This window comes from Streptococcus cristatus, from assembly GCF_008369405.1.
GTDB classification, from domain to species: domain Bacteria; phylum Bacillota; class Bacilli; order Lactobacillales; family Streptococcaceae; genus Streptococcus; species Streptococcus cristatus_G.
In genome coordinates, this window is sequence record NZ_VSJJ01000009.1 from 1 (window position 1) to 99840 (window position 99840).

Sequence of the window (99840 nt, forward strand, 5' to 3'; positions counted from 1 at the left end):
TAGTAAAGCTTAACAAATGGATTGCTTCAAAATAACATTTTAGGTCTCACATCATTGACAAAGGTACAATTTATTGGAAAGCGTTTTGCATCTTAATTCTCCAAATCCTGCAAGACTTTTTCTAGCCGAGAAATAGCTCCGACAGGCAGGGCTGTCTTGGGATATTTCTGATTGAAGGCCAGCAGGAAGTTTAAGCGAACCTGCATTCTTTCACGAATGAGCTGTCTGTACTTGTCGTCAAAGCTTGGAACAGCATAACCCTTATAATCCAAGTATTCAAAACCTTCCAAAGGACCAAAAGGCTTAAATTTAGCCTTACCGTCTACAATCTGCTCGATAATATCTAAAGACACTTCCTTTGAGATGCCTTTACCCATATAAAAACTAGTATTGATAATATAGCAAGCGACCCCTGACTCAAATAAATGACGGAATTTCCGATAATCTTCCACCAATGGATAGACTCGGAAAGGATTGGCATAAGGCTCAATAACCAAGTCTTCGTTCAAGCCAGTGACATTCTCAGCATTGGAGCGCTTGGTCATCAGTGTGCAGCCCATTGTGGAGGCCATCAGCGGATCATTGATCTTAACCAGAGGTGGGAGAGAATCATCCTTCATAATCCAGAAGATAGCGTTGATGGGCTCATCAATCCGGTCTACGCGATTTGGAGTCGCAAAACGCGATTTGACAGTCCGTCCATTCCCGTTACGGATGTCCTCTGTTACTAGCTTTTTCCGCCCATTTTCATCCAGCGTCACTCCACAATTCTGCACGGTGACAAAGAAATCCTGCTCACTATGGCCTGTAGGATAATCATTGGTCTTGTCAAAATAAGACGGTTCGAGGGCAATAGAGGAGCCATCCTTGACCGAGATGATAAAGGCATCATCATGGAGAACCTTGATATCATATTTATGGTCATGTTTTGCATGCGTCAATGTGGATTTTCCTGAACCCGACAGTCCAAAGAAAGATGCAACATAGTCCTCTTTGTCCGTATTTTGCTTGAAAATTTTCAGACCTCCGTGGCAGGCAACATAGCCATTTCTGGCAGCTGTTCCCCACGCCAAAGTCAAGGTTGCCTTTTTCAGCTCCCCGAAATAGTTCAAGCCCAGAATAACGGCGCAATTATGATTGGTATCAAAATAAACCAAACCTTCTGGATAGTCTGGATGCTTCCACTTGGGATCAAAAAAGACAAAGATATCATTCTCTTCGTACTTTTTAGAAGCTCGTAGGCGGTTCTTAAATTCCTCATCCAAAATCTGGAAATTCAAGAGCCAAGAATAAAGATTATTGATTTCTTCCTGAGGCACCATCAGGTGGGCGCAAACCATGAAGTCCTCATCCAGCCCTACAACTGCATCTGCCTTATAAAAGGTCCTCTGATGTGCTTGGTAAACAGCACTACGAACTAGAAACAGCAAGTGCTCGTCTTCCTGACGATTTCTTCCATAAATCCGTCTAGCCTTGGCAGTTCGGCCGACAACCGCCCCCGAATTAGTCAATAAAACGCGGGCATAGGAAGGAAGCCCCAGCTCCTTAGTATGAATCACCGGCATGTCCAGCACAACCGTTCCAGCAGCTACAGAAGCCAGTTGATAGGCTTCTTCTACTGTCTTGATTGCCTGCACCTGATTCTCATAAAAGGCTGTCTCTACAATGGTCTTCAAGGGCGAAAAATAAGAAGAATCTTTTCTTATTTCTTGCGGAGAAAATTTACGACGTGTTACCATAACGATACCTCCTTTATGCTATTACTATTATTTTAGCATAAATATTCAATTATGCACGCTAAAAAATGCAGTAAAAAAGAGTCTGGGACAAAAGTCCTAGCCTCTCAATTGTCTTTGGATTGTCGAGTAAGACGCAGTGGCTGAGTGGACTCTACTACGCTGATTTTATCAGCTTTTACAGCTCTACTCAACTGTGCGGAGGTGGGACGACGAAATCGAATTCTAACGAATTACCGATTTCTGTTCCACTCTCCTATTTTTTTATAATACCAAATTCTTCATTTTTCTTTTGTTGCTGAGCTTCCTTGTGATTGTCATAAAGGTTGGCAAGGAATTTCACGATTTCCTTGAGGATAGAGTAGGTCGGAATTGCTACAATCATGCCCATAATACCATAGATATTACTTGAAAGAAGCAAGAGAACCATAATCGTAATAGGGTGCACCTTCATAACGCTCCCAACAATACGAGGATAAAGGATATTTCCATCAATCTGCTGGATAATCAACATATAGATCAAAGCCACCAACATTTTATGAGGATCGGTAAAAAAGTAGGTGATTAGCATGGGAATCAAGCCGATACTAGGCCCCACATAAGGAATTAAGTTGGCCAGAGCTGAAAAAATCGCAAAGACCAAGGCATACTTGAGTCCAATGACACTGTAACCAATATATGCTAAGGTTCCAATCAGCAAGGCATCAATCGAAATACCACTGATATAACGGGCAACCGTCGCATTGAGATTGGTCAAGAGACTAGATATATTTAGCTTATCGCGCTTGAGAACAGTCCGCTCCAGCATAGGCAAAAGCTTGTGTCCATCCATCAGGAAGTAGACCAAAAAAATCGGGGTCATGATGAGAATCATGAGGGTATTGATGACAGCAGACACTACACTACCCAGACTATTGGTAACACTATTTAAAATATTTTGCAGAATATCTACATAGGACAGATTGAGTTGCTGGATAGTAGACTGAATATTTAAACTCTTAAAGAGGGGATTTTTGGATAATTGATTGACAAAACTCTGGATTTCCCAATAGAGATTTTGCGTTGAATTAATCAAGCTGGACAGCTGGTTAATCAAAATTGGCAAAAGGTAGATTACTCCGACCGTCACTAGACCAAAGAGCAGAAAAAGAGTGATTAAAATCCCGAAAATTCGATTGATTTTCAACTTTTTTTCGAGCAGTGTCACCAGAGGATTTGTGATATAGTAGAGAAATCCTCCCATAACAAAGGGAATTAAAATCGTATTGATAACGCTCACCACCGGCGTAATCATATCTCCCATCTGGCGCCAGATGAAAAAGATAATCGTCAGCAGCAAAACTTCACTGGTCCAAAACATTAATTTACTTTTATGAAACATCTTTACTCTCCTCCAAGTTATTTTACCATAATTTATCATAAAATAAAGGTAATTTCATAAAAGAAAGAATAAAAACGGAAACATTATTCAGTTAGGAAAGGTAAGCAATTTAAGATTGGTGATCGTCTTTCTCTTTAGTTTGAACGACACTAACAGATCACCCTTGCTGAAAAGGAATTTTTAGCATGACTGACATCAAAATCATCCTTTATCAAACATAAAAAAATCACCTGAAAGCAACAGCTGAAAAGCGGAATTTTTCAAGTGATTTTTGCTATTAGCTCCATCAGGAAGCAAGGAATACAATTGAGAATGTAAAAATGTTTGAACCTGTAAACGGGTTATTATCCTTTAATCGGGATTGAAATCTCAATCAAACTATTGGTATAGATTGTCCGAATGGCAGAGGAATCAATATTCTTTTGGTCAATTTTTCGCTTCAAAAAGAATTCTCTAATTTTTTCAATTTCTTGCTCTCTGATTGCGCGATGCTTATTTGAAATGAGAATTTCATAATGGGTGGGTGCTTCTGTGAAAATAACATCGCTATTTCCAGCAGAGTAAACCTCTACCAGCGTTGCATCCGTACTTTCCAACTGATTTTTTACTAGTTCTGCATGGGTATTCGTCGTATTTATAAGCTTCATTCATTTGCCTCCTACCTTAAATCGTCGCTATTATTATAACACGTTTTTCAGGAATTGTGAATGATTGCCTGTAATTTATATCATTTTAAATATAGCAGGCTAGTTATTCTGATATTTACGCTTCCACTGCTCAACTCCCCATTTATGGCTGCCACGTTTCAATTTTTCAATGGCAAGCTCGACAGGAAACCATGCCAGATTATTGAAGTCTTCCAGTGGGTTTTCTACTTCTTGATAAGAAAGGGCTTCGTAAATATAGGCAGGATTATAAAAATGCGTGTCCCGGTGGCGAGAATAAAAATATTCGTCCGCTTGACCAAAGTAATCTCCTACTTGGATGCTAAAACCAAGCTCTTCCAGCAATTCCCGCTCGAGAGTAGCCAGCTGATCTTCTCCTTCTTCCATTTGTCCTCCGGGAAGAAACCAAGCGCCATTAGGGGCTTGTACTAAAATAATATTTTCTTTCTTTTCATCCGGAATTACTGCATAAACTCCATAGCGTGTCACATACTCGACATTTTCCTCGTGAACTCCAAAAACTGGATGGGTCATTATCTTTCCTCATTCCTTATAATCTTTATTACTATCATAAATAACTTATACTAGCCTGTCAAGAGTTTAAACTTATTTTTTCAGCTTTCACAAGGAAGCTGAATTCCTTCGTTCTCAAGTAAAAAAGCCCGCCTCAGTTGAGACGGAACTTCTTCTAGCTATCAGTCAAACCTAGTCTATTAGACTGGATTATTTTTCTTCAAAGCCTTCTGCGACTGCATCCGCAAAGTTTTCTTCTACAATGCTTGCACAGTGGTCACAGATAACTGCATGGTAGCTGCGTTCAGCAGTAGTTGGATCGATACGACGGCAACGGTCACATACTTCACCTGCAGCGCGTTCAACTGTAAAGGCAACATCCTCAAAGCTAACTGCGCCTTCTGGAGCTGCTCCTTCTGCGATGGTTAATTCTGACACGATCAAAAGTTGAGCTACATTGCTATCCACTGCTCCAAGAAGAGTTTTCACCACTTCATTTGGATAAACTGTCAAGTGCGCTTCGAGTGATTTACCGATCACTTTGGCATTACGCGCTTCTTCCAAGGCTTTTTGAGCTTGTCCACGGAAGTCCATAAAGGCTGCCCAAGTATCCAAGATTTCTTCTTGGTTAGCAAATGTTTGAGCTTCTGGCAATTCTGACAACTGAACAAAGTCTTCTGCTTCATGCTCTAGATAAGACCAGATTTCTTCCGCTGTGTGAGGAAGGATTGGTGTCAAGAGTTTCGTGATTTTGACAAGAATGTCATAGAAGACTGTCTGCATTTGGCGACGTTCGAGTGATTTGGCACCTTCGATGTAAACAACGTCTTTAGCAAAGTCAAGGTAGAAGGCTGACAAGTCAACGTTGATAAAGTTCACCAAGGCCTTGTAGATTGTCAAAAATTCAAAATCAGCATAGGCATCACAAATGGTCTTAACAAGCTGGTTAAAGCGAATAGTCATGTACTTATCAACTGAACGAAGCTCATCGTAAGCTACTGCGTCCTGCGCTGGGTTAAAGTCTGATGTATTAGCAATCAAGAAACGAAGAGTGTTACGGATCTTGCGGTAAGTTTCAGAGACTTGGCTCAAGATATCCATAGAGATACGCACGTCGTTGCTTGAGTCAACACTTGTTACCCAGAGACGCAAGATTTCCGCACCGAATTGTTTTTCAACATCGCTTGGGGCAATCGTATTTCCAAGAGATTTAGACATCTTCTCACCTTTACCATCAAGAGCAAATCCTTGTGATAAGATTTGTTTGTATGGCGCTACGCCATGATTGGCAACAGATGTGATGAGGGATGAGTTGAACCAACCACGGTATTGATCAGAACCTTCTAGGTAAAGATCAGCTGGGTATTTAAGCTCTGGACGGTTAACCACTACTCCATTCCATGATGAACCTGAGTCGAACCAAACGTCCATGATGTCCGTTTCTTTCTTGAACTCGCCATTTGGTGAACCTGGATGCGTAAATCCTTCTGGCAAGAGGTCTTTAGCATCACGTTCCCACCAGACAATAGAGCCATGCTCTTCAAAGAGTTGAGCCACGTGTTCGATGGTTTCAGCTGTCATGATTGGTGTTCCGTCTTCTGCGTAGAAGATAGGAAGGGGAACTCCCCAAGCACGTTGACGAGAGATAACCCAGTCGCCACGGTCACGAATCATGTTGTAAAGACGGACTTTACCCCATTCTGAGTGGAACTTCACTTTTTCAATTTCATCCAAGATTTCTTGGCGGAATTTAGATACAGAGGCAAACCATTGTGGCACTGCACGCCAGATGATTGGCTTCTTGGTACGCCAGTCAAATGGGTAGGAGTGAGAGATTTCTTCTTGAGCAAGGAGAAGATTTCCAAGTTTTTCAATAACAGTTGGCACAACCTTATCATAGAATTGACCTTCGAACTCAGCACCTGCATTGGCCATCATAATCCCGCGTTCGTTAACTGTTACAGCAACTTCAAGACCATTGGCAACACCGACATGGTAGTCGTCCTCACCAAAACCTGGAGCTGTATGGACGATACCTGTACCAGAGTCTGTCGTAACATGGTCACCAAGGATCACCAGCTCATCTACAGCCGTATCCCATGGGTGAGCTGTCACAATGTGGTTCAATTCTTGACCACGGTAAGTTGCCAAAACTTGTACATCAGCCCAGCCAAATTTCTCAGACAAGCTATCCAACAATTCTGAAGCAACCACAAACTTACGAGCTTCGCCAGCAGGTTGTACGACTACGTAATCAATATCCGCTCCAACTGTCAAACCACGAGAAGCTGTGATGGTAAATGGCGTAGTGGTCCATACGACGATATAAGTATCTGTATCTAGAACACCTTTCCCGTCTTTAACTGGATTAGCATAGTAAAGGGAAGTTGAAAGCAAGTCATGGTATTCAATTTCCGCTTCAGCCAGGGCTGACTCAGAAGACCATGACCAGTAAACTGGCTTGGCCCCACGGTAAATATAGCCTTTCTTAGCCATTTCACCAAAGACACGGATTTGAGCCGCTTCATAGTCTGGAGTCAAGGTCACATAAGGATTTTCCCAGTCACCAGAAACCCCCAAACGTTTAAAGTCTTCTCGTTGTTTATCTACTTGAGAAAGAGCATACTCACGGCAAAGTTTCAAGTACTCAACCAAGTCCATTTCTTTACGTTTGACACCTTGTTTTGCCAATACTTGCTCGATTGGCAGACCATGTGTATCCCAGCCTGGGATGTAAGGCGCATAAAATCCTGACATCGATTTTGAACGAACAATAATATCTTTAGAAATCTTGTTCATAGCGTGTCCAACGTGGATATTTCCGTTGGCATAGGGAGGGCCATCATGCAAGACAAAATGAGGTTTGCCTTGGTTCAATTCTTGACGGCGTTGGTAAAGTTTTGCTTCTTCCCATTCTTTTTGCCATATTGGTTCTTTATTTGGCAAGCCAGCACGCATTGGAAATGCAGTTTTCCCAAGATTCAGGGTTTCTTTGAGTTTCATTTAGTCTCCTTATTCCATCATAATTTTCAAAATAAAAAACCACAAACTTCTCCGAAAGGACGAAAATTCGTGGTACCACCTTTGTTTAGACAGGAAAAAACCTGTCCCTCTTAGCCCGTAACGTAGGCGGACGTCGTTTCCTACTCGATTCAGAAACGATGAAGCAGAATGATAAGTCAAACAAAAGGGATTACAGGTCTTTCACCACCACCTGCTCGCTGAAAATATTTTGCTTTCCTTGTGTTTCTGCACTTATAAAAGATCCACTTGAACTTTAGAATCTTCATCCAAATCTGAAAGTTCTCCAGATTCTAAAATTTCTTTCTGTTGTGCTTGGATCAGCTCTTCATCTATAGTCTGAAGAGTCTGTGTTTCTGCCAAATCTCGATTTGCTTGCTCAATTCGTTCTTGCAATTCAGCTAATTCTTCAGGTGAGAATTGGCGCGTAACATCCACTTCTTCCTCTAGCTCAACTTTTTCTCCAAGTGCTTCTTCAACTACCATTTTAAAGACTTCATCACTGGTTTGAAGATAGGTAGCAGTCGGGCGAAGGATATCTTCCCAATCTGGAGAGTCAACAATACTTAGCTGACTTTCAATTGTTGATTTGAGACGTTGATGGAAGACACGCGTTTTATTTTTCAATTCTTCTGTCTCAACAGCCACTCTCTTGGCATTGTCTGTTGCCTGACGAAGAATATCATTAGCCTTATACTTGGCTCTATCTAATAAGCGTTGCGCATCTTGCTCTGCTTGCTGCACAATATTTCCGGAACGTTCTTGTGCTGCTTGCTTGACCCGCTCTGCTGTGTCTTGTGCAATCAAAACGGACTGACTAAGCGAATCTTTCATTTCATCAAAATAAATTAGACGCTCTTCAAGATTACGGATTTTTGCTTCTTTCTCATGATTTTCACGGATTAATTCTTCATAATCACCGACAATGATATCAAGAAATTCTTCAACTTCATCAATATCGTACCCTCTAAATCTGGTCGAAAAAGCTTTATCTCTAATCTCTAGTGATGTTAGTGCCATATTTCCTCCTTATTTGCTAGGTAATAATTCAACTGTTAGTTTATGTTTCCCGTTTTTGGAAAAACCATTTTCTGTTAAAACCTTAAATCGTCCATATTTCCTAACGCTAATCAATTCACCTAAAGCAATCTGTTGACTAGGGTTATCAATGGTTCTGTAGTTTTGCTTCACCTGTTTCCCCATGATTAGTTCCACAGCTTGGCTACGCGATAATTTAAAGACTGTCGCTACCAGTTTATCCAATCTGAGACTAGATACCAAAACATCTGTTGTTTTAGTCACCGGTGACTCTTGTAACTGCTCTCTGAAATCAACTCTTCTTAGCCGAACTGGAACTTTAGCTATTTTAGAAACATTCGTAATGAAATATTCTTCTAATCTTCTATCCACAAATACTTGTGCACGGTCATCCACGACGATAATATCGCCAAACGTCCGCCTCTCAATCCCTAGCTGATGCAAAAGCGTTCCCATAATTTGTGAATGAGTTACCTTGTAGAACTTACTTGCATAGGTAATCTCTAGCAAGACCACATCAAAATCTTCGAGTTCTAATTGATAATAGCTAGGTGCAATCAACACTTTAGCAAACTCACTTGGAAGATAATCTGAACTAGCAAATACTTGCACATCATATTGCTTACTCAAATTTTTGAGAATATTGACCTGATGAGGATTCAAAAAAGCTGTCGTCTCATAGCTATATTGATTTTCTACTCTTTGAAGCAATTCCATGCTTTTATCCAGAAACTCTTGATCATCCTGAGAAAAATGCTGATAGATATTGTTTACCATAGCAATAACAAGGAAGCAAGAATATGTAGAAATAAGGTATCAAGCACTCTCAAGGCAAAAAGTGCCACCAGAACAGTAAAGTCTAATCTACCAAACTGCAAAGGTAACCTGCGGAATAAACGCAAAAATGGTTCAACCAGAGAACCGACAAGCCTTCCTAGGGCTGTTTGGTAAGCTCCAGGGAACCAAGACAAGAGTGCATAGATGAAGACGAGAAGAGAGTAAAGATCAATTAGATTAGAAACTAATTTTAAAATAAAATAAATCATTAATTATCTGCTGCGTTTCATATCAAAATCGTATTCACTCAGATCCACATCGTTTGGAAGGCGAATATCTTCTACATTGACAACAACGTTGATTGGAGTAAGCAAATACATAGTACTAGCAACTTTTCTCAAGTTTCCAGCCAAAACATAGCGGGCCCCATCAAGATAATCCAAACAACGTCTTGCTTGTACTTCTGTCATATATTGGAAGTCAATCAAGATACTCTCATTCGCCACAAGTAAATCAACAACCTCTGTTGCTTCCTCATATTTTTTCGGATAGCGAACATCAATCGTAACCTTCTCACTAGATTTCACTCGATGCTGAGCGAGTTCTTGTTGGCGAGCATGCAATCTAGTAATATTTTCCGTTGCAGGCTTTTGTTGGACTTGTGAAGAAGCTACACGAGTACGTGCGCTTTCCTTTGCTGATGCAGCCGGAACTGGCTCAATCTCTGCAGGCTTCAAAACAGAATCAGATTCATCTAAAGGCTGTACTGGTAAGTCAGACTTTTCTCCATCTTCTGTAAAGTATTCTATAAATTTATCAAATTTATCTTTAAATGACATAGTTCTTTCCTATTTAAAAAATGCTGTTCCGATTCTGACATAGGTTGAGCCGTTGGTAATCGCTTCGGGATAGTCACGGCTCATTCCCATACTCAAATCAGAAAAGGGCATGTTTTTTAACTGTTTGCTTTGTAAGTTTTGTTGAAGTTGATGTGCCTCTGAAAAAATCTGATTCAGCTCTTGATGATCAGCTTCGAGTGGAGCCATGGTCATCAGGCCAACAATGCAAATATTTTCTAAGGCTGCAAGCTCTGGTAAAACACTATCTAGTTCTTCAACTAAAAAACCGTGCTTGCTTTCTTCTTTTGAAATATTGACTTGCAAGAAACAATTAATCACATGATCTGCTCGCTTGTTGATTTCTTGAGCCAATTTGACAGAGTCTAAAGCATGGAAATAATCAACATAGTTGATCACATCTTTCACTTTTCTTCTCTGCAAACTACCAATTAAATGCCAAGTAAGATTCTCTTCCTTTAAGGCATGATATTTTTCAAGAAACTTATCTACTCGATTTTCTCCAATATGTTTGATTCCTGTATCCACGAGTTTTTTCGCTGTCTCACAGTCAACATACTTGGTAACCGCAATGATGTTTACGGAGTCCTTCAATCGATTTTCTTTTTCAACTATTTGAGCAACATTTTGAAAAATTAAATCTTTATTTGCTTGAAAATCCATTTAATTAGCGATTTCTAAAGAATGGCGGTGTTTCAAGTTCGTCATCTTCTTCCTTAATATCTGTAAAGCGCTCTACACGGCTAGAAGGCACAGGTTCTGCTTGACGAACGATTGATTCACGGCGTAAATCCCAGTCTCCAAAAGCTGAAGCTCTAGAAGTTTCTACAGTTGAGCGATGAGAAGGAGCTGGCATTTCTCTTGTTTCTGCCATATCAAAGTTTCGATCATAATGAGCAGATGATTGTGCTGAACGTACTTGCTCAACTCGGCTCGCAGGTTTAACACCTTGCAATCCACTTACCTTATCAACCTTATCCTCTTTAACACCTGTTGCAACAACAGTTACACGGATTTCATCCTTCATAGACTCATCAATAGAAGTACCGAGCCAGATGTTAACACCATGACCAGCTGCCTGATTAACGATTTCAGAAGCTTCTTCTGCTTCAATCAAGGTCATGTCTAGGCCACCAGTAACGTTGACGATCACGTCTTCTGCACCGTCAATAGTTGTCTCAAGAAGTGGAGAGTAGATAGCTTTGCGAGCTGCTTCGATAACACGTTCTTCACCGCTTCCGATACCGATACCCATCAAAGCATTACCTTTGTTTTCCATAACAGTCTTCACGTCTGCAAAGTCAAGGTTGATCAAGCCAGGACTAGTAATCAAGTCAGTAATACCCTGAACCCCTTGGCGCAATACGTTATCAGCTTCACTCAAGGCTTCAAGAAGCGGAGTTTTCTTGTCAACAATTTCCAAAAGGTTGTTGTTTGAAATGATCAAAAGAGTATCTACATGTTCACGCAACTCATTGATTCCTTCGATAGCAAAGTTGCCACGTTTAGCACCTTCAAAACCAAATGGACGGGTTACAACTGCTACAGTTAGGGCGCCTACTGATTTAGCGATGCGGGCAATAACTGGTGCAGCACCTGTACCAGAGCCACCACCCATACCAGCAGTGATAAAGACCATGTCTGCTCCTTGAAGGGCTTCTGTCAAAACTTCTTCGCTTTCTTCAGCTGCTTTTCGACCAACCTCAGGTTGACCTCCGGCACCCAGACCACGAGTCAACTTAGGACCAAGCTGGATAACTGTTTCTGCTTTTGCACTGCTAAGTGCTTGCACATCTGTATTTGCTGCGATAAATTCTACGCCAGCTAGACCTTCATCGATCATTCGGTTAATAGCGTTTCCACCGCCACCGCCGACACCAATTACTTTAATGACTGCGCCTTGTGCAGCAGCCGCATCAAATGAAAATGTCATAATCTATTTATTCTCCTTACTCAAACATATTACCAATTAAATTGCGCATCTTATCTGTAAGACTAGCTTTTGGTTCCTCTTGTGGTTCTTCATTTCTAAGCGGTGCAATTTCTGGTTCCACCTCTTGAACTGGTTGAACTGGTTCAACCGGCTGATGATCAAAGCGAGGTACTCTATGACTTGGACGTTCAAAGCTAGTTGCTTGATGACGCAACTGCTCGTCTCCATGAACAGCAGCTTGTGCAATTCGATCCACTTCGGTCAGATTGCCAGCATACTCTGAAAGACTAATCACGTGGGCAAAAGCTGGATTACGGATACCGATTTGATTTGGCACATACAATTTGGCATGAACGCCAAATACTTCCTGAGCTAATTCTACAACGCCAGGTAAGATCGCTCCACCACCTACGATGACGATACCACCAGGAAGATCTAACACGTGTCTTCTATCTAAATCTTGCTTGATTTGTTCAAAAACATGTTTGATACGAGCAGAGATGATTTCAGCTAGATAGGTTTCTGTTATTTCAACTGGATTAACTTCCCCGATGACTTCAACTGGGAAAGATTCAGTGCCTGCAAATGGTACATAAGCTACACCATAGTTAAATTTCAAACTTTCTGCCAATTTCTGAGAGGTTTTCAAGACTTTTGAAATGTCTTTGGTAACATAATCGCCACCTTCTTGGTAGATATTGGTAAATTGTAATTCTTGATTTTTTACAGAAGCAACTGTAGTTTGTCCGCCACCCATATCAATGACTGTCGCACCAAACTCCCGCTCCCCTTCGTTCAAGATGGATTTTGTCATCGCTAATGGAGAAATGATAATATTTTCCAATTTAACTCCTGCACGCTCCACTGTTTTACGGAGATTGTGCAAGATTGTACGAGGACCAGTGTAGAGCAGGCCACGCATTTCTAAGCGAATTCCCATCATGCCACGAGGGTCACGGATACCTTGGAAGCCATCAACAACAAACTCTTCTGGAATGAAGGTAATCACTTCACGGTCAGGAGTCATGCTCTTGGTCAAGGCAGATCTTACGACACTCTCAACATCTTCATCGGTAATTTCTTTAGAGTCACTAATCACAGGAATCATACCTTGAGTCGGCTCAATTTGCAGTAGATTTGCAGGCAAGCCAACGTTCACTAAGCCAATCGAAATCCCCGCTTTTTCTTCTGCTTGAGAAATTGCTGACTTAATAGCCGCTGCTGCTGCTTCAATATCGACAATAATCCCATCTTTAACGCCAGCACTCTTTGCATTGCTGACTCCGATAACATTCATTTCACCATTGATGTGCTCTGCCACCAACACTTTAATTGTGCTACTTCCTATATCTAATCCAGTAAAAAAGCCATCTCTAGCCATTACATCAGTCCTCTCTGTCTTCCACGTTTCCATTCTAATACAAATAACTCTAGAAAATAGGGTTATCCAAACTTTATTATATCATAAAAATACGAAATTGGCGCAGTTTTTTATCTATAATAATTAGTTATTTTCAGAAATCTCTGGCTTTTCTGCCTGAGATTGAGCAGAATGCTCGGTAGATTGCTCTGCATGTTGAGTTGAAGATTCTGTATCTTGCGCATCGTTACTAGCTTCATGGATAACTTCATTTTCTGTTCCTTGCGCATAGCTAAAAATACCAGCCTCCATATCGACCACGCTTGGCACTTCCAACTGAGGATGAATTCCTTCATAGTAGGGAAGTTTCTTAGCAATGTGAGAAATTGGAACCAAAATTTGGTGCTCATCAGACATGGTGATGCTCACTAAATCTTCTGTCACCTTGCTAGGAGTTAAATCAACTTTTCTAATGCTCTTTTTGACTGAATCAGGAACATTCTTCAGTTGTTGAACAAACTCCTTGATCAAGCCTGCATCCGAGAAGGTCACATCCATCCGCTCTTCGGGCAAAGCATCAGCCCCGACCTCTTTTTTTACGTATTCTCCACTTGTTAAAATAGGATAATACTTAGAATCTTTCTGCAAATAACCTAAAATGCCATATTCCTGAACATCGATTTTGAAAGTCAGCGGAAATTGATAGGTCATCTCTACATTTTCAATCCATGGGCTAGAAGCTTTCAGATTTTGCTCATAATGATGGCGATTTTTGTAAACAGTGACAGTGTAATCGCGCTGATCGATTTTGCTACTGCTTCTTAGCTCCTCCTGACTCACAACCTTGTTTCCTGTAAATTCAATGGTCTTCATAGTTGCAAGCGGTGTGAGGAAATAAAGGGAAGCTAAAAAAACTAGGGAGCTTGTCACTAAAACTGGCAAAGCTCGATACCAGTGAATTTTCTCAATTGGAACTTTTAGAAGCTCAACCTGCTCTATTTCTTCTTCATCTTGCTCTTGATCCTGAACCTCGGCTTCATCCTGCTCCTCAACTTCAGATTCAGAATCTTGCACTTCAGTTTCTTCTTCATTTGTAGGAGAGTCTGTGTCAATTTCTTCGGAGACTGTATCTTCTTCGTTAGAAGGCTCCTGATTTTCCAGTTCCGCCTTCATTTCTTCTTTTTTCTGCTCTAGTTCAGCTCTTTTTTTCTCTAACTCAGCTTGCTTTTTTGCCTTTTCTTGAGCTTTTTTCTCAAGATACTCTTTGTTTCTGACTTGCCATTCAGAAAGAAAAAGTTGAGCAGTTTCTTGCTTATCTTCCTTGCTTTTTTTCATTTTTTCCCTTTGTCAATATCTTGCTTCAAAATTTCATAAAAATCATATACTGATGTTAGTTCAGGTGCTTTTTCCATTCGTTGATAATAAGCATCCTTTTCTCTTAGTAAATCATCCACTGCTACTTGGAGATTGACCCGATTCAAGTTTTCTTCATTGATTTTAAGCGCATAGCCTTTTTCCAAAAAGTAATTGGCATTTTCAATCTGATCTCCTCGACTTGCCCCCAGCCCTAAAGGTACAATCACTTGCAACTTCTTCATAGCCAGTAATTCAAAGATGGTATTGGAACCACCTCGTGTCACGACGACATCTGCCATAGCCATCAACGGCTGATACAGATCTGTCACATAGGATACCCGATAGATACGGTAGGAAAGTTCATCCAAGCTAGCATCGCCCGTCAGATTGATAATATTATATTTTTCAATCAAGCGATCCTTATTTTTTGTAATAAAATCATTGAAAACTTTCGCGCCTCCTGAACCACCGACAAAGAGCAAGGTAGGTTTTCCTTCTGTGAAATGGGCCTTAATTTTCTCAATCTCAGCTGGTTCTGTTTGAGGGAGGGCCGCAATCTTGGTCACCGCTCCAACATGTTCAGCCTTGCTCAGTCCTTCAGCTTGCTCAAAAGTCGTGAACATCTTTGTCGCGCATTTATAACCAATTTTATTAGCCAAACCAAGCGACAAATCAGACTCATGAATGAAGACTGGAACGCCCATCACCTTCGCCGCAATCACTGGCGGAACAGACACAAAGCCTCCTTTTGAAAATAGGGCTTTGGGACGGACTTTTAACATAATCCCCAGCGACTGGAGAATGCCACCCGTCACTTTAAAAACATCCCAGAGATTCTGCCAAGAAAAATAGCGACGAAGCTTGCCAGTTGCAATCGAATGGAAAACAACAGGTAGACCTGATTTCTGAATTTCCTTGTACTCAATCCCATGGCGGTCACCGATATAATGAACTTCCCAGCCCTCTTCGATAAATTTAGGCATCAGCAAAAGATTGAGGGTCACATGGCCAACTGTCCCTCCGCCTGTAAATACTATTTTTTTCATTTTATCCCTTTAATTCTTTAAATACTGCAAGGAACTCATCGCCCCGTACTTCAAAATTCTTATACATATCCCAGCTGGCATTGGCTGGACTGAGGAGGACAACATCCCCAGGCTCCGCCACAGAAAAGGCCTTGCGAGTAGCATCTCTGACATCTGAAGCGTCCACATAGCTTACTTCTGCCTGATCCGCAGCCCGCTTGACACGCGCAGCAGATTCTCCCAGAATCACCATTTTTTTCAAGCCCTTGATATCTGGTACCAATTCATCAAATTCATTGCCACGATCCAGACCACCAGCAATCAGAATGACCTTGCTATTGTCAAAGCCTGACAAAGCTTTTTGTGTCGCTAAGATATTAGTTGATTTACTGTCATTGTAAAATTTGACTTGATTGATTTCGCCCACATACTGGAGACGATGCTTGACACCACCAAAATGAGCCAGAGTTTCTTTAATCACTTGATTGTCAACCCCACGCAGTTTGGCGACAGCAATGGTTGCTAGAGCATTTTCTACATTATGGCTACCAGGCACGCCTAGTTCAGAAGCTTTCATAATGGCTTCCCCACGGAAGGTCAGCACATCGCCGTCCAGATAAGCTCCATCGACCTGTTCTTGGGTTGAAAAAGGAATCACCTGGGCTGTCGTTTTCTTAGCCAATTCTTTCGCCAAGTCTTGATTAAAATTCAACACAATGTAGTCAGAAGCGGTCATATTTTTTTGGATATTCCACTTGGCTGCCACATAATCTTCAAAAGAGCCGTGATAGTCAAGATGTGTCGGCATCAGATTGGTAATCACCGCTATTTCAGGATGGAAGGCTTCAATTCCCATTAGTTGGAAAGAAGAAAGTTCCATGATCAGAGTATCTGTTTCACCAGCATCTTGGGCAACTTGACTAGCTGGAAATCCGATATTTCCTGATAAAAGACCATTTTGTCCACCAGCTGTTAGCACTTCCGCAATCATGGTCGTGGTGGTGGTTTTTCCATTTGAGCCAGTAATCCCGATAATCGGCGCATCTGAAATCAGATAAGCCAGCTCCACTTCGGTAATAACGGGAATCTTCTTTTCCAAAGCTCTTATGACCATAGGATTATTGTAAGGAATGCCTGGATTTTTTACCATCCACTCAAAATCTTCATCCAGCAGTTCCAAAGGATGACCACCTGTCACGACCTTAATTCCTTCTTCGAGCAAAGATTGGGCTGCTGGATTTTCCTCAAAGGGTTTCCCATCATTGACCGTCACAATCGCCCCCAGTTTATCTAAAAGACGAGCAGCTGACTCCCCAGATTTGGCCAAACCCAACACCAAGACTTTCTTATTGGCAAATTTTGAAATAGTCTTCATCATGTACCTCTTCATTCATACTACCTTCTATTTTACCTTTTTTTGCGAAAATAAAAAAGTCATATCAGGCTTTTATTAAAAGCTGTTAACAGCTTTTAATAAATAAGAAGAAACTTTATTCTCTTTGAAATCTTTGAAAAACCTTTTTATACAAGCAAAGACTATCCAAAACATTTAATTGCCAGTGTCTTATCAAACCTGACCTACTCACTGATAGTCAACAGCATTCAAAAGAATTAGGCTCTCGTCAAATGAAAAAATATCCGTATCTGTATTTGTTTCTACTCAGATAAAATCACTATCGAAGGATCTCGCATTAGTTAAACAAAAGGAATTAGGCTACCGAAAGTCTACACGAACTTTGGAATCCTAATTCCTTCCTTATAGTTTATGAGTTTAAAGTTCTTTTGATTTCTGAGATGGTACTAGACGCTCGATGTCCATCAAGGCCCACACTGTAATAATAATCAAAAAGATACTCACAAATAATTCTCCAGGCAATTTAAAAATTTGAAAAATTGCCAAAGCAAGCAAAATGATCAAGGCAACCAGCAAGAGTACAAATGTCAAGACATTCAGTGTTCCCTTAATACTAGTTGGAATGGCAAATACATAGAAAAGCAGGATCAATATTCCAATAATCAGGTAAATCATGCTGCTCCTTTCTACCACCAGTCAACTAAATGATTTATTCTGCTGCTTGTTTTTTCTTATTTTTATTAGCTTTCTCGCGTTCTTGCTTGTTCAAGATTTGTTTACGCAAACGGATAGACTCTGGTGTTACTTCCATGTACTCATCGTCGTTCAAGAACTCAAGTGACTCTTCCAGGGTCAAGATACGAGGTGTCTTGATAACAGCTGTTTGGTCCTTGGTAGCTGAACGAACGTTAGTCATCTGCTTAGCTTTGGTGATATTAACAGTCAAGTCGTTTTCACGAGAGTTTTCACCGATGATCATTCCTTCATAAACCTCAGTACCTGGGTTGACAAAGATAGTACCGCGTTCTTCAATAGACATGATAGAGTATGTTGTAGCCTTACCAGCATCAATTGATACAAGGGCACCACGATGGCGACCACCAATTTCACCAGGAATCACTGGTAGGTATTGATCAAAGGTATGGTTCATGATACCGTAACCGCGAGTCATAGATAAGAACTCAGTAGAGTATCCGATCAAACCACGCGCTGGAACAAGGAAGACCAAACGAGTTTGACCATTACCAGTTGAAATCATATCCAACATTTCACCCTTACGTTCAGAAAGGCTTTGGATAACAGATCCTTGGTATTCTTCTGGAGTGTCGATTTGAACACGTTCAAATGGCTCACATTTAACACCATCGATTTCTTTAATGATAACTTCTGGACGAGACACTTGCAGCTCATAGCCTTCACGGCGCATGGTTTCGATCAAGATAGACAAGTGCAATTCTCCACGTCCTGAAACAGTCCACTTATCTGGTGAATCAGTCGGATCCACACGAAGAGAAACGTCTGTTTGCAATTCTGCTTGCAAGCGTTCTTCTACCTTACGAGAAGTCACCCATTTTCCTTCACGACCGGCAAATGGTGAGTTGTTGACCAAGAAAGTCATTTGAAGCGTTGGCTCATCGATGTGTAGGATTGGAAGAGCTTCTACTGCGTCTGTCGGTGTAATGGTTTCACCGACAAATATATCTTCCATACCAGAAACGGCAATCAAATCACCAGCTTTTGCTTCTTGGATTTCACGACGTTCCAAACCAAAGAAACCGAAGAGTTTTGTAACACGGAAGTTCTTGGTTGTGCCATCTAGTTTAGAGAGGGTAACTTGGTCACCCACCTTAACAGTTCCACGGAAGACACGTCCGATACCGATACGACCTACGAAGTCATTATAGTCCAAAAGAGACACTTGGAACTGCAAAGGCTCGTCTGAGTTGTCTACTGGAGCTGGGATATGGTCGATGATGGTATCGAAGATTGGTGCCATTGTTTTTTCTTGATCAGCAGGATCATCTGACAATGAAGAAGTTCCGTTAATCGCTGAAGCATAAACAACTGGGAAATCAAGCTGGTCATCGTCTGCACCAAGCTCGATGAAGAGTTCCAAGACTTCGTCCACTACTTCTGCTGGACGAGCTGATGGTTTGTCGATTTTGTTGACAACCACGATTGGGACAAGGTCTTGTTCCAAGGCTTTTTTCAATACGAAACGAGTTTGTGGCATAGTTCCTTCGTAGGCATCCACAACCAAAACAACACCGTCAACCATTTTCATGATCCGCTCAACTTCTCCACCGAAGTCCGCGTGCCCAGGTGTGTCCATGATATTAATACGAGTTCCATTGTAAGCAACGGCTGTATTTTTTGCAAGAATAGTAATTCCGCGCTCTTTCTCGATATCGTTTGAATCCATCGCACGCTCTGCCAATTCAGTACGTGCATCAAGCGTTTCTGATTGTTTCAATAATTCGTCAACGAGGGTTGTTTTCCCATGGTCAACGTGGGCGATAATCGCAATGTTACGGATATCTTCTCTTAATTTTGTCATGATTTCCTCTAAATCTTATTATTTATTTCCAACTAAAAATTATAACACAGTTTTTTCCAAAAAACACGGGCTAACCAAGTGTAAATGTTTTCATAGGCAAATCGTAAACTGTAGCTATTTTTGCAATTTTACTTCCGAAAGTGTATGATAAAAAGAAAAAAAGAATCGCTCTAAACCTTTGAAAGGAAAACTCATGCGCCTTGATAAATTCTTAGCCCTAGCTAAGATTAGCCGAAAAGAGATGAAACAAAAACTGCGACTAAGGCAGATTGTAATTGACGGTCAAGCAGCTCGCTCCCTCAGCCAAAATGTTGATAGTGGCCTCCAGTCCATTAGCCTAGCTGGTAAACCTTTAAACCACCTAGCCCACCATTATTTTCTGATGAACAAGCCCGCCGGTACTGTCACTGCCAATTCTGACGCAGACAAGCTGACTGTCCTAGATCTAATTACACCAGAAGATTTTAACGACCAGCTTTACGCCATCGGCCGTTTGGATCGCGACACACGGGGTCTACTTCTGATCACAGATAATGGGCCACTGGGTTTTCAGCTCCTCCATCCACAATACCATATCGCAAAGACCTACTATGTCGAAGTCAACGGCCCTCTTGACCAAGAAGCCACAATCGCTTTTCAGCAAGACATTGTTTTTCTGGATGGCACTCGTTGCAAGCCTGCCCAACTCCAGATTCACACGACTAGCTTCGAGCACTCCACCGCCTCAGTTACCATTTCTGAAGGGAAATTTCATCAGGTCAAGAAAATGTTTCTAGCAGTTGGTGTCAAGGTCACCTATCTCAAACGCACTCATTTCGGTGATTTTCAGCTGGACCCCAATCTAACAGAAGGCAGTTATCGACCGCTGAATCCTTCCGAACTCGAGATTATCAGAGGCTATTTGGAACAAACCTGGTAAAACAAAAAGGCTTATTCAAGCCTTTTTATTATTTATTACATAAATCCATTCATAGTCAGAAGAATTCCTGCAATCCAGTTGATAACAGAAATGACAATACCGACGATATTAAGAATTCTTTCTGTTTTATAATCTAATCGAGTTTCTTTTTAATGAGAATTGCCCAAAATCAGACCGATAATATCTAAAACAAGGCCAATTAAATTATAAGTAGTTAGCTTTGTATATATTTCTACAAAGAATCAGCTTGTCTTAACCTTGCCAGTCCAAGAATCAAGACCGTAAGACAGGATATAAACATCATTAAAACCTTGCTTCTTCAAGTAGATTGCTGCATTGGTCACACGTTGGCCACGGCTATTTTCATAAAGAAGAACTGGTTTGTCTTTGCGAAGCGCATTGATACTAGACTTGAGCTGTTGAGACGGAATATTGCGTGCACCCAAGATATGCTTGCTATGGAAATCGGATGGATCACGCAGGTCAATCAATTGCCCCTGACGAATCAAAGCTTCAAACTCACTATTATCTACTACCTTAGCTGCACGACGAATACGGAAATAATTGAAGCCCATCCAAGCCAACATTCCCAGCAAAATTGCCCATAAAATCCAAATTCCCATTCTAGTTTCTCCCTTTATCTTCTAAATACTTCAACTCTGCTTGATGCTCTCTGCGCAGGACAGCCTCAGCCTCCAGATAGTCAAGCTTATCCATCAGGTCGGCATCGTAAATCCGCTCCAACTCAATTTTCATCATTTCAATATCATAAAGACGCTTGCCCATATAGATAATGATCCCGAAATTTTTAAGAAATTGCTGCACATCATAGAGTGTTTTCATGAGCTATATTTTATCAGATTTTAGCAAAGTTTTCAAGATGGCAAAACAGAAAAGACAGCCACGGAGACTGCCTTTTCAGGAGATTATTATGAAAAAGAAAAGTTTAGGAGTTCTATCAAACAAAGTTAGGAGGTCTTCATTTGATAATCTTAGTATAAGGGAAGAAGCTTAAACAATCCTTAAGAAAAAACAGAGAGTGGGACAGAAATCGGTAATTCGTTAGAATTCGATTTCGTCGTCCCACCTCCGCACAGTTGAGTAGGGCTGTAAAAGCTGATGAAATCAGCGTAGTAGAGCCCACTCAACCACTGCGTCTTGCTCGACAAGCCAAAGACAATTGAGAGGCTAGGACTTTTGTCCCAGCCTCTTAAACATCATTTTACAAACCTGGTGCTTGGCCAAGCTCAGCTGTCAACATCCAGATAGTCTTTTCAAGGTCTGCCTTAGCGCCAACGAAGATATCATTGGTTACATCGTCGCCCTCTTCATCCGTCACATCCATAGCTTCTTGGTAAAGATCTGTCAGATAACGGAAGATTTCAATCACGCGCTCCAAGCTTTCTTCAACATTCTTGCTGAATTCGCCAGCCTTTTCTTCAATTTTGCTGTGTTGGATAAACTCTGTCAGAGTTGAATAAGGCTTGCCACCCAGAGTAATCAAGCGTTCGCTGACTTCATCCAAGGTTCCATCAATTGTATCCATGTATTCGTCCATTTTTGGATGCCATACCATGAAGCCTGCACCACGCATATACCAGTGAACTTGGTGAAGAGCGATACGAGCTGTATAAAGATCTGAAACCACTTGGTTAAGAACTGCTTTTGTTTTTGGTAAAGAATTTTGGTTAGTGAAAGTTGCTACGTCTGCTGCAGCGCCATGTTTTACTTGAGTCATAATGATACCTCTCTTTTTATTTGTAATCATTCTAATCTTTATTGATTATGTTTTAATTATAATGCTTCTAATTAAGAAAGTCAAGCCTTAAAACTCAAAATTTTACTTTATTAGAAAAGTTGTAAAATTTCAAAATTTTTCTGCTCAAAATCACGAATAAACAAGTATGATTCATCTATACTTTTTTCTAGTCGGAACGGTTCTAGCCTCCTTTCTAGGCTTAGTTATTGACCGCTTCCCAGAACAGTCCATCATCTCACCAAGTAGCCACTGTGACAACTGCAAGCAGATACTCAGAGCATGGGATTTGATTCCTATCCTGTCTCAGTTGCTTAATGGCTTCCGTTGCCGTTTCTGCAAGATTCGTCTTCCTGTCTGGTATGCTGCTTTTGAGTTAGTGCTGGGCTTGCTTTTTCTAAGCTGGAGTTTAGGTTATCTTTCGCTAGCCCAGCTCTTACTGCTAACGATGGGCTTGACCTTAGCTATCTACGATCAAAGAGAGCAAGAATACCCTCTCCTAATCTGGCTAATTTTTCAGTTCTTGCTGATGGCTACAGCAGGTATCAATTCGCTCATGATTTTCTTTTTGATCCTAGGACTTCTAGCCTTCTTTTATAATCTTCGTATTGGAGCTGGCGACTTTCTATTTCTCGCTTCCTGCTCAGCTATTTTCAGCCTAACAGAAATTCTCATTCTTATCCAAATCGCTAGCTTCTCTGGTCTCGCCTGTTTCTGCTTTAAAAAGAAAAAAGACAGGCTAGCATTTGTACCCTGTCTCTTGTTTGGTGTGGTGGTGATTATTTCTTATAAGCTGCTGCTTCTTGAATAAAGGCTGTTATACTGGCGTCCTTCTCATGAAGAGCTTTGACAATCTTGGATCCGACAATGACTCCATCTGAGACTTGATTGAAGCGGTCAACATCTTCTAAAGTCGAAACGCCAAAGCCCGTCAGTACTGGAATCTCTGCAATATCATGGAGTTTACTCAAATGTTGATCCAAATCATTGCGATAACTGCTGCTCTTACCTGTCACACCGTTGATGGCTACAGCGTAAATAAAACCTTCTGCATCCTTAATCAACTCCTGCTGACGTTCTAGGCCAGTCGTCAGGCTCACTAAAGGAACAAGAGCGATATCTGAATCTTCCAGCAGAGGCAGGATAAAGTCCCTATGCTCGTAGGGCAGATCCGGAATAATCAATCCCTTAACCGGCGTCCTAGCCAAATCCTTGACAAAATCTTTGAGACCGTACTGGAAAATAGGATTGAAGTAAGTCATGATAATGAGAGGCAGCTGAGTGTCCAAATTCTGCAACCTTGCCACTAAAGACTTTGTTGAAGTATGGTGACCCAGGCTTCTCAGACCGGCTTCTTCAATCACTGGCCCATCTGCAACAGGATCTGAAAATGGCAGACCGATTTCAATGGCTGACACACCCAAGTTTTCCAAAAATGCGATAGTTTCTGGTAATCCGGATAAACCTTTCTCGTGATCACCAGCCATGATATAAGGAAGGAAAAGTCCCTTACCTGATTTTTTGATGGCCTCTAAATGCTGAGTGAGTGTTTTAGTCATGGTCACCTCCTTTTTGAGCCGCTTCACTTTCCAAGCGTTCCTTTACCTGAACGACATCCTTGTCACCACGGCCGGATAGGCAGACGATCATTGATTTTTCTGGTCCCAACTCCTTAGCCAGCTTAACTGCGTAAGCAATAGCGTGGCTAGACTCTAGAGCGGGGATAATCCCTTCGATACGAGACAGGAGCTGGAAGGCTTCCAAAGCTTCTTCATCTGTGACTGGGACATAAGTGGCACGTTTGATAGCATTAAAATGAGAATGTTCAGGACCGATGCCCGGATAGTCCAGTCCAGCAGAGATAGAGAAAGCTTCCAGAATCTGGCCTTGCTCATCCTGCAAGACATCCATCAAAGCACCGTGTAAAACACCCGGCCGGCCCTTAGTTAAGGTTGCAGCGTGTTCATCTGTATCCACGCCCCGCCCAGCTGCTTCTGTTCCATACATAGCAACTGAGCTATCGTCTACAAAGGGATAAAAGAGCCCAATAGCATTGGAACCACCGCCAACGCAGGCCACTAAAGCATCGGGTAAGGCACCTGCATTTTGCTCAGCAAACTGGCGCTTGGCCTCACGCCCAATCATACTCTGATAGTCACGGACAATCTCTGGGAAAGGATGGGGTCCCAAGGCTGAGCCCATAATATAGTGAGTGTCATCGACCTGCGCCACCCAAGCTCGCAAGGCAGCATTGACTGCATCCTTAAGGACTCGAGAACCATCAGTCACAGACTCTACCTTGGCTCCCAGTAGTTCCATCCGAAAGACATTGAGGGCTTGGCGCTTGACATCTTCTTCACCCATGTAGATAGTACAGTCCATGTTGAAAAGGGCTGCAGCTGTGGCAGTGGCCACTCCATGCTGACCCGCACCAGTCTCGGCAATGATTTTCTTCTTGCCCATTCGCTTGGCTAATAGGACCTGACCTAGGGCATTATTGATTTTATGAGCTCCGGTATGGTTGAGGTCTTCCCGCTTCAGATAAATCTTAGCACCGCCAGCATAGGCTGTCAGATTTTTAGCAAAATAGAGAGGATTCTCCCGTCCTACATACTGCTTCAGCAACTCGTCCAGCTCAGCCTGAAAGGTTGGGTCTTTTTTACTCTCACGGTAGGCTTTGTCCAGTTCCAAAACTGCTGTCATCAGCGTTTCGGGAACAAAGCGCCCGCCAAACTCACCATAAAATCCTTCTTGATTGGGTTGATTATATGCCATATTTCACTCTTTCTATAAATTCTGTTATCTTTTCTAAGTCCTTCTGGCCGTCAGTTTCGACCCCGCTTGAGACATCAACTGCGTAAGGGGCAAAATGCTGAATAGCTTCTCGGACATTCCCTGCATTCAAACCACCGGCGATAAAGAAAGGCTGATGGATTTGATTCTTGTCAAAAACTTGCCAGTCAAAGGTCTGACCACTACCAGCAAGTGGTGCATCAAAAAGCAGATAGTCCGCTTGTTGGCAGACATCTTTTAACGCTCCCTTGACCTGATAGGCTCGAATAACCAGTCGGCCAATCTGAGTCAGGAGCTCTTCATCAAAATCGCCATGAATCTGTACCAAATCCAGACTTGCCACTGAAATAGCTTCCTGCAGCTCTATCAAGCTCGGAGAGACGAAAACTCCTACCTTTCGGACAGCAGGCGGCACCAAGGCAGCTAGCTCCTGAGCTTGCTCTAAACTGACCCTCCGACGGCTCTCAGCAAAGACAAAGCCAATGTAATCCGCACCAGCCTGGCATGCCGTTTCCACAGCGCTGGCAGTTGATAAACCACAAATCTTAACCTTTGTCAATTTTCAGCTCCTTGATTTTTTCTGCCACATTCTCAGCCTGCATCAAAGCTGTTCCAACTAAAATTGCATGGAAATAAGGAGCTACCAACTCAGCATCTTCCTTGCTGAAAATAGCGGACTCAGATACGTAAACCCTGTCATCTTTGAAATAGGCAGACAGCTGGAGACTGGTATTGATATCTGTCTCAAAAGTGATTAGATTGCGGTTATTGACACCGATTATCTGTGCTCCTATTCTATGGGCAATTTCCAGCTCCGCCAGATTATGGGTTTCAACCAGAACTTCCAAGCCTAACCCCGTCGCAAAATCATAGAGTTCTTGCAGCCGCTTTTCAGATAAGGTAGCCACAATCAGAAGAATAACTGTCGCTCCAGCATTGCGGGCGCGAACAATCTGTTTTTCATCAATGATAAAGTCCTTATTGAGGGTCGGAATGCTCACTTGACTAGAAATCTCTCTCAGGTAATCCAGATGTCCTTTGAAGAAAATCTCATCTGTCAGGACCGAAATCATAGCTGCACCGCATCGTTCATAAGTGCGGGCTTGCTCTGCAATATCCACACCGAGATTAATATCTCCCAGACTGGGGCTGGCTTTTTTGACCTCAGCAATCAGCTGCAGCTCTTGGGACTGGCTTTTGAGATACTCATAGAGGGAATAGGTCGAGCGCAGGGGCTGCAGCTCTTCATAGGACATGGCCGCCACTTCCTGCTCTTTTTGCTTAAGAATGGTTGGGAGAAATTCTTTGCTCATTTTTGATACTCCTGTAGTTGCTTGAGTTTTTCATAGGCCGCACCGCTGGCAATCACTTGGCGGGCCAAAGCTATTCCTTCTTCTATGCTTTCTGTTTTCCCATTAGCAAAGAAGCCTAGACCTGCATTCAGAACTGTCATTTCCAGATAAGGGCCGGCTTGATTTTGCAGGACAGATAGCAGAATTTCCGCATTTTCCTTGGCATTACCCCCACGAATCGCTTCAAGAGGGATTTCTTCCATACCAATATCTGACGGTAGAAAGCTATGCAGGCTGATCTCCCCATCTGCCAGCAAAGCGTACTGGGTACGACCATGAAGACCGGCCTCGTCCAGACCATCTGGACCCGACACGACTACTGCACGCTTACGCCCCATATTTTTCAAAACTTCTGCCGTGCTCTCTAGCATATCCGGCCGGCTGGTCCCCAAAAGCTGGGTTTCTAAAACCATCGGATGAATGAGCGGCCCAGTCAGGTTCATGATAGTGGGAACACCTAGACTGAGACGAGCTGGCATGATATATTTCATAGCTGGATGAAGGTTTTTAGCAAAAAGAAAGACTATCCCCGTCTGATCAAAGACCTTACCCAAGCTGGCTGTATCCATGTTTAGGTTAATCCCCAAAGCTTCTAAAACATCAGCCGAACCTGATTTAGAGGTAATGGAACGATTGCCGTGCTTAGCCATCTTGATCCCACCACCTGCTAATACGAAAGCCGCTGTGGTCGAAACATTGAAACTAAATGATCTGTCACCACCAGTTCCACAATTGTCCATGGCTGTGCGGATTGTAGTAGGGATCTGCGGAGTATGGCCTCGCATGGCCTGAGCTAAGGCTGTCCGTTCCTCTACTGTTTCCCCTTTCATCTTGAGAGCCAGCAAAAAGGCCGCAATTTGTGTTTCCGTTACTCTTCTAGTAACGATGCGCTCCAGCACATCTGACACTTCCGAGCTGCTTAAATCCTTAAAATCAGCTAGTTTTGCTATAATTTCTTTCATAATTCTTCCCCTATTTGACTAAGTCGATGAAATTTTTGATGGAAGACAAGCCGTCTGGCGTGCCAATACTTTCTGGATGATACTGAAATCCATAAATGGGCAGGCTCTTGTGCTGGATGGCCATGATTGAGTTATCATCAGCTGCCCGAGCTGTCACTTCAAAGTCCTCTGGCATCTCCTCAATCAAAATCGAATGATAGCGCATGACCGGCTGCTCATCCTCTAGCCCCTCATAGATAGGAGATTTTCCCTCAAAGCGCAGAATACTTTGCTTGCCATGCATGACTTTGGGAGCCAATCCTAGCTTTCCGCCAAATACTTCTGCAATGGCTTGATGCCCCAAACAAATCCCTAAAATCGGCTTTTTACCAGCAAAATCACGAATGAGATTTTCCATCTGTCCTGCATCTGCTGGCCAGCCTGGACCCGGAGACAGAACCAAAGCATCAGCTTCTTCTGCCGCTTGATAAAGACCTGCATCATCATTTCGCAAGACCTTAACTTCTGCAAAATTGCCGATATACTGGGCTAGATTATAAGTAAAAGAATCATAATTATCAATCAATAAAATCATTGTATATCTCCTATCTTGGTCATTGATTTGGCCTTGTTGATGGTTTCTTGGTATTCATTGGCAGGGATCGAGTCATAGACAATCCCCGCTCCAGCTTGAACGTAAGCTCTGCCATTTTTCAAAATCATAGTGCGTATAGCGATGGCAACATCCATATCCCCTGTCGCAGACAGATAGCCGATAGCCCCCGCATAAATGCCACGCTTTTCCTGCTCCAGCTCATAAATTCGCTTCATGGCTCGAATCTTAGGCGCGCCCGAGACGGTACCAGCTGGCAGGGTTGACTTGAGCGCATCCATAGCTGTCAGTTGAGGTAAAAGCTGACCACGGACCACACTGGTCAGGTGCATGACATAGCGGAAATACTCCACTTCCATGTACTTAGTGACTTCCACGCTGTTATTCTGGGCAATTTTACCGATATCATTACGCCCCAAATCAACTAACATGCGGTGTTCAGCCACTTCCTTCTCGTCAGCCAGCAGTTCCTTCGCCAAGGCTTTATCTTCTCTCTCATCCTTCCCACGCGGTCTGGTACCAGCAATAGGATTGGTCGTAACCTGACCCTGCTTGACAGAGACCAGACTTTCCGGGCTGGCTCCGATAATCTGATAATTCCCGAAATCATAAAAGTAGAGATAGTTAGAAGGGTTGGTCACACGCAGATTGCGATAGTAATCCAGTGGCCTACCAGAATATTTTGCTGAAAACCGCTGACTGAGCACACATTGGAACATATCTCCCTGCCGAATCAAGCTGCGCGCTTTTTCCACCATTTTTTCAAAAGCTGCCTGCTCGATATGACTCTGAAAGTTCAAACTGGACAGCTCCAGCGGTGATAATTCATCTGCCGCAGGCTGCGCCAGTTCAGCCATGATTCGCTCCAGACTAGCAGCTAAATCAGCTTCGCTTCTATCACTGTAGAGCGCCTCCTCAACGATATAGACCTTGTCTTTTTTATGGTCAAAAACCATGTAACTCTCATAGATGAAAAAGTGCATATCCGGCGTTCCAATCATATCAGCTGGAATCTGGCCAATCTCTTCATAGAGGGAAATCATATCATAGCCGACAAAACCAATAGCCCCACCACCAAAAGGCAGATCTGAATGATGGTCTTTTTTTACGGCCAACTCATGCAGATAATCCAAGGGATCTGCCTCAATTACTTGCCCGTTCTTTGTTAACCGGCCGTTTTCATAGCGAACTTCAAAGACTGGGTTATAGGCTAGGATAGAAAAGCGAGCTGTCTCGCTATCTCTCGGAATACTTTCCAAAACCACCTTGTGCTCGCCCTGAATCCGCATATAAGCTAGAATCGGCGATAAAATATCAGCTGGTAAAATCTTTTGCATAATTTTTCTTTCTATTTAATCAGAAGCGTTTAAGGAGGAGCAATTTGCTAGCTATGATCGTATTTCACAAGAACAGATAGCACCTGTCCACTGTCATAACCTGCTCCAGAACTACAGAAAAACGCCCGCACAGTTCATCCTGTGAGGGCGTGTCATCGCGGTGCCACCTCAGTTATGGAGTTTTCAGGCTCCACATCTCATTTACTCATTTACAGTCATTTAGATTCCTTTTAGTAGAAGGCAGCATACTGGTTTACAGCAAAGTAAGCTAACAAAGTAATAAAGGAACAACTAAATGGCAAAATTTTGACTCCAGCAGCCCATTTCATAACTTCTCCTGCCTGTTTACAGCAACCACAGACTCTCTGAAAGGAGGGATGTTACTACTCTTCTGCTGGGTATTTTATTTTCTTTTTTCTAGATAGTCGGCAATGGCTGCCACATCCTTGTCTCCACGACCAGATACATTGATAATGATGATTTGGTCGGACGACAGTTGCGGAGCTCGCTTGATAGCTTCAGCAATGGCATGAGAGCTTTCGATTGCCGGCAAAATTCCTTCCTTTTGTGTCAAGAGAAGCAAGGCATCCACAGCTTCATCATCTGTCGCTGCCACGTATTCTACTCGACCAGAATCTTTAAAGAAAGCATGTTCGGGACCAACTCCAGGATAGTCCAGGCCTGCTGAAATGGAGTAAACCGGTGCCACCTGACCATCTTCAGCAAAGACAGCGTAGGTCTTCATACCGTCCACTACTCCGACGCTTCCCTTGGTCATGGTCGCCGCATGCTGGTCTGTATCAAGCCCACGTCCAGCCGCTTCAACACCAACCAGCTTGACTTCTTCATCCGCCACATACTGGGAGAAGGCACCAATAGCATTGGAGCCACCACCTACGCAGGCAATAACATAGTCCGGTAAGCGGCCTTCCTTGTCCAAAATCTGACGGCGAGATTCTTCACTGATGACCTTTTGAAACTCATGGACAATCGTCGGATAGGGGTGAGGTCCGACAGCCGAACCCAAAACATAGAAGGCTTCCAAATCACTCATCCAAGCTCCAAAGGCTGCATCCACAGCATCCTTAAGGGTTTTGGTGCCTGTTTCCACAGCGTGAACAGTCGCCCCCATCATTTCCATGCGGAAGACATTGAGGCGCTGGCGCTCTACATCCTCTGCACCCATGTAGACATCGCACTTCATACCAAACTTAGCTGCGGCTGCCGCAGTTGCCACACCATGCTGACCAGCTCCAGTTTCAGCGATGACTCGTGTCTTGCCCATGCGCTTAGCTAGAAGAATCTGCCCCAAAACATTATTGAGCTTGTGAGAGCCCAGATGATTGAGATCTTCTCGCTTCAGATAAATCTTAGCTCCACCCAGATGCTGGGTCAGACTTTCTGCAAAGTAGAGCGGAGTCTCCCGGCCTGAATAATCCGCCAAATAATGTCGGTATTCCTTTAAAAATTCTGGGTCATCCTTGTACTTCTCAAAAGTCACTTCCAATTCATCCAGCAAGGCCTGGATAGGCTCCGGTACAAAGGAGCCGCCGAATTGTCCAAAATATCCTTTAGTTTCTGTCATCTTGATTGCCTCATTTCTTTATTTTCAAGCAAAACAAAAGCCCACACACAGAAAAAAACTCTGTGTGAGGGCGTAAAATCGCGGTGCCACCTCAATTATGGAAAAAGTATAGACTGCCTCCATATCTCTGTCTTGTCTAACAACAAGCTGCACTGTAAGGTGTGCTCACCGAATTTTTATTGTTTCAAATTCATTTTTTTGCATCAGCCCACTTCATAACCTTCCACTACCTGTTTCCACCAACCACAGGCTCCCTGAAAGTAGAAAAAATTATTACTTTTCTGATGATTGTCTAAAATTATAAAGCTTCTAAAGTCTTTTGTCAAGAGAAAAAACAGAAAAAGAATCAATTTTTATAAAAAATTCCATAAAATCCGAACATTTCCTTTGCTAATCCCTCTTGAAAGCGTCGCCTTGGCGATTTTTCCAGATTTTCTGACCAAGCTGAAATGCCCGCCAAGCCAGATAACCACCCAAAGTATTGGTCCATAGATCATCAATCTCAAAGACTCGATTGGCGTTGATAAGAAGGTCCAGCAGAATCTGAGTCATTTCGATGGACAAGCTCATCCCAAAACTCAGCCAGACAACTCTCTTGGTACTCCGCAGCTTTGGAAAGAGCCAAAGCAATTGAAAAATCAATGGCGATAGCAAAAAGATATTGGCCAAATTTTGGACAAAAACCTTGACCAGCTGGATCCAAGAAGTAATTTCACCAATATTGACAAAGGAGTTAAAAGGAACCAATAGAACTACTACTCGGCCAAAGTACTGGATTCCCGGCGTCTCCATTCCTGGCTCTGGCATTTGTGGCAGGAAGCACATGAGGCAGAGCATCAAGAAATAGAACCCACACCCTCCTATAAGCAATTTCCGTCCCTTAGCAGTCAGCTCACCGTCTGAAGTAAGATAATTTTTAAGGCTGAACATTTTCAACAAGTGCTTTCTCACGGTCACGCTTCATAGTATTGGAACGCAACTGACCACAGGCTGCATCAATATCCGTACCATGTTCCTGACGAACTACACAGTTGACTCCGTTTTTCTTGAGGGTGTCATAGAAGGCCATCACGCGCTCCTTAGGACTACGGGTATATTGATCGTGCTCACTGACTGGGTTGTATGGAATGAGATTGACATAAGACAATTTCTTGATATTTTTCAGCAATTCTGCCAGTTCCTTGGCCTGCTCTACACCGTCATTAACTTCATTGAGCATGATGTACTCAAAAGTTACCCGACGGTTCGTCGTCTCGATATAATATTCAATAGCCGCAAAGAGCTTCTCAATCGGAAAGGCACGGTTGATTTTCATGATACTAGAACGCAGTTCATTGTTGGGCGCGTGTAGTGAAACGGCTAGATTGACCTGCACGCCTTCATTGGCGAAGTCACGGATCTTATGAGCCAGCCCTGAAGTCGAAACGGTGATATGGCGGGCACCGATGGCCAGACCCTTATCATCATTGACCGTCCGTACAAACTTCAGTACATTCTTATAGTTATCGAAAGGCTCACCGATTCCCATAACCACGATGTGGCTGACCCGCTCATCCTGACCACGCTCGTCAAAATACTTCTGAACCAGCATAATCTGCGCAACAATCTCACCGTTATTAAGGTCGCGTTGCTTTTTAATCAAGCCAGAAGCACAGAAAGTACAGCCGATATTGCAGCCAACTTGGGTAGTTACACAGACAGAAAGTCCATAGTGCTGGCGCATGAGTACCGTCTCAATCAGCATACCATCTGGCAACTCAAAAAGGTACTTGACCGTACCGTCAGCAGACTCTTGAACAATACGCTGTTTAAGCGGATTGACAACAAACTGATCACTGAGCTTAGCAATCAAGTCCTTGGACAGATTGGTCATTTCCTCAAATGACTGGACACGCTTGCGATAGAGCCACTCCCAAATCTGGGTAGCACGGAATTTCTTTTCTCCCTGAGCTTCCGCCCATTCAATCATTTCTTCTCTCGTTAAGCTATAAATCGATGGTTTCATGTTTCTCCTTTATTTCTGACGAATGACAAAATGGCGCTGCGATTGGCTAGATGCCGCTTGCTTTGCCTGTTTGCCTTGTTTCTGTTGCTTGTTCTTGTTTGCCTTTGGACGATTTTTTTTCTGCTCATCCTTGGTTGTTTTAGAGCTACGTTCCCTAGAAATTTCTGGATGTTTTTTGCTGTCCGATTTTCTCTTATGATGGGATTTTTTGTCAAAGGCAGCCCGTCTTGGCTGAGCATTTTCCAAAACAAAATAGGCACAGCCGTAATTACAATACTCCAGCAGATAGTCTTGCAAACGGCTGATTTTCTCTGCATTTTCCTTGGCTTTCTCATCCCGATAAAAACCACGCAATCGCAACTGTTCATTGCCCCAGTCGCCAACAATATAGTCAAACTTGTTCAGAATTTCTGAAAAGCGTTGGTGAAAGGCCGTCAAGTCAAAGGCCTCTTTATAATTCTCCACCAATTCAAACTCAAATTTTTCTGCAATTATCTTGCTGCCCATTTGCTTAAATTCTGGGCCAGGGAATTTATTGTAATTATACAACTCAGGTGAAATCTCTTTACGCATACCTATCCTTTGTCATTCATCTATCTTACTTCATATTATTTTATCACAAAACAAGGGGAATTTATATTTTTTCAGAAGAAAAAGATCTTTCTGTAAAAAGTCAGACGATTTAATAAAAACTGCTAATCATTTAGCAAAGAATAAATCCTTGGTTCAGCTCTAAAAGTTAAAAATCTTAGCCGAAACTAAGATTTTTTAGTTTTTTCTAAATAATCAATCGCGTCCTGAAGAGTCTTGACCGGCACGATTTTCATATCCGTTTTGATTTCCTTGGCTGCTTCAAGCGCCGCTTCATAGTTGGTCTTTGCTTCGGGATTAGCCTTTTTTTCCTCCTCACTGACAGGATTGTCTGGGGCAAAGAAGATTGTCGCTCCGATCTTGGCAGCAGAGACGACTTTTTTGTCAATCCCACCAATATCACCGACCTTACCTTCTCTGTCAATGCTGCCCGTTCCCGCAATCACGCGGCCGTCTCGCAAGTCAGGATTGGCCAGCTGAGTATAGATGGCTAGGCTAAACATGAGGCCAGCACTAGGACCACCGATACCTTCTGTCGAAAATTCAATCGGAACACTACTATTAACTTCCGTGCGGTCAATCAAACTAATACCAATTCCATTTTTGCCATTTTCCAGCTTGATGATTTTCCCTGTCGCTGTCTTAGTTTCTCCATCTTCCTCGTAGGTCACCTTGACACTATCACCCAAGGCCTGAGAATTCACATATTTGACCAAATCTTCTGAGCTTTCAAAGGTTTTGTCATTGACTCCCGTCACCGTATCCGCAATATTCAGAATCCCTTTAAAGGTCGAATCCTGAGCTACTTTCAGAACATAGACACCCAGATAGTTCATCTTGATGTCTTTTCCTGCGGTCTTGAGACCTTGGTATTTGGCCATATTCTGGGACGTTTCCATATAAAATTGGTTAATGCGCATATACTCAGTATCACTCGAGCCACCCGTCATATCCTGAGCTGAATAAACATCCGTAAAAGGCGTCAGCCAAGCGTAGACCAGATGAGCAAAGGTCGCATGCTGGATCCCAACAGTTACAAAATTGTAGGAACCTGGTGCCTGATCTTCTTTTCCATCCACAGTCAGAACCTTCCGAATGTCTTCTGCGCCTCCAGGCACCTCAATATAGTAAGGCAGGGGAATAATGAAAGAGAAAAGGAAGAGCACAAGCACGATAATAGAGGCTAGCCCAGCACAACCAACTACTTTTAAACCACGTTTATTTTCCTTCGTCATCGTTTTCGAATTCGTCATGTCATTATTCATCTTTTTTCTCTAACTCCTCAATCACACTCGCTGGTACATAGGCAGAAAGATCCTGCTGAAAAGCAATCAATTCCCGCATCGCTGAAGAACTGATGTATCGGTAGGCCGGCTGACTCAGCAAAAAAACGGTCTCCAAGTCAGGTGCCAATTCCTTATTGAAAAAATGCAGGCCAGCTTCATAGTCCAAGTCCTGACCGTTACGTAGGCCGCGGACAAGAGCAGTCACACCCAGCCTTTTTGCTACATCAACCGCCAATTCATCATGCGAAGTGATGACTTCCACATTTTCCAAATGCGCTAAAGCCGCTAGAACCATTCTTTTTTTCGCATGGATGCTAAAAAATCCTTCTTTGTGAGGATTGTAGAAAATGCCCACATACAAGCGATCAAACAACCGACTGGCACGCTCAATCAAATCCACATGTCCATTGGTAATAGGATCAAATGACCCTGTAAAGAGTCCAATTTTATCTGACATAGACCGTCACCTTTGAAATTCCATATATCTTTTGCTTCCAGATACCCAAGTCTGCGATTTCTTCTGGCAAATCAACCGACTTGTCCGTCTCGCACACAACCATAATATCCTCGCTCAAGAGCTTGCGCTCCGCCATTTTTTCAATATCCGCGATAATCTGCTCCTTGGCATAGGGCGGATCCAGCAGAACCAGATCAAACTGGCCGGTCAAATGCTCCAAGGCTCGACTCGACTCCATCTTGAGTAGTTCAAAGCGCGCTGCTTCCTTGGTCATGGCAATATTTTCCGCCACGATAGCTTGTGCCCGCCGATCTTTTTCAACCAAAACAGCGGAATCCATGCCACGAGATACCGCCTCAATCCCCAGACTACCGCTACCTGCATAGAGATCCAGCGCCCGGCCTCCATCAAAATATGGCCCAATCATATTAAAAATAGCGCCCTTGACCTTATCTGTCGTAGGTCGCGTTGTCTTACCGTCTAATGTCTTGAGGGGTCTGCCCCCGTACTTTCCTGAAACAACTCTCATAAAAAACATTATAACAAAAATATTGAAAAGCTGATAGTAATTGCTAAGGCTGGACTTTATTCTCTAGCAAAAAACGGAAACAAGGCTATTTCCGTTCGAAGTCTGTTTTAGAGTCATTCCGCCGAAGACTAAAATGGTCTGGCACTGGATCATCCCCTTCCTCGGACCAGGGATGGCAGCGACCAATTCTGGCCAAGCCCATCAGCACTCCCTTGGCTCCGTGTTTTTCAATGGCTTCAATCATGTAATTGGAACAGGTCGGCTGAAAACGGCAGGAAGGCGGAAAGGCAGGGGAAATAAAGCGCTGGTAGAAACGAACCGGCGCTATCAATAGTTTCTTAATCATTTTTTCTTAGTTTTGGTCACAGCCAAGTTATGCAACTGGCTGACTTCTTTTTTACTCAATCGACGTGCCTCACCCGGCTTGAGGCCAGTCAAATCCAAATGTCCAAACTGAGTCCGTGAAAGCTTGTCCACTGGCAGCCCCACCGCTTCAAACATCTTCTTGACCTGATGGTTACGTCCTTCGTGAATGGTCAACTGAACAACCGAGCGATTCTTCACTGGATCGACCTTGAGAATCTCATAGACAGCTGGCTTGGTTTTCTTGCCCTCTATGACCAGACCGCGAGTCAGCGGACGCAGAACTTCCTTATTGGCCACACCCTTGACACGCGCCACATAGACCTTGTCAATTTCATTTCGCGGGTGAATCATTTCATCCGTGAAATCACCGTCGTTGGTCAAAATCAAGGCGCCAGAAGTATCCCAGTCTAGTCGGCCAACGGGATAAATCCGCTCCTTGACCTGCGGCAGTAAATCAACGACTGTTTTGCGCCCCTTGTCGTCTGTCACACTGGAAATCACCCCGCGCGGTTTATTGAGCAGGTAGTAGACCTTTTCTTCATTGTAGATAGGCTGGCCTTCTACTTCTACTCGGTCGCCCGACTTTATGGTAGTCGCTAGCTCACGCACCACCTGACCATTTACGGTCACTAGCCCCTGCTTGATCAGCTCCTCAGCCTTTCTACGGCTGGCAATTCCCGCATGGGCAATGTATTTATTGATTCTCATCGATATTGTCCTTTCACAAGATACAAAGACCATTTTCACAACTTTAACAGCTGGTAAAATGGTAAATAGGGGAAGCAGTGCCTCCCTCAAAGATTGGAACCGTTCAGAAAACATCCCTTATAGGATGAACTTGTCACTCTCCGAAAAGTTGACTTTCCTCAGCAATGAGCTCCGCTTCGTCCACAATCGGCAATTCGTCCAAATGGTTGATGCCCATATAGTCCAGAAAATAATCCGTCGTCACATAGAGATTAGGGCGTCCGATGACTTCCTTCTTGCCATCTTCCCGAATCAGCTCAAAGGCTAGTAACTTCGAAATCGCCCCGCTGGAATTGACCCCGCGAATATCATCAATCTCCACCCTTGTTATGGGTTGCTTGTAAGCAATGATCGACAAGGTTTCCAGTGCAGCTCGGGATAAGCTCTGGTTAATCGGTGCCCGCGAATATTCTCGTAAAATCTCAGCAAATTCAGGCTTGGTGACCAACTTATAAGTCTTTGACGTTTCCAGCAAGGTCAAGCTGGAGTCAGGATTTGCCTGATAGTTCTCCGCCAACTTTTCCAAACTCTGGATGACACCAGTCGGCGGCAAGGAGAGGATTTCTGATAGCTGATGAACTTTCAGACCGTCTTCACCCGCCACAAAAAGCAGGGCTTCAATCTCTGCTAATTTACTCATTCTTTCTTCCTACCAAATAAATATTTCCAAAGTTTTCCTCCTGAATGACCTGCACCTCCTGCACCTTGACTAACTCCAAGGTTGCTAAAAAGAGTGTAATCACTTCATTCATGTCTTTGGTTTCTGCAAAAATATCTTGCAGGGCAAGACGTTTGTGAGCCTGACAGCGCTGACGCACCACTTCCATCATGTCCTCGATCTTGTACTCATCTCGCACAATGGTCGTATGACTCTTGGAAAACTCCTCCTGCTTCTTGGTCATCACCTTGGAAAAAGCCAAAAAGAGATCAACAGCTGTCTTGTCATGCAAGAGCTCAGCATCTTCATAGACCAGCTCCAGCTTGGGCTTGGAGTAGTAAAGAGCACGGTCCTCATGCTGGAGGGACATTTTCTGGCCTAGCAGCTTGAACTTCCGATATTCCTCAATCTGACTCAACAAATCCTGCTCCAGATCGTCCTCCAAATCCACCTGATCCACCACCTTGGGCAAGAGCTTGCGGCTCTTGATCAGCATGAGCTGGCTGGCCATGACCATGTATTCTCCCGTCACTTCCAGCCGCATGGCCTGCAAAGTAGACACATAAGCCAGGTATTGCTCGATAACCTCGGTAATAGGCACATCGTAAATATCCATCTGATACTTGGATACGAGATGCAGCAACAAGTCTAGCGGCCCCTCAAAATCTTTTAACTTGATATCCATTCTTATCTGTATTTTTCTAATGTAATGACTGTCTTCAAGCCCAGATCACGAGCGATGTCGTAGATACCAACACCCTTTTCCCGCTGGCGCAGGATAAATTGCTCCCGCAGGCTTTGGGCTGACAAGCTGGCCTGCCCCTGCTCAATCAAGAAAGCCTCCAGTTGGCGAAAGCCCCATTGGCGCGAATAGGACTTGCCATTCTTTTCAAATAAATAAGTCCCTGACAAATAAGCGCCCAACTCACTCGTCAGACTTTCAGGAATCTTAATAATCCGCTTCTGCCCAGCCTTCTCGATCCGCAAAACCTGAAAATCAAGATTGACATCTTCAACCTTGACCTGCAGGATTTCACTTGGCAAAAGACCCATTTCCAAAATCAGGAGCGCTATCAGCCGGCCTTGTGGTACCGCAGAAGTTTCCCAAAAGGCTGACAAGTCCATCAGCTCGCTTTCCAGTTCCTTAGAAATAGCGACCTTGGGCAGGGTCAAGCGGTGAAATTCCCCAATCAACTTGTTCTCATAAAGATAGTAGAGAAATTGATTGACCGCTGAGAGCTTCCGCTTCTGAACAGCCACCTTGAAATCCTTGATAGAGGCTTGATAAATACGCAAATTGGTCTCCGTCACCTTGCTATGGATTTCATTGACAAATTGCTCCAGGTCGTAGGAATAGGCTAATTTTGAATTTTCTGAGATATTTTTTTGTTCTAAAAAAGGGGTGATTTGTTCTTTCATTTTTTGGAAATCTCATACTGACTCGTGAAGGTATGCATCAACGAGTTAACAGCTTTTAAAATCGACTTTCTAGTAATGATACCATAAAAATGTTGTTTTTTATCCACAACAGGCAGGAAAGACTCATCCACCAGTTTGTGCAAAACGTCCGCAATCTGGTAATCTGGCTCGACCGTCAGACCATCCTTTCGTGTCATGTGGACAATATCCATCGACATAAACTCTTCCTCTGCCAGCTCATGCTTCATCCGATAGGCCATGATGTCCGTCAGAGAAATGGTGCCAACGAATTTTTTCTCCGCAGTCACCACTGGAATGCGCGAATAGGTCATCTGGCTCAGCAAGAGAATGGCATGATCCACATTGTGCGTGTCAATCATGACCGCCAGATTCTCCCCCGGCGTCAAAAAAGTGTCTTCCAAATCCAGAAGGTATTCTTCAAACTCCTTAGCAATCATCGGGCTAACTCCTTGGACAAGCTTGGATAGAGCTCATGATTTCGCGTATAAAAATCAATCTTAAAGAGGTCATTATCAATCTCTACCTTAGCGTAGAGGCGTTCGTTGATTGAGCCACGAGGTTGGCTAACGGAGCCTGGATTGAGAAAGAGAGTTTTCCCTTGCATCCAAGCATCTGGAACATGTAAATGCCCATAAAGACAGATATCTGCCCCTACTTCCTGAGCCCAGAGATCCAGCTTTTGGAAACTAAAGTTGATATTGAAAAGATGCCCGTGTGTCTGGACAATGATGGTCCCATCCAAATCTGTCACCAGTCGCTCTGGATAGCCAGGATAAAAGTCCATATTGCCTGCCACGACATGAATCCCTTTCCAGACTTCATCCTCAAAAGGCAACTCTGAGTCCCCGTCGTGAAAAATAGCATCTACTTTTCCTAAATAACGATTTTTAATCTCTTCGACAATGGCACGATCCCCATGGGAATCACTCATCACTATGATTGTTTGCTTTGCCATGCTGGAAATACCTCCACTAATTTTTGCACCGCTTGCGCACGATGAGACTGGGCATTTTTCTCTTCGATCGTCAGCTCAGCTGATGTTTTTCCTGTCTCTCCGACTAAGAACAAAGGATCATAGCCAAAACCATTTTCACCTTTGGGCTCATGGGCAATGTAGCCCGGCCAATCCGCTTCGACAACTAAGGACTCCTTATCTGGACTAGCCACCACCAGAGTTGTGTGGAAATGAGCAGAGCGGTCTTTAATCTCAAAGACCATAGCCAATTCATGCAGAAGCTTGATATTATTTTCAGCATCCGTCGCACCAACACCAGCAAAGCGAGCCGACCAAACACCTGGCAGGCCGCCCAAAACATCCACCTGCAGACCTGAATCATCTGCCAACACCATTTTGCCAGTCAATTGACTAATCGTTTCAGCCTTGAGACGGGCATTTTCTTCAAAGGTCATGCCTGTTTCAGCCACTTCTGGCAAATCAGGATAGTCATTCAGATTTTCTACCTCGTAGCCCAACTTCCCAAAAAGCTTACGAAACTCTGCTGTCTTACCCTCATTGCGAGTCGCAATCAAGAGGGTATCCTTGACATCTTTTGCTCCCAGAAAGGCTTGTAGATCCACGCCGGTTTGTGGCAGATGAACATAGAGCAATTGTCCTGCTTCAACCAAGAGGAGTGCTCCTTGTCGCTGCAACAATTCTAACTTTCGGCCTGTTTCTTGATTTAAAATATCCAGCAAGAAGGTCAGAAAGCGAAAGGCTGATCCGTAGCGAATGACCGTGATATTTAAGGGCAGGCTTGACTCTTCTTCCGCCAAAACACTCTCTAAACGGTCTAAAATCTCAGAAGCTTCTGCAGGCACTCGCTCAAATTCACTGTAAGAGGCACTGTGTCCCCATTCAGCCACATACCAGTCAGAGGCATCTTTGTATTCATAAATGTTCTTTGTCATAAGGTCACATGCTCCACATTGACTTTCAGATTCAGCCAGTTTTCTGCGATTTCCGCAAATCTCTTAGCACTGGCTGTAGTATAAAAACGATGGTTCAGTTCACGCTTCTCGCGACTGCGATTGATTTCGAAATAATTGAGCAGGACAGAAATATCCCGTACACACTCAGCTCCGCTGTCAATCAGCTTAACGCTCGGCCCCATCATATTTTGAATAATCGGCCGAAGCAAAGGATAGTGGGTACAGCCCAAGACAAGAGTATCCACCTTGCCCGCCAGAGGATGGAGAGTCTCATAGACCACCTTTTTGGTCAGGCTGGACTGGAGCTCATTTGATTCCACTAGCGGTACAAACTTAGGACAAGCCAAGCTCTGCACCTCCATCTCGGGAGATAGAGCCTCAATCTTTTTTCGGTAAATATCGGACTGAACCGTCATAGGAGTCCCGATGACCCCAATCTTGCCACCAGTCGTAGACTTGATGGCAGCGCTAGCTCCGGGCAAAATCACACCGAGGACAGGAATGTCTAACTTAGCTTTGACTTCCTCCCAAACAACAGCTGTAGCAGTATTGCAGGCAATAACAATCATCTTGACATCCTTGGTCAAGAGAAAGTTGACCAACTGCCAAGTATAGTCTCGAATCTGCTCCGCCGGCCTAGGACCATATGGAGCCCGAGCCGAATCACCTATATAAACCACTTCCTCGTGGGGGAGTTGCCGCATCAATTCACGGACAACAGTCAGACCGCCCACCCCAGAGTCTAAAAATCCAATCGGTCGGTTATCCATACAGTCTTCTTTCTAAAACAAGGGATTGGAAGCCTAGCCCAAATCCCCATTTTTTATATAGAAATCTCCATCTGCCACTAAAGGGCGGCTGAGAGAAGCTTATTTTTTGTTTTTATTTTTAGCAACTGCTGCTTTTTGTTGGTTGATAATTTGACGGTAAACTTGTTGAACGCGTGCTTCACTTGGTTTTTGACCATTGGCACTGAGCAACATCCGCACTGCTTCTACATTGAGACGTGGATTTTCCGCAAATTCTTTTTCGACTTGACGGCGAAGCAAGTACATACCCAGCAAAATCCCACCAAAGAAAGCCAGCATAATCAATAAAATTGCTAACAATGTATTCATAATAATCCGAACTCCTGTTTCATTTTTTACATTACTCTTTATTATACCAAATTATCTCTATTTTTCAAAATCAAAGCCATAGAGAGTCGCGAAATAATCTTCTGGCCTTTCTGCCCGACGAATCATGCGAGCCTGACCATTTTCCTCTAGGAGAATCTCACTAGAGCGCAATTTGGCATTGTATTGGTAGCCCATAGAGAAGCCGTGGGCACCAGTATCATGGATGACCAGTGTATCGCCAATCTGGCTGACAGGTAGCTCCCGCTGGATGGCAAATTTATCGTTGTTTTCACAGAGGCTGCCGACCACATCGACAGTCTCCGTCGGTCCTTCTGGCCGATCCATATTGGTAATATGATGATAAGCTCCGTACATAGCAGGGCGCAGGAGATTAACCGCAGAAGCATCCACTCCTAGATAGGTTCGATAGGTTCGCTTTTTGTGAGTCACCTTGGTCACCAAAAGACCGAAAGGAGCCAGCATAAAACGACCCAGCTCTGTAAAAATCTTGACCTGCCCCAGACCAGCAGGTGTCAGGATTTCCTCATAGGCTTGACGAACTCCCTGACCGATGACCGCAATATCATTTTCCTCGCCATCAGGCTGATAGTTAATCCCAACACCGCCAGACAGATTGATAAAGTCTAGCTCGACTCCTGTCTCAGCCACTACTTCTACAGCCAGCTCAAAAAGCTGCCGAGCCAGTTCCGGATAGTAGTCATTGCTGACAGTATTGGAGGCCAAGAGAGCGTGAATACCGAATTTCTCTGCTCCCAGCTCCTTGAGTTCTTTGAAAGCCTGAATCAGCTGCGTCTTAGTCATACCAAACTTAGCTTCCTCTGGATGATCCATGATACTGGTGCCCAGCTCAAATACACCACCAGGATTGTAGCGACAGGAAATCACCTTGGGAATTCCAGCCATTTCCTTCAAGAAAGCCACGTCTTCGTAAGCATCTAGATTAATGGTCGCTCCCAGCTCCTGCGCAAGACGAAATTCCTCGGCTGGCGTATTATTGGACGAAAACATGATCTCGTCCCCAGCAAAGCCCAGCTTTTGGCTCATGAGCAGCTCCACATAGCTAGCACAGTCCACCCCGCAGCCTTCCTCCTTGAGGATTTTTAAAATAGCAGGATTTGGTGTCGCCTTGACGGCAAAATATTCCTTAAAACCAGCATTCCAAGCAAAAGCCTCATGCAAGGCACGCGCTCTTTCCCGAATCCCCTTCTCATCATACAGATGAAAAGGCGTTGGAAACTGCGCTGTCAGCTCTGCCAAGCGCTCACGACTGATAAATGGAGTTTTCATACACGCTCCTACTTTCTCTTTTACTGACAATATTATAACACAAGTGTAGGCCGGGGAGGGGAAAAAATAGGCTCCAGAATTTCTACAATGGTTTTATCCATCGCAGAAACCCTGGAGCCTTTAAATCTTAAAAAACCAAAAAATTTATATGGAATAAATTATAAGCTATGATATCAGATTCAGTTATATACAAACTCTGAACTCGTTTGTCGGTTCGAACTTACTGAATTTGTTAGGTGTAGGCTGTTTTCTAAAAAGTTGATTTTTTCAGTACAACATAAATCATAGTTTGGAAATAGGAAATTAAATTCGTTACTTGATCTAATACCTTTGAAAATGAGGTATATCATTGATACTATAAAAATGCATTTAACAAATGATATCTGGATATATAAGGGATAAATACAACTAATGTCATCTTCATAAATTTTGGCGAGAAACCACTGAATAATAAATTGGAATTTTAATTATATTTCCAAATAAATTTATTTTTTTAAACTTTACTTTAGGAACTAAATTCAGACCTCTATATTTATCATTTAAAATATCTTCTAACTTATAAGAGCAAGAATCCTTCTTTAATAGTTGTTTATAATGCTGTGTCAATAAAATGAAACTATCTGAAAAATAATCCACTGAATAATTGGTTAAAGTAAAAAATAATATTTTATTTGGTCTGATTCCGCTATATTTATTATCAAAATATTTGTCAAAGACATTCTCTACAGTTAAATTTTTCATAGCATTTTTATTTTGTGCAGCACCTTTAGATAATAATTTTTTTAGGGAACTATATACCAGTTTACACCAACCACAATATGTAGTATTTTCAACAATACCAAAAAGACGACTTCCTTTCGGAAATCGTCTTTATTTGATTATAGATTTTTGCCATGAGGTAGTGTTTTGATATATTTTTCCATAAAGTCCCAATCGGGTTCATATTTCCCATTGGGATTTTTTTTAGCTGGTAATCTAATCATTGTTTTAGTTAAGTTTGTCTTGTACTTTCTTCCGAATGAATATCTGTATCTTTCTTTATCTAAAATAGTTACAATAAACATAGCGTTATATCTGTTTAGATTAGTATTTCTTCCAACAGAGAGTGTAGTAGAGCCGATGAAATCATGGTCTATATAATTAGTATAACCAACTGAACCTTGCCCGTCACAAATGAAAACAATACAATTTCCTCTGGTTGTTAGTTCTGGAACGTTTTTAACCCATTCCATAAATCCACCGTCTGATTTTTTTGCCCCTATATATTCTACATCTGAGCCTTCTTCAAGTAATTCTGTGGCATTTTTACACTTACAACTTTCTAATTCAAATATCCCTCCTTTTCCTGCCAACTTAAAATACTTCCAATCGGAAGTGTCTAATTCAGTACCATTTGTTTTCAATGCTTGGTCTTGGTGTCGTAATGAGTATGCTCGATATTCATTTATAGACTTCTGGAATTCTAAACTATGAGTATCAGAATAATCAGTTTCCATATATGCTTCTGCCAGCCATTCATCAGTTTCATTAACTTGTTTTACGATAGATTTTCCAATTTTACTGGTTCTATTCCAAAATAATTCTAACCATTCTTTTTCTATTTCTTTCCATACACCTTTACCAGATGGGTCAGTTTTTTCAACTCGTCCTAGGTTTTTCTTTTTCATGAATCCATCATCTTTGTAGTAACCAAAAAATGTTTCTTTGACATTAGCTTTTGAATGTCGTACACCTAGATTAAATACCATACAACAAGCTGAAGCGTTAGCCCCTGGATGAAATACATCAGGAGGTAGTGAAAACACTGCTTCAAGCGTGTGCTTTTTCATCATTTCTTTTTTATAGCGTATGATTTCCTTCTCTTTCGAGCTACCAATAGCACATTGCATAGGTAATAATACAACAAGTTTTCCAGTTTTGACTTTTTCAGCTATTTCGTAAACAAAGTGAAACCCCTTAGAAGGGTCGGTGTTTGTTTTGGAAGACCATTCAGCAACATACTCTTTTTTACAATGTTTTCTTTGAGCGTTATAAGGAGGATTCATTAACACAACATTTACACCTTTATCAACATAATTATCCTCATTAAAACAACTACCTTTGACAATATTTGAATTTCCATCGCCATGAATTAGCATATTGGTTGTTGATAAACCGAAAGCAGTATCTTCAAATTCTATACCATATATCTGGTGCTTCTTGACATTCTTTCGTTCTTCTTCTGTATCACAATCATCGAGTGCTTCAGTTAATGCTCTTACTAAAAATGCTCCGCTACCACAACAAGGGTCTAAAACTACAGAATTTCTATTTATTCCTGCAACCTTACACATGAAATGTACTATATGGTCAGGAGTAAAAGCCTGATTTTTATCTGCTTTACCAACATACTTATTGAATGTAGTAAAGAAAAGGTTTAGCAAATCTTGTCCTGCTGTATTTTTGTCGTTAATATATGGTAATATATCCTTCTTGATTTTTCTCAAAATTATGGAAAAATCTTCTTTGGGAAGCTCCCTTACATCTTGTGAATCAAGTACATTATTTTTTAAGATAGTTAATTTTGTGGCTTTGTTTAAGTCCTTTTCTAACAAGTTGGTTAAGATAATTTCAATTCCTGAAATTATCTGTTTTGTTTCCAACCCTTCAAAAGTAAGACTATATTTTAAAGATAATAGACAAGTACCTACAAATTGACTACGAATTTTTTCGTTTATTCCATATTTATGTAGCAGTTCATTTAATGAGTAAGTGTTTTGAACTAATTTCAGACGATTATTTTTTGTTCCGAAAAACAAGTCGAAATAATACTCTAAATTCTGTATGGTATACTCATTTTTATTGGCATTGTTTGAACTGATGATTCCACTATCATCTGTCCAGATTAGAAAATCATCGTTTTTAGTATTCGCAAGTATAGCAACTATTCTATTATTTGTAAGTTGTTTTTCATAACTTACATAGGCTTCTAACTGCTCGAAATCTTTTTCATTATAAGATGCTTTTGTTTCTACTAATACTGTCAGACCACCATTTTCAAAGCGAATATCTAAGTCTTTGTATTTTCGTTTGTAGTGCTCTTTTTGAAAATCCGCTATATTTTTTCCGACTTCTTTCAGAGCTTTCTGGTAACTAAACTCATCATTTTCAATGTTTGAAGTTAGGTATTCTTTTCCAATAGTTTGTATTATTTCAATACGTTTCACTATGCCACCCCACTTTCGTAGGGAGCATAAAAGGCTTCCTCACAAAAACGCGAAAAAGCCTGTTTTAGGGGTTGACAAAAAACACGTCCGATTACATAATCAGCGTGAGCTGTGAGCTGTGAGCTGTGAGCTGTGAGCTGTGATTGCGTTCATAATACTCAATTTCCTTTATTTTTGATACTTCTATTATATCAAAATTCTGGCTTTTTTCATAGTAGAAGTTTACATTTTTGTTGACAATCATTCTTATTTTCGATATAATATAATCAAGAAGTAAGGAGTACCAGTTATGAAGTTTGAGTTTAAATCATTATTTGATTTACAATCTGCTTTTCCAGACGAACAGTCATGTATTGACCATTTAGAAAATATGATTTGGGGCGATGTGATTATCAGCCCTTTTGATGCTACCTCAAAGGTCTACAAATGTAAAGGTAACAAATACCGTTGTAAAAATACTGGAAAATACTTCAATGTCAAGACTGGTACTCTTTTTGACAATACTAAAATTGAACTTCGTAAATGGTTTATGGCAATTTGGCTTGTGACTTCTCACAAAAAAGGAATCTCATCTGTACAATTATCAAAAGATATTGGTGTTACGCAAAAAACAGCTTGGTTCATGCTAGAACGTATCCGTAAGTGTTTTAGTTCTGAAAACAACAATAGTCTTGATGATGTTGTGGAAGTTGATGAAACCTACATAGGTGGTAAAAACAAGAACCGTCATAACTCCAAAAAAGTCAAAAATGCTCAAGGGCGTTCATTGAAAGACAAATCTGCTGTAGTAGGTATGGTACAACGTCAAGGTAAAGTTAATGCTCATCATGTTCCAGATACAAAGACGAAAACATTGACTGAACAGATTGTCAAATACGTAAAGGAAACAGCTCAACTTTACACAGATGAATGGCTGGGTTATAATAAAGTAGCTAAGATGTATAATCATGACTTTGTTAATCATGGAATTAGTGAGTATGTGCAAGGTGATGTTTATACCAACACGATTGAAGGCTTTTGGGCTGGATTGAAACGTGGAGTATTAGGAATTTACCATTCGTGGTCTAAGAAATATCTTCAAGACTATGTAGATGAATTTGTTTTTCGTTATAATACTCGTGACTATTCGGATAGTGAGCGTTTTAATCTCCTAATTTCAAATGCCTGTGTCCGAACTAAATACAGGGAGCTGATTTATGGCTACTAATACATTACATGACCTGCATTTTGAATTGGAAAGGTCTATCGCTCGTAGAGTTGATAGTAAGCTGATTGGTTATCAGGTCAGCCTTTCAGATGGTTTTTACAATAAATACACCAAACTCTGGGATAAGACCTATTCCTTTGATTTTGTTACTGAACATCGCTCTTTTTATACTCAACTAACAAAACGTTGTGTTTATGACGTACTTGGAGATAGTCAAAAGAGAATTGACAGAAAGGCTATTGCCAAACAAATGGCAGAGTTAGAAGCCTTGGTTGATATTGCAGAAAGTAAAGAGGAGTTTCAGAGCTTTTTTGAGAAAAAATACAGTCTCAAATTTCCTGATTTGAACGATTGCATTTATCAGAAGAAAAAAGAGTTATCTGATTTTGACAAAAAACTTTGGATAGCAATGCACTATAACCCTAGAAAAGATGAGGGGGAATAATAATGACAACATGGTACGATTACATGGTGAGAGCTAGTGAACATGCTGGAAGTGACGGTGATTTGTGGTTTCGCTATCTTTATAAGGTCATTAAAGATGAGGAGACTAAACTAACTACTGATGATGTAGAGCAATTGTTGAAAAATCCTACCTTAACACCTTTCCAAAAAATAACCCTTCAAGATGCTTTAACAGAAGGTACACACACAAGAGAACACGTTTTGCAGGCGAACCGTAAAAGTCAGCCAAAAGATATTTTGAAACTCTTTAGAGAGGGTAACTATGGATAAGAAAGTTTTATTTGAGGCTCTCAATACAGAATTAGCTAAGGAAAATATTGACCTAGAAATTATCTGTGTTGGTGGTTTTGTTCTGGAGTATTACAATCTCCGAGGAACACAAGATGTAGATGCCTTTTATCAAGAAGATGCTAAAATCAGAAGCATTATTGAGAAAGTTGGCGATGATTTTGATGTGAATGAGCCTGATGAGTTATGGCTGAACAACAATGTTGCAAATATGAATAAAATACCGCCACTGTCTATCTGTGAGAAGGCATTTAGCTATTCAAATTTGACTGTTTTTGTACCACCATTATCTTACATTCTCGGAATGAAACTAGACAGCGGACGAGATAGAGATAGGCAGGATGCTGGGGAAATTATTAAACTAGTGAAAATTCGTTCTATAAAAGATATTATCAATAAACTCAAAGAATATGGTTTTCAACCAGACCTTTCATTGATATTGGAAGTATTTGAGATAGCCTATGGTATGGAATGGTTGGCAGAATATATGAGTGAACATTATGAAGAATTTAGACATTATTAAAAGACGATTTCCGTTTGGAAGTCGCCTTTTTTGATATTCTCATAAATACAATATGTTGTTGGTGGTGTAAACTGGTATATAGTTCCCTTTTTTTAAATTCCTTATATCGTTTACTGAATCAACAGGGAGTTTAAATTTTAATTCAATAGTATGAACTATGTTTGCTCTTTTGTCATATACAATTAAATCTTCTCCCGGGCTACCATTTTTATCAATGTCAAAATCATACATATCTGACTTCACAGACTTAAGTTCGTTAATTTGATGTAACTCTAGTTTCTTTTGTTCATTTTGATAGAATGAGTGATTTTTAATACTTAATAGCTTCAATATATTCTTATCTAACCTTAGAGTATTAAATAAACTTACCGATAGAATTAACTTCCCTTTTACAGGAATAAAGTACGATAGTATAGGATCACTATCTAATGATTTAAAATTATATATTAAAAAATCTATAATGTGGTTAATTTTTTCGTCGCATAATTCTGGAATTACTTGACCTAACTTTGCAACCCATTCGCTTTTTTCTAACTCAATATACCCAATTTCATTTGTGACCATAATTGGTTTTAAATACTCAATCTCTATAATATGGTCTATCCCTTTACAGAATTTTTTATAGTCTTCTAAAGTAAAATTGTCTATGTTAAGATCAACTGTCAAATCAAATATCTTGTCTGTTATATCTTGCAACTTTGTAGCTCCTGCTATTGCACTTTGTTGTTCCAACATATGCCAATAACCATTATATATATCATTTATTTTATACTCATCTTTCTTATATTCGAAACGAATAGTCCGATTTTGAAAGACAACATTCACAACTTGGATTTTATAAAGTTGAATAAAGTCCTCAAATTCCAAATAATCAGATATCCTTTGAAGTAATAAAATTAGGTCACGAACTTCTATTTCCTTACTATCTACTTGTGATGTCTCAACAAGATTATAAAATATAAAAGGTAACGATTTTTGAATTATTCTAACATTTTTTTCATAGTCTCTATATATATCTTCCGTTTTGAAAGGTGAAAATAATTTCCCCCTAGAAAGAAACTTGGAGGTCTCAAATCTAGAAATTAAAAATTTTATTGCATCATCTCTATTCATTTTAAATAAATCATGATTTAATATCTCTTTTCTTATTTCACTTTTTTTACTCTCTAATTGCTGTAAAATAGTATTGGTCATACTGATTCCTCCAATCCTTTCCTCATAATATCAATAATACCAAAAAACACGGCATTTCACCGTGTTTCTGTCTTTATTTCACCAACTTCTTCATCTCATCAATACGTGCTACGGTCGCATCGTATTTGGCTTGGTAGTCAGCTTGTTTGTCGCGTTCTTTTTGGACGACTTCTGGTTTGGCATTGGCTACGAAGCGTTCGTTAGAGAGCTTCTTACCGACCATATCCAGTTCTTTTTGCCATTTAGCCAGTTCCTTGTCGAGACGAGCCAGTTCTTCTTCGACATTGAGGAGATCAGCTAGTGGCAGGTAGATTTCTGCTCCTGTGATGACGCTTGACATAGCAAGTTCAGGTGCAGGGATGGTTGACGCAATTTCCAAGTGTTCTGGATTTGTGAAGCGTTTGATGTAGTTGACATTGCTGTTAAAGAAGGCTTCCAAATCGCTATCGCTTGTCTTAACAAGGATCGTGATCGGCTTGCTTGGTGCTACGTTTACTTCCGCACGCGCATTACGAACAGCACGGATCAAGTCTTTGAGACTTTCTACACCAGTGTGAGCCGCAAGGTCTTCAAAGGCTGGGTTGACAGTTGGGTATTCCGCTATGACGATAGAACCTTCTGAGATTTGACCAAAGATTTCCTCTGTCACGAATGGCATGATTGGGTGGAGGAGACGAAGGATCTTGTCCAAAGTGTAAAGGAGAACAGAACGTGTAATGACTTTCTCTTCTTCGTTATCGCTGTAAAGGACTTCCTTGGTCAACTCAACGTACCAGTCCGCAAACTCATCCCAGATGAAGTTGTAAAGGATGTGTCCAGCAACACCGAACTCAAACTTATCGAAGTTCTCAGTAACCTTGCCAATGGTTTCATTGAGGTTGTGGAGAATCCAGCGGTCTGTAACATTGCCCGCTTCCTTGTTGGCAACTTTTTCGACATTGGCAGTTGCTTGCTCAAGGGTCAAGCCTTCATTATTCATGAGGATGTAGCGAGAGATGTTCCAGATCTTGTTAATGAAGTTCCATGAAGCATCCATTTTTTCGTAAGAGAAGCGCACGTCTTGCCCTGGTGCAGAACCGTTTGAAAGGAACCAACGAAGGGCATCGGCACCGTATTTCTCGATGACGTCCATCGGGTCAATCCCGTTACCGAGAGATTTAGACATCTTGCGTCCTTGCTCGTCACGGATGAGACCGTGGATAAGAACATTTTGGAATGGCTGACGGCCAGTGAATTCCAAAGATTGGAAGATCATACGAGACACCCAAAAGAAGATGATGTCGTAACCTGTTACGAGGGTTGAGGTTGGGAAGTAGCGCTTGAAGTCGTCTGAGTCGACATCAGGCCAACCCATGGTTGAGAAGGGCCAAAGGGCAGAACTGAACCATGTATCTAAGACGTCTTCATCTTGAGTCCATCCGTCACCTTCGGGTGCTTCTTCGCCCACATAGATTTCACCTTCAGCATTGTACCAAGCAGGGATTTGGTGACCCCACCAGAGCTGACGAGAGATAACCCAGTCGTGGACATTTTCCATCCATTGGAGGAAGGTATCGTTGAAGCGTGGCGGGTAAAATTCTACCTTATCCTCTGTGTCTTGGTTGGCAATAGCATTCTTAGCCAATTGGTCCATCTTGACGAACCACTGGGTAGACAGACGCGGCTCAACCATAACGCCAGTCCGCTCTGAGTGACCAACGCTGTGGACACGTTTTTCGATTTTAACAAGGGCACCGATTTCTTCCAACTTAGCCACGACTGCCTTACGAGCTTCAAAACGGTCCATACCCGCAAATTCGAAGGCCAAGTCATTCATGGTTCCGTCGTCGTTCATCACATTGACTTGTGGCAAGTTATGACGTTGACCAACCAAGAAGTCGTTTGGATCGTGGGCTGGTGTGATTTTCACGACACCAGTACCAAACTCGGGATCTGCATGTTCATCCGCTACGATTGGAATCAATTTATTAGCGATTGGAAGGATAACATTTTGTCCAATCAAGTCCTTGTAGCGTGGGTCTTCTGGATTGACCGCAACGGCAACGTCCCCAAACATAGTCTCAGGACGAGTCGTCGCAACTTCAAGAGCGCATGAGCCGTCTTCCAGCATATAGTTCATGTGGTAGAAAGCACCTTCAACGTCCTTGTGGATGACCTCAATATCAGACAGGGCAGTGCGAGCTGCTGGATCCCAGTTGATGATAAACTCACCACGGTAGATCCAACCTTTCTTATAAAGCTCGACAAAGACCTTGCGAACGGCTTTTGACAAACCTTCATCAAGAGTGAAACGCTCACGAGAGTAGTCTACAGAGAGCCCCATCTTGCCCCATTGTTCCTTGATAGTTGTCGCATATTCGTCTTTCCATTCCCAGACCTTATCGAGGAATTTCTCACGACCGAGGTCATAACGGGTAATGCCCTCACCACGCAAGCGCTCCTCAACCTTAGCCTGAGTGGCAATACCCGCATGGTCCATCCCCGGAAGCCAAAGCGTATCAAAGCCTTGCATGCGCTTTTGACGGATGATGATATCCTGCAAAGTCGTATCCCAAGCGTGACCAAGGTGGAGTTTACCAGTTACGTTTGGTGGTGGAATCACAATCGAATAAGGTTTAGCCTTTTGATCGCCTGAAGGCTTGAAAACATCGGCATCAAGCCATTTTTGGTAACGACCAGCCTCAACCTCGGCTGGATTGTATTTAGGTGAAAGTTCTTTAGACATGTGTTTGTCCTTTCTAGTTATTTATTAATTTAGGGGGATAAGACATTGAATTCTTCGCAATAGGCTGTTCATTTTGTCCAGCAATGTAATCATATATGATATAAAATTCCTGCTCATATTTGTTCTCCATAATATCAGAAAAACTGATTTTAAATTTTAGATTATACCCGTGTGATTTTGTACCGCTTATTTGATTCAACATATCGTTAACAGTTTTATTTTCTATTATCGAAATTGATACCGATTTTGTAGGAAGTGCAAAATAGTCGCTAAAATAATTATAAACCGAATGAGTTACATCATCATGCATATTGTAACCTGAATTAAAATAAACAGGAATTTCATTATTTAGTTTATCTAACTGTACAATTTGTATATTTGTCGCTGAAGCTCGACCAACATTAGTTAAAAACAAATCAATAATAACACTATTTTTATCCAAGTATACTTTTGAAAAATGATGATTGACATGAAAATATGGTTTCAAATCAGATTGTCTCTCAACATTAAATTGTAACTCTCTTAGCTGTAGTTCGTATTTTAAAAATTCCTTTTGAAAACTCTGAAATTCATCTAATTTATCTTGAGTTTCTATCTGGAATTGTTCTTGTTGTTTTTCCTTTTTATCTTCTCGCCTATTACTCCAAAATTGTATAATTATAGGGAGAATAATACTTGTCAACAAAGCTAATAAAGCTATTTTATCACTTGAACTAGAATTATTAAAAAAGTTATTTATCTTTTCTACCATCTTCTAACTCCCACTCACTCCTCAGCAAGCCATAAGCCAACTCTGCACAGCGATTTCCTTGGGTATCCTTACGGTCTCGGATGCGGGCTTCAAGGGTAAAGCCAAGTTTCTCGGCGACTCGTTGACTTTGCTTATTGTAATCAAAACATCGAATTTCAACCTTGTGGAGTTTAAGAATGGTAAAAGCGACTTCTATCAAAGCACTGACGGCTTCTGGTACATAGCCCTTCCCCCAATAATCTGGATGCAGGAGATAGCCAATTTCAAAAACATCGTCCTCATGACGGTGATTGAAGTCACAAGAGCCAATAACTCGGTCATCCCCCTTAACTGTAATGCCATAGCCAGACGGAAGTTCCTTCTTTTCTAGATTTTCAAAATAGTCACGCTCTGCTTCCAAGCTATCTACAGGGGAAATCCAGCTGGATAACAAACTTCAGGCAGACCAGCATAAGCAAACATAGCCTCCACATCATCTGCCGTTCTCTGACGCAATATCAACCGCTCAGTTTCCAACCTTGGCAACTCTTTGCCATTATAAGGTTCAAGAAGTTTCATTCACCCCTCCTTTCCACCACATAAAAATAATCCCTTCCTAGTCAGACTAGAAAGGGACGAATGTGTTTATCCGCGGTACCACCCAATTTCGGGCAGATGCCCGCAACTTTTCTCTTCTTTCTCTTTTATGACGTCGTTAGCTCGCTTTGGCATACGCTAGTATAGCCTACAACTCCTTGCCTAGTCCTAAAAGGAAACAAAAAGACACTTTTATTTCAATTTTTCATCTCATCAGCAACCAGCTTTGACACATTTGTGGACTTCTCAGCACCGCCACTTTCTGTAAAATGCTTGACTCAAAACACCTCTGATGAACCTATTCTATCACCTTTCCAGCGAAAAATCAATAATTTCTCTCGCCGAAAAGTTCGTCTGGCAGGTCATGAAATCCTTTGCCCGCCTGATAGTTGGCGAATTTTCCCAAAAGAAACTGATAAGCGTCTAAACGGCTCTCATAGCGAATGGCTGCTTCCTTGGCCCGCTCGTCCTGGTCCGCTTCATAGACTGCCTGACTCTCCTTGAGAGCCATCTCGTTAATCATGACCTGGGTCTTGACCCAAGCTTCAAAGTCTTGTAAAAATTCCTGTTCGTAACTCATTTTTCTCACTTTCTAACTACATAAAGCTAGTCCAAATCTCGGTAAAAATCACTGTCAATGTCACGGAAGGGCTGAATGTCCTGCACATACTCCAGCACCCCCTGAAATTCACCGGCCTCATCCCGCACCGCCGCATAGGTCACATGGACAAACTTGCCCCGTGATTCCGACTTGAACCACATCTCGAACTTGTCCCGCTCTCCCTCACGCAGCGCCTTGAAAATCCGCCGCACCTTATCCAAAAACTTGGGCGGGTGACAGAGCTCGACATTGCGCCCTATCTGAGACGACGTCCGCTTGAAAATCATCTTGTCCGCCGGCACGCAGTCATTATAATACTGGAAAATATCGTCCTTATTGACAAAGGTAATCTCCATGGGCAGATGGTCCAAAATCAGATTGGCCTCCGCCACCGACAGATAGCCATGACCAAAAGGCTGCTGGGAGTCCCGATTAAAGGCTTGCTCCTTCTTTTCCTTAGGCTTAAAGGAAATGGTGACCTGACCATCCGGCGTATCAATGACCTGCTCAAATCTGCCATCACTAGTCTGCTCCGTGCTGGCTGACGCTTCGCTTCCTTCATCAGCAGCAACCCCAGCTTCCTCCTCCGAGAATGAGTGTCGCGCAGGAATCCATTTCTCTGTCGGCTTGATAATGGCATAACCATAAGCATCGCTCTCCTCAGCAATCTTGAGCCAGTCATCCTGAGTAAAGGACTCGAGGAGGATCATGAGAAGGATAGACTCTTCCTTGAAAATCATAGCTTCAAACTCAGCAGCAAAAGTCTCAAACTTTTCCTTGACTTCTTCAATCGAAGTGTCCGGCAACTGCTCTGCAGCAGTCTTAGCCTCTTGGAAAAGGTCTCGAATCTGGTCATCTACCCCCCACATGACCTTGGGCGGCGAATCGTGGCCGTAGCTCTCCATGATAGGAAACATGAGCTCTTCCTTACGCTGATAGTGGATATCAAACTGCCCCACCAAACCCAGCTGGCGCTGGAGTCCCTTGCGGATTTCAGGAAGAAGCTCCTCATCTTCTGTGCTTTCATAGGTGGATAGGAGCCTGCGAACCCGCATAAGGGCTGCCCGCAACGCTAGATTTTCCTGCTTAAAGACTTGAACCGGATGGCCTGGATGGTCGGTATCAGCCACCTCCACATCCTGAATGGCACCTTTAAAGAGGTTGGCATGGACATTGCAGAGGGACATGACATCTTCAAAGGTCACTCCCGTATCCGAGTTCATCAGCTCATGCTCCATCAGGCTGATTTCGATAGCTGATACACCAGCAAAATGCTTGTTGAAAAGCTCCTGAACAGATTCTGCCGAAGCTCCGTTATGTAGGTCCAGCAAGATAGACTTGAGGACTTCAATGCGTTCAGTAGCCATGCCTAAATCCCCACCACTTCATAGCCGTTTAATTCCAGCGTTTGCTTGATTTTATTCAGGTCAATGCCATTCATGGCAGCTCCTTTTTTGATCGAAACTATGCGCCCTACTGTATTGCGCATGACAGGATTGGCCAGAGGCTTAAAGCCTAACTCGACCAAAACATCCAAAACTTCGGGCTGTTTCTCAATCACTTCTGCCACCGGGATAGATAAATCAATCACATTATCCATATGCCCTACCTCCGTGTATTTTCTATTATTATATCATAAAAGATGTGCCCTATAAAAATCCTTCCCACACTTGCTCAAATCCAAGCTTGGAGAATATAACAAATTCTAATAGACTATAAGTTATTGTTATAAGAGCACTGATAAATGAAGTTTCACAAGAAAAAGCTAGTCCTATCAGGGATTTTTGAGATTATTTTCACAAAGTCCTAGTTTTTGTCAGACTACAGCTTCCTTGAAAACGCTTTATTGTAGTGATATAATGACTTTAAATACAGAATAAAGGAGATGCTCTATGTCTATTACAGAATTGTTGAACATCAAGTACCCTATTTTCCAAGGAGCTATGGCTCAGATTTCCCACTACCAACTGGCGGCAGCTGTTTCCGAAGCTGGCGGACTGGGAATCATCGCGTCAGGAGGAATGACGGGTGAGCAGTTGCGCGAAGAAATCCGTGAACTGCGTAAATTGACTGACAAGCCATTTGCCGTCAATGTTATGCTCATGATGAAAAATATCAAGGATATTGTGACAGTCATCATTGAAGAAAAAGTTCCTGTCGTAACGACTGGGGCTGGTACACCAAAATTCATCATGCCTTATCTGAAAGAGGCTGGTATCAAGGTTATCCCTGTCATTGCCAGTGTCAAACACGCGCAAAAAATGCAAGAGCTCGGAGTTGATGCCGTGATTGCCGAAGGTTCTGAAGCTGGTGGCCATATCGGTGAAACCAATACCATGGCTCTCATTCCTCAGATTGTTGACTCCGTTGATATTCCAGTCATCGCTGCAGGTGGAGTTGCCGATGGTCGTGGTCTCGCTGCTGCCTTTGTCCTCGGTGCGCAAGGGGTTCAGATGGGAACTATCTTCCTAGCTTCAGAAGAATGCCCAATTTCAGCAGGTTACAAGGATGCCATTGTCGCAGCCAATGACACTGCTACTGCCGTGACTGGTCGTATTGCTGGTGCGCCGGTTCGTTGTATCCGCAATGAAATGACCGACCACTATATCGAACTAGAAAACAAAGGCACCAATCGTGACGAACTCGAAGAAATCACCATCGGTTCTCTTTCTAAAGCTGTTTACGAAGGAGATACCGTGCATGGCTCTATGATGAGTGGCCAAATTGCAGGCTTAGTCAAGGGAATTCGTCCATGTAAAGAAATCCTCGACACAATCGTTGCCGATGCCCAAAAGGTTCTCCAAAACACTGAAATCAAGCTATAATCCTCTAACTCAAAAGTGAGTGGGACAGAAATCGGTAATTCGTTAGAATTCGATTTCGTCGTCCCACCTCCGCACAGTTGAGTAGGGCTGTAAAGGCTGATGAAATCAGCGTAATAGAGCCCACTCAACTACTGCGTCTTGCTCGACAATCCAAAGACAATTGAGAGGCTAGGACTTTTGTCCCAGCCTCTTTTGCTGTTCATTTAGACTTGTTTTTGTCATTGCCCCAAATATGCTTCAACAAATCGCTCCGTTACTTGACTTTTTTGATCAATTTCACCACTGCTTCCGTCCGCGCGGTGTGAGGAAACATGTCAACCGACTGGATGTAGTGGACATCGTAGACCTGACTAAGCTTGACCAAATCCCGAGCCAGAGTTGAAACATTACAGGAAACGTAGACCATCTTTTCAGGTGCATAGTGGACAATCGTCTCTAGCAGCTTATCATCTAGACCAGTTCGCGGCGGGTCGACAATCAAGGCATCCGCTCGATAACCTTCAGCATACCAGCGAGGAATAATCTCCTCTGCCGTCCCAGCCTCGTAGAGTGTATTGTCAAAGCCCATCCGTTTCGCATTACGCTTGGCGTCTTCAATGGCCTCAGGAATGATGTCCATGCCCCGCAGAGATTTGACCTTTTTAGCAAAGGCAAAGCCGATGGTCCCCACTCCGCAATAGGCGTCAATCAAATGGTCTTCTTTCGTCACATCAAGCGCCTTGACCGCCTCCCCATAAAGCACCTCTGTCTGCTCAGGGTTGAGCTGATAGAAAGCCCGAGGCGACAGGGAGAACTCATAGTCCAGCACATCTTCTTGGATAGCTTCCTCGCCCCAGATAATCTCTGTCTTATCCCCGTAAATCTCACTAGACTTGCTCGTATGATAATTGACTGCGACTGTCTCCAGCTCTGGAAATTCAGCCACTAGGTCTCGAACGACTGGAGAAAAGTCTAGCTTGCGTCCTGTTACAAAAATCATCTGCACTTGACCAGTTTTTCTGGATCTGCGAATCATGACGGTACGCACTCCAGCAGTCTTGCGCTCATCATAGATGGGCAGCCTATACTTGCCTAAAAGCCGAGCCACCTTATTGACAATAGCCTGCGTTACCTTGTCTTGAACCAAACAGTTTTTAAGCGAGACCAGATAGTGGGAATTCTGGGCATAGAGCCCCGCCTTGACCTCATCCTTAAACTTGCGAGTCTGGAACTGCAGCTTGGCTCTATAATAGAGCGGCTCCTGCATACCAATGGTCGGACGAATCTCATAGTTCTCATAGCCAGCTGGCGCAAACTTTTTCAGAGCCTGACGCAGCAAATCTTCCTTAAATTCCAACTGCTTGTCATAGTGGAGGTGCATGATTTGACAGCCTCCGCAGCTTTCATAAATCTCACACGGAGCTTCCACCCGAAATTTGGATCGTTTGTTGATTGTGAGGAGCTTGGCCTCAATAAAATTGCGCTGAACCTTGGTCACCTGACAGTAGACTTCTTCACCCTTCAAAGCCCCCGGCACAAAGACCAGCGTTTTCTTATAAAATCCAATTCCTTCCCCATTGATTCCCATTTTCTTGATTTTCAGAGGGATTCTTTGCTTCACTTTTACATTCATGCTTCTATTATACCATGCTAGAGTCGATTCGTTGAGAATATGTTACAATAAAGATGAGAAAATAGTCTAAATCATAAAAATCTCTCGACAACTACGAATAGAGTCAGAGAGACGATGGAATGACTTTACTCTAAAACATCGTCCAAGTGAAAGGACTAGTATGAAAATCACAAGAATCGAAAAGAAAAAACGGCTCTACCTCTTGGAGTTGGACGACAGCGAAAAACTCTATATTACAGAAGATACTATCGTCCGCTTCATGCTGTCCAAAGGGATGGAAATCACGGAGCAGGAGCTATCAGAAATTCAAGACTATGCCCAATTTTCCTACGGAAAAAACCTAGCCCTCTACCATCTCTCCTTCAAGCAAAGGACTGCCAAGGAAGTCAAGGACTACCTGACCCAGCACGATATCCAGCCAGACATCATCAGCCAAGTCTTGGACGCTTTGAAAAAAGAAAATTGGATTAACGACAGAAAATATGCTAATTCTTTCATCCAATCCAACCTTCTCACTGGTGACAAGGGCGCTTTTCTTCTCAAGCAAAAGCTCAGTCAAAAAGGGATTTCTAACACTATTATTGAAGAAGAATTAAGGCAATTTGATTTCACTGAAGTAGCCGAGCGAGTTTCTGAGAAACTTTTAAAGAAATACCAGGGAAAGCTTCCCAGAAAGGCCTTGCAAGATAAAATCCTCCAAGCCCTGATAAACAAAGGATTTTCCTATGGACAAGCCAAAGAGGCCTTCCATCATCTAGACATTGAAGAAGACCAAGAAAACCAGCAAGAGCTCCTCTATAAAGAGCTGGACAAGCAATACCGCAAGTACTCCAAAAAGTACGAGGGCTACGACTTAAAACAGCATCTGACCCAAGCTCTGGCCCGCAAAGGCTATGATTTTTCGGACATTGCCAGCGCTCTGAGAGAATATCTTTAAGATTTTCTATGAAAACTTAGGCATTTTTATGAAAATATGTTACAATAAAGAGGATAAACTTATAAATTGTAGAAAGTTGGTAGGTTATGAAACTTCCCAAAGAAGGCGACTTTATTACAATTCAAAGTTATAAGCATGATGGGAATCTTCACCGCACTTGGCGAGATACCATGGTACTAAAGACAACAGAAAATGCCATTATTGGCGTTAATGACCACACACTGGTGACAGAAAGTGATGGCCGGCGCTGGGTAACACGAGAGCCTGCCATTGTCTATTTTCATAAGAAATATTGGTTTAATATCATTGCCATGATTCGTGACAATGGCACTTCATACTACTGCAACCTTGCCAGCCCCTACTATCTGGACAATGAAGCCCTAAAGTACATCGACTATGATTTAGATGTCAAGGTTTTCACAGACGGAGAAAAACGGCTGCTTGATGTGGAAGAATATGAACGTCATAAAAGGCAAATGAACTATTCGGATGATTTGGATTTCATTCTCAAGGAAAACGTTAAGATTCTGGTTGACTGGATCAACAACGAACGCGGTCCCTTCTCCGATGCTTATGTGAAAATTTGGTACAAACGTTATGTTGAACTAAAGAATCGATAAAGTTGTCAAAGAGCGCAAGCTCTTTTTTCTTGCTCTCTTTCTCAAAAGACCTTCGTCCAGTAAGGAAGCAATTTCTTGCAATTCCTACTTATTTCTTGTATCATAGAACCAACAATATTGCTGTGTCACACTAAATGACTGATATTTGGTCTACCGCAGCTAGGTTTCCAGAAAGGAGTGAGTCTCATGGCTTTTACCAATACTCGTGGTCGCTATGCCAGCTTTGGCGCTATCACTAGCCTTCCAGATGACGTGATTGACACTTTCTGGTACATCATCGACAACTTCCTTAAAGATGTCTTTCCCCTGAATAACCTGATTCGCTTTGAATTGATCAATAACAAGGGCAAGTTGACCTTCCGCTTCTCTGAGGACCATCTCGATACACTTATCTCCTTTGATTCTACCTATAAGTTTGACCCCTTCTATCCTCGAATGATCTACGTCGTGGACAATGACGGTAGAGAAACAGTCATGCTAGCCGATGAATACTCCATGTTTTAAGAAAGTAAAATCCAGTTGAGACACCGTCATTAGAGGTGGTTCATCAACTGGATTTTTTATTTTTTGTAAATCATTTTGATGTGAGGCGTTGATTCAAAGATAAAAGGGGCTCCCTGAGTTACAAAACCGAATTTTTCATAAAGCCCCACAACTTGCTCCTGAGCTTCGATTTCAATCATTTTTCTCGGCCACTTTTTCTCACAAAGAATCAAAATTTCCTCTACTAATCTATTCCCCAAGCCCTTTCCTCTGGCTGACGGGGCTGTCACAAGGCGCCCAAAAACGACTTTTTCGCCTTCCTCAAACACGCGGGCATAGGCATCCACTTCCTCTTTCTCATTTACATGAAAAATATGAACAGCTTTTAAGGCTTTTTCATCCAATTCATGGTAGATTCGCTCTTGCTCAACGACAAAGGTATCGATCCGCAGTTTTAAAATCTTGTAAAACTCTAGTGTATCCAACTCGTGCAAATATTTTTTATGCCACATGCTTGTTTCCGTCCTTGCTTTATTATATAATCATTGTAAATGCAACTATAAAAGGAGTTCTTATGGATTATCGTCAGTTATTTCGTCAAATGGGATTCATCTCCCGTCAAGCTATGATGAAAATGAATCAAGAAGCTAGCCAATACGGGCTTGATAATAATCTCTTTCTCATTCTTACTCGCATTGTCGAACACCCTGCCATCCATCAATCTCAGCTGGCAGAGCTAGTTCAGATTGACAAGACCACCCTGAGCCGCTCTCTACAAAAGCTGGAGGAAAGAGGCTTGGTTATCAAAAAGACCAAAGCTCAAAATAAGAAATTCAAGGAGCTCTATCCACTGACTCCTGCACTAAAAGTATATGACAAGCTGATTGGCTACGAGAATAGATACATCCAGACCAGGCTGCGTCAACTGACATCGTCTGAACTCTTTCAACTGGATCATATCTTAAAGAAAATTCAGAACTCCCAACAAGAAGAAGTATAACATAAAATAGTTGCATTTGCAACTATCATACATTAAAACTAAAGCTATTAAAAACGGCTGCTTGCAAATGACTAAGTGAATCCTCCTCGTCTCTGCAAGCAAAACCGCCTTAATAGCTTTTTAAGTTAGTTGATTAAAATCCCAGATCTGGTCCATCCAGCCTTCATAAAAATCAGGCTCGTGGCAGACCATGAGAATGCTGCCCTTGTATTCTTTCAGAGCGCGCTTGAGCTCCTCCTTGGCATCTACATCTAAGTGATTAGTCGGCTCGTCCAGAACCAAAACATTATTTTCTCGGTTCATGAGAAGACAAAGGCGGACCTTGGCCTGCTCCCCACCTGAAAGAACCTGAATCTGGCTCTCAATATGCTTGGAAGTCAAGCCACATCTGGCCAGAGCTGCTCGAACTTCTGCTTGGTTAAGCGCCGGAAAGGCATTCCAGACTGCCTCGAGAGATGTCTGACGATTGCCACCTTCGACTTCCTGCTCGAAATAACCCAGCTCCAGATAATCCCCCCGCTCAACTTCCCCAGCGATTGGTGGGATAATCCCCAAAAGACTCTTCAAAAGAGTTGTTTTTCCAATCCCATTTGCCCCGATGATCGCCACTTTCTGATTGCGCTCAAAGGTCAGATTAAGAGGCTGGGTCAGTGGACGGTCATACCCAATCTGCAAATCCTTGGCTTGGAAGATAAAACGGCCAGGTGTACGGGCAGGCTTGAAATCAAAGGAAGGCTTTAGTCTCTCACTTTGCAGCTCAATAATGTCCATCTTATCCAGCTTTTTCTGGCGAGACATGGCCATATTACGGGTCGCTACCCGAGCTTTGTTGCGGGCTACAAAGTCCTTGAGATCCGCTATTTCCTTCTGTTGGCGCTCATAGGCTGCTTCCAGCTGAGATTTTTTCATCTCATAGACCTCTAAGAACTGATAATAATTACCAGAATAGCGGGTCAACTGCTGATTTTCTACATGATAGACGATATTGATCACATCGTTCAAGAAAGGAATATCGTGGGAAATCAGAACAAAGGCATTTTCATAGTTTTGGAGGTAGCGTTTGAGCCAGTCAATATGCTCCGCATCCAAATAGTTGGTCGGCTCGTCCAAAAGCAGGATATCAGGCTTTTCCAGAAGCAGCTTAGCCAAGAGAACCTTGGTCCGCTGTCCACCAGATAGCTCCGTCACATCGCTTTCCATACCGTAGTCCATAACACCTAGAGCCCGTGCGACTTCATCAATCTTAGCATCCAGCGTATAGAAATCCCGACTTTCCAAGCGGTCCTGCAGCTCACCCACTTCTTCCATCAGGGCATCAACGTCCGCTCCATCCTCAGCCATGCTCATATAGATTTCATTGATGCGGGCCTCGGTCTTGAAAAGTTCGTCAAAGGCCGTGCGCAAGACATCTCGGACAGACTGACCTTGCTCCAGCACAGCATGCTGGTCCAAATAGCCAGCAGTCACATATTTGGACCACTCGACCTTACCTTCGTCCGGCAGCATTTTACCCGTCACAATACTCATAAAGGTTGACTTCCCCTCGCCATTGGCACCGACCAGACCGATATGCTCACCCTTGAGCAGGCGGAAGGATACATCCTCAAAAATAGCCCGGTCTCCAAAACCGTGGCTGAGATTTTTTACTTCTAAAATACTCATCTTTTCTCCTCTATCATTGATTACAGTCCTTTGATTATATCATCTTAGGAAGCCAATTGGCAAGAAAATAAAGAGGCTGGGACAAAAGTCCTGACCTCTCAATTGTCTTTAGATTGTCGAGCAAGACGCAGTGGTTGAGTGGGCTCTACTACGCTGATTTCATCAGCTTTTACAGCCCTACTCAACTGTGCGGAGGTGGGACGACGAAATCGAATTCTAACGAATTACCGATTTCTGTCTCACTCTCTTTTACTCTATAAAACTTTTGCACTGGTGCGGGTAATATCTTCTACTTTTATATTGTGTGCTTCAAACTTGGCCTTCAAGGAAATCAAGTCAATGTCTCCGTCAATTTGTACCTCAATAACAACTTTGCCATCCTTCCGAGGAATGTTGACCGTATTTGAAATATTGAGGTTTTCTTCGACAAGTAAGGCGATAATATGCGATAGGACACCAACCTCGTCTTCTGTGACAAAGCGCATGCGGACACCCTCTTCGCCGTAGCCAGAAACTTCCAGAAAGGCCTTGAAAATGTCGCGGTCTGTAATGACGCCATAGACCTGCTCATTGTCAACAACTGGTAAGATTCCAATTTTATTTTTCAGCATCAAATAAGTCGCATCTTCTAGACTAGCATACTGGGAAATAGTAACAACATCGTGAATCATCACATCTTTTACTTTGGTTTTATTCAGAAGATAGTTCATTTCATAAATAGATAGGCTCGTTGCCTTTGATGGACTTGCTTCTGCGATTGTTCCTTCTGTCACCAGTCCCACCAGCTTATCATTTTCAATCACGGGCAAGCGGTGCAATTTTTGGTCGCGCATAATATCTGCCGCATGCGCAATCGTTGTGTCTGGACTAATGTATACAACCTTGCGTGTCATAAAATCTTTTACTGCCATGAGAAGCCTCCTCTAGTTTCTTTTTCTAATCTTATTATACTGTATTTTCCAACTAATTTCAAACGCTTTCACAGTTTTCTCTTATGTTTTCAAAATTTAGAAAAATCAGGCAGGCTACCTATAAAAAAGCTAGATTCGCCTATGAGAAAACGAGGGGGAATATTTGACCCAACCTCGCTTTAGCCTATCTCTATAGTTTCTTGTCTAATACCACTAGCGACAAGATGACCAAAAGCAATTGAAATAAGAAATTGATCAGCCTAATGCTACTTTTCTATTATTTCTCTAAACTTCTGACAAAGGCCTGGTAAGTCTGTTCCATTAGCATGGTAATCGTCATCGGCCCGACTCCCTTTGGAACTGGAGTAATGAGACTAGCCACTTCTGCCACTTCGTCAAATTTAACATCGCCAATCAGCTTGCCATTTTCATCCCGGTTCATGCCGACATCAATCACGACAGCTCCCTCCTTGACAAAGTCCTTGGTCACAAAGTGCCCACGCCCAATAGCCACCACCAAAATATCTGCTTTCTTGGCAACTTCTGCCAAGTGATGGGTCCTTGAGTGCGTCAACGTAACGGTCGCATTTTTAGACAACAGAAGCTGAGCCATGGGTTTACCGACAATATTACTACGACCAATCACCACCGCATTCTTGCCTTCCAAGTCCACCTTGTATTCGCGGAACATTTCCATGATTCCTGCTGGTGTAGAAGGGATCATCAAGGGATGCCCCGACCAAAGCCGCCCCATATTGGTCGGATGAAAGCCATCTACATCCTTGTCTGGATCAATGGCTAATAAAACCGCTTCATCATCAATGTGAGCTGGCAAAGGAAGCTGGACTAGGATGCCATGCCAAGCTGAATCCTGATTATATCGAGCAATCAAGGCTAGCAATTCTTCCTGAGTCGTTGACTCGGGCAGACGCACAACTTCACTGCGAAAGCCAGCAGCTAGAGCAGACCGCTCTTTATTTCTCACATAAACTTGACTGGCTGGATTGTCACCCACCAAAATCACCACTAAACCAGGTTCCTGACCTGTCTCTGCTTTTAACTTTGCTGTTTTTTCTGCAAGTTTCGCTTGAAGCTTTTCTGCTAAAGCTTTCCCGTCAATAATGTTTGCCATTCTTTTCTCATTTCTTTTTCACTATATTTATTCATTATATCAGAAATCCTTCTATCCCACCTATACATTTTTCTTATATAAAGTTATAAGATTAAAGACTGAGCTTGGCGAGCAAAATAAAAAAGCAGAAGCCTGCTTTTTAGTATAATAATTCATAAATTTCCATGGCAATCAAGTCAATACTATCGAAAGTATAAGTCTCACGCGCTGCCACATCACGCAGAGTAAAAATTGGTCCATTTTCTTCGTCGTAGCTGTACGCCACTTCGGCAACAACCACTCCTTCACGTTCAAAATTACGTTTTAAATTTCCACCATCTTTGGCCATAGCTTCCAAACGATTGATGATTCTAACTAAATGTGATTCCATTTTATTTCTCCTATTTACTTGCTTCTCTCCTATTTTACCATAAAAAGAAACTGAAATACCAGTAAAAGACCATTTTTTTCTCTTTTTCGCGCTATAATTTCTCAAAAAATCAGTCTCAGGGAGTATTTTGTAGTAAATTCTTGCATTGTGTAAGAATACTGATATAATGAAACTATAATACTTTGACTATTTTTGACCATTTAAAAATAGGTGGATTCACGGCCAAAGAAAGAGGTAGAATATGCTTTGTCAAAATTGTAAAATCAATGAATCAACCATTCATCTCTATACAAATGTAAATGGAAATAAGCAGCAGATTGACCTTTGTCAAAACTGCTATCAAATCATGAAAACAGACCCTAACAATAGTCTTTTTCGAGGACTGACTCAGGCTAACAACCAAGGAATTGACCCTATTGATGATTTCTTTAACAGCCTTGGTAATTTCCAACAACTGCAAGAACCAAATCCAAATATCCCGCCAACTCAATCTGGAGGAGGCTACGGTAGCGGTGGCTATGGTGGCAATTCCAACCGTGGATCTGGTCCGCGCCAACAGGCTCCGCAAAAGCCGAAAGGTCTCTTAGAAGAGTTTGGTATCAATGTGACTGAGATTGCTCGTAAAGGAGAGATTGATCCTGTCATCGGTCGGGACGAAGAGATTACCCGTGTCATCGAAATCCTCAACCGCCGCACCAAGAACAATCCTGTCCTTATCGGAGAGCCTGGTGTCGGAAAAACAGCCGTGGTCGAAGGCCTAGCCCAGAAGATTGTGGATGGGGATGTGCCTCATAAACTACAAGGCAAGGAAGTTATCCGTCTCGACGTAGTCAGCTTGGTACAGGGAACTGGTATTCGTGGCCAATTTGAAGAGCGGATGCAGAAGCTCATGGACGAGATTCGCTCCCGTGAAGACATCATCCTATTTATCGATGAAATCCATGAAATTGTCGGAGCAGGCTCAGCTGGCGATGGCAATATGGACGCTGGAAACATTCTTAAACCAGCTCTGGCTCGTGGCGAACTCCAAATGGTCGGAGCAACCACCCTCAATGAATACCGTATCATCGAGAAAGACGCAGCACTGGAGCGCCGCATGCAGCCAGTTAAGGTGGACGAGCCGACAGTAGAGGAAACGATTACCATCCTCAAGGGTATTCAAAAGAAATACGAGGACTACCATCACGTCAAGTACACAGATGCGGCTATTGAAGCAGCTGCGCTTCTCTCCAACCGCTACATCCAAGACCGCTTCCTGCCAGACAAGGCTATCGATCTCTTGGACGAAGCAGGCTCTAAGATGAATCTGACCCTCAACTTTGTTGATCCTAAGGTCATTGACCAACGTCTGATTGAGGCCGAAAATCTCAAGGCTCAGGCCACCCGTGACGAAGACTTTGAAAAAGCAGCTTACTTCCGCGACCAGATTGCCAAATACAAGGAACTCCAAAAAACAAGCGTGCTGGATAAGGATATTCCAATTATCAGTGAGAAAACAATTGAGCATATCGTGGAGCAAAAGACCAATATCCCAGTCGGCGACCTGAAGGAAAAAGAACAGTCTCAACTGATCAATCTCGCCAGCGACTTAAAAGCCCACGTCATCGGCCAAGATGATGCCGTGGATAAGATTGCCAAGGCCATCCGCCGCAATCGGGTCGGACTAGGAAGTCCTAATCGTCCAATCGGAAGCTTCCTCTTTGTCGGGCCAACTGGTGTCGGTAAGACAGAGCTTTCTAAGCAACTAGCCATTGAGCTCTTTGGCTCGGCTGACAGTATGATTCGTTTTGACATGAGTGAATACATGGAAAAGCATAGCGTAGCCAAGCTGGTTGGTGCGCCTCCAGGCTACGTCGGCTATGAAGAGGCTGGCCAGTTGACTGAGCGCGTCCGCCGCAATCCATACTCGCTCATTCTACTGGACGAGGTAGAAAAGGCCCATCCTGACGTTATGCACATGTTCCTGCAGGTTCTGGATGATGGCCGCCTAACCGATGGTCAAGGTCGGACTGTCAGCTTCAAGGACACCATTATCATTATGACATCCAATGCCGGAACGGGCAAAGCTGAAGCCAGCGTTGGCTTTGGGGCAGCTCGTGAAGGCCGCACCAATTCCGTCTTGGGTGAATTGGGCAACTTCTTCAGTCCTGAGTTCATGAACCGCTTTGACGGCATCATCGAATTTAAGCCACTCAGCAAGGACAACCTCATGCAAATCGTCAACCTCATGCTGGACGATGTCAACCAGCGCTTGGCAACCAATGACATTCATCTGGATGTTACAGAGAAAGTCAAGGAAAAGCTAGTTGATTTGGGCTACGATCCGAAAATGGGAGCTCGCCCACTGCGCCGCACCATTCAAGACCATATCGAAGATGCTATTACTGACTTCTATCTGGAAAATCCAAGCGAAAAAGATCTCAAAGCTATCATGACCAGCAATGGCAAGATTCTCATCAAATCAGCCAAAAAGGCTGAAGCAGAAAAAACCAAGCTCGATGAAAGTCAAAACTAACTGACTTTGGTTCTGCATTTTAATAACCTTTTAAAAATAAAGCAAGAAGAGAACGGACAAAGCATACCGTTCTCTTCTTATTTTATTTTTTAGAAGACGCTTCACCAGCAAATATAGAAAACAAGCTAGCCAAGTATTCCTTATCATCTCCTGTGGAGCTCACTGGATAGACTTAGCTTTTAGTGTCCTCTAGCGTAATTAACCATGTCGTAGGGCAGGGTATTAGCTCTTTCTTTCAGTGAGTAATTTTCTAAATTATTGACATTTTGGCGCAGGCGTTTGGCATAGCTGCTTGAGATCAATTTATTTTTCTCGTATTCGAAGATGATTTTTCTCTCCAAATAGTAGCCCCACATCATTTCTGAGATGTTGTTAGGCTTGATACGCGTAATAACCCGCTCGATGAAGGCACCGCTGCCGATAATCTCTGTTTCCCTTAGTCGAGATTCCTGCAAGAATGTAATCAGCGAGGGCTTGTAGATTCCTTTTAGATGTTCCAAGCTTTCGATAATGACTTCGGTATTGGACAGGTAAAGCTCTGCTATATCCTCCATGTCCTCGGCAGTCAAGCGCTTAGCTCCCCCTTGCCTCCAAGAACGCCATCTGGCACCAAGAGTGACGATTTCATGGAGCAACATGCGCAATACACGCAGCGTAACAAGAAACATATAGGTAAAGCTAGAAGCCAGATTGCGATTGATTCCCTGCTCGATATTTTGCAGGTAACGCTGATAGATGTGATAGCTGCGATCGCTGATTTTTCCTTCCTCAAAAGCTTGCTCCAGACCATCATTTTCGATACTCAAAATCAATAATTTTAGAGCTGCTAAGTCTCGCTGAGTGGCCTTATCTTCCTGTTCAAGGATTAAATTTTCGATCCGGCCATGGTAATTGTCAATAGCCGCATAGAGAGGTGCCTTAGCCTTAGCCTGCTTGAGACTCGCTTCCAGTTCACCCACCACTTCATTTAAAATAGCAATGTGCATCAGGTGCTCGGCTTCCTCTTCTCTCTCCTCAGATAGATGCGGAAGAGTGAGCAAGCCTGTCATAAAGCTCAGAAAGGTGACACCCGCCACCAAGAAAAGCAGCAAAGGATAGGCCTGCTCAAGCTGACTCGGAATCAAGAGAATGGTGGCAATGGAGACGGTTCCTTTGACACCTGAAAAAGTCAGCAGCAGCATTTCCTTCAGGTAGTTCCCAAAATTCTTGTGCAATCTTCTAATTCGAATGAAGTAAAAAGTGAACAACATGACAAACCGAAGGGCAAAGAGCAGGAAAGTCAAAAGAACAATGCTTACTAACAGCAAGAGATTATCGTAAATCGGGCTCTTTAAGATTGGCTCTGCAATCATTTCCAGTTCCATTCCTAAAATGATAAAGACCGAGCCATTAAGCATAAAATTAACTGTATTCCAGATGGTCTCCGTGACCGAATCTACCTGAGCTTCCAAAAGCGTAATCCGCTTGAAGCGACTGGCCTTAAAGATACCAGCGACGACTACTGCGATAATCCCTGAAACATGGATTTCCTCTGCTAAAAAGAAGGTAACCAAGGGTAGACTCAGCTCCAGCAAGAGCTCACTGGCAATATCTGACACTTGGGCACTCATCAAGAGCTTATGTAGCCAGCGATTGAGGCCAGCACTGAGCATCCCGATGGCAAAACCACCGATAATTGAAAGAACTAAAGAAATGCTAGCTTTTCCTAGGGAAAAACTTCCTGTGGTCCAGGCCAGAAGGGCGACACGAAAAGCCACTAGACCAGACGCATCATTGAGCAATCCTTCTCCTTTTAGGATATTTTCCACCCGCTTGGGGAAGGAAAAACGCTCTGAGAGAGAAGCAAAGGCAACCAAGTCTGTCGGACCCAGAGCTGCTCCTACGGCAACACAGGCCGCCAAGGGCAAGGCTCCCCAGATAAGATGAGCCAGATAGCCCAAGCCGACCGTTGAAATAAAGATAACTGCAAAAATCAAGTATAAAACGATTCTCCAATGTTTGAGGATACTGGTAACATTGCTTTCCTCAGCTTCTCGAAAGAGCAAGGGCCCGATTACCAAGGCCAAAAACAGCTCTGTATCCAAGTGAAATTTCTCCTGAGGAATGATAAAGCCAAGCGAAATTCCCAGCACAATTTGCACTAGAGGTAGAGGAAGCTGGGGCAGCAAGCGGTTGGTCACATTCGATACAACCAACAGGAGTAGAAAAACAATCGTGTAGAGAAGGATTTCCACTTTGAACCTCCTTTATCTTTGCTGGCAGCACTCTTTAAACAATTCTTTTTGCTCCGAAATCTTTTGATCAATTTTGGATAGATCGCAGTGCTCAATCATCTTTTGGCAGCGCTCCATCTCTAGATTCACCAATTTTTTCTTGATTCGCAGCATTTTTTTATTCATTTTGGCCTCGTCTAAAAAGCCATCATTCGTTTCTTCCTTGGCAGACTCGACGTATTTGTTTCGTAAGCCAGCCAATTTTTCATGCAAATATTGCTTGTCCATTTTTTCTCCAAATGATTCCTCAGAAAGTTTTTAGCAATCTTGGAATCCTTATTTTCCTTTTAATTTCTCAATCATAACCAAAAAAGGCGGATTATTAATCTGATTGATGGTCTTGTAGAGGGCAACGGTGAAGTCCTGCTGAGGCAGCTGACTGACGAAGTCTAGCACGGCATCTTTTTCAACTTCGCCACCTTCATGCCCGTAGTAAATCATGATAGCTGCGCGGCCGCCTTTTTCTAAGCCCCAGCAGACCTTTTCCAAAGCTTCCAGCGTCGTATCGGGGCGGGTAATGACAGACTTGTCCGCCGAAGGCAGGTAGCCAAGATTAAAAATAGCTGCCTTGAAATGGTCCGTGTATTGGTCCATAGTCTCATGCCCACCCAAGATTAGCTGGGCATTGTCCAAGCCAGCTTCTGCCAAACGTTGGCGAGTCTTTTCCACGGCCTGCTCCTGAATGTCAAAAGCATAGACTTGCTTGGCCAACTTAGCCAGAAAGAGGGTGTCATGCCCATTGCCCATAGTAGCGTCCACCACAGTATCTTCCTTGGTTACGACTTTAGCCAAAAAAGCATGAGCCATTTGTAAAGGTCTTAACATACGAATCTCTGCTCCTTTGCTTTACAGCCTTGCTTGCTGCCACGACGGCGCATTTCTGCCTCAATGGCATTGAGCACTTCCCATTTATTGAGGCTCCACATAGGGCCAATCAGCATATCTCGCGGGGCATCGCCTGTGATACGGTGGATGACGATATGCTCGGGGATAATCTCCAGTTGGTCGCAGATGATGGAGACATACTCCTCCTGACTGAGCAGCTGCAGCCGCCCCTCATGATAATCCCGCTGCATACGGGTATTGGTCATCAAGTGAAGCAGGTGAAGCTTAATCCCCTGAATGTCATTGTCCGTCACACAGCGGCGGACATTCTCCAGCATCATCTCATGGGTCTCACCCGGCAGACCGTTAATCAAGTGAGAGACAATCTCCGCCTTGGGAGCCAGCTTACGGACTCGCTGAACCGTCTCCACATAGAGCTCATAGGAATGAGCACGGTTGATAAGGTCTGAAGTCTCCTCGTAGGTGGTCTGAAGCCCCAGCTCCACGGTCACATGCATGCGTTCGGACAGGTCAGCCAAGTAGGCGATGGTCTCGTCAGGCAAACAGTCCGGTCGAGTCCCGATATTGAGTCCAACGACACCTGGCTCATTAATGGCCTGCTCATAACGCTCGCGAATCACTTCAAGCTTCTCGTGAGTATTGGTAAAGTTCTGGAAATAAACCAGATACTTTCGAACATCTGGCCACTTGCGGTGCATAAAGTCAATTTCCTTATAGAACTGCTCGCGAATGGGGGCATCAGGTGCCACAATGGCGTCACCAGAGCCCGAAACAGTACAGAAGGTACATCCTCCATGCGCCACCGTCCCATCCCGATTGGGACAGTCAAAGCCCGCATCAATAGGCACCTTAAAAGTCTTTTCTCCAAAAAGTTTTCGATAATAATCATTCAAAGAATTGTAAGATTTCATACCTTCCATTCTACCACAAAAAGGAGCCTAGAAACAAAAATTTCCTCTTTCACCAAGAAAGAAGAAAATCATGGCTCCCACTGATAATGCTTAAGATTCACACAGCCATTGGCCTTCAAGTTCACTCCCTCTGCCCAAAGCAAGTGCGCTTGCTCTTCCCAGCCCGGTGCGAGACGCCCTACCGCATTGACCACCCGATGGCAAGGATGCTTGCCGCCATAAAGCTCCGACTGACTGAGAATCTTTCCCACCAAGCGGGCGTTTTTAGGCCGTCCAATCAAACGAGCAATCTGGCCATAGGTTGCCACGCGCCCAGCAGGAATCTCATCCACAAGAACTAAAACCGACTTTATGATTTCTTGATTTAAAACGGACATGCTAATCTCCCCCATCTCACTTGCTCCTATCTTAAAGAAAGAGGCCTCCTTTGTCAAGACAACAGAGAGTGGGACAGAAATCGGTAATTCGTTAGAATTCGATTTCATCGTCCCACCTCCGCACAGTTGAGTAGGGCTGTAAAAGCTGATGAAATCAGCCTAGTAGAGCCCACTCAACCACTGCGTCTTGCTAGACAATCCAAAGACAATTGAGAGGCTAGGACTTTTGTCCCAGCCTCTTCTCATCTCTATTTATTTCTGCTTATTTCTGCTTTCCCTTGAAGCGCCACTGAAAGCGCAGCTTGTCATAAAAGGGAAACTCGATATTGAGAATGGCAAAGCCCATCAAGGCTCCTCCGATTACATCCGTCGGATAGTGCACGCCCAGATAGACTCTGGATGCCATAATGGTCAAGATAAAGAGCAAGAGCAAGCCCTGTACCAGACGTTTGATTTGTTGATTCTGCATCCGTTGCTGGACGATAATCATCAAAGTCCCCACCACAATAGCTGTCGCCATGGCATGTCCGCTCGGGAAAGAATAGCCACCCTCTTCAACCAAATGCAAGATACTAGGGCGGCTTCTTTGGTAAAGGAGCTTAATCAGCTTAATCAAAATCCCATGTAAGACCAGATTTCCCGCCAGCAAGGCAGCTTCTAGCTTCCATTTTTTATAAAGGAAAAATAGGACAAGGGCAGAAACCCAGATGATAATCCCCATCGGATCAATCACACTGGTCACTAGTTTGAAAAATGTCGTCAAAGCTGCAGGCAAGTCTCCCCGCAGCCAGGTCTGAATCGGAGTGTCAAAGCTGGTCAGCTGCTCTGGATAAAACTTGACCATGTAGCCTAGTATGACGAAAAGTAAAAGGGCAAAAGAGCCCTTTGTTAGATAAGATTGTCTATTTTTCATAGCGTTTTAGAACGGGCGTCAAAAGCGTGTAAATCAGCCAGAAAGCCACCGCCCAGATTACTCCTTCTAATAGGTTAAAGGGAACAATCATGGTCAGCAGGTACTTGCTTACACCAATCATCTGACCGATATCAAAATTTGCAAAACGAGCATAAAGCGGAATAGCATAAAAAGCATTCAGCACCAGCATACTTGCAGTCAAGGAAAGAATTCCTAGGAATGATGCAAGCAGATAGCTCATCAAATCTCTCTTCTTTTCCCAGAAAAGAGCAAAGAAGATTACATAGACCAGAATCGCCACAATATTAATCGGCAAACCGATCAAGGTTTCCACTCCATGACCATTTAAGGACAATTTTAAAACAGAGCGGATGAGCAGAACTGCTACAGAACTCTTAAAATCCAAGAGAACCAAGGCTAATAAAATCGGAATAATCGAAAAATCCAATTTTAGAAACTCGGCTACCAAAGGGATTTGATAGAACATGAGCAGGAAAGATAGTGCAGATAAAGCCGCTACTATCGCCATTTTGCGCGTATTTGTCATAACAGGTTCCTCCAATTTATAAAAATTAGAGAAGCTGGAAGGCTGTTAACACAAGGCCCGAAAAATCCTTTCACAATTTATAAGAGTATATAAAATACCCCTTAAAATAAGATTAAAACGACCAACCGGCCCGGCAATAACGCCTTTCGTCTTCTCCCATCCAGACTATACTGTCGGTTGTGGAATCGCACCACATCAGCTTTCGCTCGCGGACTTATTTGGCTAAGATATTTTAGATTTATCTAGGCGTCGCAGTCGAAGATAATACTTAAAGTATATCAAGACAAGACAACGACGAGAAAGCTAAAATAGCTAGTCAAACTTACCGCCGGTCGGGAATCTCACCCTGCCCTGAAGACCCTTTAATCATAACAAAAAACGCTTGCACTTGCAAGCGTTTTGATTGATGTAAGCATAAATAGTTCAATAGAATCAATTTCATATATACCTACTTTTTACCTATGGCTTAATGCTGATCCCACCAAGCTTCCATCTCTTGATAAGAGTTGATGGGGGTTTGCTCGCCTGTTTTAGGATCGGTAGCTACAACATCTATTTTATCCTGACCGATTGGCGCAAACCAATGACGCATATCCTCAAAAACAGACTCTTTTGTGTTTTGTCCCTTACGCAAATTTACTTTAAATATTTTTTCTTCCTGCACTAATTCGATCATATCTGGATATTCCTGATACAAATTGATATTAGCTGTCTTCGGAAATTTCTCCTTATCATTAAAGCCAGAAAATGAGAGATGCCAAAATATTATACCTGCATGGTAAGGATCCATTGCTTCTTGGAGGTTTGTCGGACCAAACCCCATATCCATCTCCTCCATATAAGTCTTGGCATCAAAACCTTGTGGAGCTTCCTGAAATTTCTCTGTCTCTAAATCCAAAAATAGGTATCGACCATTGCGACTATCAGGTTCTTCTTTAAGAGATACCAACACAGCCACGTAATCTTTTCCATTATAATAGACAGGATCCCACCCCCATGGTTGGAGCTGATAATCATATCTATATAGTTCCTTATAGAGATCAATCTTCCGTTCCTTAAAATCCTTCGTACGCAAGTCATGTAGAATCAGATACCAATAATCTCCCTCTAGCTGATGCCTATTATTGGCAAGACGTTCCTGCGCCCTACGCTCCTGAGATACCAGATAGTTTTGAGTAGGCCTTGCGCCACTTTCGCGACCTTCTTTGTCCAGGCCAACCACATACTGTTGCTTATCTCCAAATAGTAAAATTTTATCCACTTTTGTTGAAAAATCATTATACTTGACTTCGTCCTTCTGAACAGTGAGATGGTTGTATAGGAGCACTGCAGAAAAGATACTGATTAGAAGGAGGGTGCAGATGACCCACTTATGTTTTATCCATTTCATATGTACCTACTTTCTAGGCTAATTTCCTGTAGCCTGAGCTGGTGAGACAAGCCCATTTTATTTCAACTTATCCGCTTCGTATTCATGCACCAAGTCTAGTCCTGCAAAGTTCTGCTGCCGCAAGGCTTCGTAGACAATCATGCAGACTGTATTAGAGACATTTAAGCTGCGGACATGCTGGTCATTCATGGGAATGCGCAAGGCCTTTTCTGGATGCTGACGCATAAAGTCCTCTGGCAAGCCTTTGTCCTCACGACCAAACATGAAATAATGCGACCCTTCTGCTGCAAAATTCTCTTCCGAGTAGACTTTCTCGGCAAACTTAGAAATCAGATAGAGTCGTCCGTCCATCTGCTTCATAAAGTCATCCAGACTCTCATAGAAGCTAATATCCAGCTTATCCCAATAGTCCAGTCCAGCCCGCTTCATTTTACGGTCGTCAATGGGAAAGCCCATGGGCTTGATGATATGGAGGGGAGAATTGGTCGCTGCGCAAGTACGAGCAATATTGCCTGTATTCTGCGGAATTTGTGGTTCAAAAAGGACGATATGATTTTGCTGAGACATAATTTTTTCCTGATTTTCATTAGAATAAAAAAATAGCCACACTGCCCGGAGTCAAGCTCAGCAAACAGCGTGGTTAAGGCATCATTAACTTACATCACAACAGGTTTGATGTAAATCAATGAGGGTACCTTCCTAGTATATCATTTTCTTCCGACAAGTCAATAAAAACGACTTCAAAAAGTGAGATTTTTGTAGGATTTCTTTTGAAACAGCTTACTATTTTGTAAAAAACGGCTTTATTGAGATTTATAGATGAAATTTTATATAAAAAAGGGTATGATAGATACATATTCGGGAGGAATAATATGAAAATTATCGTCGTCGGAAGCGGAAAGGTCGGCGCCGCCCTTTGTCGCTCACTCGTTGCTGAAAAGCATGATGTCGTTTTAATTGAACAAAATGAAGCGGTTCTAAATCATATTACAAAACGCTATGATATTATAGGCATCGTTGGAAATGGTGCAAATTTTAAAATCTTGGAGCAGGCAAATGTTGCCCACTGCGACATTTTTATTGCCATGACGGAGCATGATGAGGTCAACATGGTTTCAGCCGTTCTCGCAAAGAAAATGGGAGCCAAAGAAACCATTGTCCGCGTGAGAAATCCTGAGTATTCCAACCCATACTTTAAAGAAAAAAATATTCTGGGCTTCTCTCTGGTAGTCAATCCTGAGCTCCTCGCTGCTCGTTACATTGCCAATATCATTGATTTTCCTAATGCCCTGTCCCTAGAGCATTTTGCCAATGGCCGAGTGACCCTGATGGACTTTAAAATCAAGCCAGAAAGCCATCTCTGCCAAATGAACCTCTCGCAATTTAGGAAGCATTTCCCCCACGTTATAATTTGTGCTATTGAAAGAGAGGGCAAGCTCAGTATCCCAGATGGTGATTTCACCTTGCAGCCATCTGACAAAATCTTTCTAACTGGAAATCGGTCAGAGATTGTCCGTTTCCACAATCAAATCCGACCAAGAGTCATCAAAAGCCTCATGATTATCGGAGCAGGCAAGATTGCCTATTATCTATTAAACATTCTCAAAAACAGCAAAATAGAGCTCAAGGTCATCGAAATCAATCGCCAGCGAGCAGAGTTCTTTAGCCAAGAATTTCCAGAACTCTATGTGGTCAATGGAGATGGAACAGCCAAAGACATCCTACTGGAGGAAAGAGCTGCGCACTATGATGCGATCGCCACACTGACAGGGGTCGATGAAGAAAACATCATCACTTCCATGTTCCTTAATAACCTGGGAGTTCAGAAAAACATCACCAAAGTGAATCGGACCAGTCTGCTTGAGATTATTGACAATCAAGACTTCGCAAGTATTGTCACGCCGAAAGGGATCGCAGTTGATACCATTATGCACTTCATCCGCGGGCGGAATAACGCGCAATTCTCTAGCCTAGAAGCCTTACACCATGTGGCAAATGGCCAGATTGAAACGCTCCAATTCCAGATCCACGAAGGAAACAAAATGATTGAGCAGCCTCTTTCTCAGCTCAGATTGAGGAAAGGGGTCCTGATTGCAGCGATTATTCGTCAGGGTGTAACCATCTTCCCAAGTGGAGATGACTATTTAGAAGTCGGAGATAAGATCCTTGTTACGACCTTGATTCAAAATATTGACAAGATTTACGATTTGTTAGAGAGGTAGTCCCATGAATAGATCTATGATTCGCTTCCTCCTCTCTAAACTCCTGCTAATCGAAGCAGCCCTCTTGTTGGTTCCAACAATCGTTGCCCTTATCTACCGTGAAGATCTTGAGGTCTTCCTTTCTATCGGCGCAACAATGTCCATTTTAGTGATTTTAGGTGGATTAGGTTCAGCCTTTAAGCCCAAGGATGTCCATATTTACACCAAGGAAGGGGTTCTGATTGTTGCCCTTTGCTGGATTCTCTGGTCCTTCTTTGGCGCTCTGCCTTTTGTCTTTTCTGGTCAGATTCCAAATCTAATTGATGCTTTCTTTGAAGTCAGCTCTGGTTTTACCACTACTGGTGCTACGATCTTAAACGATGTATCTGTCCTTTCCCATTCTCTCCTCTTTTGGCGTAGCTTTACCCACTTGATCGGAGGAATGGGGGTGCTGGTCTTTGCCTTAGCTATCATGGACAATGCTAAAAATGGCCACTTAGAGGTCATGAAAGCAGAAGTTCCTGGACCAGTCTTTGGTAAGGTTGTGTCGAAATTAAGAAACACCGCCCAGATTCTTTATATTATCTATCTAGCGCTCTTTGCCCTTTTTGCCTTTCTTTATTTCCTCGCCGGCATGCCACTCTTTGATAGTATCGTCATCGCAATGGGAACGGCTGGTACGGGAGGCTTCACTGTCTTTAACGACGGAATTGCCCACTACAACAGTTCTCTAATCACCTACCTTGTCAGCTTCGGCGTTCTGACCTTTGGGGTAAACTTCAATCTCTACTATTATCTCTTGATTCGAAGATTTAAGGCCTGTTTTCATGACGAGGAGTTGAAAGGCTATCTCTGGATTGTCCTCACTGCCACTATTTTGATTAGCTTCAATGTTCTCCATATTTACGGGGAATTTGCTAAAAGCTTAGAAATTTCATTTTTCCAAGTTTCCAATATCATTACTACGACAGGATTTGGCTATGGGGACACTGTGCAATGGCCCCTCTTCTCACAAATTATCCTGCTTTTCCTTATGTGTCTCGGAGGATCTGCTGGCTCCACAGCTGGTGGTTTCAAGGTTATTCGTGCCATCATCATCGGCCGCATCGCTAAAAACCAAATCCTCTCCACACTTTCGCCAAACCGTGTTTTGACCATGCATATCAACGGCGCTGTTTTGGATAAAGATACCCAACACAAGGTTCTTAAATATTTTACAGTCTATATGTTGATTATTGCGGTCTTGGTTTTCATCATCAGTCTGGACAATAGCAATCTAATGACCGTTGTCAGTGCTGTCATCAGCTGCGTCAATAATATCGGACCAATGATTGGAACCACCGAGACCTTCTCTATCTATAGCCCATTTTCTAAATTCCTACTCTCTCTTGCCATGATTGCAGGGCGTTTAGAAATCTATCCAATCTTGCTTCTATTCCTACCAAGAACTTGGTCTAACAGATAGCAGGGAAATAGCTATAATATAATACTTAGCTTTATCATCGAGTTCAAAACAAGTTATAACCACCTATGAAAACGGGTGACTTGTACACCAGCTATAAGCCGTTTCCCTCTAGCGACGTCTAAAGACGTTCGCTGAACTTCTTTTAGGTTAATGCTATGATTACTTGACTAATGCCCGTAAAAACGGGCTTTTATCTTGTTCTAAAACTGCCATCTGAGAACGCTTTGACCTTAACTTATCAAAGACAAGGGCATTTTTTCCCAATCGCGTATATATTTAGAAACTATCTTTTCATTTAGGCCCACGGTACTTACATAGTCTCCTCTCGCCCAAAACTTTCGATTGTCATAATAGAACCCCTCTTGTTTTTCAATCTGAACAGGAGGCGGGGATTTTGAATTGAAATGAATAAGACTTAGTTTCGTGTTATTAGCATTTTCATCACTTCATTTTAATCGTAATCAGCATACCTCCACCAAGCTATTGTTGCGATAAGACCTAGAATACTTACCCCAAATAAACTGACACTGCTCCCAAAATTCAATGTTGCTTTTCCTGCAATACCACTTGCAAGTGCAGGGATCGCCCATGGAATGTATCTTCCAAAGTTAAGAGCAGAACCAAGTTGAGAAAAAATAATTGTAAAAATAATAAATGCCAATGGAGACAAATATCCTCGGCCTAAACAAGCAAAAAAAGCCACCGGAGTAGAGAGTACGATCGTAAGAGTAGTACAAAGAACAAAAGTAAGTATACCTTTGAAAATCACCGTTAAGCTCCCACTCTCAAGTCCAATCAAATTACCAGCTAATAATCCTAATAAAAGAGCAAAAATTGATAGAATATAGCTCCATAGAGCGATAACGATAAACTTGGATAATACGATTGTATCTCTTCTTATCGGGAGCGCTAATAGGTCTATCATCGTTTTATCAGAATATTCTCTACCAAAAACCCAAGATGCTGTAAATCCAAAAATGAGCAATCCCCCAACAGAAATGACTTGTGATACGGTCATTAAGTACGACGACCAGTCTGTTATCCTCATCATTTCCATTTTTGCAGAAATCAATCCAAGATTTTTGAAATTCTCTGGATATTTCATCATAGTTGCAAACAACCCAACAATAAAAGGAACTAAACAGATAGAACAAGCAGTTACGATGGAAAGTTTTGATTTTATTAACTTTTTCCATTCAATTAAAATACAGGAACTAAGCTTTTTCATTCGAAACACCTCCATTATAGTCATTCAGTATTCTTAAGAAATAATGCTCTAAATCTTCTTTTTCAACAGCCAGCGATTTGGGCGGATAACCTGCATTAACCAGCAATGTAGCAATTTCTTCCGGATATTCCACAGATTTTTTATCAATTAGTTCTAAGAAATCGATATTATTTTCTGTATCTGATTGAATGTTCACCTGATAGCCATGGTTAGATAATACTTCTTTCATGGCCTTATTATTAGAACCACTTACTAGTAACTTCTTTTCTAAGTACTGCTCTAATTCTTTGCTTTCAACTTCTCTTATAAGTCTGCCCTCATGTATAATGACTATTCTAGTAGCAATTTTAGATATTTCTTCCAGATTATGACTTGAAATAAGAACAGTTGTACCTAGATTATTTGCCAATTCCTTTAATAGTTCTCTCACTTCAATAACTCCAAAAGTGTCTAATCCATTTGTTGGCTCATCAAGAATTAGGATTTTAGGTTTATGAATAATCGCTTTTGCAATTCCTAAACGTGCAACATTTCCTAAAGAAAGATGCTTCTCCTGTTTATGTTCATATTGCTTTAGTTTTAATTTTTCAATTACCCAGTCAATATTATCTTTATTAACCCCTCTTAATTTACTAACTATTTCTAAATTTTCTCTCACAGTTAAGTCTGGATAAGAATAAGGCGTCTCGATAATATAACCTATTTCATTTCGAAGTTCTAAATTACTCAGATCTAACTTTTTTCCTTGGATATAACATTCCCCTGATGTAGATTTTATCAATCCCAGTATCATTCTCATCGTCGTTGTTTTCCCTGCACCATTCAGTCCTAAAAAACCTACTATTTCACCACTTTTTATTGATATATTCAAGTTGTTGACAACATTTTTTGTTCCATATCTTTTAGAAAGGTTTGCGGTTCTAATTGCTTCTTTCACCATTACCTATCCTCCTTAGTAATTTGCTCAACAATTCCTTGTATGACTAACTTCAATATGGTATCAAATTGTTCTTCACCGATTTCCTCGATGTGTAATATAGTCATAGCAATCGTTCTAAATAAAGCAGAGACGATTTCTACCGATACATTTTCTCTAATGTTGATTCGGGATACAATTTTTTTAACCATCCTATCATCTATCAGATGATGATTTGTTATCACCTCTTTTGGTAATTTTCTTAGGAGTAATTCCATTTCATGATTTTTAAATATGGTATACACAAATGAATAGCGAAAATCTTGATAAAAATCATAAAGTAACTCTACCAGACGATTTGTATCTATCTTGGCTTCCATATCTAATTGTTCTGTCAGGCGATCCATAACATCTATTTGATATTCTTCTAAGACCGCAAAAAATAACATTTCCTTTGAAGAATAAAAATTATAAAAAGAACCTTTAGAAATATCTACCATTGCTGCCATCTGGTCAACTGTGGTTTTCTTAACCCCATATCTTTGCAGGCATTCCTTTGCAACTTTATGTAATTTCTTTCTAATTACTTCTTTCTCTTCAGCAGTAAAAGCAGTAGCCATAACTTCCTCCTAAAAACACTGTGACGTTTTTTGATTTTACCGTCATATCTTATCATATAAACTGAAAAATGTCAAAAGTCTTATATCTTCTTTGTAAGAAAATATAAGACTTTAAATTAACAAACACCTTAATTCTCTTCTTTTAGAGCTACTTATTTGATTTGCACGATTTAAAAAATAAGGATACAGTACTGCAAGCTCCTATTATCTGGCTTTCCTCTCTGTATCCTTATTGTATCTCAAGTTCCTTCTCTCAATTTCTCAATCATGACCAAGAAAGGCGGGTCGTTAATCTGATTGATGGTCTTGTAGAGGGCAAGGGTGAAGTCCTGTTGAGGCAGATAATCAAGATTAGCTGAGCATTGTTCAAGCCAGCTTCTGCCAAACAATAGCGGTTTATTACTTCATTTAAAACAAACAAAAAGGTCGAGACAAATGTCTCAACCTTTTTATTTAGCATAATCAACTGCTCGCATTTCGCGAATAACTGTGACCTTGATATTTCCTGGATATTCCAAGTTATTTTCAATCTTTTCACGCACATCATGCGCCAAGATTGTAATCTTATCATCCTTGATTTTCTCTGGACTGACCATGATCCGGATTTCACGACCTGCTTGAAGGGCAAAGCTAGTCTTAACTCCTTCAAAGCTGTTCGCAATTTCTTCCAAATCATGCAATCGCTTGATGTAGCTTTCCAGCGACTCACTACGAGCTCCTGGACGAGCTGCACTCAGGGCATCCGCTGCTGCAACGATGACGGCAATGACGCTCTCAGCTTCTACATCACCGTGGTGGCTAGCAATGGTATTGATAACAACTGGATGTTCCTTATACTTACGAGCCAACTCTGTTCCGATTTCCACGTGGCTACCTTCTACTTCTCGGTCGATAGCCTTCCCAATATCATGGAGGAAACCAGCACGGCGAGCCAAGTTCACATTTTCACCCAACTCTCCGGCGATAACTCCAGCCAATTTGGCAACCTCAATCGAGTGGCGAAGAACATTCTGCCCGTAGGAAGTACGGAACTGCAGGCGACCCATGATTTTCATCAAATCAGGATGCAAGTTTGGCGCTCCGATTTCATAGGCTGCGGCTTCACCATACTCTCGAATACGGTTATCAATCTCTAAGCGATTCTTTTCGACCAATTCCTCGATGCGAGCTGGATGAATCCGACCATCCTTGAGAAGAGCTTCCATAGTCATCCGAGCAATCTCACGGCGAACTGGATCAAAACCTGAAAGAGTAACCACCTCAGGCGTATCATCAATGATAACATCAATCCCTGTCAAGCTTTCAAAGGTTCGGATATTACGACCCTCTCGTCCGATAATCCGTCCCTTCATGCTGTCATCAGGCAGATGAACCGTTGAATTGGTCTGCTCAGCCACATAGTCACCAGCAATCCGCTGCATAGCTTGAACCAAGATATCCTTGGCCACCTTGTCCGAGCGCTCTTTGATATCCTGCTCCGCTTCCCGAATACGAGTCGCGATTTCCTTGGACAGCTTGTCCTCGGTCTTGGTCAAGATAATCTCACGCGCTTCCGTCTGAGTCAGGGATGCTACCCGCTCAAGCTCAGCTTCTTTTTGCTGCTCTAGCTCAGCTACTTGTGCTTCACGCGCATCAATGTGTTTAGCTTTATCAATAAGACTTTGTTCTTTGTGTTCCAAAGTCTTTTCCTTGTTGGTTAAATTGTCATCTTTGCGATCAAGACTACTTGCGCGCTCTGTTAAGCGACTTTCAATTTGTTTTAACTCTTGACGCTCAGACTTAAATTCTGCATCAACCTCTTCACGATATTTTCTGGCTTCTTCTTTTGCCTCCAAAAGTGCTTCTTTTTTAAGCGAACTGGTTTCGCGCATCGCTTCTTTGACAATCAAATCCGCTTCGCGTTCTGCCTGACCGCGTAAATTGGTTGCTTCTTGTTCAGCATTTAAAAGAGTAAGTTCCGCGGCTTCTTTAGATGTTTTCATCTTAACCGAGATCCCTACATACCCAATCACTAAACCAAAGATGGCAGCAAAAACAAAAGCAGCTATCGTATATAAGCCCATGTTTTTACTCCAAATCTATTTAATTATTGAATTCAAAATTCCTTATTATTCTATCATAAATAGCAGAAATTCACAAATCAATTTTTTGAAAAAGAAGACCGTTTTTTGCCTATTATTGGTCAAAAAGGCGCTAAATCAAAGAATTTAATATATAAAATTTTTTTATTTCCTAACTCTTATTTTTTTATGCTATAATCAAAAGGAAGTGTTTGAAATGTCGCTTTTAATTTTGAACTCGATTTTGGGTTCCAATTTTAAAATTTTAAAGGAGAAATCATGTCTAAAGAAGTTATTGTTGAAAGTTTTGAGCTTGACCATACAATCGTAAAAGCACCCTATGTTCGCCTCATCGGCGAAGAAACTGGCCCTAAAGGAGATATTATCTCTAACTTTGATATTCGTTTGGTGCAGCCAAATGAAGACTCTATTCCGACGGCTGGCCTGCATACCATCGAGCATTTGCTGGCTATGCTTATTCGCAAGCGGATTGACGGTATGATTGACTGCTCACCTTTCGGTTGCCGCACAGGCTTCCATATGATTATGTGGGGACAGCACTCAGCAACCGAGATTGCCCAAGTCATCAAATCTTGCTTAGAAGAAATCGCTGAGACAACTACTTGGGAGGATGTCCCTGGCACCACCATCGAATCTTGCGGTAATTACAAGGATCACAGTCTCTTTTCTGCCAAAGAATGGGCGAAACTCATTCTCAGCCAAGGAATCTCTGACAATGCTTTCGAGCGCCATGTCCTCTAAGCAGAGGGATTTTAATTGCCCAAGATTATTTGCGCTAAAAATGAAAAAATCAGAGAGTGGGACAGAAATCGGTAATTCGTTAGAATTCGATTTCGTCGTCCCACCTCCGCACAGTTGAGTAGGGCTGTAAAAGCTGATGGAATCAGCGTAATAGAGCCCACTCAACCACTGCGTCTTGCTCGACAATCCAAAGACAATTGAGAGGCTAGGACTTTTGTCCCAGCCTCTTGTTCTTTTTATTCCTGCATAGCATAGCCGATGCCACGGACAGTTTTGATATAGCTGGTCTGTCCAGCAACATCAATCTTACTCCGTAGGTAACGAATATAGACGTCTACTACATTAGTCTCCGTGGCACCTTCATACTTCCAGACACGTTCCAGAAGCTGCTCACGGCTCATGACCTTTTGGTTGCTCATCAGCGTCACTAGTAGATCATATTCCCGTCGTGTCAAGGCAATCACTTCCTCTCCACGATAGACGATATGATTTTTCAAATCAACTCGTAGATTGCGGTAAGCAGTCGGTGTTTTCAGCTTGCTACAATGCTGGTCAATAAAGTCCCGACCTCGAAAAATATCGGAGACTTTCTCAACCAAATCACTGATAATAAAAGGCTTTATGGTATAGGAGACTGCAAAGCGCTGAATCTCATCTGCATGTTCTTTGATTTCTTCACGGCTAGCTAAGACGATAATAACCGAAGCCGGTTTGAGTAAGCTTAGTTGCTTGGCAAATTCACTAGCAGTCATATCCTGCAAGTCATAATTAAGCAAGAGCAGATCGTAGTCATTTTCTCTGGCCAACGCCAAACCTTGACTTCCTGTCTCAACTACATCCAGAAGATAAGCTTCCTTTTGCAGTTCCAAAGTCACAAATCGTGCAAGATTCTTTTCATTTTCTACTAATAAAATTCGCTTTGCCATAGGCCTATCCTATTTTTCGTCATACCAAGAGTAGTGGAAGGTTCCTTCTTTGTCTTTACGTTGGTAAGTGTGGGCACCAAAGTAGTCACGTTGTGCTTGAATCAAGTTAGCTGGGAGATCCGCTGAACGGTAGCTGTCAAAGTAAGTAATGGCAGCTGAGAAGGTTGGTACTGGTACACCAGCTTGAACAGCAAGAGCTACGATATCACGAACTGCTTGTTGGTATTTAGCAGTAACATCCAAGAAGTACTCATCCAAGAGAAGGTTAGCAAGGTCTGCATCACGGTTGTAGGCATCTGTGATCTTTTGCAAGAAACGAGAACGGATGATACAGCCATCACGCCAGATAGATGCGATGTCCGCAAATGGCAAGTTCCAGTTGTTTTCTTTGGAAGCTACACGCAATTGAGCAAAACCTTGTGCGTATGAAATAATCTTTGAGAAGTATAGTGCTTGGCGAATCTTTTCGATCAATTCAGCCTTGTCGCCTTCAAACTTGAAGGCAGCTGGTTTAGGAAGTACCTTGCTAGCATGTACACGCTCTTCTTTATAAGTAGAGATGTAGCGTGCGAATACTGACTCAGTAATGAGTGACAATGGAACACCGAGATCAAGTGCTGATTGACTCGTCCACTTACCAGTTCCTTTGTTTCCTGCAGCATCAAGGATGTAGTCTACGATTGGTCCTTCTTGACCTTCATCGTCTTTGCGGCTCAAGATATCAGCTGTGATTTGGATCAAGTAGCTGTCCAATTCACCCTTGTTCCACTCAGTAAAGATTTCAGCCATATCTTCTGCAGAAAGGCCAAGCAAGTGTTGCATGAGGTCATAGCTTTCTGCGATCAATTGCATATCACCATACTCGATACCGTTGTGGACCATCTTCACATAGTGACCAGCTCCATCAGGACCGATGTAAGTCACACATGGTTTTCCATCTTCAGGTGCTTTAGCTGAGATTTCTTCGAGAACATCAGCTACCAATTCGTAGGCTTCTTTTTGTCCACCAGGCATGATAGAAGGTCCTTCAAGGGCACCTTTTTCACCACCAGAAACCCCTGTACCGATAAAGTTGATACCAGAGTTTGCCAATTCTTCATTACGACGGATCGTATCTTTATAGAAAGTATTTCCTCCGTCAATCAAGATATCGCCCTTGTCAAGGTGTGGAAGAAGGGCTTGGATGGTTGCGTCTGTACCAGGTCCTGCTTGAACCATAAGCATGATACGGCGAGGTTTTTCGATAGATTGAACGAAAGACTCTACATCGTAGCTAGGCACGAATTTCTTTTCAGGGTGACAAGCGATTACATCTTCCGTTTTATTTGCTGAACGGTTATAGATGGCAACAGTATAGCCACGAGATTCAATATTGAGAGCCAAGTTACGACCCATTACGGCCATACCAACAACACCAAAGTTTGCTTTAGTCATTTTCTACTCCTATAGTCATAGTTGTTTAATTTGTTATATTTTAACATTTTTACAAGGTAATGAAAAGTATTTAGCTGATTGAAATGCTTTTCTGAGGGAGGACAAACAAACAGCCAGAAGTTCCGACTCCCAGCTGTTTGTATATTTTAGACACATTTAGATTTATTTCTCATCAACTTCGATGACCGCTTGTTCATCTTGTTTGAGCTTGTTGACAGTCATATTGACGCCAAGTGCTCCAGCTAGAAGTTGACGTATGTCAAAGCCTGCCCCTTGAGAAACTTGGTCAATGCTCTGCATGATGTCGCCGACCATTTTAGAAGCATTGCCTTCACCATACATGGTAATCTTATCTACCTTGGTCAATGGCTCTGCTACCGCGCGAGCGATTTCTGGCAATTTATCGACAATCATTTCCGTAATCGCAGCTTCCTGCATCTTCTTCATGGCTTCGGCTTTCTTGTCCAAACCTTCTGCTTCCGCTTCTAGTTTAAGACGAATAGCTTCCGCCTCCGCACGTCCCTTAGCTTCAATAGCTTCAGCTTCTTGCAGTTGCGCAAATTTTTCAGCCTCAGCTTGAGCCTTGCGGGCTTCCGCTTCTTTCTGCGTTTCAAAGAGTTCCGCTTCGGCCTGACGCTGACGTTCAATCAATTGGGCTTCTGCAGCCTGTTGACGGGCATATTTTTCAGCTTCGGCTTGCTTGCGGATATTGGCATCCAATTCCTGCTCACGAACCTTAACTTCCCGTTCTTTGACTTCAGCTTCTTTTTCCTGCTTCATGATGTTGGCTTCTGCGGCCACACGTTCTTGTTCACGACGCTGGATTTCAGCTTCAATCCCTTTGGCCGCGTCCGCTTTAGCTTGCGCAATATCTGCTTCCTGCTTGAGGGCAGCTTGTTTCAGTTTGAGTTCATTTTGCTTTTGAGCAATTTCCAAGTCAGCAGCCACGCGCTTGTCGTTAGCCAACTTGTCCTGCTCAGCCTCAACTTCCTTACGCTCACGTTCAGCCTTAGCTTTGGCAATCAAAGCGTCTTTCTTGATCGTTTCGACATTTTCGATACCGAGATTGTCAATCACGCCACCTTCATCAGAGAAGGATTGAACGGTAAAGGCAATGACTTCCAGACCCATCTTAGCCAAATCTGGTGCTACGTTATCTTGCACTTTAGAAGCAAATTCCTGACGGTCATTGACCATCTTGCGCAGTTCCATCTGACCGATTACTTCACGAAGGTTTCCTTCGAGGACATCTTGGACAGAGTTGGAAATATCAGTGGTATTCCAATTAAGGAAGTTTTCTGCCGCACGCTCAATCATTTCATCCGTAGTACCAATCTTCAGCTTAACAGCCGCATCGGCACGAACGTTGATAAAATCTAGTGTTGGCACAGACTCAGAAGTACGGACGTCGGTAGAAAACTGCTCAATATCCAGATAAGAGCGCTGCTCTACAAAAGGAATCATGAAGCCAGCCTTACCTCTTAAATGACGCTGCTTACGCAGACCAGTAATAACGACTACTTCATTTGGCCTAGCATTGACATACCCCTTAGCCAAAAGAATAATAAGCAAGATGGCTGCAACGATTGCAAAAATCAACCAGCCTGGGATAAATAACATATCCATAGAAACTTCCTTTCTTTTTCCAGAGCAATAGACGAAGGCATTGCCCAAATATATTTTTAGTTAGTATATCAAAAAATTAACAGTTTGCAAAACTTTTACTGCTAATCCTATTCAACTTCCAAAATCCCCTTCAAACAAAAAGATAGCTCCCCATTTATCGAGGAAACTATCCATCTTTTATTAGTCGTTTCTTCCAAAGATACGAAGGATGCTGAGGAAGAGGTTGATAAAGTCGAGATAAAGGCTCAAAGCCAGAGAAAGGGCCCAACCAAGTCCAGCTTGTCCGCCTGTCTGCTCATAGACATAGCGAATCTTTTGATTGTCCCAAGCAATCAACCCTGCGAAAATGACGACGCTGACGTAGCTTACAATATAGTCTATCATGTCGCTACCCAGGAAAATATTGACAAAACTCGCAATCACAATCCCAATCAGACCTGCAATCATAGCACGACCCATACCAGACAAATCTTTTTTGATGACTACGCCCATGGCTGCCATGACAAGGAAAACGGCCGCACTAACTGCAAATGCTTTAAAGACCACGCCTCCTGTGTACATGGCTACAATGAAACTCATGGTAAAGCCATTAAGGGCTGAGTAGCTCAAAAAGAGGGGAAGGGCAGCTGGGCTATTGCGAAGTCCCATACTAGAAGCTGACCAAACCAAGGCCACCTCAAGGAAAATCGCACCGTAGTATATCCAGCGGTAATGGAGCAGAATATCTACTAGAGCCGTCTGGAAGGTCGTCAGCATTAAGCCTGAAACCAGAGCAGAGATGGCAATTCCCATCCCAACAAATCCGTAGACCTTAGAATAAAAACTAGAAAGTCCACTGTTTTCTTGAATAATTGTATTGTTCATAATGTCTCCTTTTTACATTTTAACTTTTCATCATCTTTCGATGATACTTTTTACGCCCACTCAGCTTTTGTCGCCAAGGCGCCGTCGCTTCTTTGATCGCCCAATACTTGTCCACCATAGTTACAACGAAGGACTCCTTGTAGCGTGGTGGTGCTAAGGTAGCACCCCACATGTGCTTGATGATAATATCTTCCTCAACTCGATTGAGCTTGGTAATCTTACGGGCATTTCGGACTGCTAGGCGGGGATGAACCCAGGCATGACTCTTTTTAAACTTGGTTTCACGCCAGTCATAATAAAATAAATCATGCAATAGAGCGCCCCGTGCTGTACTGCGGGCATTCCAGCCAAATTTTTTAGCAATCTTATAACTAGTATAACTGACATTGATTGAATGTTCAAGCCGATTGGAATGAATATGATGCGTAATTCCTTTTAAGCGTTGGACGCTGGGCTTCTCAATCAAATGCCCCACATAAGCCATAAATTCATCATCTTCTCTGTAAGGCATATCATCACCTCCATTTAGTTTTATTATAGAGAGATTTCTAAAAGCTAGCTTAAAGAAAACATCAGAATGCCGGCTGCTACAGCTACGTTAAGACTTTCAGCCTGACCCTTCATGGAAATGTGAACCAGAACATCAGCCGCATCCGTCATTTCTTGGCTGATTCCCTGACCTTCATTGCCCATGACTAGGAGGAAATCTTCATGTTTTTCGACCTTTTGATAATCCACAGAATCTTCTGATAAGGTCGAAGCCAGAATTTGCAGGTCACTTTGACGAGCTAGTGCCAGCATATCCTCTCTGCTCACGCGATAAATGGGCAGATGAAAATGGCTGCCCTGCATAGAACGCAAGGTTTTGAGATTGTAAATGTCAGCGGAGTGGCTAGAGATAAAAACTCCTTGATAACCCGCCGCATCCGCTGTTCGGATGATGGTTCCGACATTGCCAGGATCCTGCACATCTTCTAAAAAGAGATAGGCACCTTCCAGCTTTTCTGGAATCGTTTGCTCCTCAAAGGCCAATTCTGCAACGATTCCCTGAGGGGTCTTGCTATCTGCCAAATCACTGAGAATCTCTGGACTGACAAAAATCGTCTGGGAAAATGCCGCCAAACGCTCTTCGTACTCTGCCAAGGCAAAAATTCGCAGAATCCGTGCCTGACTGGCCAGAGCCTCCTCAAAAAGATGCCAGCCCTCAATCAAATAAGACTCGCTACGATATTTTTTTTGATGCAGCTTTTTAGCTTTTTTTACCACATTATTGGCTTTTGAGGTTATAATATTCATAAATACATTATAACACAATCTAGCAGTTTTGAACTCATCCTCTAGACTTATCCTCAGAGAAAATCTTGTCTCCAGCAAGCAGCTGCTCGCTGCGCTATGGGCTGAGAAGCGAGTTTCAAACCGCTACAAAAGGAGGTAACGATGCAAAAAGTAAGAATGATTGCGCAAGGACGAGTCCAAGGCGTCGGCTTTCGTTGGGGCGTTTACTCCCTTGCTCTGCAAATCGGCGGGATTACCGGTCGCGTCTGGAATAACGACGACGGTACAGTCGAAATTTTAGCTCAAGCTGAAAGCTCTGCCCTCATGGCCAAGTTCATTCAAGAAATCCGCAAAGGCCCGACTCCTTTTTCTAAAGTCAGCTATCTAGATGTAACCATGGCCAATTTTGATTCCTATACCGACTTTAAAATTGCAAATTAGGTCTGCAGAACTATTGTATATTTCCTTAAAAAACAGTAGAATAGATAGGTATTATTTTTTAGAAACAAAGGAAATGAACTCGTGAAAACATTTAAACGTATTTTATTCTCTGGAATGAGCTTGTCCCTCCTTCTATTATTGACAGGGTGTGTCGGACGAGACAAGGCTGGCAATCCTTCTGGCCTCATTTGGGACGTGCTTGGTCAGCCTATGGCAGATAGCATCCAGTTCTTTGCTAAGAATTCAGGTCTCGGTTACGGTCTAGCGATTATTATCGTTACACTCATCGTGCGGCTGATCATTTTCCCACTGGGAATCTATCAGTCTTGGAAGGCGACTCTTCAGTCAGAAAAGATGAACTACTTCAAGCCCATCTTTGCCCCTATTCAAGAACGAATCAATAATGCCGAAACTCAAGAAGAAAAACTAGAAGCGCAGCAAGAACTTATGGCTGCTCAAAGAGAAAATGGTCTGAGTATGTTTGGCGGTATCGGCTGCCTCCCTCTACTCATTCAAATGCCTTTCTTCTCAGCCCTCTTCTTCGCTGCCCAATACACAAACGGTGTAGCAAGCAGTACCTTCCTTGGCATCAATCTTGGAAAACCTAGTCTGGCCTTGACTCTCATTGTCGGTGTACTCTACTACATCCAGTCAATTCTCTCCCTACATGGGATCGAAGATGAGACCCAAAAAGCGCAGATGAAGAGTGCAACTTACATGAGCCCGATTATGATTGTTGTCTTCTCCTTCATGTCACCAGCGGCTGTGACCCTCTACTGGGTAGTCGGTGGTTTCATCCAAATTATCCAACAATTCATCATTAACTACTTGATTCGTCCACGGATTAGAAAGCAAGTAGCTGAAGAATATGAAAAGAATCCTCCGAAAGCCATGAGCAATGCTGGCCGCATCAAGGATGTGACACCAAAAGCGAGTCAAGCAATTACTCAAAACAATAAAAAGAAAAAGAATCGCAACGCTGGTAAACAACGTTCTAGATAAATAAATTATCCATGTCCCTCCAAGATTTCCTATCTAATCTTGGAGGGCTTTTTTCCATTCCCCTAACAATACTAAAAGAGAGGCTGGGACAAAAGTCCTAGCCTCTCAATTGTCTTTGGATTGTCGAGCAAGACGCAGTGGTTGAGTGGGCTCTACTACGCTGATTTCATCAGCTTTTACAGCCCTACTCAACTGTGCGGAGGTGAGACTACGAAATCAAATTCTAACGAATTACCATTTCTGTCCCACTCTCTCTTTCTTAAACTTTTAATCAATATACTTCAATTTTCCTCGGAAATCTTCCAGGCTTTCATAGCCTTTTTCTTCCATAATCTCCTTGAGTTCGGCAGTGATGCGCTCGAAGGCTGCTACTCCTTCCTTATGAAGGGTCGTTCCTACCTGCACCATGCTGGCACCACAGAGGATATGCTCAAAGGCATCTCGCCCAGTCAGGACGCCACCAGTACCAATGATTTGGATTTCTGGTTTCAGGCGTTGGTAAAAGGCATGGACATTAGCCAGAGCCGTTGGCTTGATATACTGGCCACCAATACCGCCAAAACCATTTTTGGGACGAATGACCACTGACTCATCCTCAATGTAAAGGCCATTTCCAATCGAGTTGACACAATTGACAAACTTGAGCGGATACTTATTGAAAATCGCAGCGGCCTGATCAAAATGCACGATATCAAAATAAGGAGGCAGCTTGATACCCAGCGGCTTGGTGAAATAAGCAAAAACTTCTGACAAGATTTTTTCTGTCGTTTCAAAGTCATAGGCAATCTGTGGCTTACCTGGAACGTTGGGACAGGAGAGATTGAGCTCAGTAATCCCTTTAAAGTCGCTTGCCTGCACTTTCTTGAGAATGGTGTGGGTTTCTTCTGGTGACATACCGACCAAAGAGAGGAAGAAGGTACGATTTGGCTCGCTTTCTTGCAGCTCCAGCAAGTAATCAAGATAATAATCTAAACCATTATTGGGCAGGCCCATGGAGTTGATAGAACCCAGCGGCACATCTTGATAGCGTGGTTCTGGATTGCCCTGACGAAAGTCCAGCGTTGCCGTCTTAGTCTCAAAAGTTCCTGCAGCAGAGTTTTTAACTTCTTCTAACTCTTCGACTGTCATACAGGCCACTCCTGCTGCATTCATCAGACAGTTGTCAAATTCAAAACCCGCAATTTGTGTCTTGGTTGTCGTCATCATTTTGACCTCATATTCCTTAGTTTTCTTCTATTATATCATTAAAGTTCCTCCTATAAAGAGTTTAGCCCATTTTTCTACTAAAATGTTCGGTATTTACCTCCCTAATTTTTAAGAATATTTCAGAAAAAATATCGTGGGAATTTTCAGAAAATTCAACTTTTTTCTTTACAAGCGGAAAAATCTCTGCTATAATTGACCCCGTAAGAATACAATCTTTCAAAGGAGAATCACCATGACAACTGCTAAAGAATATATCCAAAGCACTTTTGAAACTGTAAAAGCCCGCAACGGACACGAGGCAGAATTCCTCCAAGCCGTTGAAGAGTTTCTCAGTACGCTTGAGCCAGTCTTTGAAAAGCATCCTGAATACATCGAAGAAAATATCTTGGCCCGTATCACTGAGCCTGAACGTGTGATTAGCTTCCGTGTTCCTTGGGTGGACCGCGAAGGTAAAGTACAAGTTAACCGTGGTTACCGCGTACAATTTAACTCAGCAGTTGGTCCTTATAAAGGCGGTCTGCGTTTCCACCCAACTGTTAACCAAGGGATTTTGAAATTCCTCGGATTTGAGCAAATCTTTAAAAATGTTTTGACTGGACTTCCAATCGGTGGAGGTAAAGGTGGATCAGACTTCGATCCTAAAGGAAAGACTGATGCCGAAGTCATGCGCTTCTGCCAAAGCTTCATGACTGAATTGCAAAAACACATCGGCCCATCTCTTGATGTTCCAGCTGGTGATATTGGTGTCGGCGGACGTGAAATCGGCTACCTCTACGGCCAATACAAACGCCTCAATCAATTCGACGCTGGTGTCCTGACTGGTAAACCTCTTGGATTTGGTGGTAGCTTGATTCGCCCAGAAGCTACTGGCTATGGTTTGGTTTACTACACTGAAGAAATGCTCAAAGCTAACGGTAACAGCTTTGCTGGTAAAAAAGTGGTTATTTCTGGCTCAGGTAACGTTGCTCAATACGCTCTGCAAAAAGCAACTGAACTTGGTGCTACCGTTATCTCTGTGTCTGACTCAAATGGTTATGTTATTGATGAAAATGGTATCGACTTCGACCTCCTAGCAGATGTGAAGAATAACCGCCGTGCTCGCTTGACAGAATACGCTGCTGAAAAAGCTACTGCTACTTACTATGAAGGTTCTGTCTGGATTTACGCTGGTAACTACGACATCGCTCTTCCATGTGCCACTCAAAATGAAATCAATGGGGAAGCGGCCAAACGTTTGGTTGCCCAAGGAGTTAAAGTCGTTTCTGAAGGTGCTAACATGCCGAGCGACCTTGATGCTATCAAAGTTTACAAAGAAAACGGAATCCTTTATGGTCCTGCTAAAGCTGCCAATGCTGGTGGTGTAGCTGTATCCGCTCTAGAAATGAGCCAAAATAGCCTGCGCCTATCTTGGACTCGCGAAGAAGTTGACGGCCGTCTCAAAGACATCATGACCAACATCTTCAATACAGCTAAAACTACTGCTGAAACTTATGGACTTGGCAAGGACTATCTTGCTGGTGCCAATATTGCAGCCTTTGAAAATGTAGCCAACGCCATGATCGCCCAAGGTCTGGTTTAAAATAAAAAAGTTAAAAATCAGCTGCTCAAACGAGCAAGCTGATTTTTTATCTATAAATTAGTCCAGAAAAAACTCACTTATCTACAGCTTCTAAAAGAGCTAGGTATTCTTCTAAGACTAAATGATGCTTTTGCATGTATTGAGCAGATTTTACGCCGACATAGCGATAGTGCCAATTCTCAAAATCCACTCCAGTAATATCGCTTTTCCCCTCAGGATAGCGTAGAATAAAGCCATATCTGGGAGCAATTTCCGCAATCTTATCGGCCACTTCATCTTCCTGACCTTCTGGCTCACTCATATCAATAGCCAAGCCTGTCTGATGTTCGCTGGCGCCAGGAATCTGAATTCGTTTTTGCACCTCTTGTTCCGCTTCTTGTCGAGAAAGCCCCTCTTCCTCTGCCAAGGCTAGGGCTTCTTCATAAATTTCTGCCTGCTCCGCTCGACTTCGATAGCCCGAAATCAAAGTTTCTCCCGGTGCAATTTTCTGTGCTGCGGCCAAGAATTTTCTGGTATTTTCAGCAATACGGCTGTCTACCTGAATGTCATCAATTTGGGTCAATTGAGGGGGCGCATCTTCCTGAAGGTGGCTACGATTGACCAGTATCAATTCCCAGTCATCAACTGAAACATTGGGTAAATTCGACTCCAAGACCTCAAGATTTTCATCAGCAGGTTTTTGGACATGTTGATCCTGCCCTTGAAATAGCCACAAAGCAACTAGCAATCCAAGCCCAAGCCCTAAAAACAAGACCCAGTTTATCAGTCGATACAAAGAAAAGTTTTTCTTAGCATGGTGACCTCTTTTCAAGCTTCTGCCTCCAGCTCCTCTTTTCCAACTTCACGGTAGGACATATCTCCAACACAAGCAACACTGAATTTCCCGTCTTCATAATCCACTATGGTCACAGAACCATTGTCAAGTCCATGAGGGCGGCTTCTGTTTATCAAATAGACGAAGGTTCCGATGGTCATTCCATGGCTAACAACCAAAGCATTGCCACCACCAGAAGCCTCCAGCTCTTCAGCAATAGCTGAGAAGCCTTCCCAAATGCGGCTGCTGAGTTTTTCCCAGTTTTCTGCCCAACCAGCTGTATCCACCTCAACCAAACCTTCAGCCAATTCGGCATAGCTGAGCTGGTGAACATGCTCGACATTAAAGACCCGAGGCATGACTCCCATAAAGAGCTCACCGTCATATCCCCCGTCAAAGCTGCCAAAGCACCACTCGCGGATGCGCTTGTCAAACCTATAAGGAATCTTTCCCGTCAAGCCCAGCTCTTCCAGGATAATCCCCATCGTCTGAATCGTCCGACCTGAATCACTGGATCTAGCTAGTTTAAAATCAATACCCGCTTTACGCAAACCAATCCCCAATTCACGGATGCCACGTTCGCCTTCTGCTGTCAATGGACTATCACTCCAGCCCTGAGCTCGTCCGATTGTATTAAACATGGTCTTCCCATGCCGGATCAGGTATAATCTTGTTTTTGCCATACACTTACCCCCTTATTCTCCTCCATTATATCACTTTTCTGAAAAAAAGCGGTCTCTAAGATAGCAAGAAAACAGCGCAACAATCCTCCATCATTGCCCTGCTTTCTTATAACGGTTTATTTAGCGTCCAAAATTTTAGCACCAACCTTACGGTAGGACACATCTCCCAAAATCTGAATCGTAAATTGCCCCTTTTCATATTCGACGACTGTCACACTGCCGTTGTCAACCTCAGGATTTTTGCTAATGGATTTGTCCAGCAGATAGGCAAAAGTCCCGATGGTCATACTATGGCTGACAACCAAAGCATTGCCTCCACCAGCGGCCTCCACTTCTTGGGCAATAGCTGTAAATCCAGCTAAAATCCGCCCGCTCAGTTGCCCCAGGGCTCAGCCCAGCCAGCCGTATCCACTTCAACCAAGCCGTCTGCCAATTCTGGGAAAGTCAGCTCTTTATAATTATCGGTGTCACGTACCCTTGGAATTACTCCACGGAAAAGATCGCCACCATAAGCCCCGTCAAAGCTCCCGAAGCACCACTCTCGGATGCGCTTATCAAACTTATAAGGAATCTTCCCGACCAAATCCAGCTCTTCTAGGATAATCCCCATTGTCTGAATAGTTCGACCAGAGTCGCTCGAGAAAGCCTTGGTAAATTCCAAACCAGACTCTCTTAGCCCAATCCCTAGCTCACGGATGCCACGTTCGCCTTCTTCAGTTAAGGGAGTATCCGACCAACCCTGAGCTCTGCCAATGGTATTAAACATTGTCTTCCCATGCCGGATAATGTATAATTTCGTTTTTGCCATGAATGTCTCCTTTTTTTGTCAAGGCCACCCGTCTAAGAGTGGCTTATTTGTCTCGCACTTGACCAAGCAAGACAGAGGGAAAGGGTCTGTTAAACAGACCCCCTATATACTTAGTTTTTAAAACTGTGAATTGGCGCAGGAATCTGACCGCCACGTGCGATAAAGGCTGCTGACGAAGCCTGATTGACCTTCATGACCGGAGCTGTTCCCAAGAGTCCGCCAAATTCAATCATATCGCCTTCCTTGCCCTTCGGAATAATCCGCACAGCTGTCGTCTTCTGATTGATAACGCCAATCGCCGCTTCATCCGCAATCATGGCTGCGATGGTCTCAGCAGGCGTTGCCTCTGGAATGGCAATCATATCTAAACCGACCGAGCAGATAGCTGTCATAGCTTCTAGCTTTTCTAAATTGAGCGAGCCATTTTGCACAGCTGCAATCATGCCCTCGTCTTCTGACACAGGAATGAAAGCACCAGACAGACCGCCAACCTGATTGCAGGCCATGACACCGCCTTTTTTGACTTGGTCATTGAGTAGGGCAAGTGCCGCTGTCGTACCATGAGTACCAACTGTTTCCAAGCCCATTTCTTCCAAGACGCGAGCCACTGAGTCCCCGACTGCTGGTGTTGGAGCCAGACTCAAGTCAACAATCCCGAACTTGACGCCCAGACGCTCGCTGGCCATCTGACCGACCAACTGACCGATACGGGTGATTTTGAAGGCTGTTTTCTTGACCGTTTCAGCCACCACGTCAAAGCTCTCACCACGGACCTTTTCCAAGGCCCGCTTGACAACACCCGGCCCAGAAACACCAACATTGATGACCACATCTGCTTCACCGACACCATGAAAAGCGCCCGCCATGAAGGGATTATCCTCTACCGCATTGGCAAAGACGACCAGCTTGGCCGCCCCCATGTCAGAAATCTGGGCGGTTTCCTTGATAATCCGTCCCATATCCGCAACTGCCGTCATATTGATGCCAGTCTTGGTTGAGCCGATATTGACAGAGGAGCAGACCTTGTCCGTCTCAGCCAAAGCCCGCGGAATGGAATTAATGAGGATTTCGTCCCCTTTTTGATAGCCCTTTTGGACCAAGGCAGAGAAACCACCGATAAAGTCAACACCGATTTCTTTTGCTGCCCGATCCAGAGCATGAGCCAGAGGCAGATAGTCCCTAGCATCCGTAGCTGCCCCAATCAGAGAAATCGGAGTCACTGAGACCCGCTTGTTGACGATAGGAATCCCCAGCTCAGCTGCAATCTCATTTCCGACTGCCACCAGATTTTTAGCTTTGGTCGTAATTTTTTGGTACACCTTGTCCGATGCCCGATCAATATCTGTATCAATACAGTCCAAGAGAGAAATGCCCATGGTGATAGTCCGAATATCAAAATTCTGCTCCTCAATCATGGCAATGGTTTCTGTAACTTGTCTAATATCCATGCGCCCTCTCCTTAGATATTGTACATAGCGTCAAAAATCGCTGCACTTTGAATATTGATTTTGACATTGAGGGTCTGACCAAAGGCCTCAAATTCACTACGAAGCGCAGCAAAATCCTGCTTTTCGTCGCTAGACACGACAGCCATCATGGTAAAAAACTCATCCAAAACCGTTTGAGAAATATCGTCAATATTGAGCCCCAGCTCGGCAATTTTACTAGCTACACCAGCCACAATCCCTGCCTTATCTTTTCCAACAACCGTAATAATCGCTTTCATCGTTTGCTCCAATCATTTTTATTGCTAATATTGTAGCATAA

The 99840-nt window shown here is 42.8% G+C and carries 101 protein-coding genes, 5 pseudogenes, 1 riboswitch and 2 other annotated features; of the genes and pseudogenes, 18 read left to right on the plus strand and 88 right to left on the minus strand.

The window, feature by feature from the left end; all coding sequences use genetic code 11:
* Positions 1 to 92: 92 nt before the first annotated feature.
* The 17 genes from FXF62_RS08230 to typA all read right to left on the minus strand — a co-directional run bounded on the left by FXF62_RS08230 (position 93) and on the right by typA (position 19573).
* Complete coding sequence (locus tag FXF62_RS08230; protein ID WP_149518374.1) at positions 93 to 1739, minus strand: phosphoenolpyruvate carboxykinase (ATP); 1647 nt, start codon at positions 1737 to 1739, stop codon at positions 93 to 95.
* A 253-nt stretch (positions 1740 to 1992) separates the two neighbouring features.
* The gene (locus FXF62_RS08240; protein ID WP_015605492.1) at positions 1993 to 3117 is read right to left on the minus strand and encodes an AI-2E family transporter; all 1125 of its coding nucleotides are present in this window, start codon (positions 3115 to 3117) and stop codon (positions 1993 to 1995) included.
* 344 nt (positions 3118 to 3461) lie between these two features.
* Positions 3462 to 3764 carry a DUF1827 family protein gene (locus FXF62_RS08245; protein WP_015605493.1) on the minus strand — a complete coding sequence of 101 codons (303 nt, stop codon included), beginning with the start codon at positions 3762 to 3764 and terminating at the stop codon, positions 3462 to 3464.
* Positions 3765 to 3863: 99 nt separating this feature from the next.
* Positions 3864 to 4316 carry an NUDIX domain-containing protein gene (locus FXF62_RS08250; RefSeq protein ID WP_149518375.1) on the minus strand — a complete coding sequence of 151 codons (453 nt, stop codon included), beginning with the start codon at positions 4314 to 4316 and terminating at the stop codon, positions 3864 to 3866.
* Positions 4317 to 4505: 189 nt separating this feature from the next.
* Positions 4506 to 7298: an isoleucine--tRNA ligase gene (gene ileS / locus FXF62_RS08255; protein WP_149518376.1), complete on the minus strand. Its 2793-nt coding sequence runs from the start codon at positions 7296 to 7298 to the stop codon at positions 4506 to 4508.
* A 52-nt stretch (positions 7299 to 7350) separates the two neighbouring features.
* Positions 7351 to 7554 (minus strand) — a binding site (T-box leader).
* Complete coding sequence (locus tag FXF62_RS08260) at positions 7551 to 8336, minus strand: DivIVA domain-containing protein (protein WP_149518377.1); 786 nt, start codon at positions 8334 to 8336, stop codon at positions 7551 to 7553. (Overlaps the previous feature by 4 nt.)
* 9 nt (positions 8337 to 8345) lie before the next feature.
* A complete protein-coding gene (locus FXF62_RS08265) occupies positions 8346 to 9131 on the minus strand; it encodes a YlmH family RNA-binding protein (RefSeq protein WP_149518378.1) in 786 nt (261 codons plus the stop codon).
* Entirely contained in the window at positions 9125 to 9400 is a 276-nt protein-coding gene (locus FXF62_RS08270; RefSeq protein ID WP_125373609.1) for a YggT family protein, read from the minus strand. Before FXF62_RS08270 ends, FXF62_RS08265 begins: the two co-directional genes overlap by 7 nt.
* Before the next feature lie 3 nt (positions 9401 to 9403).
* On the minus strand, positions 9404 to 9970 hold the full coding sequence (locus tag FXF62_RS08275) for a cell division protein SepF (protein ID WP_149518379.1): 567 nt from the start codon (positions 9968 to 9970) through the stop codon (positions 9404 to 9406).
* Between the two features lie 9 nt (positions 9971 to 9979).
* On the minus strand, positions 9980 to 10651 hold the full coding sequence (locus FXF62_RS08280) for a YggS family pyridoxal phosphate-dependent enzyme (protein WP_149518380.1): 672 nt from the start codon (positions 10649 to 10651) through the stop codon (positions 9980 to 9982).
* A gap of 4 nt (positions 10652 to 10655) precedes the next feature.
* The gene (gene ftsZ / locus FXF62_RS08285) at positions 10656 to 11921 is read right to left on the minus strand and encodes a cell division protein FtsZ (protein WP_149518381.1); all 1266 of its coding nucleotides are present in this window, start codon (positions 11919 to 11921) and stop codon (positions 10656 to 10658) included.
* Between the two features lie 16 nt (positions 11922 to 11937).
* Positions 11938 to 13302: a cell division protein FtsA gene (gene ftsA / locus FXF62_RS08290; RefSeq protein ID WP_149518382.1), complete on the minus strand. Its 1365-nt coding sequence runs from the start codon at positions 13300 to 13302 to the stop codon at positions 11938 to 11940.
* Positions 13303 to 13425: 123 nt separating this feature from the next.
* The gene (locus FXF62_RS08295; protein WP_149518383.1) at positions 13426 to 14616 is read right to left on the minus strand and encodes a cell division protein FtsQ/DivIB; all 1191 of its coding nucleotides are present in this window, start codon (positions 14614 to 14616) and stop codon (positions 13426 to 13428) included.
* Positions 14613 to 15683, minus strand: coding sequence for a UDP-N-acetylglucosamine--N-acetylmuramyl-(pentapeptide) pyrophosphoryl-undecaprenol N-acetylglucosamine transferase (locus tag FXF62_RS08300; protein WP_149518384.1), 1071 nt, complete (start codon positions 15681 to 15683; stop codon positions 14613 to 14615). Before FXF62_RS08300 ends, FXF62_RS08295 begins: the two co-directional genes overlap by 4 nt.
* Before the next feature lies 1 nt (position 15684).
* Positions 15685 to 17037: a UDP-N-acetylmuramoyl-L-alanine--D-glutamate ligase gene (gene murD, locus FXF62_RS08305; RefSeq protein ID WP_149518450.1), complete on the minus strand. Its 1353-nt coding sequence runs from the start codon at positions 17035 to 17037 to the stop codon at positions 15685 to 15687.
* A 396-nt stretch (positions 17038 to 17433) separates the two neighbouring features.
* Positions 17434 to 17691 carry a DUF3165 family protein gene (locus FXF62_RS08310; RefSeq protein ID WP_005590808.1) on the minus strand — a complete coding sequence of 86 codons (258 nt, stop codon included), beginning with the start codon at positions 17689 to 17691 and terminating at the stop codon, positions 17434 to 17436.
* Between the two features lie 34 nt (positions 17692 to 17725).
* Positions 17726 to 19573 carry a translational GTPase TypA gene (typA, locus tag FXF62_RS08315; RefSeq protein ID WP_149518385.1) on the minus strand — a complete coding sequence of 616 codons (1848 nt, stop codon included), beginning with the start codon at positions 19571 to 19573 and terminating at the stop codon, positions 17726 to 17728.
* Between the two features lie 193 nt (positions 19574 to 19766).
* Between typA and FXF62_RS08320 the strand changes: the two genes are divergently transcribed.
* The gene (locus tag FXF62_RS08320; protein ID WP_149518386.1) at positions 19767 to 20492 is read left to right on the plus strand and encodes a 16S rRNA pseudouridine(516) synthase; all 726 of its coding nucleotides are present in this window, start codon (positions 19767 to 19769) and stop codon (positions 20490 to 20492) included.
* Positions 20493 to 20527: 35 nt separating this feature from the next.
* On the opposite strand, the pseudogene FXF62_RS10915 reads toward FXF62_RS08320, so the two are convergent.
* The 4 genes and pseudogenes from FXF62_RS10915 to FXF62_RS08345 all read right to left on the minus strand — a co-directional run.
* A pseudogene (locus FXF62_RS10915) lies at positions 20528 to 20695 on the minus strand (DUF4190 domain-containing protein); the annotation flags it as partial.
* Between the two features lie 39 nt (positions 20696 to 20734).
* The gene (locus FXF62_RS08330) at positions 20735 to 21115 is read right to left on the minus strand and encodes a rhodanese-like domain-containing protein (protein WP_149518387.1); all 381 of its coding nucleotides are present in this window, start codon (positions 21113 to 21115) and stop codon (positions 20735 to 20737) included.
* Position 21116: 1 nt separating this feature from the next.
* Complete coding sequence (locus tag FXF62_RS08335; RefSeq protein WP_149518388.1) at positions 21117 to 21335, minus strand: YqgQ family protein; 219 nt, start codon at positions 21333 to 21335, stop codon at positions 21117 to 21119.
* 379 nt (positions 21336 to 21714) lie between these two features.
* Positions 21715 to 22230 (minus strand): Dps family protein, encoded by a 516-nt coding sequence (locus FXF62_RS08345; protein WP_149518389.1) that lies wholly within the window; start codon positions 22228 to 22230, stop codon positions 21715 to 21717.
* 166 nt (positions 22231 to 22396) lie between these two features.
* Here FXF62_RS08345 and FXF62_RS08350 point away from each other — a divergent pair, with 166 nt between their 5' ends.
* Entirely contained in the window at positions 22397 to 23059 is a 663-nt protein-coding gene (locus tag FXF62_RS08350) for a prepilin peptidase (RefSeq protein ID WP_149518390.1), read from the plus strand.
* Here the strand turns inward: FXF62_RS08350 and trpA are convergent.
* The 27 genes from trpA to FXF62_RS08485 form a co-directional block, all read right to left on the minus strand.
* Entirely contained in the window at positions 23028 to 23807 is a 780-nt protein-coding gene (gene trpA / locus FXF62_RS08355) for a tryptophan synthase subunit alpha (RefSeq protein WP_149518391.1), read from the minus strand. The genes FXF62_RS08350 and trpA overlap by 32 nt on opposite strands.
* Positions 23800 to 25023, minus strand: a complete 1224-nt coding sequence (gene trpB, locus FXF62_RS08360; RefSeq protein ID WP_149518392.1) for a tryptophan synthase subunit beta — start codon at positions 25021 to 25023, stop codon at positions 23800 to 23802. Before trpB (FXF62_RS08360) ends, trpA begins: the two co-directional genes overlap by 8 nt.
* Positions 25013 to 25600, minus strand: a complete 588-nt coding sequence (locus FXF62_RS08365) for a phosphoribosylanthranilate isomerase (RefSeq protein ID WP_149518393.1) — start codon at positions 25598 to 25600, stop codon at positions 25013 to 25015. Before FXF62_RS08365 ends, trpB (FXF62_RS08360) begins: the two co-directional genes overlap by 11 nt.
* The gene (trpC, locus tag FXF62_RS08370) at positions 25587 to 26354 is read right to left on the minus strand and encodes an indole-3-glycerol phosphate synthase TrpC (RefSeq protein WP_149518394.1); all 768 of its coding nucleotides are present in this window, start codon (positions 26352 to 26354) and stop codon (positions 25587 to 25589) included. The genes FXF62_RS08365 and trpC overlap by 14 nt, the downstream gene beginning before the upstream one ends.
* Positions 26351 to 27355 (minus strand): anthranilate phosphoribosyltransferase, encoded by a 1005-nt coding sequence (gene trpD / locus FXF62_RS08375; protein WP_149518395.1) that lies wholly within the window; start codon positions 27353 to 27355, stop codon positions 26351 to 26353. Before trpD ends, trpC begins: the two co-directional genes overlap by 4 nt.
* A 10-nt stretch (positions 27356 to 27365) precedes the next feature.
* Positions 27366 to 27929 carry an aminodeoxychorismate/anthranilate synthase component II gene (locus FXF62_RS08380; protein ID WP_149518396.1) on the minus strand — a complete coding sequence of 188 codons (564 nt, stop codon included), beginning with the start codon at positions 27927 to 27929 and terminating at the stop codon, positions 27366 to 27368.
* On the minus strand, positions 27926 to 29284 hold the full coding sequence (gene trpE / locus FXF62_RS08385; RefSeq protein ID WP_149518397.1) for an anthranilate synthase component I: 1359 nt from the start codon (positions 29282 to 29284) through the stop codon (positions 27926 to 27928). Before trpE ends, FXF62_RS08380 begins: the two co-directional genes overlap by 4 nt.
* Before the next feature lie 403 nt (positions 29285 to 29687).
* Positions 29688 to 30869, minus strand: a complete 1182-nt coding sequence (gene trpB / locus FXF62_RS08390) for a tryptophan synthase subunit beta (protein ID WP_149518398.1) — start codon at positions 30867 to 30869, stop codon at positions 29688 to 29690.
* A 63-nt stretch (positions 30870 to 30932) separates the two neighbouring features.
* Positions 30933 to 31171: a binding site (T-box leader), on the minus strand.
* 88 nt (positions 31172 to 31259) lie between these two features.
* On the minus strand, positions 31260 to 31799 hold the full coding sequence (locus FXF62_RS08395; protein WP_149518451.1) for a VanZ family protein: 540 nt from the start codon (positions 31797 to 31799) through the stop codon (positions 31260 to 31262).
* The gene (rlmN, locus tag FXF62_RS08400) at positions 31786 to 32874 is read right to left on the minus strand and encodes a 23S rRNA (adenine(2503)-C(2))-methyltransferase RlmN (protein WP_149518399.1); all 1089 of its coding nucleotides are present in this window, start codon (positions 32872 to 32874) and stop codon (positions 31786 to 31788) included. The genes FXF62_RS08395 and rlmN overlap by 14 nt, the downstream gene beginning before the upstream one ends.
* Before the next feature lie 9 nt (positions 32875 to 32883).
* The gene (locus tag FXF62_RS08405; protein ID WP_149518400.1) at positions 32884 to 33447 is read right to left on the minus strand and encodes a YutD family protein; all 564 of its coding nucleotides are present in this window, start codon (positions 33445 to 33447) and stop codon (positions 32884 to 32886) included.
* 185 nt (positions 33448 to 33632) lie between these two features.
* The gene (locus FXF62_RS08410) at positions 33633 to 34700 is read right to left on the minus strand and encodes a SepM family pheromone-processing serine protease (protein ID WP_223144554.1); all 1068 of its coding nucleotides are present in this window, start codon (positions 34698 to 34700) and stop codon (positions 33633 to 33635) included.
* A gap of 22 nt (positions 34701 to 34722) precedes the next feature.
* On the minus strand, positions 34723 to 35208 hold the full coding sequence (coaD, locus tag FXF62_RS08415) for a pantetheine-phosphate adenylyltransferase (protein WP_062006152.1): 486 nt from the start codon (positions 35206 to 35208) through the stop codon (positions 34723 to 34725).
* Positions 35198 to 35737 (minus strand): 16S rRNA (guanine(966)-N(2))-methyltransferase RsmD, encoded by a 540-nt coding sequence (rsmD, locus tag FXF62_RS08420; RefSeq protein ID WP_149518401.1) that lies wholly within the window; start codon positions 35735 to 35737, stop codon positions 35198 to 35200. The genes coaD and rsmD overlap by 11 nt, the downstream gene beginning before the upstream one ends.
* Before the next feature lie 85 nt (positions 35738 to 35822).
* Positions 35823 to 36083 carry a membrane protein insertion efficiency factor YidD gene (gene yidD, locus FXF62_RS08425; protein ID WP_187984258.1) on the minus strand — a complete coding sequence of 87 codons (261 nt, stop codon included), beginning with the start codon at positions 36081 to 36083 and terminating at the stop codon, positions 35823 to 35825.
* A complete protein-coding gene (locus FXF62_RS08430; protein ID WP_005592340.1) occupies positions 36080 to 36811 on the minus strand; it encodes a pseudouridine synthase in 732 nt (243 codons plus the stop codon). Before FXF62_RS08430 ends, yidD begins: the two co-directional genes overlap by 4 nt.
* A 133-nt stretch (positions 36812 to 36944) precedes the next feature.
* Positions 36945 to 37490 (minus strand): SMC-Scp complex subunit ScpB, encoded by a 546-nt coding sequence (gene scpB / locus FXF62_RS08435; RefSeq protein WP_005590827.1) that lies wholly within the window; start codon positions 37488 to 37490, stop codon positions 36945 to 36947.
* The gene (locus tag FXF62_RS08440) at positions 37483 to 38193 is read right to left on the minus strand and encodes a segregation/condensation protein A (protein WP_125446224.1); all 711 of its coding nucleotides are present in this window, start codon (positions 38191 to 38193) and stop codon (positions 37483 to 37485) included. Before FXF62_RS08440 ends, scpB begins: the two co-directional genes overlap by 8 nt.
* Before the next feature lie 2 nt (positions 38194 to 38195).
* A complete protein-coding gene (gene xerD / locus FXF62_RS08445; RefSeq protein ID WP_149518402.1) occupies positions 38196 to 38927 on the minus strand; it encodes a site-specific tyrosine recombinase XerD in 732 nt (243 codons plus the stop codon).
* On the minus strand, positions 38924 to 39385 hold the full coding sequence (gene cbpB, locus FXF62_RS08450) for a cyclic-di-AMP-binding protein CbpB (RefSeq protein ID WP_149518403.1): 462 nt from the start codon (positions 39383 to 39385) through the stop codon (positions 38924 to 38926). Before cbpB ends, xerD begins: the two co-directional genes overlap by 4 nt.
* A complete protein-coding gene (locus FXF62_RS08455; RefSeq protein ID WP_149518404.1) occupies positions 39382 to 39903 on the minus strand; it encodes a metallophosphoesterase in 522 nt (173 codons plus the stop codon). The genes cbpB and FXF62_RS08455 overlap by 4 nt, the downstream gene beginning before the upstream one ends.
* Entirely contained in the window at positions 39882 to 40856 is a 975-nt protein-coding gene (locus tag FXF62_RS08460; protein WP_149518405.1) for a nucleoside-triphosphate diphosphatase, read from the minus strand. Before FXF62_RS08460 ends, FXF62_RS08455 begins: the two co-directional genes overlap by 22 nt.
* The gene (racE, locus tag FXF62_RS08465; protein ID WP_149518406.1) at positions 40853 to 41647 is read right to left on the minus strand and encodes a glutamate racemase; all 795 of its coding nucleotides are present in this window, start codon (positions 41645 to 41647) and stop codon (positions 40853 to 40855) included. Before racE ends, FXF62_RS08460 begins: the two co-directional genes overlap by 4 nt.
* A gap of 99 nt (positions 41648 to 41746) precedes the next feature.
* Positions 41747 to 41995, minus strand: coding sequence for a YneF family protein (locus tag FXF62_RS08470; RefSeq protein WP_015605536.1), 249 nt, complete (start codon positions 41993 to 41995; stop codon positions 41747 to 41749).
* A gap of 57 nt (positions 41996 to 42052) precedes the next feature.
* Entirely contained in the window at positions 42053 to 43303 is a 1251-nt protein-coding gene (locus FXF62_RS08475) for a diaminopimelate decarboxylase (RefSeq protein ID WP_149518407.1), read from the minus strand.
* 420 nt (positions 43304 to 43723) lie between these two features.
* On the minus strand, positions 43724 to 44044 hold the full coding sequence (locus FXF62_RS08480) for a hypothetical protein (RefSeq protein ID WP_149518408.1): 321 nt from the start codon (positions 44042 to 44044) through the stop codon (positions 43724 to 43726).
* A gap of 137 nt (positions 44045 to 44181) precedes the next feature.
* Positions 44182 to 46509 carry an N-6 DNA methylase gene (locus FXF62_RS08485; RefSeq protein ID WP_065428344.1) on the minus strand — a complete coding sequence of 776 codons (2328 nt, stop codon included), beginning with the start codon at positions 46507 to 46509 and terminating at the stop codon, positions 44182 to 44184.
* Positions 46510 to 46798: 289 nt separating this feature from the next.
* Between FXF62_RS08485 and FXF62_RS08490 the strand changes: the two genes are divergently transcribed.
* Genes FXF62_RS08490 through FXF62_RS08505 form a run of 4 tightly spaced genes read left to right on the plus strand, consistent with a single transcriptional unit; the run spans position 46799 to position 48992 of the window.
* Positions 46799 to 47716, plus strand: coding sequence for an IS1595 family transposase (locus FXF62_RS08490; protein ID WP_045759312.1), 918 nt, complete (start codon positions 46799 to 46801; stop codon positions 47714 to 47716).
* The gene (locus FXF62_RS08495) at positions 47706 to 48161 is read left to right on the plus strand and encodes a hypothetical protein (RefSeq protein ID WP_084972872.1); all 456 of its coding nucleotides are present in this window, start codon (positions 47706 to 47708) and stop codon (positions 48159 to 48161) included. The genes FXF62_RS08490 and FXF62_RS08495 overlap by 11 nt, the downstream gene beginning before the upstream one ends.
* Positions 48162 to 48163: 2 nt before the next feature.
* On the plus strand, positions 48164 to 48451 hold the full coding sequence (locus tag FXF62_RS08500; RefSeq protein WP_020902550.1) for a hypothetical protein: 288 nt from the start codon (positions 48164 to 48166) through the stop codon (positions 48449 to 48451).
* Positions 48444 to 48992, plus strand: coding sequence for a DUF6036 family nucleotidyltransferase (locus tag FXF62_RS08505; protein ID WP_049476728.1), 549 nt, complete (start codon positions 48444 to 48446; stop codon positions 48990 to 48992). The genes FXF62_RS08500 and FXF62_RS08505 overlap by 8 nt, the downstream gene beginning before the upstream one ends.
* Before the next feature lie 39 nt (positions 48993 to 49031).
* Here the strand turns inward: FXF62_RS08505 and FXF62_RS08510 are convergent, their stop codons facing one another.
* The 7 genes and pseudogenes from FXF62_RS08510 to FXF62_RS08540 form a co-directional block, all read right to left on the minus strand.
* A complete protein-coding gene (locus tag FXF62_RS08510) occupies positions 49032 to 50186 on the minus strand; it encodes a hypothetical protein (protein ID WP_149518409.1) in 1155 nt (384 codons plus the stop codon).
* 73 nt (positions 50187 to 50259) lie between these two features.
* A complete protein-coding gene (locus FXF62_RS08515) occupies positions 50260 to 52911 on the minus strand; it encodes a valine--tRNA ligase (protein WP_149518410.1) in 2652 nt (883 codons plus the stop codon).
* 13 nt (positions 52912 to 52924) lie between these two features.
* Entirely contained in the window at positions 52925 to 53662 is a 738-nt protein-coding gene (locus FXF62_RS08520) for a hypothetical protein (protein ID WP_149518411.1), read from the minus strand.
* Positions 53643 to 54220 (minus strand): annotated as a pseudogene (locus tag FXF62_RS08525) (GNAT family N-acetyltransferase). Before FXF62_RS08525 ends, FXF62_RS08520 begins: the two are co-directional and overlap by 20 nt.
* 343 nt (positions 54221 to 54563) lie before the next feature.
* Positions 54564 to 54818: a DUF1912 family protein gene (locus FXF62_RS08530; RefSeq protein WP_149518412.1), complete on the minus strand. Its 255-nt coding sequence runs from the start codon at positions 54816 to 54818 to the stop codon at positions 54564 to 54566.
* Between the two features lie 26 nt (positions 54819 to 54844).
* Positions 54845 to 56206, minus strand: a complete 1362-nt coding sequence (locus tag FXF62_RS08535; RefSeq protein WP_149518413.1) for a DUF438 domain-containing protein — start codon at positions 56204 to 56206, stop codon at positions 54845 to 54847.
* A 2-nt stretch (positions 56207 to 56208) separates the two neighbouring features.
* On the minus strand, positions 56209 to 56439 hold the full coding sequence (locus tag FXF62_RS08540; RefSeq protein ID WP_149518414.1) for a DUF1858 domain-containing protein: 231 nt from the start codon (positions 56437 to 56439) through the stop codon (positions 56209 to 56211).
* A 292-nt stretch (positions 56440 to 56731) separates the two neighbouring features.
* Here FXF62_RS08540 and FXF62_RS08545 point away from each other — a divergent pair, with 292 nt between their 5' ends.
* Entirely contained in the window at positions 56732 to 57664 is a 933-nt protein-coding gene (locus FXF62_RS08545) for a nitronate monooxygenase (RefSeq protein ID WP_149518415.1), read from the plus strand.
* Between the two features lie 253 nt (positions 57665 to 57917).
* Here FXF62_RS08545 and rlmD read toward each other — a convergent pair whose 3' ends face one another.
* Positions 57918 to 59276: a 23S rRNA (uracil(1939)-C(5))-methyltransferase RlmD gene (gene rlmD / locus FXF62_RS08555; protein ID WP_149518416.1), complete on the minus strand. Its 1359-nt coding sequence runs from the start codon at positions 59274 to 59276 to the stop codon at positions 57918 to 57920.
* A 160-nt stretch (positions 59277 to 59436) separates the two neighbouring features.
* Between rlmD and recX the strand changes: the two genes are divergently transcribed.
* From recX to FXF62_RS08570, 3 genes are all read left to right on the plus strand, one after another.
* On the plus strand, positions 59437 to 60213 hold the full coding sequence (gene recX / locus FXF62_RS08560; RefSeq protein WP_149518417.1) for a recombination regulator RecX: 777 nt from the start codon (positions 59437 to 59439) through the stop codon (positions 60211 to 60213).
* A gap of 86 nt (positions 60214 to 60299) precedes the next feature.
* Positions 60300 to 60833 (plus strand): nucleoside tri-diphosphate phosphatase, encoded by a 534-nt coding sequence (gene ntdP, locus FXF62_RS08565; protein ID WP_005590859.1) that lies wholly within the window; start codon positions 60300 to 60302, stop codon positions 60831 to 60833.
* Between the two features lie 186 nt (positions 60834 to 61019).
* On the plus strand, positions 61020 to 61337 hold the full coding sequence (locus tag FXF62_RS08570) for a DUF960 domain-containing protein (protein WP_149518418.1): 318 nt from the start codon (positions 61020 to 61022) through the stop codon (positions 61335 to 61337).
* A gap of 56 nt (positions 61338 to 61393) precedes the next feature.
* Here the strand turns inward: FXF62_RS08570 and FXF62_RS08575 are convergent, their stop codons facing one another.
* Positions 61394 to 61828: a GNAT family N-acetyltransferase gene (locus FXF62_RS08575; protein ID WP_149518419.1), complete on the minus strand. Its 435-nt coding sequence runs from the start codon at positions 61826 to 61828 to the stop codon at positions 61394 to 61396.
* 62 nt (positions 61829 to 61890) lie between these two features.
* Here FXF62_RS08575 and FXF62_RS08580 point away from each other — a divergent pair, with 62 nt between their 5' ends.
* Entirely contained in the window at positions 61891 to 62316 is a 426-nt protein-coding gene (locus FXF62_RS08580) for a MarR family winged helix-turn-helix transcriptional regulator (RefSeq protein ID WP_149518420.1), read from the plus strand.
* Positions 62317 to 62436: 120 nt separating this feature from the next.
* Here the strand turns inward: FXF62_RS08580 and FXF62_RS08585 are convergent, their stop codons facing one another.
* From FXF62_RS08585 to FXF62_RS08605, 4 genes are all read right to left on the minus strand, one after another.
* Entirely contained in the window at positions 62437 to 63978 is a 1542-nt protein-coding gene (locus FXF62_RS08585; protein WP_149518421.1) for an ABC-F family ATP-binding cassette domain-containing protein, read from the minus strand.
* A 254-nt stretch (positions 63979 to 64232) separates the two neighbouring features.
* Entirely contained in the window at positions 64233 to 64889 is a 657-nt protein-coding gene (locus tag FXF62_RS08595; RefSeq protein ID WP_149518422.1) for a CBS domain-containing protein, read from the minus strand.
* 277 nt (positions 64890 to 65166) lie between these two features.
* The gene (locus FXF62_RS08600; protein WP_149518423.1) at positions 65167 to 66021 is read right to left on the minus strand and encodes a bifunctional methylenetetrahydrofolate dehydrogenase/methenyltetrahydrofolate cyclohydrolase; all 855 of its coding nucleotides are present in this window, start codon (positions 66019 to 66021) and stop codon (positions 65167 to 65169) included.
* Positions 66022 to 66160: 139 nt separating this feature from the next.
* Positions 66161 to 66391 (minus strand): DUF1797 family protein, encoded by a 231-nt coding sequence (locus FXF62_RS08605; protein WP_005592360.1) that lies wholly within the window; start codon positions 66389 to 66391, stop codon positions 66161 to 66163.
* 241 nt (positions 66392 to 66632) lie between these two features.
* On the opposite strand from FXF62_RS08605, the gene FXF62_RS08610 reads away from it, so the two are divergent.
* A complete protein-coding gene (locus tag FXF62_RS08610) occupies positions 66633 to 68906 on the plus strand; it encodes an ATP-dependent Clp protease ATP-binding subunit (protein WP_149518424.1) in 2274 nt (757 codons plus the stop codon).
* Positions 68907 to 69085: 179 nt separating this feature from the next.
* Here the strand turns inward: FXF62_RS08610 and FXF62_RS08615 are convergent, their stop codons facing one another.
* The 9 genes from FXF62_RS08615 to FXF62_RS08660 all read right to left on the minus strand — a co-directional run bounded on the left by FXF62_RS08615 (position 69086) and on the right by FXF62_RS08660 (position 76730).
* A complete protein-coding gene (locus FXF62_RS08615; RefSeq protein ID WP_149518425.1) occupies positions 69086 to 71140 on the minus strand; it encodes a cation:proton antiporter in 2055 nt (684 codons plus the stop codon).
* 12 nt (positions 71141 to 71152) lie between these two features.
* Positions 71153 to 71407 carry a hypothetical protein gene (locus FXF62_RS08620; RefSeq protein WP_149518426.1) on the minus strand — a complete coding sequence of 85 codons (255 nt, stop codon included), beginning with the start codon at positions 71405 to 71407 and terminating at the stop codon, positions 71153 to 71155.
* A 48-nt stretch (positions 71408 to 71455) separates the two neighbouring features.
* Positions 71456 to 72004 carry a tRNA (mnm(5)s(2)U34)-methyltransferase gene (locus FXF62_RS08625; RefSeq protein WP_149518427.1) on the minus strand — a complete coding sequence of 183 codons (549 nt, stop codon included), beginning with the start codon at positions 72002 to 72004 and terminating at the stop codon, positions 71456 to 71458.
* Positions 71998 to 72945, minus strand: a complete 948-nt coding sequence (locus tag FXF62_RS08630) for a TIGR01212 family radical SAM protein (RefSeq protein ID WP_053794902.1) — start codon at positions 72943 to 72945, stop codon at positions 71998 to 72000. The genes FXF62_RS08625 and FXF62_RS08630 overlap by 7 nt, the downstream gene beginning before the upstream one ends.
* A 59-nt stretch (positions 72946 to 73004) precedes the next feature.
* Positions 73005 to 73313, minus strand: a complete 309-nt coding sequence (locus FXF62_RS08635) for an MGMT family protein (RefSeq protein ID WP_149518428.1) — start codon at positions 73311 to 73313, stop codon at positions 73005 to 73007.
* Positions 73314 to 73575: 262 nt separating this feature from the next.
* Positions 73576 to 74226 carry a phosphatase PAP2 family protein gene (locus tag FXF62_RS08645; RefSeq protein ID WP_149518429.1) on the minus strand — a complete coding sequence of 217 codons (651 nt, stop codon included), beginning with the start codon at positions 74224 to 74226 and terminating at the stop codon, positions 73576 to 73578.
* Positions 74216 to 74773: an ECF transporter S component gene (locus FXF62_RS08650; RefSeq protein WP_149518430.1), complete on the minus strand. Its 558-nt coding sequence runs from the start codon at positions 74771 to 74773 to the stop codon at positions 74216 to 74218. The genes FXF62_RS08645 and FXF62_RS08650 overlap by 11 nt, the downstream gene beginning before the upstream one ends.
* A 144-nt stretch (positions 74774 to 74917) precedes the next feature.
* Positions 74918 to 75136: riboswitch (FMN riboswitch) on the minus strand.
* Between the two features lie 103 nt (positions 75137 to 75239).
* Positions 75240 to 76163, minus strand: a complete 924-nt coding sequence (locus tag FXF62_RS08655; protein ID WP_149518431.1) for a hypothetical protein — start codon at positions 76161 to 76163, stop codon at positions 75240 to 75242.
* A 57-nt stretch (positions 76164 to 76220) separates the two neighbouring features.
* The gene (locus FXF62_RS08660) at positions 76221 to 76730 is read right to left on the minus strand and encodes a tRNA (cytidine(34)-2'-O)-methyltransferase (protein WP_187984259.1); all 510 of its coding nucleotides are present in this window, start codon (positions 76728 to 76730) and stop codon (positions 76221 to 76223) included.
* Positions 76731 to 77035: 305 nt separating this feature from the next.
* Between FXF62_RS08660 and trkA the strand changes: the two genes are divergently transcribed.
* Together trkA and FXF62_RS08670 are read left to right on the plus strand one after the other, a co-directional pair.
* A complete protein-coding gene (gene trkA, locus FXF62_RS08665) occupies positions 77036 to 78385 on the plus strand; it encodes a Trk system potassium transporter TrkA (RefSeq protein ID WP_149518433.1) in 1350 nt (449 codons plus the stop codon).
* Positions 78386 to 78389: 4 nt separating this feature from the next.
* On the plus strand, positions 78390 to 79829 hold the full coding sequence (locus FXF62_RS08670; protein WP_149518434.1) for a TrkH family potassium uptake protein: 1440 nt from the start codon (positions 78390 to 78392) through the stop codon (positions 79827 to 79829).
* Between the two features lie 190 nt (positions 79830 to 80019).
* On the opposite strand, the pseudogene FXF62_RS10920 reads toward FXF62_RS08670, so the two are convergent.
* The 6 genes and pseudogenes from FXF62_RS10920 to FXF62_RS08700 all read right to left on the minus strand — a co-directional run.
* Positions 80020 to 80185, minus strand: a pseudogene (locus tag FXF62_RS10920) (IS200/IS605 family transposase); the annotation flags it as partial.
* Positions 80186 to 80280: 95 nt separating this feature from the next.
* Entirely contained in the window at positions 80281 to 81057 is a 777-nt protein-coding gene (locus FXF62_RS08680; protein WP_149518435.1) for an ABC transporter permease, read from the minus strand.
* Complete coding sequence (locus tag FXF62_RS08685; RefSeq protein ID WP_149518436.1) at positions 81044 to 81997, minus strand: ABC transporter ATP-binding protein; 954 nt, start codon at positions 81995 to 81997, stop codon at positions 81044 to 81046. The genes FXF62_RS08680 and FXF62_RS08685 overlap by 14 nt, the downstream gene beginning before the upstream one ends.
* Positions 81997 to 82593 carry a TetR/AcrR family transcriptional regulator gene (locus FXF62_RS08690; protein ID WP_149518437.1) on the minus strand — a complete coding sequence of 199 codons (597 nt, stop codon included), beginning with the start codon at positions 82591 to 82593 and terminating at the stop codon, positions 81997 to 81999. Before FXF62_RS08690 ends, FXF62_RS08685 begins: the two co-directional genes overlap by 1 nt.
* Before the next feature lie 239 nt (positions 82594 to 82832).
* Positions 82833 to 82934 (minus strand): annotated as a pseudogene (locus FXF62_RS08695) (SAM-dependent methyltransferase); the annotation flags it as partial.
* Positions 82935 to 83042: 108 nt separating this feature from the next.
* Positions 83043 to 84656 (minus strand): ribonuclease Y, encoded by a 1614-nt coding sequence (locus tag FXF62_RS08700; RefSeq protein WP_149518438.1) that lies wholly within the window; start codon positions 84654 to 84656, stop codon positions 83043 to 83045.
* A 276-nt stretch (positions 84657 to 84932) separates the two neighbouring features.
* On the opposite strand from FXF62_RS08700, the gene FXF62_RS08710 reads away from it, so the two are divergent.
* Positions 84933 to 85415 carry an S-ribosylhomocysteine lyase gene (locus FXF62_RS08710; RefSeq protein ID WP_005590897.1) on the plus strand — a complete coding sequence of 161 codons (483 nt, stop codon included), beginning with the start codon at positions 84933 to 84935 and terminating at the stop codon, positions 85413 to 85415.
* A 236-nt stretch (positions 85416 to 85651) separates the two neighbouring features.
* On the opposite strand, the gene FXF62_RS08720 is transcribed toward FXF62_RS08710, so the two are convergent.
* From FXF62_RS08720 to FXF62_RS08745, 6 genes are all read right to left on the minus strand, one after another.
* On the minus strand, positions 85652 to 86341 hold the full coding sequence (locus FXF62_RS08720; RefSeq protein ID WP_149518440.1) for a response regulator transcription factor: 690 nt from the start codon (positions 86339 to 86341) through the stop codon (positions 85652 to 85654).
* Between the two features lie 9 nt (positions 86342 to 86350).
* Positions 86351 to 87775 carry an NADP-dependent phosphogluconate dehydrogenase gene (gene gndA, locus FXF62_RS08725; protein ID WP_149518441.1) on the minus strand — a complete coding sequence of 475 codons (1425 nt, stop codon included), beginning with the start codon at positions 87773 to 87775 and terminating at the stop codon, positions 86351 to 86353.
* Between the two features lie 162 nt (positions 87776 to 87937).
* A complete protein-coding gene (locus FXF62_RS08730) occupies positions 87938 to 89401 on the minus strand; it encodes a flotillin family protein (RefSeq protein ID WP_149518442.1) in 1464 nt (487 codons plus the stop codon).
* Positions 89402 to 89581: 180 nt separating this feature from the next.
* Positions 89582 to 90265: a Bax inhibitor-1/YccA family protein gene (locus FXF62_RS08735; protein WP_149518443.1), complete on the minus strand. Its 684-nt coding sequence runs from the start codon at positions 90263 to 90265 to the stop codon at positions 89582 to 89584.
* Positions 90266 to 90284: 19 nt separating this feature from the next.
* Positions 90285 to 90776 (minus strand): HDIG domain-containing metalloprotein, encoded by a 492-nt coding sequence (locus FXF62_RS08740; RefSeq protein WP_048766208.1) that lies wholly within the window; start codon positions 90774 to 90776, stop codon positions 90285 to 90287.
* 44 nt (positions 90777 to 90820) lie between these two features.
* The gene (locus tag FXF62_RS08745; RefSeq protein ID WP_149518444.1) at positions 90821 to 91561 is read right to left on the minus strand and encodes a TrmH family RNA methyltransferase; all 741 of its coding nucleotides are present in this window, start codon (positions 91559 to 91561) and stop codon (positions 90821 to 90823) included.
* A 141-nt stretch (positions 91562 to 91702) separates the two neighbouring features.
* On the opposite strand from FXF62_RS08745, the gene FXF62_RS08750 reads away from it, so the two are divergent.
* Positions 91703 to 91981, plus strand: a complete 279-nt coding sequence (locus FXF62_RS08750) for an acylphosphatase (RefSeq protein WP_005590906.1) — start codon at positions 91703 to 91705, stop codon at positions 91979 to 91981.
* An 81-nt stretch (positions 91982 to 92062) separates the two neighbouring features.
* Positions 92063 to 92983 (plus strand): membrane protein insertase YidC, encoded by a 921-nt coding sequence (yidC, locus tag FXF62_RS08755; protein ID WP_149518445.1) that lies wholly within the window; start codon positions 92063 to 92065, stop codon positions 92981 to 92983.
* Between the two features lie 267 nt (positions 92984 to 93250).
* On the opposite strand, the gene FXF62_RS08760 is transcribed toward yidC, so the two are convergent.
* Positions 93251 to 94186 (minus strand): dihydroorotate oxidase, encoded by a 936-nt coding sequence (locus FXF62_RS08760; protein WP_149518454.1) that lies wholly within the window; start codon positions 94184 to 94186, stop codon positions 93251 to 93253.
* 235 nt (positions 94187 to 94421) lie between these two features.
* Between FXF62_RS08760 and gdhA the strand changes: the two genes are divergently transcribed.
* Positions 94422 to 95768 carry an NADP-specific glutamate dehydrogenase gene (gdhA, locus tag FXF62_RS08765; protein ID WP_149518446.1) on the plus strand — a complete coding sequence of 449 codons (1347 nt, stop codon included), beginning with the start codon at positions 94422 to 94424 and terminating at the stop codon, positions 95766 to 95768.
* A gap of 73 nt (positions 95769 to 95841) precedes the next feature.
* Here the strand turns inward: gdhA and FXF62_RS08770 are convergent, their stop codons facing one another.
* From FXF62_RS08770 to FXF62_RS08790, 5 genes and pseudogenes are all read right to left on the minus strand, one after another.
* The gene (locus tag FXF62_RS08770) at positions 95842 to 96579 is read right to left on the minus strand and encodes a M15 family metallopeptidase (protein WP_149518447.1); all 738 of its coding nucleotides are present in this window, start codon (positions 96577 to 96579) and stop codon (positions 95842 to 95844) included.
* Positions 96576 to 97265 carry a histidine phosphatase family protein gene (locus FXF62_RS08775; protein ID WP_149518448.1) on the minus strand — a complete coding sequence of 230 codons (690 nt, stop codon included), beginning with the start codon at positions 97263 to 97265 and terminating at the stop codon, positions 96576 to 96578. Before FXF62_RS08775 ends, FXF62_RS08770 begins: the two co-directional genes overlap by 4 nt.
* Positions 97266 to 97381: 116 nt before the next feature.
* Positions 97382 to 98073, minus strand: a pseudogene (locus tag FXF62_RS08780) (histidine phosphatase family protein).
* Positions 98074 to 98183: 110 nt separating this feature from the next.
* Entirely contained in the window at positions 98184 to 99521 is a 1338-nt protein-coding gene (locus tag FXF62_RS08785; RefSeq protein WP_149518449.1) for a PFL family protein, read from the minus strand.
* An 11-nt stretch (positions 99522 to 99532) separates the two neighbouring features.
* Positions 99533 to 99799: an ACT domain-containing protein gene (locus FXF62_RS08790; protein WP_005590918.1), complete on the minus strand. Its 267-nt coding sequence runs from the start codon at positions 99797 to 99799 to the stop codon at positions 99533 to 99535.
* Positions 99800 to 99840 lie beyond the last annotated feature (41 nt).

What these genes read in the sequence shown, in the direction of transcription:
- FXF62_RS08230 (WP_149518374.1), bottom strand. Translation starts at nt 1,739, where the DNA reads ATGGTAACACGTCGTAAATTTTCTCCGCAAGAAATAAGAAAAGATTCT.
- FXF62_RS08240 (WP_015605492.1), bottom strand. Translation starts at nt 3,117, where the DNA reads ATGTTTCATAAAAGTAAATTAATGTTTTGGACCAGTGAAGTTTTGCTG.
- FXF62_RS08245 (WP_015605493.1), bottom strand. Translation starts at nt 3,764, where the DNA reads ATGAAGCTTATAAATACGACGAATACCCATGCAGAACTAGTAAAAAAT.
- FXF62_RS08250 (WP_149518375.1), bottom strand. Translation starts at nt 4,316, where the DNA reads ATGACCCATCCAGTTTTTGGAGTTCACGAGGAAAATGTCGAGTATGTG.
- ileS (WP_149518376.1), bottom strand. Translation starts at nt 7,298, where the DNA reads ATGAAACTCAAAGAAACCCTGAATCTTGGGAAAACTGCATTTCCAATG.
- FXF62_RS08260 (WP_149518377.1), bottom strand. Translation starts at nt 8,336, where the DNA reads ATGGCACTAACATCACTAGAGATTAGAGATAAAGCTTTTTCGACCAGA.
- FXF62_RS08265 (WP_149518378.1), bottom strand. Translation starts at nt 9,131, where the DNA reads ATGGTAAACAATATCTATCAGCATTTTTCTCAGGATGATCAAGAGTTT.
- FXF62_RS08270 (WP_125373609.1), bottom strand. Translation starts at nt 9,400, where the DNA reads ATGATTTATTTTATTTTAAAATTAGTTTCTAATCTAATTGATCTTTAC.
- FXF62_RS08275 (WP_149518379.1), bottom strand. Translation starts at nt 9,970, where the DNA reads ATGTCATTTAAAGATAAATTTGATAAATTTATAGAATACTTTACAGAA.
- FXF62_RS08280 (WP_149518380.1), bottom strand. Translation starts at nt 10,651, where the DNA reads ATGGATTTTCAAGCAAATAAAGATTTAATTTTTCAAAATGTTGCTCAA.
- ftsZ (WP_149518381.1), bottom strand. Translation starts at nt 11,921, where the DNA reads ATGACATTTTCATTTGATGCGGCTGCTGCACAAGGCGCAGTCATTAAA.
- ftsA (WP_149518382.1), bottom strand. Translation starts at nt 13,302, where the DNA reads ATGGCTAGAGATGGCTTTTTTACTGGATTAGATATAGGAAGTAGCACA.
- FXF62_RS08295 (WP_149518383.1), bottom strand. Translation starts at nt 14,616, where the DNA reads ATGAAAAAAAGCAAGGAAGATAAGCAAGAAACTGCTCAACTTTTTCTT.
- FXF62_RS08300 (WP_149518384.1), bottom strand. Translation starts at nt 15,683, where the DNA reads ATGAAAAAAATAGTATTTACAGGCGGAGGGACAGTTGGCCATGTGACC.
- murD (WP_149518450.1), bottom strand. Translation starts at nt 17,037, where the DNA reads ATGAAGACTATTTCAAAATTTGCCAATAAGAAAGTCTTGGTGTTGGGT.
- FXF62_RS08310 (WP_005590808.1), bottom strand. Translation starts at nt 17,691, where the DNA reads ATGATTTACCTGATTATTGGAATATTGATCCTGCTTTTCTATGTATTT.
- typA (WP_149518385.1), bottom strand. Translation starts at nt 19,573, where the DNA reads ATGACAAAATTAAGAGAAGATATCCGTAACATTGCGATTATCGCCCAC.
- FXF62_RS08320 (WP_149518386.1), top strand. Translation starts at nt 19,767, where the DNA reads ATGCGCCTTGATAAATTCTTAGCCCTAGCTAAGATTAGCCGAAAAGAG.
- FXF62_RS08330 (WP_149518387.1), bottom strand. Translation starts at nt 21,115, where the DNA reads ATGGGAATTTGGATTTTATGGGCAATTTTGCTGGGAATGTTGGCTTGG.
- FXF62_RS08335 (WP_149518388.1), bottom strand. Translation starts at nt 21,335, where the DNA reads ATGAAAACACTCTATGATGTGCAGCAATTTCTTAAAAATTTCGGGATC.
- FXF62_RS08345 (WP_149518389.1), bottom strand. Translation starts at nt 22,230, where the DNA reads ATGACTCAAGTAAAACATGGCGCTGCAGCAGACGTAGCAACTTTCACT.
- FXF62_RS08350 (WP_149518390.1), top strand. Translation starts at nt 22,397, where the DNA reads ATGATTCATCTATACTTTTTTCTAGTCGGAACGGTTCTAGCCTCCTTT.
- trpA (WP_149518391.1), bottom strand. Translation starts at nt 23,807, where the DNA reads ATGACTAAAACACTCACTCAGCATTTAGAGGCCATCAAAAAATCAGGT.
- trpB (WP_149518392.1), bottom strand. Translation starts at nt 25,023, where the DNA reads ATGGCATATAATCAACCCAATCAAGAAGGATTTTATGGTGAGTTTGGC.
- trpC (WP_149518394.1), bottom strand. Translation starts at nt 26,354, where the DNA reads ATGAGCAAAGAATTTCTCCCAACCATTCTTAAGCAAAAAGAGCAGGAA.
- trpD (WP_149518395.1), bottom strand. Translation starts at nt 27,355, where the DNA reads ATGAAAGAAATTATAGCAAAACTAGCTGATTTTAAGGATTTAAGCAGC.
- FXF62_RS08380 (WP_149518396.1), bottom strand. Translation starts at nt 27,929, where the DNA reads ATGATTTTATTGATTGATAATTATGATTCTTTTACTTATAATCTAGCC.
- trpE (WP_149518397.1), bottom strand. Translation starts at nt 29,284, where the DNA reads ATGCAAAAGATTTTACCAGCTGATATTTTATCGCCGATTCTAGCTTAT.
- trpB (WP_149518398.1), bottom strand. Translation starts at nt 30,869, where the DNA reads ATGACAGAAACTAAAGGATATTTTGGACAATTCGGCGGCTCCTTTGTA.
- FXF62_RS08395 (WP_149518451.1), bottom strand. Translation starts at nt 31,799, where the DNA reads ATGTTCAGCCTTAAAAATTATCTTACTTCAGACGGTGAGCTGACTGCT.
- rlmN (WP_149518399.1), bottom strand. Translation starts at nt 32,874, where the DNA reads ATGAAACCATCGATTTATAGCTTAACGAGAGAAGAAATGATTGAATGG.
- FXF62_RS08405 (WP_149518400.1), bottom strand. Translation starts at nt 33,447, where the DNA reads ATGCGTAAAGAGATTTCACCTGAGTTGTATAATTACAATAAATTCCCT.
- FXF62_RS08410 (WP_223144554.1), bottom strand. Translation starts at nt 34,700, where the DNA reads ATGACGAAGGAAAATAAACGTGGTTTAAAAGTAGTTGGTTGTGCTGGG.
- coaD (WP_062006152.1), bottom strand. Translation starts at nt 35,208, where the DNA reads ATGTCAGATAAAATTGGACTCTTTACAGGGTCATTTGATCCTATTACC.
- rsmD (WP_149518401.1), bottom strand. Translation starts at nt 35,737, where the DNA reads ATGAGAGTTGTTTCAGGAAAGTACGGGGGCAGACCCCTCAAGACATTA.
- yidD (WP_187984258.1), bottom strand. Translation starts at nt 36,083, where the DNA reads ATGATTAAGAAACTATTGATAGCGCCGGTTCGTTTCTACCAGCGCTTT.
- FXF62_RS08430 (WP_005592340.1), bottom strand. Translation starts at nt 36,811, where the DNA reads ATGAGAATCAATAAATACATTGCCCATGCGGGAATTGCCAGCCGTAGA.
- scpB (WP_005590827.1), bottom strand. Translation starts at nt 37,490, where the DNA reads ATGAGTAAATTAGCAGAGATTGAAGCCCTGCTTTTTGTGGCGGGTGAA.
- FXF62_RS08440 (WP_125446224.1), bottom strand. Translation starts at nt 38,193, where the DNA reads ATGGATATCAAGTTAAAAGATTTTGAGGGGCCGCTAGACTTGTTGCTG.
- xerD (WP_149518402.1), bottom strand. Translation starts at nt 38,927, where the DNA reads ATGAAAGAACAAATCACCCCTTTTTTAGAACAAAAAAATATCTCAGAA.
- cbpB (WP_149518403.1), bottom strand. Translation starts at nt 39,385, where the DNA reads ATGATTGCTAAGGAGTTTGAAGAATACCTTCTGGATTTGGAAGACACT.
- FXF62_RS08455 (WP_149518404.1), bottom strand. Translation starts at nt 39,903, where the DNA reads ATGGCAAAGCAAACAATCATAGTGATGAGTGATTCCCATGGGGATCGT.
- FXF62_RS08460 (WP_149518405.1), bottom strand. Translation starts at nt 40,856, where the DNA reads ATGACAAAGAACATTTATGAATACAAAGATGCCTCTGACTGGTATGTG.
- racE (WP_149518406.1), bottom strand. Translation starts at nt 41,647, where the DNA reads ATGGATAACCGACCGATTGGATTTTTAGACTCTGGGGTGGGCGGTCTG.
- FXF62_RS08470 (WP_015605536.1), bottom strand. Translation starts at nt 41,995, where the DNA reads ATGAATACATTGTTAGCAATTTTATTGATTATGCTGGCTTTCTTTGGT.
- FXF62_RS08475 (WP_149518407.1), bottom strand. Translation starts at nt 43,303, where the DNA reads ATGAAAACTCCATTTATCAGTCGTGAGCGCTTGGCAGAGCTGACAGCG.
- FXF62_RS08480 (WP_149518408.1), bottom strand. Translation starts at nt 44,044, where the DNA reads ATGAAAAATTTAACTGTAGAGAATGTCTTTGACAAATATTTTGATAAT.
- FXF62_RS08490 (WP_045759312.1), top strand. Translation starts at nt 46,799, where the DNA reads ATGAAGTTTGAGTTTAAATCATTATTTGATTTACAATCTGCTTTTCCA.
- FXF62_RS08495 (WP_084972872.1), top strand. Translation starts at nt 47,706, where the DNA reads ATGGCTACTAATACATTACATGACCTGCATTTTGAATTGGAAAGGTCT.
- FXF62_RS08500 (WP_020902550.1), top strand. Translation starts at nt 48,164, where the DNA reads ATGACAACATGGTACGATTACATGGTGAGAGCTAGTGAACATGCTGGA.
- FXF62_RS08505 (WP_049476728.1), top strand. Translation starts at nt 48,444, where the DNA reads ATGGATAAGAAAGTTTTATTTGAGGCTCTCAATACAGAATTAGCTAAG.
- FXF62_RS08510 (WP_149518409.1), bottom strand. Translation starts at nt 50,186, where the DNA reads ATGACCAATACTATTTTACAGCAATTAGAGAGTAAAAAAAGTGAAATA.
- FXF62_RS08515 (WP_149518410.1), bottom strand. Translation starts at nt 52,911, where the DNA reads ATGTCTAAAGAACTTTCACCTAAATACAATCCAGCCGAGGTTGAGGCT.
- FXF62_RS08520 (WP_149518411.1), bottom strand. Translation starts at nt 53,662, where the DNA reads ATGGTAGAAAAGATAAATAACTTTTTTAATAATTCTAGTTCAAGTGAT.
- FXF62_RS08530 (WP_149518412.1), bottom strand. Translation starts at nt 54,818, where the DNA reads ATGAGTTACGAACAGGAATTTTTACAAGACTTTGAAGCTTGGGTCAAG.
- FXF62_RS08535 (WP_149518413.1), bottom strand. Translation starts at nt 56,206, where the DNA reads ATGGCTACTGAACGCATTGAAGTCCTCAAGTCTATCTTGCTGGACCTA.
- FXF62_RS08540 (WP_149518414.1), bottom strand. Translation starts at nt 56,439, where the DNA reads ATGGATAATGTGATTGATTTATCTATCCCGGTGGCAGAAGTGATTGAG.
- FXF62_RS08545 (WP_149518415.1), top strand. Translation starts at nt 56,732, where the DNA reads ATGTCTATTACAGAATTGTTGAACATCAAGTACCCTATTTTCCAAGGA.
- rlmD (WP_149518416.1), bottom strand. Translation starts at nt 59,276, where the DNA reads ATGAATGTAAAAGTGAAGCAAAGAATCCCTCTGAAAATCAAGAAAATG.
- recX (WP_149518417.1), top strand. Translation starts at nt 59,437, where the DNA reads ATGAAAATCACAAGAATCGAAAAGAAAAAACGGCTCTACCTCTTGGAG.
- ntdP (WP_005590859.1), top strand. Translation starts at nt 60,300, where the DNA reads ATGAAACTTCCCAAAGAAGGCGACTTTATTACAATTCAAAGTTATAAG.
- FXF62_RS08570 (WP_149518418.1), top strand. Translation starts at nt 61,020, where the DNA reads ATGGCTTTTACCAATACTCGTGGTCGCTATGCCAGCTTTGGCGCTATC.
- FXF62_RS08575 (WP_149518419.1), bottom strand. Translation starts at nt 61,828, where the DNA reads ATGTGGCATAAAAAATATTTGCACGAGTTGGATACACTAGAGTTTTAC.
- FXF62_RS08580 (WP_149518420.1), top strand. Translation starts at nt 61,891, where the DNA reads ATGGATTATCGTCAGTTATTTCGTCAAATGGGATTCATCTCCCGTCAA.
- FXF62_RS08585 (WP_149518421.1), bottom strand. Translation starts at nt 63,978, where the DNA reads ATGAGTATTTTAGAAGTAAAAAATCTCAGCCACGGTTTTGGAGACCGG.
- FXF62_RS08595 (WP_149518422.1), bottom strand. Translation starts at nt 64,889, where the DNA reads ATGGCAGTAAAAGATTTTATGACACGCAAGGTTGTATACATTAGTCCA.
- FXF62_RS08600 (WP_149518423.1), bottom strand. Translation starts at nt 66,021, where the DNA reads ATGGCAAACATTATTGACGGGAAAGCTTTAGCAGAAAAGCTTCAAGCG.
- FXF62_RS08605 (WP_005592360.1), bottom strand. Translation starts at nt 66,391, where the DNA reads ATGGAATCACATTTAGTTAGAATCATCAATCGTTTGGAAGCTATGGCC.
- FXF62_RS08610 (WP_149518424.1), top strand. Translation starts at nt 66,633, where the DNA reads ATGCTTTGTCAAAATTGTAAAATCAATGAATCAACCATTCATCTCTAT.
- FXF62_RS08620 (WP_149518426.1), bottom strand. Translation starts at nt 71,407, where the DNA reads ATGGACAAGCAATATTTGCATGAAAAATTGGCTGGCTTACGAAACAAA.
- FXF62_RS08625 (WP_149518427.1), bottom strand. Translation starts at nt 72,004, where the DNA reads ATGTTAAGACCTTTACAAATGGCTCATGCTTTTTTGGCTAAAGTCGTA.
- FXF62_RS08630 (WP_053794902.1), bottom strand. Translation starts at nt 72,945, where the DNA reads ATGGAAGGTATGAAATCTTACAATTCTTTGAATGATTATTATCGAAAA.
- FXF62_RS08635 (WP_149518428.1), bottom strand. Translation starts at nt 73,313, where the DNA reads ATGTCCGTTTTAAATCAAGAAATCATAAAGTCGGTTTTAGTTCTTGTG.
- FXF62_RS08645 (WP_149518429.1), bottom strand. Translation starts at nt 74,226, where the DNA reads ATGAAAAATAGACAATCTTATCTAACAAAGGGCTCTTTTGCCCTTTTA.
- FXF62_RS08650 (WP_149518430.1), bottom strand. Translation starts at nt 74,773, where the DNA reads ATGACAAATACGCGCAAAATGGCGATAGTAGCGGCTTTATCTGCACTA.
- FXF62_RS08655 (WP_149518431.1), bottom strand. Translation starts at nt 76,163, where the DNA reads ATGAAATGGATAAAACATAAGTGGGTCATCTGCACCCTCCTTCTAATC.
- FXF62_RS08660 (WP_187984259.1), bottom strand. Translation starts at nt 76,730, where the DNA reads ATGTCTCAGCAAAATCATATCGTCCTTTTTGAACCACAAATTCCGCAG.
- trkA (WP_149518433.1), top strand. Translation starts at nt 77,036, where the DNA reads ATGAAAATTATCGTCGTCGGAAGCGGAAAGGTCGGCGCCGCCCTTTGT.
- FXF62_RS08670 (WP_149518434.1), top strand. Translation starts at nt 78,390, where the DNA reads ATGAATAGATCTATGATTCGCTTCCTCCTCTCTAAACTCCTGCTAATC.
- FXF62_RS08680 (WP_149518435.1), bottom strand. Translation starts at nt 81,057, where the DNA reads ATGAAAAAGCTTAGTTCCTGTATTTTAATTGAATGGAAAAAGTTAATA.
- FXF62_RS08685 (WP_149518436.1), bottom strand. Translation starts at nt 81,997, where the DNA reads ATGGTGAAAGAAGCAATTAGAACCGCAAACCTTTCTAAAAGATATGGA.
- FXF62_RS08690 (WP_149518437.1), bottom strand. Translation starts at nt 82,593, where the DNA reads ATGGCTACTGCTTTTACTGCTGAAGAGAAAGAAGTAATTAGAAAGAAA.
- FXF62_RS08700 (WP_149518438.1), bottom strand. Translation starts at nt 84,656, where the DNA reads ATGGGCTTATATACGATAGCTGCTTTTGTTTTTGCTGCCATCTTTGGT.
- FXF62_RS08710 (WP_005590897.1), top strand. Translation starts at nt 84,933, where the DNA reads ATGTCTAAAGAAGTTATTGTTGAAAGTTTTGAGCTTGACCATACAATC.
- FXF62_RS08720 (WP_149518440.1), bottom strand. Translation starts at nt 86,341, where the DNA reads ATGGCAAAGCGAATTTTATTAGTAGAAAATGAAAAGAATCTTGCACGA.
- gndA (WP_149518441.1), bottom strand. Translation starts at nt 87,775, where the DNA reads ATGACTAAAGCAAACTTTGGTGTTGTTGGTATGGCCGTAATGGGTCGT.
- FXF62_RS08730 (WP_149518442.1), bottom strand. Translation starts at nt 89,401, where the DNA reads ATGGATATGTTATTTATCCCAGGCTGGTTGATTTTTGCAATCGTTGCA.
- FXF62_RS08735 (WP_149518443.1), bottom strand. Translation starts at nt 90,265, where the DNA reads ATGAACAATACAATTATTCAAGAAAACAGTGGACTTTCTAGTTTTTAT.
- FXF62_RS08740 (WP_048766208.1), bottom strand. Translation starts at nt 90,776, where the DNA reads ATGCCTTACAGAGAAGATGATGAATTTATGGCTTATGTGGGGCATTTG.
- FXF62_RS08745 (WP_149518444.1), bottom strand. Translation starts at nt 91,561, where the DNA reads ATGAATATTATAACCTCAAAAGCCAATAATGTGGTAAAAAAAGCTAAA.
- FXF62_RS08750 (WP_005590906.1), top strand. Translation starts at nt 91,703, where the DNA reads ATGCAAAAAGTAAGAATGATTGCGCAAGGACGAGTCCAAGGCGTCGGC.
- FXF62_RS08760 (WP_149518454.1), bottom strand. Translation starts at nt 94,186, where the DNA reads ATGACGACAACCAAGACACAAATTGCGGGTTTTGAATTTGACAACTGT.
- gdhA (WP_149518446.1), top strand. Translation starts at nt 94,422, where the DNA reads ATGACAACTGCTAAAGAATATATCCAAAGCACTTTTGAAACTGTAAAA.
- FXF62_RS08775 (WP_149518448.1), bottom strand. Translation starts at nt 97,265, where the DNA reads ATGGCAAAAACAAGATTATACCTGATCCGGCATGGGAAGACCATGTTT.
- FXF62_RS08785 (WP_149518449.1), bottom strand. Translation starts at nt 99,521, where the DNA reads ATGGATATTAGACAAGTTACAGAAACCATTGCCATGATTGAGGAGCAG.
- FXF62_RS08790 (WP_005590918.1), bottom strand. Translation starts at nt 99,799, where the DNA reads ATGAAAGCGATTATTACGGTTGTTGGAAAAGATAAGGCAGGGATTGTG.